This is a genomic window from bacterium, assembly GCA_036382775.1.
Taxonomy (GTDB): domain Bacteria; phylum Hydrothermota; class Tepidihabitantia; order SM23-42; family JAOAFX01; genus DASVHD01.
On sequence record DASVHD010000036.1, the window covers coordinates 1 to 91,755 of the forward strand.

The 91,755-nt window shown below is 52.3% G+C and carries 72 protein-coding genes and 2 tRNA genes; 35 read left to right on the forward strand and 39 right to left on the reverse strand.

Features of this window, described 5'->3' with window-relative positions:
- From VF399_09190 to lpxA, 8 genes are all read left to right on the forward strand, one after another.
- Nucleotides 1-532, forward strand: a 532-nt coding sequence (locus tag VF399_09190) for a cyclodeaminase/cyclohydrolase family protein (GenBank protein HEX7320513.1), incomplete at its 5' end; no start/stop codon positions are given.
- A gap of 101 nt (nucleotides 533-633) precedes the next feature.
- Nucleotides 634-2,550 (forward strand): hypothetical protein, encoded by a 1,917-nt coding sequence (locus tag VF399_09195; GenBank protein ID HEX7320514.1) that lies wholly within the window; start codon nucleotides 634-636, stop codon nucleotides 2,548-2,550.
- A 32-nt stretch (nucleotides 2,551-2,582) separates the two neighbouring features.
- Nucleotides 2,583-3,404, forward strand: coding sequence for an AAA family ATPase (locus tag VF399_09200; protein HEX7320515.1), 822 nt, complete (start codon nucleotides 2,583-2,585; stop codon nucleotides 3,402-3,404).
- On the forward strand, nucleotides 3,404-5,311 hold the full coding sequence (locus tag VF399_09205; protein ID HEX7320516.1) for a hypothetical protein: 1,908 nt from the start codon (nucleotides 3,404-3,406) through the stop codon (nucleotides 5,309-5,311). Before VF399_09200 ends, VF399_09205 begins: the two co-directional genes overlap by 1 nt.
- Nucleotides 5,312-5,447: 136 nt before the next feature.
- Nucleotides 5,448-6,263: an AAA family ATPase gene (locus VF399_09210; GenBank protein ID HEX7320517.1), complete on the forward strand. Its 816-nt coding sequence runs from the start codon at nucleotides 5,448-5,450 to the stop codon at nucleotides 6,261-6,263.
- A gap of 16 nt (nucleotides 6,264-6,279) precedes the next feature.
- Nucleotides 6,280-7,113: a PHP domain-containing protein gene (locus VF399_09215; GenBank protein ID HEX7320518.1), complete on the forward strand. Its 834-nt coding sequence runs from the start codon at nucleotides 6,280-6,282 to the stop codon at nucleotides 7,111-7,113.
- A complete protein-coding gene (gene fabZ / locus VF399_09220; GenBank protein ID HEX7320519.1) occupies nucleotides 7,110-7,523 on the forward strand; it encodes a 3-hydroxyacyl-ACP dehydratase FabZ in 414 nt (137 codons plus the stop codon). Before VF399_09215 ends, fabZ begins: the two co-directional genes overlap by 4 nt.
- A 3-nt stretch (nucleotides 7,524-7,526) precedes the next feature.
- Nucleotides 7,527-8,270 (forward strand): acyl-ACP--UDP-N-acetylglucosamine O-acyltransferase, encoded by a 744-nt coding sequence (gene lpxA / locus VF399_09225; GenBank protein HEX7320520.1) that lies wholly within the window; start codon nucleotides 7,527-7,529, stop codon nucleotides 8,268-8,270.
- A gap of 246 nt (nucleotides 8,271-8,516) precedes the next feature.
- Here the strand turns inward: lpxA and VF399_09230 are convergent, their stop codons facing one another.
- From VF399_09230 to xerA, 3 genes are all read right to left on the reverse strand, one after another.
- Nucleotides 8,517-10,628 carry a tetratricopeptide repeat protein gene (locus tag VF399_09230; GenBank protein ID HEX7320521.1) on the reverse strand — a complete coding sequence of 704 codons (2,112 nt, stop codon included), beginning with the start codon at nucleotides 10,626-10,628 and terminating at the stop codon, nucleotides 8,517-8,519.
- Nucleotides 10,621-11,025 (reverse strand): hypothetical protein, encoded by a 405-nt coding sequence (locus VF399_09235; GenBank protein HEX7320522.1) that lies wholly within the window; start codon nucleotides 11,023-11,025, stop codon nucleotides 10,621-10,623. The genes VF399_09230 and VF399_09235 overlap by 8 nt, the downstream gene beginning before the upstream one ends.
- 118 nt (nucleotides 11,026-11,143) lie before the next feature.
- A complete protein-coding gene (gene xerA / locus VF399_09240; protein HEX7320523.1) occupies nucleotides 11,144-12,004 on the reverse strand; it encodes a site-specific tyrosine recombinase/integron integrase in 861 nt (286 codons plus the stop codon).
- A gap of 127 nt (nucleotides 12,005-12,131) precedes the next feature.
- Here xerA and VF399_09245 point away from each other — a divergent pair, with 127 nt between their 5' ends.
- Entirely contained in the window at nucleotides 12,132-12,374 is a 243-nt protein-coding gene (locus VF399_09245; protein HEX7320524.1) for an Lrp/AsnC ligand binding domain-containing protein, read from the forward strand.
- Nucleotides 12,375-12,398: 24 nt separating this feature from the next.
- Nucleotides 12,399-13,028, forward strand: coding sequence for a hypothetical protein (locus VF399_09250; GenBank protein ID HEX7320525.1), 630 nt, complete (start codon nucleotides 12,399-12,401; stop codon nucleotides 13,026-13,028).
- A gap of 86 nt (nucleotides 13,029-13,114) precedes the next feature.
- On the opposite strand, the gene VF399_09255 is transcribed toward VF399_09250, so the two are convergent.
- Both VF399_09255 and VF399_09260 read right to left on the reverse strand, forming a co-directional pair.
- On the reverse strand, nucleotides 13,115-13,819 hold the full coding sequence (locus tag VF399_09255; protein HEX7320526.1) for a hypothetical protein: 705 nt from the start codon (nucleotides 13,817-13,819) through the stop codon (nucleotides 13,115-13,117).
- Nucleotides 13,820-13,870: 51 nt separating this feature from the next.
- Nucleotides 13,871-14,989: an acyltransferase family protein gene (locus VF399_09260; GenBank protein ID HEX7320527.1), complete on the reverse strand. Its 1,119-nt coding sequence runs from the start codon at nucleotides 14,987-14,989 to the stop codon at nucleotides 13,871-13,873.
- On the opposite strand from VF399_09260, the gene VF399_09265 reads away from it, so the two are divergent.
- Nucleotides 14,984-16,528: a flippase gene (locus tag VF399_09265; GenBank protein HEX7320528.1), complete on the forward strand. Its 1,545-nt coding sequence runs from the start codon at nucleotides 14,984-14,986 to the stop codon at nucleotides 16,526-16,528. The two genes, VF399_09260 and VF399_09265, sit on opposite strands and share 6 nt — an antisense overlap.
- Nucleotides 16,529-16,615: 87 nt before the next feature.
- Here VF399_09265 and VF399_09270 read toward each other — a convergent pair whose 3' ends face one another.
- Nucleotides 16,616-17,212: a hypothetical protein gene (locus VF399_09270; protein ID HEX7320529.1), complete on the reverse strand. Its 597-nt coding sequence runs from the start codon at nucleotides 17,210-17,212 to the stop codon at nucleotides 16,616-16,618.
- A gap of 183 nt (nucleotides 17,213-17,395) precedes the next feature.
- On the opposite strand from VF399_09270, the gene VF399_09275 reads away from it, so the two are divergent.
- The 6 genes from VF399_09275 (at nucleotide 17,396) to VF399_09300 (ending at nucleotide 24,580) form a co-directional block, all read left to right on the forward strand.
- A tRNA-Met gene (locus VF399_09275) sits at nucleotides 17,396-17,467 on the forward strand.
- 272 nt (nucleotides 17,468-17,739) lie between these two features.
- Nucleotides 17,740-20,541: a hypothetical protein gene (locus VF399_09280; GenBank protein ID HEX7320530.1), complete on the forward strand. Its 2,802-nt coding sequence runs from the start codon at nucleotides 17,740-17,742 to the stop codon at nucleotides 20,539-20,541.
- Between the two features lie 45 nt (nucleotides 20,542-20,586).
- Nucleotides 20,587-20,757 carry a hypothetical protein gene (locus tag VF399_09285; GenBank protein ID HEX7320531.1) on the forward strand — a complete coding sequence of 57 codons (171 nt, stop codon included), beginning with the start codon at nucleotides 20,587-20,589 and terminating at the stop codon, nucleotides 20,755-20,757.
- A 362-nt stretch (nucleotides 20,758-21,119) separates the two neighbouring features.
- Complete coding sequence (locus VF399_09290; GenBank protein ID HEX7320532.1) at nucleotides 21,120-21,419, forward strand: HU family DNA-binding protein; 300 nt, start codon at nucleotides 21,120-21,122, stop codon at nucleotides 21,417-21,419.
- A gap of 38 nt (nucleotides 21,420-21,457) precedes the next feature.
- Nucleotides 21,458-23,413: a UvrD-helicase domain-containing protein gene (locus VF399_09295; protein HEX7320533.1), complete on the forward strand. Its 1,956-nt coding sequence runs from the start codon at nucleotides 21,458-21,460 to the stop codon at nucleotides 23,411-23,413.
- Nucleotides 23,414-23,458: 45 nt separating this feature from the next.
- The gene (locus tag VF399_09300; GenBank protein ID HEX7320534.1) at nucleotides 23,459-24,580 is read left to right on the forward strand and encodes an aminotransferase class V-fold PLP-dependent enzyme; all 1,122 of its coding nucleotides are present in this window, start codon (nucleotides 23,459-23,461) and stop codon (nucleotides 24,578-24,580) included.
- 45 nt (nucleotides 24,581-24,625) lie between these two features.
- Here the strand turns inward: VF399_09300 and VF399_09305 are convergent, their stop codons facing one another.
- The 14 genes from VF399_09305 to VF399_09370 all read right to left on the reverse strand — a co-directional run bounded on the left by VF399_09305 (nucleotide 24,626) and on the right by VF399_09370 (nucleotide 50,442).
- Entirely contained in the window at nucleotides 24,626-28,093 is a 3,468-nt protein-coding gene (locus tag VF399_09305; GenBank protein HEX7320535.1) for a C25 family cysteine peptidase, read from the reverse strand.
- Between the two features lie 52 nt (nucleotides 28,094-28,145).
- Nucleotides 28,146-30,152 (reverse strand): GAF domain-containing protein, encoded by a 2,007-nt coding sequence (locus VF399_09310; protein HEX7320536.1) that lies wholly within the window; start codon nucleotides 30,150-30,152, stop codon nucleotides 28,146-28,148.
- A 33-nt stretch (nucleotides 30,153-30,185) separates the two neighbouring features.
- Nucleotides 30,186-31,694, reverse strand: coding sequence for an apolipoprotein N-acyltransferase (gene lnt / locus VF399_09315; GenBank protein HEX7320537.1), 1,509 nt, complete (start codon nucleotides 31,692-31,694; stop codon nucleotides 30,186-30,188).
- Between the two features lie 29 nt (nucleotides 31,695-31,723).
- Entirely contained in the window at nucleotides 31,724-32,731 is a 1,008-nt protein-coding gene (locus tag VF399_09320; GenBank protein ID HEX7320538.1) for a Gfo/Idh/MocA family oxidoreductase, read from the reverse strand.
- Nucleotides 32,732-32,741: 10 nt separating this feature from the next.
- Entirely contained in the window at nucleotides 32,742-34,103 is a 1,362-nt protein-coding gene (locus tag VF399_09325; GenBank protein HEX7320539.1) for a glutamine synthetase beta-grasp domain-containing protein, read from the reverse strand.
- A gap of 51 nt (nucleotides 34,104-34,154) precedes the next feature.
- Complete coding sequence (locus tag VF399_09330) at nucleotides 34,155-37,067, reverse strand: C25 family cysteine peptidase (protein HEX7320540.1); 2,913 nt, start codon at nucleotides 37,065-37,067, stop codon at nucleotides 34,155-34,157.
- A 178-nt stretch (nucleotides 37,068-37,245) separates the two neighbouring features.
- The gene (gene tatC / locus VF399_09335; GenBank protein ID HEX7320541.1) at nucleotides 37,246-37,956 is read right to left on the reverse strand and encodes a twin-arginine translocase subunit TatC; all 711 of its coding nucleotides are present in this window, start codon (nucleotides 37,954-37,956) and stop codon (nucleotides 37,246-37,248) included.
- A 46-nt stretch (nucleotides 37,957-38,002) separates the two neighbouring features.
- Nucleotides 38,003-39,559 (reverse strand): hypothetical protein, encoded by a 1,557-nt coding sequence (locus tag VF399_09340; protein HEX7320542.1) that lies wholly within the window; start codon nucleotides 39,557-39,559, stop codon nucleotides 38,003-38,005.
- Nucleotides 39,556-41,118, reverse strand: coding sequence for an NAD(P)H-hydrate dehydratase (locus VF399_09345; protein HEX7320543.1), 1,563 nt, complete (start codon nucleotides 41,116-41,118; stop codon nucleotides 39,556-39,558). Before VF399_09345 ends, VF399_09340 begins: the two co-directional genes overlap by 4 nt.
- Nucleotides 41,119-41,137: 19 nt before the next feature.
- Nucleotides 41,138-41,455 carry a helix-hairpin-helix domain-containing protein gene (locus VF399_09350; GenBank protein ID HEX7320544.1) on the reverse strand — a complete coding sequence of 106 codons (318 nt, stop codon included), beginning with the start codon at nucleotides 41,453-41,455 and terminating at the stop codon, nucleotides 41,138-41,140.
- An 8-nt stretch (nucleotides 41,456-41,463) separates the two neighbouring features.
- A complete protein-coding gene (locus tag VF399_09355) occupies nucleotides 41,464-42,273 on the reverse strand; it encodes a M28 family peptidase (protein HEX7320545.1) in 810 nt (269 codons plus the stop codon).
- Nucleotides 42,252-47,648, reverse strand: a complete 5,397-nt coding sequence (locus tag VF399_09360; GenBank protein ID HEX7320546.1) for a hypothetical protein — start codon at nucleotides 47,646-47,648, stop codon at nucleotides 42,252-42,254. The genes VF399_09355 and VF399_09360 overlap by 22 nt, the downstream gene beginning before the upstream one ends.
- Nucleotides 47,649-47,658: 10 nt before the next feature.
- Nucleotides 47,659-49,527 carry a 1-deoxy-D-xylulose-5-phosphate synthase gene (dxs, locus tag VF399_09365; protein HEX7320547.1) on the reverse strand — a complete coding sequence of 623 codons (1,869 nt, stop codon included), beginning with the start codon at nucleotides 49,525-49,527 and terminating at the stop codon, nucleotides 47,659-47,661.
- A 63-nt stretch (nucleotides 49,528-49,590) separates the two neighbouring features.
- On the reverse strand, nucleotides 49,591-50,442 hold the full coding sequence (locus VF399_09370; protein ID HEX7320548.1) for a polyprenyl synthetase family protein: 852 nt from the start codon (nucleotides 50,440-50,442) through the stop codon (nucleotides 49,591-49,593).
- A 298-nt stretch (nucleotides 50,443-50,740) separates the two neighbouring features.
- Between VF399_09370 and VF399_09375 the strand changes: the two genes are divergently transcribed.
- The 6 genes from VF399_09375 (at nucleotide 50,741) to VF399_09400 (ending at nucleotide 56,615) form a co-directional block, all read left to right on the forward strand.
- Nucleotides 50,741-51,739: a hypothetical protein gene (locus VF399_09375; protein ID HEX7320549.1), complete on the forward strand. Its 999-nt coding sequence runs from the start codon at nucleotides 50,741-50,743 to the stop codon at nucleotides 51,737-51,739.
- Nucleotides 51,740-51,757: 18 nt separating this feature from the next.
- Nucleotides 51,758-52,606 carry an NAD(P)-dependent oxidoreductase gene (locus tag VF399_09380; GenBank protein ID HEX7320550.1) on the forward strand — a complete coding sequence of 283 codons (849 nt, stop codon included), beginning with the start codon at nucleotides 51,758-51,760 and terminating at the stop codon, nucleotides 52,604-52,606.
- Nucleotides 52,607-52,684: 78 nt separating this feature from the next.
- Nucleotides 52,685-54,124 (forward strand): radical SAM protein, encoded by a 1,440-nt coding sequence (locus VF399_09385; protein ID HEX7320551.1) that lies wholly within the window; start codon nucleotides 52,685-52,687, stop codon nucleotides 54,122-54,124.
- Nucleotides 54,121-55,194: a hypothetical protein gene (locus tag VF399_09390; GenBank protein ID HEX7320552.1), complete on the forward strand. Its 1,074-nt coding sequence runs from the start codon at nucleotides 54,121-54,123 to the stop codon at nucleotides 55,192-55,194. Before VF399_09385 ends, VF399_09390 begins: the two co-directional genes overlap by 4 nt.
- Entirely contained in the window at nucleotides 55,191-56,348 is a 1,158-nt protein-coding gene (locus tag VF399_09395) for a 4-phosphoerythronate dehydrogenase (GenBank protein HEX7320553.1), read from the forward strand. Before VF399_09390 ends, VF399_09395 begins: the two co-directional genes overlap by 4 nt.
- Nucleotides 56,349-56,543: 195 nt before the next feature.
- Nucleotides 56,544-56,615: transfer RNA gene (locus VF399_09400), tRNA-Gly, on the forward strand.
- 249 nt (nucleotides 56,616-56,864) lie between these two features.
- Here VF399_09400 and VF399_09405 read toward each other — a convergent pair.
- The 3 genes from VF399_09405 to VF399_09415 all read right to left on the reverse strand — a co-directional run bounded on the left by VF399_09405 (nucleotide 56,865) and on the right by VF399_09415 (nucleotide 58,296).
- Entirely contained in the window at nucleotides 56,865-57,026 is a 162-nt protein-coding gene (locus VF399_09405; GenBank protein HEX7320554.1) for a hypothetical protein, read from the reverse strand.
- Nucleotides 57,027-57,053: 27 nt separating this feature from the next.
- Nucleotides 57,054-57,764, reverse strand: coding sequence for a hypothetical protein (locus VF399_09410; protein ID HEX7320555.1), 711 nt, complete (start codon nucleotides 57,762-57,764; stop codon nucleotides 57,054-57,056).
- Between the two features lie 169 nt (nucleotides 57,765-57,933).
- Nucleotides 57,934-58,296: a cupin domain-containing protein gene (locus VF399_09415; protein HEX7320556.1), complete on the reverse strand. Its 363-nt coding sequence runs from the start codon at nucleotides 58,294-58,296 to the stop codon at nucleotides 57,934-57,936.
- Nucleotides 58,297-58,482: 186 nt separating this feature from the next.
- On the opposite strand from VF399_09415, the gene rsxC reads away from it, so the two are divergent.
- From rsxC to VF399_09440, 5 genes are read left to right on the forward strand one after another with little or no spacing between them, the layout of a single operon-like run.
- Nucleotides 58,483-59,772, forward strand: a complete 1,290-nt coding sequence (rsxC, locus tag VF399_09420; protein HEX7320557.1) for an electron transport complex subunit RsxC — start codon at nucleotides 58,483-58,485, stop codon at nucleotides 59,770-59,772.
- Nucleotides 59,769-60,857 (forward strand): RnfABCDGE type electron transport complex subunit D, encoded by a 1,089-nt coding sequence (locus VF399_09425; GenBank protein HEX7320558.1) that lies wholly within the window; start codon nucleotides 59,769-59,771, stop codon nucleotides 60,855-60,857. Before rsxC ends, VF399_09425 begins: the two co-directional genes overlap by 4 nt.
- Nucleotides 60,854-61,765, forward strand: coding sequence for an FMN-binding protein (locus VF399_09430; GenBank protein HEX7320559.1), 912 nt, complete (start codon nucleotides 60,854-60,856; stop codon nucleotides 61,763-61,765). The genes VF399_09425 and VF399_09430 overlap by 4 nt, the downstream gene beginning before the upstream one ends.
- Nucleotides 61,762-62,376: an Rnf-Nqr domain containing protein gene (locus tag VF399_09435; GenBank protein ID HEX7320560.1), complete on the forward strand. Its 615-nt coding sequence runs from the start codon at nucleotides 61,762-61,764 to the stop codon at nucleotides 62,374-62,376. The genes VF399_09430 and VF399_09435 overlap by 4 nt, the downstream gene beginning before the upstream one ends.
- 24 nt (nucleotides 62,377-62,400) lie before the next feature.
- A complete protein-coding gene (locus VF399_09440; protein HEX7320561.1) occupies nucleotides 62,401-62,985 on the forward strand; it encodes an Rnf-Nqr domain containing protein in 585 nt (194 codons plus the stop codon).
- A 254-nt stretch (nucleotides 62,986-63,239) separates the two neighbouring features.
- Here the strand turns inward: VF399_09440 and VF399_09445 are convergent, their stop codons facing one another.
- From VF399_09445 to VF399_09460, 4 genes are read right to left on the reverse strand one after another with little or no spacing between them, the layout of a single operon-like run.
- Nucleotides 63,240-63,734: a hypothetical protein gene (locus VF399_09445; GenBank protein HEX7320562.1), complete on the reverse strand. Its 495-nt coding sequence runs from the start codon at nucleotides 63,732-63,734 to the stop codon at nucleotides 63,240-63,242.
- Nucleotides 63,735-63,792: 58 nt separating this feature from the next.
- Complete coding sequence (locus VF399_09450; protein ID HEX7320563.1) at nucleotides 63,793-64,482, reverse strand: DUF4384 domain-containing protein; 690 nt, start codon at nucleotides 64,480-64,482, stop codon at nucleotides 63,793-63,795.
- Between the two features lie 2 nt (nucleotides 64,483-64,484).
- Nucleotides 64,485-65,534, reverse strand: coding sequence for a hypothetical protein (locus tag VF399_09455; GenBank protein ID HEX7320564.1), 1,050 nt, complete (start codon nucleotides 65,532-65,534; stop codon nucleotides 64,485-64,487).
- Between the two features lie 16 nt (nucleotides 65,535-65,550).
- Nucleotides 65,551-66,330: a hypothetical protein gene (locus VF399_09460; GenBank protein ID HEX7320565.1), complete on the reverse strand. Its 780-nt coding sequence runs from the start codon at nucleotides 66,328-66,330 to the stop codon at nucleotides 65,551-65,553.
- Between the two features lie 185 nt (nucleotides 66,331-66,515).
- Here VF399_09460 and VF399_09465 point away from each other — a divergent pair, with 185 nt between their 5' ends.
- Nucleotides 66,516-67,541 (forward strand): DUF6569 family protein, encoded by a 1,026-nt coding sequence (locus tag VF399_09465; protein ID HEX7320566.1) that lies wholly within the window; start codon nucleotides 66,516-66,518, stop codon nucleotides 67,539-67,541.
- A gap of 93 nt (nucleotides 67,542-67,634) precedes the next feature.
- Here the strand turns inward: VF399_09465 and VF399_09470 are convergent, their stop codons facing one another.
- From VF399_09470 to VF399_09500, 7 genes are all read right to left on the reverse strand, one after another.
- Entirely contained in the window at nucleotides 67,635-70,037 is a 2,403-nt protein-coding gene (locus VF399_09470; GenBank protein ID HEX7320567.1) for a S8 family serine peptidase, read from the reverse strand.
- A 203-nt stretch (nucleotides 70,038-70,240) separates the two neighbouring features.
- Nucleotides 70,241-71,896, reverse strand: a complete 1,656-nt coding sequence (locus VF399_09475) for a zinc metalloprotease HtpX (protein ID HEX7320568.1) — start codon at nucleotides 71,894-71,896, stop codon at nucleotides 70,241-70,243.
- 48 nt (nucleotides 71,897-71,944) lie between these two features.
- The gene (locus tag VF399_09480) at nucleotides 71,945-74,482 is read right to left on the reverse strand and encodes a hypothetical protein (protein ID HEX7320569.1); all 2,538 of its coding nucleotides are present in this window, start codon (nucleotides 74,480-74,482) and stop codon (nucleotides 71,945-71,947) included.
- A gap of 122 nt (nucleotides 74,483-74,604) precedes the next feature.
- The gene (locus VF399_09485; GenBank protein ID HEX7320570.1) at nucleotides 74,605-75,996 is read right to left on the reverse strand and encodes a folylpolyglutamate synthase/dihydrofolate synthase family protein; all 1,392 of its coding nucleotides are present in this window, start codon (nucleotides 75,994-75,996) and stop codon (nucleotides 74,605-74,607) included.
- A gap of 109 nt (nucleotides 75,997-76,105) precedes the next feature.
- Complete coding sequence (gene nadC / locus VF399_09490) at nucleotides 76,106-76,975, reverse strand: carboxylating nicotinate-nucleotide diphosphorylase (protein ID HEX7320571.1); 870 nt, start codon at nucleotides 76,973-76,975, stop codon at nucleotides 76,106-76,108.
- A gap of 22 nt (nucleotides 76,976-76,997) precedes the next feature.
- A complete protein-coding gene (uvrB, locus tag VF399_09495; protein ID HEX7320572.1) occupies nucleotides 76,998-79,022 on the reverse strand; it encodes an excinuclease ABC subunit UvrB in 2,025 nt (674 codons plus the stop codon).
- On the reverse strand, nucleotides 79,012-80,673 hold the full coding sequence (locus VF399_09500) for an alpha-amylase family glycosyl hydrolase (GenBank protein HEX7320573.1): 1,662 nt from the start codon (nucleotides 80,671-80,673) through the stop codon (nucleotides 79,012-79,014). Before VF399_09500 ends, uvrB begins: the two co-directional genes overlap by 11 nt.
- 141 nt (nucleotides 80,674-80,814) lie before the next feature.
- Between VF399_09500 and VF399_09505 the strand changes: the two genes are divergently transcribed.
- Complete coding sequence (locus VF399_09505) at nucleotides 80,815-81,756, forward strand: D-alanine--D-alanine ligase (protein HEX7320574.1); 942 nt, start codon at nucleotides 80,815-80,817, stop codon at nucleotides 81,754-81,756.
- Between the two features lie 161 nt (nucleotides 81,757-81,917).
- On the opposite strand, the gene VF399_09510 is transcribed toward VF399_09505, so the two are convergent.
- The 5 genes from VF399_09510 to VF399_09530 all read right to left on the reverse strand — a co-directional run bounded on the left by VF399_09510 (nucleotide 81,918) and on the right by VF399_09530 (nucleotide 87,147).
- Nucleotides 81,918-82,706: a hypothetical protein gene (locus VF399_09510; protein HEX7320575.1), complete on the reverse strand. Its 789-nt coding sequence runs from the start codon at nucleotides 82,704-82,706 to the stop codon at nucleotides 81,918-81,920.
- A 22-nt stretch (nucleotides 82,707-82,728) separates the two neighbouring features.
- Nucleotides 82,729-83,733: an RHS repeat-associated core domain-containing protein gene (locus tag VF399_09515; GenBank protein ID HEX7320576.1), complete on the reverse strand. Its 1,005-nt coding sequence runs from the start codon at nucleotides 83,731-83,733 to the stop codon at nucleotides 82,729-82,731.
- Nucleotides 83,734-83,800: 67 nt separating this feature from the next.
- Nucleotides 83,801-84,595: a transposase gene (locus VF399_09520; protein ID HEX7320577.1), complete on the reverse strand. Its 795-nt coding sequence runs from the start codon at nucleotides 84,593-84,595 to the stop codon at nucleotides 83,801-83,803.
- A gap of 231 nt (nucleotides 84,596-84,826) precedes the next feature.
- Nucleotides 84,827-85,786, reverse strand: coding sequence for a D-cysteine desulfhydrase family protein (locus tag VF399_09525; GenBank protein HEX7320578.1), 960 nt, complete (start codon nucleotides 85,784-85,786; stop codon nucleotides 84,827-84,829).
- Entirely contained in the window at nucleotides 85,786-87,147 is a 1,362-nt protein-coding gene (locus VF399_09530; GenBank protein ID HEX7320579.1) for an HD domain-containing protein, read from the reverse strand. The genes VF399_09525 and VF399_09530 overlap by 1 nt, the downstream gene beginning before the upstream one ends.
- 63 nt (nucleotides 87,148-87,210) lie before the next feature.
- Here VF399_09530 and VF399_09535 point away from each other — a divergent pair, with 63 nt between their 5' ends.
- The 5 genes from VF399_09535 to VF399_09555 all read left to right on the forward strand — a co-directional run.
- Nucleotides 87,211-87,993: an AAA family ATPase gene (locus tag VF399_09535; GenBank protein ID HEX7320580.1), complete on the forward strand. Its 783-nt coding sequence runs from the start codon at nucleotides 87,211-87,213 to the stop codon at nucleotides 87,991-87,993.
- Complete coding sequence (locus VF399_09540) at nucleotides 87,986-88,837, forward strand: ParB/RepB/Spo0J family partition protein (GenBank protein ID HEX7320581.1); 852 nt, start codon at nucleotides 87,986-87,988, stop codon at nucleotides 88,835-88,837. Before VF399_09535 ends, VF399_09540 begins: the two co-directional genes overlap by 8 nt.
- A gap of 35 nt (nucleotides 88,838-88,872) precedes the next feature.
- Nucleotides 88,873-89,751, forward strand: coding sequence for a 4-hydroxy-tetrahydrodipicolinate synthase (dapA, locus tag VF399_09545; GenBank protein HEX7320582.1), 879 nt, complete (start codon nucleotides 88,873-88,875; stop codon nucleotides 89,749-89,751).
- Nucleotides 89,748-90,521 (forward strand): 4-hydroxy-tetrahydrodipicolinate reductase, encoded by a 774-nt coding sequence (dapB, locus tag VF399_09550; protein HEX7320583.1) that lies wholly within the window; start codon nucleotides 89,748-89,750, stop codon nucleotides 90,519-90,521. The genes dapA and dapB overlap by 4 nt, the downstream gene beginning before the upstream one ends.
- Before the next feature lie 173 nt (nucleotides 90,522-90,694).
- Nucleotides 90,695-91,755: M14 family zinc carboxypeptidase (locus VF399_09555; GenBank protein ID HEX7320584.1), on the forward strand; the 1,061-nt coding region annotated here is incomplete at its 3' end.

The window sequence follows — 91,755 nt, forward strand, 5'->3', positions numbered from 1 at the left end:
GCTGCAGGGAGCGCTGGGGACCGCATTGCTCGCCATGGTCACGGGGCTGACGCTTAAGAAAAACGACGACGCGGACCTGAAGGGCTTCCATGGATCGTTGAAAATGGCGGTCAGCGATTTCCATCGTTTGATCGAAAAAGACAAGAAAAGCTTTGACGAAGTAATGAGATCCTACCGACTGCCCAAGGACACCCAGGAAGAAAAGGAACGCCGCCGGGGTGCGATCCAGGAAAACCTGAAGGGCGCAGCGCGGGTACCGTTCGAAGTATGCAACCGGGTTGTGGCAATGTACCCCCATGCCAAAGTACTGATGTCAAAGGGATTACCCAGCGCCCTTTCCGACATCGGGGTCGCTGCCAGCGTTCTGCACAGCGGTTTCCAGGGCGCCCGCCTGAACGTGTTGATAAATTGCGCTTCGATCACGGACGAAGCGTTCAATAAAACGATGAAACAGGACCTCCAGGATTTAACGGCGCAGGAGACCGGTCAATACTGTGAAATTGAAGCGATTATTAATCAAAAGTTTCAATAAACGCTGAATATCGCTACCATCTTCCCGTTATCACCGCAATCATTTGCCTTGACAAATGAAAAATTTCCAATATAATATATGATAATATTAAGGACGGTTTAATGGAATCAGAAATATTAAAGAAAGCCAAGGAATACATGCATGAGGGAAGGCTTGAGAAAGTTCAGATCATCCTTCGCCGCGCCCTTGATGAAAGTCCCAATAACGCGAAGGTTCTTGAAATGGGCGGTGACCTGGCGCTAAAGCTGGGTCGGGAAGATGAAGCCGTACAGCGTTATGAACATGCCAGCGATAACTACACGCATAACAACCAGTATGCAGAGGCGATCGTCTGCCTGGAAAAGATACTGAAGATCGAGCATGCCAACGAACCGGTTTTTTCAAAGCTCGCCGACCTGTACCGCTTCTATGGTCTACCCAACGAAGCGATCAAAAAAGTCCTGGACCTGTGCATCTGGTCCATTGAGCACAAAGATGACGCCACTTTTATATCCTGCTTGAGAAAGGTAGTGGAGACTCAGCCGAAAAACCTGAACCTACGCCTATCGTTCGCAAAACTGCTGATCGCTATCAATCGCGCTCAGGAAGCGCAGGATGAATTGAAAAGACTTAAGGTATGGTCCGAGGAAAGCGGCAACGACGCGATCTTAAGCGAGATCAAGAAACTGTTGCCGCAACATGACGGCGGCGAGGAACTGGATCCGAAAAGCCGCATCGAGCTCGGTAACCTGCTTTATGAGATCGGCTCCAAAGATGAAGCGATCGTCGAATTCAACAAGGCCGCCAGCGATCTCGTCGCTGAGAACCGCCCGGACGAAGCGATCGCGATCCTCAACCGCATCATCGAGATCGACCCGGGTAATGCCGAAGCCATCAAGAAAATTAAGGAATTGAGATCGAAGGAAGGCGCGCATGCCCAACCGGAACCGGCAACGGCCGAAGCGCAGCCGGTCCAGGAAGATGCGAATCCGATCATCACGCCGGTGATCGTCCCGGAATATATAGACAATCTCGAATCGAACAAGCCAAGCGTACAAGAACCGCACGAAGCCATCCCCATAAAGAATGACCTGGATATCCTCCAGGACCTCAGCAGGGAAGTCGCCGGTTTCAGCATATCAGGTGCACTGCCGACAGAAGAGCCGGCCGCACCGTCCCCCGAAGAATCACCCATAACCCAGCCCTCGACCACGGAGGACGTGCCCACGCTGGAAGGACAGATCGCGGACATCGAATTCCTGTTGAAGGAAGCAGAAGCTCCGCCCATGCCCAGTTTTGAGCTGGCCCAGCAGTTCGACGAATTCAGGAACAATATTATATGGGAAAACGAAGATATCCGGAAAAAAACCGACCTGGCGAAAATCGCGTTCGCCGCCGATCTGTACGAGGCGGCCCTTGGATACGTCAAAGATGACAAGGATGTCAAGGACGTCTGGCCGACATCCCTCGAGATCATCGGCAGTTCGCTCGTGAAACTGGGCAGGTATAGCGACGCGATCAAGACCATCGGACCGATGATCCTGCTCGAAGATATTCCGGAAAAACAGAAAGTTGAATTAAGGTACATTCTGGCATCGGCATATGAAGGCCTGGGCGATTTTGAGAACGCCCTGCGGGAGATCGAGCATATCCTGGCTATCAATCCCAATTACCGGGACGTCAGGGAGATCTATCAGCTCCTTGGCGGTCGCATGAAATTCGAAGAACCCGTGCCGGTAGAAACACCACCGGCTGCAGCGCTGGTCCCGAAACAACCAGCGGCGACCATGGAAGTTCCGGCTCAACCGTTCGAGGAAAGACCGGTGATGCCGCAGGAACTGCCCGAGATCACTGTCCAGACTGCACCGAGCGCCTATCCGCTGATCACCGAGGACCAGATCCCTGTTGAGCATGCGCCCGCCATGCAGATCCCTGGAGCCGCGCCGACCGCACTGCCGACCGGCGAAATACCGGAAAAGAAAATACCCGAGGACATCAGTGAAGGCCTGCCGAAGGGCGACAATATCACATTTCTATGAGTCAATGCGGGAAAACAAAACGAGGAGGTTAATTGGATTACCAAGAATTCTATCAACTGAAGTTTGAACCGTTCGCCAATCATCCTGATCCGAAGTTCTATTTTAACTCCCCGCAGCACGCTCTGGCCAAGGAATACCTTCTGCACGCGGCCCGCGGTTCGCGCGGATTGGCGGTCCTGTTGGGCGATATCGGAACCGGCAAAACAACCCTGGCAAGGAAACTCCTCAACGAACTTCATTCCCTCGGCCATTACCAAAGCGGTTTGATCGTGCTGACCCATTCGGAATTCCCGCCGGGCTGGCTTTTCACCAAGATCGCCAATCTCATCGGGCTGCGCGATCTCGGCAATTCGACGACCGAGATTATTTCCCGCATTTCAAACCGGCTTAATGAGATTTATTACCGCGGCGAAAAAACCGTGGTCATTATCGACGAAGCGAACAAGATCAAGAGCGTGGAGATCCTTGAAGAAATACGCGGTCTCCTGAATCTGGAGATCGCCGATACCCGCTTGATCTCGTTCATCATGAGCGGACTGCCCGACCTTGAATCTTTTCTGGCGATGAACCGCGCCCTGTACCAGCGCGTCGCCGTGAAGGTCAAGCTGAAACAGATGGGCAGCGACACAATCCGCGCTTATATCAACCACCGGTTCATGATCGCCGGCGCCCAGAAACAGATCCTGACGCCAATGGCCTTGGAGTTAGTCTGCCGGTATTCAGACGGACGGCCCAGGCTGGTCAACATTATCTGCGACAACGCGCTCCTTGAAGGATACGTGCAAAGGAAGCCGGTGGTCGATGAAACTATCATTGAAAGGGTCATTAGCAATCTTGGTCTGAGATTTGAATAATGGCTGAATTAGGTAACATAAAGCGCAAGGTCGCAGAGCTCGAAGCCAAGGGCGATACCGAAAAAGCGATCGGCGAGCTGGAAAAAGCGATCCAGGAGTTCCCCAAAGAAGGTTCCCTGTTCAACAAGCTCGGCGACCTTTATATCAAGGCCAACCGCCAGCAGAACGCCCTGGAGATCTATGAAAAAGGCGCGAACGTCTTCAAGGAAGAAACTTACTATCCCAACGCTATCGCGCTCTGCAAAAAGATCCTGCGTCTGGACAAAGACCGGGCCGAGGTTTATCAACTCCTGGGTGAACTGCACAAGGAACTCGGGCAAAAGGTCGAAGCCGCCAACTACCTGCTGGAATTCGCCGAGAGAAAAATGCAGGCCCACGAGCTCGAAACCGCCCTCAGCACCTACAATACCGTAAAGGATCTGGTCCCGAATAACGCGAAGATCCTCCAGACGATATCGGCGATATATGCCCAGCTGGGCAAAAAGGATCAAAAGGACAAACTGCTGCAAGAAGCGCATGAGATCGAGAACAAACAGCGCGAGCTCAAAGAAACCTTTGCTGCAAAAAGCGCCGAGACTACGGTCACGGTCGATGTAACGCAGTCAGAACCACCCGCCATTGAACTGCCACCGGACGGAGTGGCAGTGAATACACCCGAGGTTGTTCCTGAAGCGCCAGCTGAAAAACCGACCGTCACCCTCGATGAATTCGTTTCGCCCGAGATCGCCGAACTCCTTAAAACCGAGACCGAAGAGCCGGTTACTACGCCGACAATCGAGCTGCCTGAAACCGTTACTCCGCCGGTGACACCCGAGATCGTCACACCGGCCGAGTTGATCGAAGAACCTGTAACAAAAGTAAAAAAGCAGGCACCCGCTGCCGGACCGGCCATAATGCCCGAGATCTCCGAGATCGACAGAACGGTGGAACTCGCCGAGCTATATCTGAACCTGGGCTCGGAAGAGGAAGCGATCGACTGTTTCCGCAACGCCGCCGATGATGCATTCCGCGATAACCTGTTCGACAAGGCGCTGGAGCTGAACCAGCGTGTGGCCGGGCTCAGGCCCCTTGATCTTAAGTCCCGGCAGTATATGATCGAGATCGCCAAGAAGCAGGAAAACAAGGAGCTCCAGATCAACTCGCTCCTGGAACTGGCCGAGGCCTTGAACCGACGCGAAGCAAAAACTGAAGCCCAGGCGATCTTCAAGAAGATCCTGGAGATCGATCCCAATAACGCCACGGCTCACAGCCTGATCGTCGAGGTCGAACAGCCGCGCGATTTTATCGACCTAGGAGAGGTCCTGAGGACCGAGTTGGAAGGTGAAAAGCATATGGAAGGCATCCAGAGCATCAACGAGCTGATCTCGCAGTTCAAAAAGGAAGTGTTCGAATCCATCGGCGAAGGTGATTACCGGTCACATTATGATCTGGGCGTCGCGTACAAAGGCATGAGTCTGTATCAGGAAGCGATCGAGGAATTCGAGATCGCCTCGAAGGATCCCAGTCTCAGGCTCAAAACCTGCGAAATGGTCGGATCCTGCCTGCTCGACAAAGGGAAATTTGACGATGCGATCCGGGTCCTGTCTGACGGCCTGAAGATCGCCAATCATCCGGCCAAGGAATATTTCGGGATCCATTTCCTCATGGGCAGCGGCTATGAATCGCTGAACAATCTGAACATGGCCTTGAAATCATACTGGAACGCCTATAACATCGACAAAACCGTGCCCGATCTCGCCAAGAAGATAAATAATCTCAAAGATAAAGTAACAGCCGAATTAAAGAAGAAAGGAGCCAAGACCGAACGCCAGGCTCAGCCGGCGGCTCCAACCCCCAAAGTAGAGGCTAAGAAAGCACCGGAACCCGAAAAGGCGGCGCCGAAGAAATCGAAAGTGACATACCTGTGACGGTAAATCCGAAATCCGAAATCCGAAATCCGAAATCAACATTTTCTGACATATTTCCAAAATTAGTATTTCCTTATATCCTTTGTTTAGAATTTAGATATTCGTGCTTAGTATTTGCCGAACGAAGCGAGGTTTGATGGGGTACGAGACATTTTATAAACTGAAAGAGCATCCATTCAGTTTCACGACAGACGAAAAATTCTATTATGATTCACCGCAGCATTCGAAAGCCCTGGTCAAGCTGACCCATGCCGTGGAGACCGAAAAAGGACTGGCTCTGCTCATCGGCGACATTGGTACTGGCAAAACGACGCTTTCCCGCCGGCTCCTTGACCAGCTGATCAACAACGGGATCGAAGCTACGCTGCTTGTCATCATTCACTCCGAGATAACCTCGCTGTGGTTTTTGAAAAAAATCGCGCTCATGCTCGAAACCCCGACCGATTCCGAAAACAAGATCGACATCATAACCAATGTTTATCACCGGCTGCTCGACCTCACCAGCAAGAATAAAAAAGTTGTGATCCTCATCGACGAAGCGAACATGCTGCAGCGGAAGGACCTTATGGAGGAAATCAGGGGACTGCTGAACCTGGAATCGGACCGCGGTAAACTCCTGAATTTCATTTTATTCGGACTGCCCGAAATGGAAGACTATCTTAAACTCGATCCTCCTTTGTATCAGCGGATTGCCGTACGCTGCGTGCTCGAAGCCCTCGACCAGGAGACCACCCAGAACTACATCGTCCACCGCTTGCGAGTTGCCGGCTGTCCGCGACCGCTGTTCACCGGCGGTGCGATCAAGACTCTCTTCGCATATTCAAAAGGCGTTCCGCGGACCATCAATGCCATCTGCGATAACGGGCTGCTTGAAGGTTTTCTCCTCAAGAAGGAAATGATCGACGAGAAAATTCTCACCGATGTATGCCGTGACCTCGGACTAACCTTATAAAGGTATCCGCGCCCCATTGGATAACATCCAGGCTGATCTGCACATCCATTCCACGTTCTCGGACGGACTGCTCTCACCCCAGAAGATCGTGGCGCGCGCAGTGAGCGCTGGTCTTAAGACGATCGCGATCACCGACCACGATTCATCAGAGGGCATCAATGCCGCACTGGAAGCCGCGGATGGTGCGATCGAGATCATCCCGGCTGTGGAAATGAGCGCAAATATCAGGGATATCGATATCCACATACTGGGATACTATATCGATCACAACGATGATGAACTTGCCGCATATCTCAATGAGTTCAAGACCTACCGGCTCGCGCGCGTGAAAAAGATCCTAAAAAAACTCTCGTCGGACGGGATCAAGGTCGACGTGGAGCAGGTCAAGCTGATCGGCAATAACGGTTCGCTGGGACGACCGCACATTGCCGAGGCGCTCCGTCAGAACGGCTATGTCCAAACGATCAATGAAGCTTTTTTCCGGTTCCTTGGTTATCACTCCCGGTACTATGAACCGAAGAAGGATGCCCGGCCGCGTGATGTCATAAAAAAAATCGCGCAGTGCGGCGGGATCGCTGTAGCGGCCCACCCGGGAGCCCTGGGAAGCTCCGAGATCCTGTATCAACTGATCATGGACGGCATTGTGGGGATCGAGGTATGGCATCCGGAACACTCGAAACAGGCAGAAGCTGAATACTACGAGACGGCCATGAAGAACGGGCTATTGATGACCGGCGGGTCCGATTTCCACGGATTTCCGCGCAGCCCCATTGATATCGGTTCGCGGGGCTGCAGTAACGAGGACGTCGTGCGGCTCAAGGAATACAAAAAAAGTCAGGAGGCACAATGAACAAAGAAGAGATCCAGGCGATCATCCCCCATCGACCGCCATTCCTGCTGGTCGAACAGATCAACTCGATCAGCGAGAAAACGATCACTGGTGTGCGCAAGATCCGCGCGGACGAATATTTTTTTGCCGGTCATTTTCCATCGGAACCCATCATGCCCGGGGTCCTGATCGTCGAAGCGATCGCCCAAACTGGCGCGGTCCTGCTGCTGCGCAAACATCGCGGCGCGATCCCATTGTTCATGGGTATCGATCGCGCGCGATTCCGGAAGATCGTCCGCCCCGGGGACACGCTGATCATGGAGGCGGAGATGGTGCAGGAACGGGGAACGATCGTGAAGATCGAGGGCGTGGCCAAAGTCAACGGTGAAGTTGTGTGCGAAGCAACGATCCTGGCGGGTATAAAAAAATAAACAGTGAAGGCAAAAATTCATCCAACGGTCGTGATCGGAAGCCACGCGGTTATCGAGGACAACGTCCGGATCGGCGCCGGTACTGTCATCGGCGATTTTGTCGTGGTGAAAAAAGGCACGACGATCGGCAAGCACAACCGTATCCACACCGGAGCGTGCCTTGGCACCGACCCCCAGGATTACCACTTCAGGGGCGAGACATCATACTGCTCGATCGGTGATGACAACATCATCCGCGAGTACGCTACCATTTCGCGGGCCACGGGGCGCGGGCGGAAGACCGTTATCGGCGACCGCAATTTCATCATGACCTACGTCCACATTGCGCACAACGCGTTGATCGGAAACGACACGGTCATCGCGAGCGGGACCCAGATCGGCGGTCATGTTAAGATCGGTGATCGTGCCACGCTGGGCGGTCTGGTCGGTGTCCATCAGAAATGCCGGATCGGCGCCTACGCCATGGTCGGCGCCAAATCGTATATCAACAAGGACGTGCCCCCGTATTTCCTCGCGCGGGGCAACCGCGCAAAAGTATACGGCGTAAACACCAAGGGTTTACGCCGTCACCACTTATCCTGGAAAGTTATTGAAGAGATAAAATGCATCTTCCGCCATCTTTACTGCACATCTGAGAACCTGAGACGGTCACTGGCGCTGATCGGGCAAGAACACCGCTCAGTGTACGCCGCCGAGATCGTCAGGTTCGTCCGCTCTTCGCGCCGCGGCATTGCCGCCCGCGCGTGACGGGCAGTTCTACCTCAGTTTCTTCTTATGGCGGTCGCGTTTTCTCCGCTTTTTAAATTTGTGTCTTTTTATTTTCTTTAATTTCCGTTTTCGTCCGCAGGGCATGTTATCATCCTCCCTTCACTCATTTTTCCCTAAACCGTGCCTCGTGATCGCACGCATGAGTAATTAAATTATAACAAGTTTTTTTTAATTGTCAACAATCAGTCTCGGTAGCCGCTTTTAAAAGACAAGAAAAGTAGGATGTCAATAAGCCTCGTCCAGCTCCGAAAGCCGCGCCGACAGCTGGTCCTTGATGGACAACGACTGTGCGATCAGCGCCCCGCGCAGGTAGGATTCCCGCGCGCCGTTCTTGTCGCCCAGTGCCCGCGCGGCATCGCCGGCGCTCAACAGCGCCTTCGCGGCGCCGTCCCGATCTTGCTGGTAGTGGTCGCCGGCCGCGACATAACTGTCCCGCGCTTTCTGAAAATCATGGATCTCCATATAGATATCACCGATCTCGACATACACTTCGGGTTTGACGCTGGTCGTTTCAGCAAGCGCCGCCAGGATCTCCACGGCCGCGTCATATTTCCCGCGCTGCCGCAGGGATCTCGATTTCAGCAGGTACGCGTCGACCAGAAAGACCGAGTTTGGGAAATCAGCGATGAGCCGATCAGCCATGGTTTCGGTCTCGCTGTACTGACCCAGGGCATCATACAACCGGGCGATCTCGAACATCGCCATTTCCCGGCTCTCATCGTCGCTCAACAAAAGGTTGTAGTAATACAATGCGGAATCATATTCCGTGGCCTTGGCATATATTGACGCAAGTTCGCCGACCGCGAATGTATGGTAATCGCGATTGTCCTGACGGTTCACGATCTCGCCGTAAGACCGCTTTTCCTCATTTATATTCCCAATATTCCTGGCGACCCGCGCCCGTTCGACCAGGGCTTCGCAGATTAATGCCGGCTCGGTTTCCGCGGCGAACAGTTTATCAAGCTCAACCATGCTTTGATAGTATTCGCCGTCCTTGTTCAGCATTTTCGCGATGCGAAGACGCACCGTGCCTACTATCCCCCCCGCGTAAACCGAATCGGTATTAACTTCAATGAACCGGTGCAGCGCAGCTGTCATTGAAGAAAATTTTTCAAGATAAAACATCGTTTCGTAAATTCTCAAGGCGGTCTCCCCGCGCATTTTGACCGAGGGCTGATAATCCCGCACCTTCCGGTAGGACACCAGCGCCTGTTTATATTCAGCCTGGCTGTAATAAGCATCGGCGATCGTTTTCATCGCGCTGGCCGCGTACTGCGACGCGGGATACAGGTTAACGAGGTCCTGGTAGAATTCCACGGCCGGCTGATATTCCTTCCGTTTATAATTTATCGTTCCCAGAATATACAACCCGCGGTCGGCGTGTTTTGAACCGGGGAAAAATTCCCGGTGCCGCAGCAATTTTTCCTCGGCACCGCCCCACTGGCCCCTGAAATAATCGGTTCGCCCCTGATAGAAGAGGTAATCATCGACCGTGTCCGGGAGCTCACGGAAATACAGACCGGCCGAATCGTACTTGCCCTCATTGCTCAGACAAAGCCCGACCATGAACGCGGCGCCGGCGTCATGTGTGCCGGCATAGTACCGCTTAAAGAATCCTGCGGCGCGACCATAGTCTTTCTGCGCATAGCTGACCCGGCCAAGACCGGACAAAGCCGCCAAGACCAATTGCTCTTCACGGACGTACTGGACAACCGTGTCGCAATAACGGCGGGCCGAGTCAAGCTCACCCAGCCCTTCGTAAACCCTGGCCAGACCGAGCTCACGGTAACCGAAGAAGTCGCTTACCCCCGCATAGATATCGCGCGCGCCCGCGTAATCACCTTCCGCGATCTTCTGTCTTGCCAAAACCAGTTTATCATACCCATCAAAGAACCAGATCGGGTCAAACGGTTCGCTTAAAGGGACACGTCCTGAAAAATGAGAGCGCGCCTTATCCAGACGCTGCTCTTTGATGAACAGCAAGCCGAGGTAGTAGTCAACGTACTGGAACCGTTCGGAAAGATGCATTCCAGCCGCTGCCATCCGGGCCAACTCGAGGAAATAACGGGCGCGCTCGTATTCGCCAAGCCGATAACAGGCGATACCGAGGAGGTAATTATCTTCCGTGGTTCGGTATGGCCGTTTTTCCAGCAGCCCTGTTACTTCACCGGATCGGTTTTCGAGCAACCCGTATAGCGCCAGTTCATGGTCGGTCTGCCAGGTTGGTTCGATCTTCGCTTCCAGCTGGACATAGCGCAGCCGATCGGAATAGTCGCTTATCTTGGTCCGGAACGGGTTTGGTTCGAGAAAAAAAAGCAGGAAAAAAATGCTACTCAAGGGGCACCCGGGACGTGAAAACGCGCACAAAATCCCGCTGCTGTAGCGCGTATACGAACTGGATCTGATAACCCGCGTACAAAGGGTCGTCCGCGATCCGCGCAAAGTAGCGCACGATCAGGCACTGCGATACGCTGTCAATGCTGGTAAACTTGTATTGAAAACGAAGCTCTTGAGTGACCGCGAAGTACCTGCCGGTTATCCGGGGCATTAAGTCGGTGTTCTTTTCGATCTGAGCGCGGCATTGGCGCACGATCGCCTCGTACGCGCCCGGGTGCTGCAGGTAACGTGGAAAACCGTGGTATGTGCCTGCTTCGACCAGCGTGTAGTCGCCGGTCCTGAGATCCTTCCAGAATCTGACCGGATGACAGGCCACCGCGAGCGCGACCGCCGTCATAAACAAAAAAACTGGGGTCAAATCTTTACATTTTATATTTGGTTTTAACATGTGAAAAACCCTGTACACGGTGTTTCGTGTGTAGTCATATAAAATGTAAAGATTTGACCCCATAAGTTCATTCGGCCCGGGGATGAGCTTTCTTATATACTTCTTTGAGCCGTTTTGTCGTCACGTGGGTATAGATCTGGACGGTCGACAATGATGCGTGGCCCAGCAGTTCCTGAACCGCCCTCAGGTCGGCGCCGTTCTCCAACAGGTGTGTGGCAAATGTGTGCCGGAGAATATGCGGATGGGTCCCCGAGACCTGAGCTACTCTCATGAGATGTTTATGGACGATCCGCTGGAGAGATCTTGTGGTCAAGCGCCCGCCGCGTTTGTTCTGGAACAAGGCCGCGCTGGCCGCGTTACGTTCTCTCAAATATGCCAGGATGGCGGTCTTCGCGGCCTGGCCCAGCGGCACGATCCTTTCTTTGTTCCCCTTGCCGCGTACCTTGATTTCATCGCGGTTGAAGTCGACATTACCGGTGTCCAGTCCGACCAGTTCGCTCGCGCGCAGACCGCAAGAATAGAGGACTTCCATGATCGCCCGGTCCCTTTTATTTTCAATCATCAGACCCTGCTCGATCTGCGGCAAGGTCAGAAATCCCGGAAGATGTTTCTTCGTTTTCGGCGTTCTTATGGTTTCCGCGGGATTGCGATCTGCCCGACCCAGGCGACGCAGTACTTTAAAGAAGGATTTCAGCGCGGAAAGTTTCCTGGCCACGCTCCGTGCATCCAGACCGTACTTCATCAGGAATGAAATATAGGCCAGGATCGCCGCGCTGTCCACGATGGCGGCGGCGCGGTCTGAAAGAAAATCAAAAAATTGCTCAAGGTCTTTGCGGTAACTGCGTAATGTGTGCGGAGAAAAATTCTTCTCCTTTTGCAGGTATTCAATGAACACCGGCACGTTCCGGGCAAACTCTTCTCGATCCATGGCTATTGATATTGTAATTTATTTCACGCGTATGTCAATGAACAAATTCTCTGATCCGCAGTGATCGCGTTATTGACTCTGCAGTGGCGTTGTATATAATAACCAACATAATCCTAAGGAGGTAAACATGCCAGTTGCGGCATATATGCTGATCAATACGAATACCGGCGCGGAATCGGCGGTTGTCAAAGGGCTCAAGAAGATCAAAGGTATAAAATACGCCCATGTCGTCACCGGTCTTCACGACGTGATATGCTATGCCCAGGGTAAAGACCTGAATGAACTAAAAGGGATCATTATCAAAAAGATCCGTGGAGTCAAAGGGATACAGCGCACCGTGACATGCATGGCATTTGACGCCGGCAAGTAAAACAAGATTATACCAAGGAGAACAATGAAAAAAAGCAAAACGATCCTGCTCATCTTTGTCGTATTGTTCATGTTCTGCGGACAGAAACCAGAAGCGACCAAGACCGAAATGGGTAATGTCGCAACTAAAGAGGTCGCCATGCAGGTCCTGACCGAAGGAGAATTAACACGGTTCATAAAGGCGTTCCCGGTCTTCAAGACCGAAGCGCAGAAAAAGAACATCGAATGGGAAGGACTCGATCCGCAGGGCAATGTCCTGGCCCAAACCGACGCTTTTATCAAAGCCCATAAGGACCTGGCCGAGATCGACGCAAAAATGCGGGCCGCGGGTATGGCACTGGAAGAATTCTGGCCAGCGCTGGCGAAGACGAGCATGGCGTTTGCCGCGGTCATGATAGATTCAGCCATGGGCGAAGCGAGACAGGAACTGGAAAAAAGCAAAAAAGAGATCGCTGAAATGGAAGCCAAGCTCAACGACCCCAAGATCTCAGCTACCGAGAAATCAATGATCAAAATGGCGTTGGAAGCGAGCAAGGGGCTGATGGAAGGCATCGGCTCGATGGCAGCGATCTATGACAGCATACCGGCGGCAAGCAAGGATGCAGTCAAGAAACACATGGCCGAGCTCAAGGTTCTGTTCGAAGCCGCGGACTAAGTAACCGCTTCGAGGATATTTTGAAAAAGGGCACGCGCGAGCGTGCCCTTTACTGTATTTTTTTCTGTAGCTTCAGCCGGCTCTCGCTAACTGAAAATAACAAAAAACGTATACCAGGAACTCCACTTGCCCGGGTATTGCCAGTAACGGCTGTTAGCGCGGACATGCCAGGTGTAAGTCCCCGAATTTACCAGCCCAAGGATGTAAGATGTCTGGACAGTTGTGATATTTTCAACGGTATCCACACCATGGTAAACTTCCAACTCATAAAACTCCTCATCCTGAACCGTATCCCAGCGGAGGGTCAGATCAGCAGACAGTGAATCAAGATAGAAAACAACGCCATTCGGAGGATACACCAGTACTGGTCCATCGGGCTGGGCGCGTGCCTCGAAATTACGCAGCGGCGAATATTCAGTGTATCCGCCCTGCCACGATGAGCTTCCCGCGCAAACACGCCACTGATAGTGACCCAACATATCAGTGATCAATATACAGAAGCGCAGCGCAGTGCTATCGAGATTAAAATACTGCGGATCATCAGTTTCGCCCGTTATCTCCACTACGTAGATTTCCGCTCCAGCAACACTATCCCAGTCGATCGTGATATAGTAGTTGCTGCCCATATGCATAGTCACAAAGCGGTCCGGCGGATGCCGCGTAATGGGCGCACCGGGCGGAGGAAGAAGCGTATCATCGGGTGGCTCAAAGTCATAAGGATCCCGACACCCGGGTTGGATGACCATCCACACGCAGGATACAACAACCAGCATAAACCATATTTTTTTCATGACAAATTCCTTTTGCCCTCTATCAGTATTGTACCGCACTTTTTATGATTGTCAAGGGTTGGCAAGGAACACCAGCAACACGCTGGCAGCCAGGGCGTTCCGGATGAGCCGGCTGAATTCCCGGTCCTTCTCTTTAATGTATGACCAACCCAGACCGAGCAGGATCATCACGGCAGTCAACGCCAGTGCCGCGATGACGCTTTGAAGCGTATTGAGGTGCGTTCCCAAGTAATTAACGAATCCCTTGTTGATCGCGGAACCGTAGACGACCATGATATGGATGTAATAGATAACCAGGGACTCCTGGCCCAGGGTTGTGAAGAATTCCACCACCGGGTGTACGTTTTTCTCGAAAAGTAAAAAGACGCTGCATAATATGAGCAGAATGCCGGTCCGGAACATGAATAACTTAATATGCGGGGCCGCGTTCGTGAACGAAGCCGCGAATAGCGCGGCGCCGATAAAACAAAAACAACCAAGGATGAGGAACGGCCTGGCTTTTTCCCCAAGCCACAAAAATAAGTAACCAAGGAAAACGCCGGCAAACAGGTACGCGGCAAAGGGGAAAAGAGGAAATGGCGAACCCCGGGCTGACGATACCAGCTGAACCAGGGGTAGCGGCAATGACCTCAATGCCTGTGCCACGGGCGTAAAGGCTAGTATTGCGGCGGCCGCGGCCAGTGACAGAAGCGCTCTCAGCCGGGTGCTTTTGACCAGCATGAATATCAGCTGCATGCCGATCACGGTGTAGCCGATGGTCTGCAGTATGTCACATTGCAGGAACCGCTGCCATTCGTCACCGGTAAGACCCACAATGATCCTGAAAGCTGAAAAGTACGGAACGTGCAGAAAATACCCGATCAGCAGGATGGGCAGAATCCTGAACACCCTCTGCTTGAGCAGATCAGCTATCGGCAGGTCCTTTTTGCGCCACGATGAAAACGCCATGCCGAACCCCGCGGCCAATAGGAACGCCGGCGCGGTCAGGCCCCTGAGCATATGAAGGAACTGGTATAGACCGGTTAACTTGTCCGCCGGGTTCAGTACCGCGTCCAGGGTGTGACCCTGGATCATCATGAGCACGGCGTACGCCTTGAGGAGATCGATGAAATGAAATCGTTTTTTCTGGTCCGGCATAGTATATAATATCCGGCTGTGTCGAAAATGCAAGGTTTGAGCCTCCTGCCCGTTCTGACCTTCTTGACCTTTTGGTGTTTTGTGCTATACTTCGACGTGAAAAAGGTGCCAAAAAACGCCATTTTTCTCTTCACTAGCGACGCCCTGAGCCATGTTCTCGGTTTCGTCGCCACCATTTATATAGCGCGTCTTATCGGGGTCGAGGGCTTCGGTATGGTCAGTTTCAGTCTGGCTTTTCTGAACTATGCCCTCTTGTTCGGGAACCCTGGTTTGACCACCCTGGGCACGCGGGAGATCGCCAGGAATAAACAAAACAAGTCCATTATCGAGAATATAACCAGCACGCGGATCGTCCTCACGGTGGTCATCTTTATCCTGATGGCGCTCGGTGTTCTCGTGATCCCGGGCAATGCGACCGTAAAAAGCCTGGTGCTGGTTTACTCGCTGACCTTGTTCCCGTTCGCCCTGTACCTTGAATTCGTATTCCAGGGCCGTGAAGAAATGGAGTTCGTGGGCATCGCCCGGTTCATACAGTACGCTTCGTACCTTGTATTGCTATTCCTCCTGCTGAAGCCGTCCGGTACCATCCTCACGATACCGCTCTGTTTTTTCCTCAGCTACGTGGCGGCGGCGGCATTCTTCACGTATGCTTTCATCCGTAAATACCGAGCCGCGAGGTTTTCATTCAGCATGGAAAACGCCCGTTCACTGGTGATCGCGGCAGTCCCGGTGGGCCTGGCGACCATCCTATACCAGGTCGCGCTCAACCTGCCGCCAGTCATGCTGGGTTTCAATGCCGGTCAGCGTGAGGTCGGGTATTTCGCGTCCGCCTACAAGATAATCGTCATGTTGCTGATCATCGAGCGGGTATTTTACTACGTTTTCTTCCCCATCGCGTCCCGGCAATACCAGCAGGCAAAGGATAAACTAAATGACACGTTCACCGCATTCATAAAATTCCTGTCAGCGTTGACGATCCCGCTGACCGCCGGCGGTATCGCGCTGGCACCCAGGATAATCGGCCTTGTCTATGGCGCTGATTTTACCGACACCACACCGGCTCTCAGGATCCTGCTGCTTTATTTCATGATCTCGCCCATCAACACGGTATTGGGTTATGGCTTGATCGCGATGGAAAAAGAAAAGGTTTTTTTAAAGAACATAGGCATAACCGCTTTTATCTGCGTCGTGCTGGTTTTCGCGGGTTCATATTATGCCGGCAGTCCGGGCGTGGCCGCCGCCCTGTTCATCGCCGAGTGCGTCGGTCTTGTGCTGATGACGAACGAGGTCAGGAAAACGATCATCCTGAGCCCTCTCAGGCAGGTCTGGCGCCAGGTCGCTTCAGCCCTGGTTATGATGGTCGTGCTCATACCGCTTATAATTTTTTTCTGCCGCCTTAACCTGGTACTATTGATTGTGATCGGTATTATTGCGTATTTAATAGCGCTGTATTTCTTTAAAGGGTTCACCGCCCTGGAGCTCAGGACAATTGCCGGCCTGTTCAGGGAAAAAATAGACCCCAATGCTCCAGTATTGGCTCCGGATACTCCATTGAACAACGACATGAAATAGTATAGCTGCAGCACGAGAATCGCTCAGCGCGAACAAAAAAAAGGCTCTGCTTTTCAGCAGAGCCTTTTTGATAGTCTTGCTGTATCGTTACTCGACGTTCGTGCTTTGTAGTTCGGTGGTCGAGTTCATGGTCATCATGCTGTCAGACGAACCAAATGTCGACTTCACAGTACCCGTGCCTTCGGCGACGAACATATGGGCTGTATCGCCGTCAGTGATATAGCCGATTTCCCAGCAGTCAAATGTCCCGGCAGGAACCGTGACATCTTCCTTGCCCAGAACAACCGCGGTTTCGTTGGCATTCACGGTCCAGGTATTGCCCTCTTCGAGCGGGTAGGCAAAAAGCGTGTCAGGGACAACGTCCGCTTTGTCACCATATCCCAACACAAAATCACCGTTATCCAGAACGTAGCTGGTGTCAACGTAATTAACCGTATCAACCGTAGTCGTAGAAACCTGCTCAAAAACCTCAGTGCTGTCATCCAGGGTTGTCTCCGCCGTAATCTCGGTGACTGAAGTCGTAGTATCTATCACATCCGTATACATGGTGTCTACGAAATCAATGGTCTGTATTGTCTGGTAGTTCCACTCATTGCCTACGGTCAGGGGCACAAGGTTTCCGCCGCCACCACCGCAGTTGATCACGAAAAGTGCTACTGGTACTAACCACAATAATTTTTTCATAGTATCTCCTTTTGCAGTAAGTATACTCATATTTAGAGATTTGTCAAGAGTTATCCATACTGTCCTGTCTTTTTTGTCTGTTTGGTTTTTTTGGGTTGACTAAAAAGACTAAAGAAACTGAATAAACCAGTTGTTTATGCCCTTGACTTTTCCTTTCTGATAGTTATACTTGATCTACAAGATCGCGGGGTAGAGCAGCGGTAGCTCGTTGGGCTCATAACCCAAAGGTCGCTGGTTCGAATCCAGCCCCCGCTATTCCCCTTTAATGCCCAACTGCTGTAATAAATAATTCGAACCATGCACCAGTTATTTCTGGTGTAGCACAGAATTCGTCATGGCCTTTCTGTTGTGTAGTTTAGGCGGTCACGCAACCCTCAGAAGGTCGCTGGTTCGAATCCAGCCCCCGCTATTTTCGAGTAAATATTTTATTCTTGACTCAGAGGAAATAAAGTATATAATATGATAGTGAATTTTGAGGTATTTATAAAGAGACTTAAGTCTAATAGATATATAGCCGGGAGGTATATATGAAGAAACTATTGTGCTGCATTGCCGTATTGTTCATCGTTATATCTGCGGCTCAGACCAAGAGCGGTAAAACCGGACCAATTAAACAAAATGCCTGGGGTAAGACCTGGGACAATACAGCAGGCCCCCTTCCAACGCGCAAGGGCGGTACTGTCATCCAGGCCGATCCGTATTTTTGGAACTTCGAGAGCGATTCCGCCTTTGAACGGATCCCGGCCTTACTGAACACATGGCAGTGGGGGATTCCCACGTCCGGACCAGGCAGCGCACATTCCGGACAAAACTGCTGGGCAACGAATCTTAGCGGAAATTACGACAATAACGCTGACTGGAAATTGACCATGCCATCTCAGAACCTATCGGGGGCCACCAACCCACAGCTGCAGTTCTATCACTGGTATTCCACGGAAACCAGTTATGATTCCGGATGGGTCGATGTATCGACGAACAGCGGTTCGACCTGGACCAAGATTTCTGCGGGTTATAAAGGCTCGAGCGGCGACTGGCTACTTGCCACGGTCAGCCTGTCCGCATATGCGGGCATGACCGGCATCCTGATCCGTTTTCATTTCACCAGCGACGCGTCAGGCACCTATCCGGGCTGGTACATTGATGACGTCAGTGTAGTGAACCTGACATTGTCATCACATCCCTATCAGAACAGTTTTGAAGGAACCAATGGCGATCTTTCAGAAGATATAATAAATCCGGGTGTTTCCGCGCCCTGGCAAAGGGGTGTCCCGACATCAGGTCCCAATGCCGCTTACGATGGCAGCGAATGCTGGGCGACAAATCTCGCCGGCGATTACAATATCAATGCCGACGCCGCCATCGTTAACGGCTCGAACATGAACCTGCTCAGCGCGGCATACGCGGAGATAAATTTCTATCAATGGTTCTACACCGAAGCCGGATATGATTCAGGATGGGTGGAAGTATCGACCAGCGGCGCGAACGGACCGTGGACCAAAGCCTCTCCGTCGTACCGCGGCACCAGCTCCGGCTGGATAAGAACAAATGTGGACATTTCGTCAAGCACGAACACCAACCGCTTTCGCTTCAGATTCAGGTTCAAAAGCGATGGCAGCGTCGTTTACGCCGGGTGGTATATTGATTCTGTGCGCGTATCGCTGGGCACGGTGACCGTGATCAATTCCTATGATTTCGAAGCGGACAACGGTGGTTTTACCGCGGACCCGCCGACCGGCGATGCAAATGAATGGCACTGCGGTAGTCCAACCTCGGGTCCGAACGCCGCTTACAGCGGATCGAATTGCTGGGCCACTGATCTGGCTGGCGATTATGAAAATAATGCCGGCTGGGAGCTCAGAACACCGATGGTCGACCTGTCCGGTTTTGCCGCCGCCTCCTTGCAAGCTGCCAGCTGGTACAGTACCGAGACCGGCGCCGATCTCTGCATCATCGAGGTCTCAAGCGATGGCGGTTCATCATGGAATGCCCTAAGGACTTATTCCGGGACTTCGGCAGGCTGGACCGTTGATACGCTTGATGTCACGCCTTTCATATCATCCACCTTCAAAGCGCGGTTCCGTTTCACCAGCAATTCCTCGGTCGTCTACCCGGGCTGGTACCTGGACGACGTCCGGATCGATACGGTCGGCGGCTACATCGCGCAGGACCCGATAAAGATCGCCACGAACTGGATCGCACTTTACGTGTCGAACGACGCTACGACCGATGCCGGCACTTACACGGCTGCCACTGAATCTGGTCACACTTACGGCGCCGATATCACGCTCCTGTACGGCGGCGAGTCGCACAATCCGTGGTCATCATATAACACGGTCCGGTCCTACCGAACGAACACCGATTACGTAACCAGGTCAAGCGGTGCCACGACCGAACCCGGGTTTACGGTCAGCCCGCTGACCAGCTATTACCGCGGCGCGAAATTTCTGGATGCCAGGACGCTCCAGCAGGACTGGCTGATCACTAACGGGCAGGATAACTTCGAACTCAGGCAGCGGTTCGGGACGCAGTTCTGGAACGATTCTTCCGGGCTGATGATATCGCTCGTTCTGGTCAACCGCGCCAGCCAGGATCGTATTTTCAGTTTTCGGTATGAATGGGACACGCACGTCGGGTCCCTGGACTCTCCTTTTCTCAGACGCTACTATTCCCTGACGCCCAACGCGTGGGAGCCGATCGAAACCAACTGGGCCGGTCTAAGCAGCCTGTGGTATACCGAAGAATCGAATGATGAACTGTCGACCCAGCGGCACTTCACTTCGGTCACTGCGCCCACGTTTTACAGTCCTCCGCCCACTTGCCCTGACTCCCTGTTCTACGTCCGCTGGGGCGGGACTTACAGCGGGTATGCCAATGCTTTCCAGGTGCCTTACCTGCAGGACGGCATAGCGGATAGCCTACCTGGATACTATGACGACTGCGTATGTTACATGTGGCTGAACCGGACACTGGCACCCCAGGATTCGGTCGTGCTGGCTCAATACCTGTTCTCACCGCTGGTTCTCGTCGGAACGCAGGAATCCAACAGCGCGCCGGCACCATGGTCCGGTCTTGCACTCAGCTGCCCGTGCCCCCTTCGCCCTGGCCTAAAAATCGTGCTTTCCTCTGATATCTTTCGCCGCGACGCCCTGGTCACGGTCTATTCTGCCGATGGCCGGCGAGCCGCTGATATTTACCAGGGCGATCTCAAACCGGGACTGGTCATACTTTCATTGGACAACATGGGAGCTAAGTTCGCATCCGGCGTATATTTTGTCGTAGCCAAAGCCGGGGGTTGCATTGTCAGTCAAAAATTGATATACTTGAGATAGAAACCAATCCTTTGGCATCTTGCTCAAAGGATGAGGAGGATCTCAATGCCCGAAAGAAGAAAGAAACCCGAACGCCGGACAAAAGATCGGCGCAAATTACTGAATGAAAATGAGTTCCGCCGTCTCATTGAGTCTGGCAAGGCGACCGCTGCCGACCATCGGAAATGGAACGAACGGCGGGGCAAGAAGAAACGAAAAAGACAGGTCGGCATATAGAATAATCACATGCATCCGGTGTCGGGACTATCCAGTCTTAAAACCAGGGATCAACCTTTCAAGTATTGACATTGCTTGAATTTTCGATATAATTCGCCAGGTTATGCCAATTATAGAATTTTGGTGCGATAAATGCAATAAGAAATTCGAAGATCTGGTCTTTAAAAGAAGCGAAATACAATCGATGGGCTGCCCGGTTTGTAAGGGCACCAAAGTACGAAGGCTTTTTTCGACCTTTGGCTTCATTGGCAAAGCGGCATCAACGGGTTCATCCGCCAACTCCTGCACCAGTTGTGCACGGCCATCATGTGCAGGGTGTGCGGGATAAAGACACATAATCATAATCATAATAAGGAGGTATCATGAGAAGAGAGCTTTTGATCGAAACGATCTCCCAGAAATTCGGTTCAGTATACCCGAAGGTTGATATTGAAAAGATGATCGATATTTTTCTTGATACAATCGTCGAGATCTTGATCAGGGACAAGCGCGTTGAAATAAGAAGATTCGGCACTTTTGAACTGAGGAAAAGACCGGGCCGCGTGGCCAAGGCTCCGAAATCCGGCAAGGATTACTCACTGCCGGACCGCTATGTACCGTTTTTCAAACCATCCAAGATCCTGAAAAAAGAACTGCTCGAAAAAGTAAAGGTAGGGACATAATCGCCGCGACAACAGTCAAATAAGGTCATGCCGTAAGGGTGTCTAATTCACTTATCGATCTAAATAACGAACAGCGCAAGGCAGTGAACATTGCCCGGGGCCCGATCCTTATCCTGGCCGGCGCTGGCAGCGGCAAGACCCGCGTCATAACCTACCGCATCGCCCACCTCATATCTGAATCGGGTGTCAAACCCAAGAATATCCTGGCGGTCACGTTCACCAACAAGGCTGCCGATGAAATGAAAAACAGAATCTATAACCTGCTGACCATCGTCCCCAACGATGACCAGGGCATCTGGATACGGACCTACCATTCTTCCTGCGCGAAGATACTGCGTGGCGCCGCCAAGAGGATCGGCATAAGCCAGAATTTCTCGATCTATGACGAAAGCGACCAGCTTTCCGTGGTCAAAGAATGCTTGAAGGAACTCGACATCAATTCCAAGGAACTCAAGCCCGATTTTGTCCTGGCGATGATCAGCCGGGCAAAAGAGAATCTGGTGTCGCCCCAAGACTACGATCCAAACCTGCCCGCGCATCTGAAAAGCGTCATCCGTTCGCTGTATACACTGTACGACAAAAAACTCATCGAATACAACGCGCTCGATTTCGATGACCTTATATTCAAGACCGTATCCCTTTTCAAAGCGGACACCGGTGTCCTCGGTTATTACCAGGACCGTTTTCAGTACATCCTGGTGGATGAGTACCAGGATACCAACCGGGCGCAGTACGCATTCACCAACCTCCTGGCCGCGAAACACCGGAACCTCTGCGTGGTCGGCGACGATGACCAGTCGATCTATTCCTGGCGCGGGGCCGAGATCCGGAATATCCTCGATTTTGAGAAGGACTATCCCGACGCCGCGGTCATCAAACTCGAGCAGAACTATCGATCCACTAAGAACATACTCAAGGCCGCATCCGAGGTGGTCAAGAACAACAAACAGCGCAAGAAAAAGGTGCTCTGGAGCGATAGTGAGGCGGGAGAGAAGATCGAATTTTTCGAAGCTGACGACGACAACAACGAAGCCGCCTACGTTGTGCGCAAAGTGGTGGAACTCAAACTTAACGGTCATGCCCTTGGCGGCATCGCCGTTTTTTACCGTCTGAACTACCAGTCACGGATCTTCGAGGAGTTTTTCGTCCAGCACAAGATACCGTACGAGGTCATCGGTGCCCTGAAATTCTACGAACGGGCGGAGATAAAAAATATCCTGGCTTATCTGAGGGTGGTCAACAATCCCAGCGACGGCGTCAGCCTGAAACGGATCATCAACCTGCCGCTCCGCAACATTGGCAAAGAAACCATTGAAAAGGTCGTCCAGTGCCAAACCCTGAACCATACCTCGTTCTTTGACGCCCTGAAAGCTGCGGATTCGATCCCCGGCATTGGCCAGAAAACGCGCCAGAGCATAAAAGATTTTGTCGCTCTGATGGAGATGTTCCTGAAACTGCGGACGCAGCTCAACCTTTACGAACTGGCGCTGCGCGTGGCCCGGGAATCAGGCTACCTGGACAGCCTGAACCGAGGCCAGACCGAGGAAGAATTCAACCGCCGCAAGAACGTGGAACAGCTGCTCATTTCGATCAACGATTATATCAAAACCAATCCCCAGGCCACGCTCGAGGATTACCTGGAAGGCGTTTCGCTGCGCAACGACATCGACGACTGGCGCGGTGACGCGAACCGTGTTTCTCTCATGACGCTGCATAACGCCAAGGGTTTGGAATTCGACACGGTCTTCATCACCGGGGTGGAAGACGGGATCATCCCTCACTACAAATCGGTAGAAGAAGACCGGTACGAGGAAGAAAGGCGTCTCATGTATGTCGGTATCACCCGCGCCAAGAAAAAACTGTTCCTGACCGCCGCCGCTCAGCGCGAGACGTACCGCGGCGGTTACATGTTCACGCGCATCTCCCCGTTTGTCGAGGAGATCCCCTCAAGCGTGTTCGCCACGTCCTACGTGCGGTCACATCAGGAAATGTAGACGATGGCCAGGGATCCCGTTCAATCCCGAACCCAATCGCGATCTTTGGAAGAGATCAGAGAACTGTTCCCGATAACTAAAGATCTGGTCTATTTTGATCACGCCTCGACCGGCCCCATGACCGCGCCCGCGAGAAAGGCAATCGAAGAATGCATTGACGTTTACACGCGCCGGGCGCAATTCGATTTCAGCGCTTATTTTTCAAAACTGGCGCGCTGCCGCCTGACCGTGGCCCGTCTGATCGGTGCCGAACCCGAGGAGATCGCATTCGTCACCAATACCTCGGAAGGCGTTTACATCGCCCTCATCAACATCCCCCTGCGCCCGGACGATAAGGTCCTGGTCATGGATGAGGTCTTTCCGACCGTGCGGTATGTCACGGACTACAATATCCCCCAGGCGCAAAAGATCTACGTACCCATGTGCGGCCGGGATCCGGTCGATGCCCTGCACCCCCATGTCGACAACAATGTCAAAGCCGTGGTGATAGATCTGGTACAGTTCGCCACCGGTGAAATGGTGGATCTGCCCAGACTGAGTGCGTTCCTTGATGAAAACGACATATCGCTCGTGGTTGACGGCATGCAGGCGATCGGCTCGCTCAACATGAAAGTGTCTGATGCCAATATTGATTTTCTCGCTTGCGGCGCTTCAAAATGGCTGTTCTGCCCGAACGGGATCGGGTTTTTGTACGTGAACCAAAAAAAATTCGGAACGCTCAACAAGCTGCATACGGGATGGCTCGGGGCAAGCTGGAAAAGTTTTGAGGATTTCGCGGTAAATCCGCCTTTGTTCGAGGACGCCCGGATGTTCGAGCAGGGTACCAGGAATGTCATCGGCATCAGCGCGCTGAGCGCCAACTGCAAGCTGTTACACGATCAGGGTCTGGTCAATGTCGAAAACCGCATCCAGCAGGTCAAAACCGCTCTGCGCAAGGGTTTGGGAAATATGGGGTATGATATCCTGACGCCGGCTTCCGGCCGGCAGTCAGGTATTATAACGGCCCGGCCCGACCGAATGAAGCACCACGATGTCAGGCAGCTCTATGATTCGCTCAAGGACAACAAGATCGTCGTGTCATTACGCAACCAGGCGATCCGTTTTTCACCGCATTTTTACAATACCACAGAAGAGGTCAACATAATCCTCGATATCCTGAAGAAGTAAGTCGCGGGATCCTGCAATTACTTACGCAGGGCGATGAGCCCTGCACTATTTCAGCAAAACGACCTTTTTCAACTGTTTAAAGTCACCGCTTTCAAGCGCAACGAAATATACACCAGCCGGAACCAGCCTGCCGATTTCATCGGCACCATCCCAAATGATCTGGTTAATTGGTTGAATAGTTAAATGGCTAAATTGCTTTACCAGCCGCCCAGCTGCGTCGTATATCTTAAGTGCCGCTTGGGATTTGGAATTTGTTTGGAATTTGGTGCTTGGGATTTGGTATTTGATAACTAGATTTTTATAAAATGGATTAGGAAAAACTGAAAAACCAAGTGCTGAAAGATCGCCTGATAGTGCATCGCCCTCACTGACCGCCGTGATATATTCGATATTCACGTTATCGATGTAAAATCCTTCCCCGATGCTGTTGGTGTCGCTTATGAACGCGATCCGGACCAGGATAGTCTCTCCCGCCGGATAGTCTGCGAGAGAATACTTCTCCTCGAACCAGTCACTTTGAATGCCGTTCAATCCCAGGGCGCCGCCCGTGCCGATAAAGTCGAGCGTGTCAGCGGTCCCCGTGCGGTTGTCGATGACAATGACGTAAATACCGTCGCTGCCGTAGAGCGGAACGCTGAACCAACGGTAGAACTTAAGCATGGAGTTCGGCTGGATCATGAACGCGACCGACTGGATATAACAGTCCATGTCATTTATGTAAGTGCCCAGTGTTTCGCTGCCACAGTACAACGCATGGGTCGGCGAGAACGCCCTCCTTTCTGAAATGTGCCAGAGGTTGTTCGAACCAGCCGTTGTCCACTGGCCGGTGCCCGATTCCATGTCATCGGAAAAGCCGGTGTTGCCGATCAGCAATGATATCGTATCGGCGAACTGATAATTTTCGGAATGAAAGGTTACAAGCAGACGCGCGCAGTACGATGCCGGACAAGACGCACTGACCGCGATCACGAAAGGCTGAGTCGCCGCCTTGACGCTTTCCGGATCGACTTCACCGTACCAGGAGCCGTTAACGGCAACGGTCACATAAGGATCAGACGACGTAAGCTGGGCCCATGTTGAATGGCCGTATCCATGGCCGGCGTTCTCCACATCGACATACAATGATTCCGTTTCGCCGGGCAGGGTCGGTGCAGCGGGAATATCGATCTGGTCAATAGACAGAACCGGCGCGCCGATCATAATAGCCGGGGAAAAATCCAGCGTATCGGCGGCGGAGACCACCTGCATGTCAAACCCGACAGCATGACCGTCGGGCGCAGCCCCAATCTCGATCCCAAAAGCGTTTTCCAGCAGAAGCGAGTCCCCGGGTCCGAGATAATTGACCTGCGCCGTGCTGTCGGGGATAATGGTCAGCGGATCACTGTCGCGCAACCGCATTTCAATGTTCTGCGCTGCCGCCGTGCCGCAGTTTTTGATGCGCACTGACAGCAATATGTCTTCGCCGGGGTTCGCGATGGAGTCGCTATTCCCGAACATGTCATTCAGGACCCAGCCCTGGAAGTTTACATAACTGCCACTCGCGACGGGCACGGTATGCTCCGCGCAAAGATAGTTATGCGCGGTCACGGTCAGGTCAAAACTGCCCGCGGATGCCGGGGTCGCAAAAAGGTATACCTGCCCCTGCGCGTCAGTGAAATCATAAGCGTAGGATTCAGAGCCTTTCATCAGGCACACGAGCGCGCCTGCCACGGGCAGGCCGCTATTGGCGTCGCGGACCGAAATCAGGATCGTACTGGAACCCAGGGGAATAGTTTGGGGATGATATACGATCGTAGATTCGGGCATGCTGGACCAGACCGGCAGTTCCGGGTCGCCCAGCAGATTAAGCTCGTACTGATGCCAGCGGTACACGTTCTTTTCGCGCGAGAACGGGATGTAATGGGCCTTGGCCAAGCTCAGCGCCTGTCCCAGATGCCAGTGATCTTCATTGAACAACGAATGGAAGAACCGGGTGTCAAAACGGTCCGAATAGCCGAACCCGGGGTTGCCCGGTGAACCCCACCCATAACTGGAATTGCCGATATAAGCCACTCCCCCGCCAGACGGGCTGTTCACGTATGCTTCCGCCACGCAGGCATAATCGAATGCCGCGGTCCAGCAGCCGATCGAATAAAGGATACCGTTGTACGGATCATTGGTGATCGTGTCGAAGTCTGCGATATAGATGCGGTTGGGCCAGCCGCCGACCGATATCAGGTCGATCCAGCCGTGACCGTCATGGTTGAACAACCCCTGCCCATCCCGGATCGCGGTCATGACGCTTTCTTTGGTCTCATTGCCCAGGCTCTGGTAGAGCTTGGTCAGTTGAAAATCCGGAGGAAAAGATTCCTCGCCGATCTTATTTTTATGCACACCCTGATCAGTATAGGGATCGGTCCACAGGACCTCGGCCGTGAACAATGCTTTGTCCAGATAACCAGTCGCCGGATCGCGCTCGTAAGTGAGGACTTTATCTACGAACCGCTGCGCCTGGGCGATCGTACTCACCGGGGCGCGGCCGACATACAAATCCGGATACAAATCGATGTTGTCCTCGATCTCGCCGTAAGAACCGTCATTATCCAAGTCCCAGTCACCTTGCAGGTCCGCATAATAGAGATCGCACGGCAAAGTGTCCTCGCGTCCCGGCGCAAAACCCGCGCTGCAGGTCATTGCGAACGCGAAGCGGCACGGGATGAACGCCGTGTCGCCGCCGAGCAGTACGTATTCAACGCTGGAATCCGGCAGGGTTTTGATGTAATTTCGGATCCTGGCCGCGTTATCTTCGCCTGGATAATTGGTTACGATCCAATCTTTTGTGCGCACGCACGCGCGCATGCCTTTCTTTGTCTTCCAATCGGCAATTCGCTGAAAAACCGTATCCAGCGGCGGATTCGTGATGATCACATAACGATATTCGCCCCGGTCCCGGGTCGCCGCATAACCCGGGATATTGCTGCTGTTGTAGGCAAGGCTTTTACCCATGGTACCCCGGGCGGGCACAGCCGTACCACCCTCATAGTTGACTTCGAACCTGACCATAGAATGGAATACCAGTTTTCCGGACCTGGGGCGGTACTGAACCGGGTAGATCATTAGCTCCAGCATCAGCTGACCGTCGCAGATACCGGACCCGGTCACATTAATGGCCTGCGCCGGAAAGGGATCGTTGGAAAAATAGATCTGCGCGTCCGGAACTGCATTGACCACACGGTTGACCGAAAGGATCATGGGCGGACGGCAGCACATGACCCGGTATATGCCGGGCAGCTCATGAGAATCCAACGACGTTACGATGACATCTTTGACCACGGCGCCGGCAGGTAAAGCGATCATGACGCTCCTTGCCGGCAGCTCGGGAGCACCAACCTGGTCCGTGATATCGAGACCCTGATATCTTACCTTGACCAATGTATCTGTCCGGTCAACGCTGATCATGGACTCATCAAAACGCATCTCGCCGGTATAGGTATTCCCCAGGATCACCAGTCCGATCATCGCAATGCACGTCATTGGTTATCCCCCTTGGTTATCATTCCGTTTATGTTATACTCCGGTCGATCGTTCATTGCTTTTCGCGGTGGGCGAAATTGACCCTGTTGCCCCCCATCTGTTTTGCTTCGTAGCATGCCTGGTCAGCCAGATGTATCAACATCACGCTGTCTTTGCCGTCGAGAGGGAACGTGGAAATGCCGATGCTGAGAGTAACAGGAGGGTCGATGTCCTGGGCTAAGATCTTACCCCGCATGCGGTCTGCTGCCTCGAGCGCAAAAGTCGCCTCGGTCTCGGGTAGGATCGCCACGAATTCATCGCCTCCGTACCGGCACAGGAAGTCAACATCCCTGATCGATTCCTTCATTATCTGGCTGAGCTTGATCAGGATCTTATCCCCGGCCAGGTGTCCGTACGCGTCGTTATAGGATTTAAAATTGTCAAAGTCAATCATCAGCACGGCGAAGGGCCGGCGGTACCGCTCGGCGCGTTTGATCTCAGCATCGATCAGGACCTCGAAGTTACGGCGGTTTGGCAGGGTGGTCAGGGGATCGGTCAGCGACAGCCTTCTTGCTTCTTCATACAGCCGCGAGTTCTCGAGCGCGATCGCGATCTGCGCGCTGAGCGTGGAAAGCAGGTTGATGTCATCCTGGGTAAAACCGTCGAATACCGGGCTTTCGACATCGAGCACGCCGACCAGCCGTTCGCCGATCATCAGCGGTAAGCAGACCTCGCTCTTCGCTTCCTTGACCCCCACGACATAATGCGGCTCCTTGGTCACATCCGGGGCGTAATGCATCTGCCGTGTCGCGGCCACATGCCCGGTGACCCCGACTTCGCCGATCTTGATCTTCATGTTCTTTACCGCTTCGGGATAGTTGATGTATGACCTCAGCTTAAGTTCCTGGTTCTCCTCATCGACCAGGAAGACCGCCAGGTTCAAATATCCGAAAAGATTGACCAGCCGTCGCAAGATATTGTTAAGCAGCTGGTCAAAATCCAGCGTGGAAATAAAGCTCTGCCCCACTTCATACAAGATCGCCATGTCCATGGCTTCACGGCTGATGCGCCGGTACAGGGAAGTGTTGTCGAGCGCGATCGCGGCCTGGCTGCAAAGCATGGAAAGATAATCGACCTCGTTGCGCGAGAATTCATGACGCTGGGTCGACTCCACGTACAGTATCCCGATTAGTTTCTCGCGGGCGATCAGCGGAAAGCCCGCGATCGACGCCCGCTGCTTCATGATCGATACGGGATTGGCGATATCATGTTCTTTGATATCGTTCATGATGACCGGCCGGCGCGTCCGGATCAACTCGCCGGACATGCCCTCGGAAAGCCGCGTCGGCGACACGTACTGCTGGTGCGTGAACTTGCCGTTGGCATATTCAAATGCATCGGTGATTTTTTTGCTCATCTCATCGACCAGGATCAGAGTGCCGCTGTCGACCCTGGTGATGGCGACCGCGGTGGACAAGAACACTTCCACGATCTTTTCGACCTCAAATGATGACGTCAGCAGGATGCCGATCTCCTCAAGACCCGTGACGATCTGGCTTTTCTCTTCGGTCTCGCCCAGCAATTTGATGTGCTCGATCGCCAGGGCCGACAGCTTCGTGAAAAAATCAAGGCTTTCCTCATCCTGGAATTTTTCCTGCGGCGTGCGATAGTAGATGTTCAGACATCCGATCGCCTCGCTCTTTAATATCAGCGGCGCGCAGACCAGCGACACCAGCCCCTCTTTCTCGATCCAGTCGACGGTGAAGTGATTTCCAATATTCTCAAATATCGACATAACATTGGGTACGAACCTAAATTTTTTCTTCTGGCATACGACCCCGGCGATCTCTTCGTCCTTGCGCACGCGCACGGCCTTAAGGTACTCGGGCGACAGATTGAAGGAACGAGCGATCGTCAGGTATTCGCGGTTTGAATCGAAGAGCATGATCGAAGACGCGGAGGCATTGAAGAACGAACAGGACGTCCTGGTGATCGTGTCCAGGACGCTGTCCAGCGTCTTGTTCTCAAGCAGCGCTTCGGCGATTTCGGCAAAACTTTTTGACCATTCGTGTGCGAACATTATATGAATATTATAACAATGCTGGTTTTAATGTCAAGATACCCGGTCGCTCCGCGCTGGCGGGCCGTTCTTTTTGAAAGGCGCCACAATGCTCGCAAGCAGCAACGCGGTCGCGATGATCAGCGAACCGACCGGCAGCAGGTCGCCGACGGTATTATATACGGTTTTTGAATGATCCGGATATATCTCCCGCACCAGAATGTCCTCTTTAAAGAGACCGCACGTGCCGAGGATCCGGCCATATTCGTCGGTCACCATTGATATACCCGTGTTGGCGCAACGGACCAGGGGGACACCGTTCTCAACGGCTCTCAGGATCGCCATGTCATTATGCTGCTGGGACCCCGAGATACGGCCGAACCAGCCATCATTAGTGATGTTGACCAAAAAATGAGCGCCCTCTCTGACAAACCGGCGCGACAGCTCGGGGAATATCGATTCGAAACAGATAAGACACGAGAAAGCGGCGTTTTTTAACCGGAACACCGTAAAATCAGATCCCGGGTCGTAATCGCCTTCGCCCAGGTCGACTTTTCTGAACAAGGGCACGTACCGGTCGTAAGGGATATGTTCGCCGAACGGCACCAGGTGCACCTTTCTGTATTCCTGCCGCAGCACCGAACCCGGTTCCATCAGCACGGCGCCGTTATAGATATTCTTGTGGTTCTGGTCGTAAATCGGCGTGCCGCTCAGCAGCGGCGTCTGCACCGAATCGACGAACGCAAAGACTTTTTTCTGAAACACGTTGGCCGATTTAAGGAAAATCGGCGTTGCACTCTCCGGCCAGATTATGATATCGCAGGGAGCACGGTATTGAACCCGAGCGTATTCAACGCACCGGGCTGACAGGTCCAGCAGGCGGTTGAAGGTCTGATCCCTTAGCTCGCGGGTGAATTTCAAATTGGGATCGATATTGGGCTGCACAATGCCCACCACCAGCCGGTGTCCGCCGGCTTGGCTTTTCATACGGAAGGCGCCGTACACGACCGGCGCGCAGAAGATCAATATTGCCGCGATGGCGTACTGCCACTTTCTCGCGCGCAGCAGTTTGTATACCGCCACGTTCAGCAGCACGAGCCATAGGGATAACCCATACAGGCCATATACCGAAGCCTGCTGGATAACGAGAGGGTAATGCGTCTGGCTATATCCAAGGGAAAGCCACGGGAACCCGATTTCACCGATACCCTTGACCAGCTCCAGCCCCGAAATGAACAGCGGCAGGCACCAGAGGCTGGTCTGCACGCTGGCCGCGAAGCTGACCGCGAAAAAAAGGCCGTGATAAAGGAAGAGCAGGACCACGCCGAAGATCATGATTAGCTTTACCGTGGCCGGGATCTGCAGGAAGATTATCCAGAACAGCGAGAACAGCGCGAAGCAAGAGCCGAATGCAAGCCCGATGGCGAACGCACGCCTCGGCGTTGCCCGGTCAATGACGAACAGGACCGGCACCAGGCCAACCCACGCCAGGAAATGCAGCGGCAAAGGATGGAACGAAAGGGATAGGAGCAATGCGGAAAGAAGGACGAGAAAGACGGTCAAATTAACGGTGATTCAAGGAATAGCGGTTCTTAAATCTTGACGAGCTTCTGCTTCTTGGCTGACTCATAAAAGGCATCGGTTATCTTCGCGATCATCAGGCCTTCTTCGCAGCCGAAAGGCATTTTAGCGTTCTTCAGCAGCGAATCAATGAAGAACTGCGTCTGCAGTTCATAGCTGACGCGGTAGATGTTCTTCTGCGGGAAAGTGGGCGTGACATTGACCAGCTCATTGTGCAACTCTTTCTGGATCTTCAGGGGGTTGAGCAGTGCAGCGCCCTTTTTACCGAAAGCATTGCAGTAGAGAAAATCCTTTTCGAAGATCAATGACCAGCTGACCTCGATGGTCAGCAGCGTGCCGTCGTCATAATTGATGATGCACATCGCGGTGTCCTCGACCGCGGCATCGATCTCCTTCTTGTGCGTCGAGGCGAAGATCGTCGACATGCTTTTATCTTCCAGCAAATAGGTGGTAATATCGAGGAGCGCAGATCCCAGGCTCAAAAAAGCGCCGCCGCCGCTTTTCAGCTGGTCCTGGCGCCACGGGTGAAGTATCCATTCACTCGCGCCGATCAGCCAGCCCGCCTTGAGATAGTAGATATCCCCAAGCTCACCTTCCTCAATGAACTTCTTCAGCGTCTGGACGTCCGGACGCAGGCGGTTGTTCATGGCGACCGCCAGTTTCCGTTTTTCCTTGCGCGCGACGCGGACCATTTCCTGGGCATCCTTGTAAGTCGTCGCCATGGGCATCTCGACGAGCACATCCTTCCCGAATTCCATCGCTGCGATGGCCATCGGTGCGTGAAGGAAGTTCGGCGTGGCGATGACAATGGCGTCCAGCTGGTCGTTCTGGATCATCTCCTGGAAATCCTGGTAGCGGCTCGGGATATTGTATTTGGCGCCCAAATGGTCGATCTTTCGTATATCCGTGTCGCAGAGCGCCATCAAGTTGCACTGGGGGTTGGACCGGAACACGGGGAAATGCACGATCTGGGCATGAGCGCCGCAGCCTGCGATCCCGATGTTAAGCGTGTTCTTCATTAACGGGCGTTCAGACCCCTAAATAAAGCGTGAATTCATAGGGATGGGGACGGATATGGATCTCTTCGAACTCTTTTGTTTTCACTTCGATCCAGCGCTCGATCAGATCGCTGTTGAAAACATCGCCCTGGAGCAGAAAACTATTGTCCTTTTTCAGAGCGTTGATCGCCTCATAGGAGTTGGTCGGCAGTTTCTCCTTCCGGTCCGGATGCAGGTCGTTCTTTATACCGTCGATCCCGGCAAGGAGGATCGCCGCGAGGGCAAGGTACGGATTGGCTGTGGCGTCGGGGATACGGTATTCAATGTCCATCATCTGCGTGTTTTTAAGGTATCCCGGCACGCGGATCGCGGACACCCGGCTGCCCATGGCAAAATCAGTGTAGGTCGGCGCCTCAAACCCAGGGATCAAGCGTTTATAAGAATTGGTGCTGGGGTTGGTAAAAGCGCACAGTGCTCTGGAGTGACTCAGGATGCCGCCGATATACCGGAGGCTGAGTTCGCTCAAGTTATACTTTTTGTTGCGGCCAAAGAACAACGACCTGGTGGGTGTCCCAAGGTACTGGTGCAGGTGCAGGCCATTGCCCGGTTCACCCAGCAGCGGCTTGGGCATGAACGTTATCCACTTATTATTCCTCTGCCCGATCGATTTGATCAGGTACTTGGCAAGGAATATGCTATCCGCGGCCTTGACCAGCGGTTCGAACAACAGTTCGATCTCCATCTGGCCCTTGGGTCCTACCTCATGATGATGGTATTTGGACTTGATATCGCACGCGGCCAGGACCTCCACGATCGCGTTGCGCAGGTCCGAGTACCGGTCTTCAGGCGGTCCGATATGGTAACCACCGCGGTGCCGGATCGGGTAGGTCGGCACCAGCTGTTCGCGATCGCCGGACTCGAGCCGGAAATAAGCAAAACCAGGCCCCTCGCCATGATTGCATTTTTCAAAAAGATAGAATTCCAGTTCAGGCTGGAAAAAAGCTTCGGTGCTCAGTTCTTTTTTCAAAAATCGAGCGGCTTTATGAGCAATCGAGCGCGCGTCGCGCTCGAACGGCTCCAGGGTGGAGGGCACATGGACGCTGCACAGAAAAGAAATAGTCTTTTGTTCGAAAAAGGGGTCAAAAAAGCCGGTCGCGAGGTCAGGGAAAAGCAGCATGTCGCCCTTCTCCACGCCCTTGTAACCGGGGAGGCTCGACCCGTCGACGCCCACGCCGTCCGATGCGACCTCATCAAAACGCTCAAAGGGGACAATTATGTGATGGAGCGTGCCGATCAGGGACGCGTATTTAAGATCGACGTATTTCACCCGCATGACCGCGAGTTTTTTCTTCAGTTTATTGATCTGCGCGTGAGATATTACTATCCGTGCCATCCGAGGTATTATAGGCGAAAAAATGCGCTTGTCAATCTCTGTGTATTGCGGTTATTTCAGCAATATGATCTTGTGTATACTACAGCGTTTTGTTGTTTCAAAACGCAGAAAATAGATGCCAGAAGATATGCCTTTCAAATCTAATCGATAATCTTTTACGCCCGGTTCCGCTTCAATCTTGAATTTCCTTATAATAACCCTGCCCACGACATCATATAATATAACGGCTACTTTTCCCTTTTCAGAAGCAGTGACCCTTAAATTCATTGAGGTTCTTGCCGGATTGGGGAATACTTCAAACCTCTGTTCCCGAGGATGCGAAGCGAGTTTGTATTCAGCGATTCCTACACTCCTCCCGAAAAAGTGCATTATCGAATCGAGCAATGCAGATCTTGTCGATGGCGGGGTACTGTCGACCAGAAATCCCAATTCAAATGAGGATCCAATTGTTTGATATGGCCCTGCATCATAAGCAATACCGCAATTGAAATTATCATTACTATCAAGGAATAATACAAACCCGCCTCCACTATCAGGACCCAGATGATCCATGTATTGATTCTCGCCCGCATACTCGAAATCCATATCGCTTGCGAACGATCCGGCCTGCCCCTGGATGGGTCCCATATTATTGTTGCCGTCGGCCATTGCCAGCAGATCGAATAAAGGACTGAAATCAAAACCGTTATTATAATGAGGATCATAGTACCAGACATCACCGCCTTCAAGATATGCGCACCCGCCGTATATAATGAAATCAGACAGGGCGCTGGCTTGTGGACTGCCGTTTAATATGATATGATTATTGGGATAGACGCCGCAACATACAAAGATCGACTTGTATTTATTCAAATCTTGAGGCAGCGTCGAATCATGATCGCCGATATATCCAAGGTCTTGCAGGATAAGATGAATATTCTCGCCTGAAGCCGGAGTATGGTCCGGGTTCCAGATAAAGTAATCGCCCTTGCCGACCAGTATGGAAAAATCTAAAGTATCGTTGCAGTAACCTGCGCTGACGTTCATTTGCATGTCAACATATGTCATGGGTGGCGTACCGGGATCTGAACATAATATAAATAGATCGGATCCGTTGCACGCACTGCTGTCCGGTCCGATATGGTCGAATGATCCGGAAGAATCTATCACATCGATATATGGAGAAAGCGAACGCAAACATGCTGTGACGCTGTCGATCGCCGCTGATCCTTGATTTTTTATCGTGACCATACAGGATACTGTCTCGCCGCATTCGAAGGAATTATTTCCGTTACCGCCAGCGATGGTCGCATATTGATATACTAAATCGGCTGCATGAACCTGCTTTTCAAAATAAGAACTCCAGGTGTTGTTATTCGTGTCACGACAGATCAGTGTACAATTGATAATATGACAATCCGGGCAATCGGGCAAAATATTGAACCGGTAACCGCTATCGCCGGTGCATGCCGAATCAAACGCGGCGATATCGCCAAATGCTCTCACCGAATCGTAAGGAGCAATGAATTCATCATTGGTCCGTAAACAACCGACAGTATTAATGCTACTGCTGTCACCAAAGTTTTCAACCCACGTCGGCAGGTTGATATCCTCACCCGGATTGATAATGTGGTCGTGATTGCCGCCGAGTGAATCATCAATAAATGATTTCTTATAGATGACGTATGAACCAACTGCATGTTTAACAATCATAAAACCTTCATAGGGTTGAAGGTTCTCACCGGTCACAGTGATGTATATAGTATCGCGCAATATATGAGGATAAATGTCAAACCGTATAAACCCTGCCATATCGGTGCTGTCCAGGTAATATATTGCACTGTCAAGACCACCTGTCAAACAAACACAAGCATCGCTAATCGGCGTCAGGTCGGCAGCTCTTTTTATGAAGACGGGAACCGAGGCATAAGCATATGTGACCGATTCAGGATACTGCACTATAATGGAACACGGCGTGGCGGTCCACAAATTCATCTCCGGATCTCCGATCGTTGTAAAGCCTAAATATTCAGCGGCATTCAACGGATATACCCTTTTGCGTGCCTTTTCGCAGCATTCCCCAAAAGTGCTTTTTTGATCGACAAACAATGCATCAAAAAATCCTTTGGTCAAAGCACTCCGATAATAAGCCGTTGAACCGGTCGAAGTGGCAAAATAACCTGCTGCCCCTCTCAAATTTGCAGGTGAACCGGTTAAAAACCATTTTTCCGCCATCGCAGGAGTTGCGCTCGTACCTAATGTAAAGCATGTCATCGAGAGCACGATCGGCAACCTAGTTCCGTTTGCTGTCAGGTCTGCGTTAACATTGAAAGGTTCATACCAGTTATTCGTCGCCGATCCCCGGTAAACGACGATAGACCTTCCGGCATTCACCGCATTGATAACGGAATCGTCATTATCACCATGAGTGTTTATAAAAGTATCGATCACGCTAAAACCGCTTTGTATCATTAACGCCGCCATGTGTGCAATATCTGACCAATATATGGAATCAGACTGGCTGCCATCCATTCTGCTGATTAAAGATGCTTTGTTAAACCATGAAGTGTCCATACGGTTCGGTCTTTCTTCATAAGCAAGGATCTTATTGATAACCGTTTGGGCTTCCGTAGTATTATGAACGGTCAGCCGTCCTGACAGTATGTCATTGAATATTGTGCCGATAGTATTGGTGTAATAATTATCCGAATGCACGTCGGCAACTATCGGAAACGGCAGATAGTTGGGCGCACCAACGAGCAAAAGGTATTCCGGCTTTACTTGCCACGTATTATAGGCATCTGCAACATAGCTTTTTATCGCTGTTGAGTCGGCACCGATCTCAGACAATTTAACGATCTTTGATCTCATTCCTTTTCGATACTTCCATTGTGCCAGCGCGATCACTTGATTATAGTACGCATCATTGGTAATGATCAAATACCTGGCACCGAGATCCTGACCGTAGGACACAGTAAATAACATGATAAATATCATTAACTTATATATCATATACACCGAGTTTCAGTTAATTATAAGGTCATTGATTATAATTGTCAAGGGCCAGGCGTCATATTTACCAGCGTTGGGCACCTTGACAATTTACATTCGAAATGACCCTGTGAAATGTTACCTTCAGGGTGTATAAAGTGGCGTGAACAACTTATGGTTTGCGGCTGGACCGCAGGGATATCCGCGCGGCCAGGATGCTCAGTTCGAACAAAATGATGAGCGGTACCGAAATGATGAGCAGGGTGAACATGTCTGCGGTCGGCGTAATGACCGCGCAGATGATCAGGATCGCGACGATCGCCTCAGCCCGGTGCTTCGTGACCGTCGCTATTCGAACGATATCAAGCCTGATCAAAGTGAAGACCAAAAGCGGCAATTGGAACATGATCCCGCATCCGAGCAGGCACCACAGCACGAAGGACAGGACCCCGCTGATGTTCATGATCGGCTTTAAGTTTTCCGAGCCGAACGAAAGCAGGAACCGCAACCCGAACGGAATAAGGATAAAATAAGCGAAGGTAACGCCGATCAGGAACAAAAGGATCCCGGATATGATATAACCCATGGAAACCTTCTGCTCTTTTTCGGTCAGGCCCGGTCCGATGAACAGCCAGGTCTGGACAATAATGAACGGGAAGGCGGCGAAGATCCCGAGGAACAACGCAACCTTAACCTGCGCCGTGAACGCCTCGGTGGGAGAGAAAAAGTACGCGCTCCCGACATTGACGCGCTGGATTATGAAATCAAGCACGGGTTTCGCCACGAAAAACCCGGCAACGGCAAAAATTCCGGCGACCGCGATCGAGTACAGGATCCGTTTGCGCAGTTCCTCAAGGTGGTCGATGAATGAGGCTTTGTTCATTACAGGATCATGGTGCCGCTGCGATCGGCCTGCCCGGTCAGGATCCCTAGTCCCTCAGCCGCGTCGGCAGCCGGTATATGCCCAGGCTTGATACGGCCAGGATCTCGCTGTCGCAGATATAAACGGCCGTGAATGGGATGCGGGGTAGGTTATAGATCGTCTTGTACAGCTGGTCAGCGGGGTCATAATATGCGACCCCGGCATAGGAAGCGCAGTACAGCACCTCGCTGTCCGCGTCGATATCATACACGTTGAAATAAGGCAACAGGGTCCAGCTTGTATCACTATTGCCGCCGCCGGAAAGAGAATCCGGTCCCGGCTCGCGGTAGCGTATCAATTGGTTGTTAACGCTGAGCAAGTACAGTTCGTTCTTGACCGGCACGATGTCCTTGATCCCGTGGTTGATGATCTTGGACCACTTTTCAGCGCTGCGCTCATAACGGTACAGCGCCATTTCGCCGCCGGCGTATATATGATCCGCAGTCGCATAGACGGCGTAAACAGGCAGCCGGTCCGGTCCGAATTCATAGGGTTCCCTGGTATTTAAGAGCAGGCCGAACATTCCGTCTGACGTGCCGATATACAGATGTGACTGGTCGGCCGTAAGCGACAGGATCTTTGACTGGAAATCAGCGATCGGGAAAACAAGCGTGCCGCTTAAATTGTCCAGCTCGCTGCCGGTGCTGATGACGAGCTGGTCATTGATCCTTACCAGCGTGCTGATCTCATGCTGGGTCCGGAGATAACCCCAATGCCAGACGCCGGTCTCACCAACCCCGGTCATCGATATTATAGAGATGCCGCCCGGTGACAGCAGGTAAATATCGTTCCCGATCCTTACAGCCCGCTGCACCACGGGATCGACCGGGCCATAGATCACCCGCTGCTTTGCCCAGGTGATAGTGCTGTACTTGAGTAAACCATAACCATCAGTCCCGACGTACAGTTCAGTGCCGTCATCATAGAGCGCGGTGATCGGAAAGCGCGTAAACGGCGCCTGCGACACGGCTATTTCGTCGGTATAATAAAACGGGTTTAACAACGGGTATTTCCTGACATCTTGCTCGCTCGACGGCCGGTACCAGCGCAGATCCGCGGGGAATGATCCGACCGACTGCAACGCGCCCGTGGTCCGGTCGAACCGGAACCTTAGTCCGTCATCGGTTTTGAGATACAGGTATTCGATCCCCACGCCCAGCGCGCTGGTGTGTTTTGAAATGTCATATTCGCGCGCCATACCGGATGTCAGGTTCAAGCGAAAAAGGCTGGTGGTGGAGGTGATCCAAAGGTCATCAAACCATTGATCGTACGCGGCTAAGTCGATCTCTGCGTCGAACGCATAAGTCCGCTCCAGATCCATTGTGTTCTTGTCGAACACCAGCACGTAATCATCGCTTACGGCAAAAACGGCGACCGTTGACGTAGCTATGGATTTGACCGTTCCCAGCGGCGGTATTATCGTATAGCGGTCCAGCCATGGATTCTGCGGAAAGATCGATGTTCCGGACAACAAACCAGACCACGCTGCCGCGAGGCCCAATATCAGGGCGATCAATGACAGAATTTTTCTATTTCCAAGATCCTGTTTATTAGAAGTGATCACGCTTGTTTCTTTTCATATTCCCGGTTCACAATATACCTTATAGCTTTAGGCAGGTACCGTATCAGATCGCCGGCCATGATCGAATATTTACCCATCGTGTCGAGCAGAAGGTCCGCGCACAGACCATGCAGGAAAACACCCGCGACCGAAGCGTAGAACAGCGGGACTTTCTGGGCGCATAGGCCTGCGATCATGCCGACCAGAACATCGCCGGTACCGGCTTTTGCCAGCCCGGAATTACCCGTGGGATTGACATAAACCTCGCTTTGTGGGGAAGCGATCGCGGTTGGTACTCCTTTCAAGACCATGACCGCCCCGAATCTCCTGGCATATTTCGCGGCAACATCAATGCGATCATGGTTGATCAATCGGGTGTCCTGCTTGATCAAACGGGAAAGCTCGCCGGGATGAGGTGTCATGGTAAACGGCGTCCTGATGGTCTTCAAGACCGCTAATTTTTTAGCGATTATATTAATCGCGTCGGCATCGATGATTAAAGGGACCTTAACACGGGGTAGCAATTGGAACAAGAAATCTGCGGTCTCCGGGTGCGTCGTGATACCCGGGCCGACCACGACCACGTCGGTCTTGTCCAGGAGCGGCGCAAGCTTCGCGAATGCCCGGCTGCTGATCGTACCCTCCGCGGTCTGGGCAAGGGGAACCTTTACGACCTCGAGGAGCTTCGGATCCAGTTTATCGATCACAACTTCCGGAGCGGCAAGGCGCACGTAACCGGCGCCGATCTTCAGCGCGGATAACGCTGACATCGCCGCCGCGCCCGAGAACCCGCGCGCACCGGCTATGACCAGCACGTTCCCGAAAGTCCCCTTATTACCGTCAGGGAGCCGGCTGGGCATGATCTTGAAAATATCTTCGTGCCCGGCGACCCGGGGATAGCCCGGGTCGATCATCGAGTATGGGATCCCAATGTCGACAACGTGGAGGTCGCCTGCGAAACCGCGGCCCGGGTACAGAAAGTTACCGCGCTTGGGCAGGCACATCGTGGCGGTGGCGTCAGCGTGCACGCACGCCTTTTCACAGCCGCCCGTGTTGCCGTCGATGCCGGATGGGATATCAACGGAAAACACGAAACCGCCGCAGGTATTAATCAGTTCGATGACGTCGAGAAAAATCCCTTTGGGCGCGCCTCTGAACCCGGTGCCGAAGATCGCATCCACTATGCAATCGGGTTTGAAATCGTTGCACAGCCTGCGCGCGACCCGAACCGATGATATCTCCCGGATGGAAATGGATGCGGCTTTCGCGGTCCGGTAATTGATCAGCGCTTCGCCCTTGAATTCCCTTCCCTTGCCAAGCAGCAGCACTTCCACGCGGCTGCCTGCGTTCGTCAGATGCCGCGCCATAACCAGACCGTCTCCCCCGTTGTTGCCCTGACCGCACACGATCAGGACCTTCAAACCCCTCAATCTAAAATATTCCTTAAGCACCTCAGTGCATCCGCGGCCGGCGTTTTCCATTAGTACGGCGCCGGCAATGCCCAGGGCTTTCTTGGCCCAGCCGTCGATCTTCTGCATTTCTTTGGTTGTCAGCAATCTCACGATCTCATTCCTTCCGCTCCTACAATTTTATGTAAGGCAGCATCTTAGTCAGCAGTTTGTCACTGATGCCCTTGACGTTCTTCAGGTCCGTGATCTTGCCAAAGCCGCCGTGTTTTTGCCGGTACGTAATAATGCGCTGCGCCATTACCGGTCCGATGCCGGGCAACTCCTCGAGTTCGGAAGAATCCGCGCGGTTCACCGAGATCTGCACATCGACTTTCTCGACGACGAGCGCCATGTTCCTTTTCAGGTTCTCGCGGCGCAGGTAATTGACCAGATTGAGTGCGACCAGGACAAGAATGAGCGTCCCGATGATGACCGTATCCCGTTTTTTCATGATCCCCTTTAGTACAGCGGATAAACGATCTTAAGAAGAAATTTATACATGGTATCAAGACTCTGGGCGCTGCATTTATCGATGGTATCGTCATCGGTATGCCAGTAGGAGTAGTCAAAGTCGATGACATCGACCGCGCGAATGCCGTACCTGATGAGCGCCATGTGATCATCCTTTATATAATACCGGACTTCATTCGAAAAAATGTTGGGCGCGGTCTCGGCGCCGATCTCCCATAACGAATCAACAAGCTCGGGGAAAAATTTATAGGAATTGCCTTCCTTGTAGAGCTTCAGGTCCTTGTCGCCGACCATGTCGACGACAAGGAAAAACGAGAAAGCCTCAATGCACTGGGCGGCGTAATGGAGTGACCCCACGAGCTCGGCCTCATCGATATCCTCGCCGTCAAAAAAGACAAGTTCCACGCCGATGTCCGGTGCGTATTTTTCCAGGGTATCAGCAAGGGATAAAAGCAAGGCTACGCCTGAACCGCCGTCGTTGGCGCCCGGGCTCCCTTTTTCTGAATCCCAGTGGGCGCCGATCCCGATGATCCGCCCCTTGCCGCCGAACGATTTGCTTACGTTATAGAACCAGGCACCGCGCTCGAAAAAAGAATCGATCGCCGGGTTGTTCAAATTTTTAACGATATAATCTTTAGCCGCGCGGTGACCCGCGGTGCCGGGAACCCGTTCGCCGGCAGCGCAAAATCCTTTCAGGTATTCAATCGGCGTCTCTGCATGGGCCAAGCCCGCGATCATCAACAAAGCTAAACCCGCCGCACCCGGCCGTGCCATTCTTAGAAGCTGATATTCGCCCATACGCTCACGCCCACGCGTTTGGAATCCTGGTTTGAGACCGTTTCCCTGTTCTGCGAATAGTCAAAGTTCGCGCCCCCGTTGACGCTCGAGGAAAAATTGTAAGTAAGCGCGATCAGGGTCGTCAGCGTGGTGGTATTATTGACCGGGGTTTCCATGTCGATCGCATACGAGGTTGTCCGGTTGTACCCGACGCTGAGGTTGGTGGTCAGGTTGGAATTGAACTTCAATCCCTTTAAGAACGGCAGGTTTACCCCCCGCGGTGCGCTGAACGTGTAGCCCATGGAAACAGTGCCGCCGCGGCTTAGTGTCCTCGATTCATTGACATTGCCGGCATCGTACTGGCGTCCCCGGGTTTCAGAGTACGTCACTTCCGTGGATGATGTTATCCCCCTAAGCCAGTTCGTCTGCCAGTTCACTAGCGGCGTGAAGCTCAGCATCCGCGAATCCGAATCAAGGGTCGTGCTGTCATCGATCGTGTAGCGGTATTCGTTCGTCTGGTTGTAACCCGAACTTACCGACGACGACTGCGTGTATTTTTTCAGCACCGGCAACGCTCCGATCCCTGACACGCGTACCATGGCGTTGGGGTAGGAATTCGACGTGGTCCGGTTCTCGCCGCCGGAAGGCAGGTATATCCGCTGGACCTGCCCGTTGTAACCTCCGGACAGGCTCAGGATCCGGTAATTCATACCGGAATTGACGCCGTAATTGTCAGCCATGCCGCGGCCCGGGTAACTATTCGGCGAATAACCGCTCCTCGGGATGGAATCCTGCAACCCCCACTGGTATTGAAGCGAGGGCCGGTCATAGGCCTGGAGATAGCTCGAGGTTTTCTGCCGCGTAAAGGAAAGCGAAGGGTTTTGCAGGTAATCGACGAACTGTTCGACCTGCTTCAGTACCCACGACGGCGAACCCGCGATCTGCAGGGAATCCTTTGATTCGTCCCGCAACCGCGTGATCATCTTCAGGACGCGCTTGACATCAACAGTGCCCGTGGCTCCGTACCGCACGGTATTGGAAATGTTGCGGTAATTGAAAGTATCACGGATCTCGAACCGGTAGTCCTCGTTGTACGTATTGCCGAAAGTGAGCGACGGCGTTACCAGCACCAGACTTTTCGTAATACTGCCGTTGAACGCCTGGTTGCGCGATACTTCCTGACCGATCCGCTCGCGGCCCATGACCGAGTCGCGGTTCTGCGAAAAATTGAAGGTCGTGCTGACAATGGAGTGGGGCGAGTAGTTGGTCGAGAAGGAAGAGTTCAGGGTCCGGCGGCGCGGGATATCCTGCAGATGCCGCCACGACGAATCAATGTTCGAACGGTAATAAGATTTGGGATAATTATCGGAATACATGGTGGAGAACGACAGGTTCTGCGGCATGACCGAGAATACCTGGCCCACCACCTTGAAAGATACTTTTGGATCAAGCGTGTAACTCGCGCGGTGATTGATGTTCTCGGAAGTATCGACGTACTGCGGCGAATGCGAGAAGGTCTGCGTCCGGTCGTGGCCATAGCTCAGCCGGTCGAGCGTGTTCTTCATCAGCCAGTTCTTGGAATTTGATTTGGATACGCTGAGCGTGTAAGACCGCGAAACGTTCGTCGAGATCTCGCGCTCCTGGTCTAAGGGATTGAGTTCAATGTCATCGGCCTGGGTGCCGTACCGGGGCAGCTGTTTTGATTTGCGGTAACTCAGCCCCAGTGGAAGGACGAAACCCCAGGACTCGGGCAGGAGCTTGTTCAGGCTGATATCTTCGCCGAATGCGTAGTTCTCGCCCTGCCCCTGGGTCGACATGTCCTTGGTATCGGACAGGCGCTTGAACCGGCCGTTGGAACGGTCATAGGCAAAGGTGAAATTGGAAAAATCCGCCAGGTTGAAAGACCCGTTGGACCGCATGGTCTGTCCGACCTCGTTGCGGGGCGAGATCAGGCGGATGTCATTGAACCACATCGTGTCCGAGAGCGGCGTGATATCGGCGTTGGTCAGGCTGACCTCGAAGAAACGGTTCTGCGCCAGGGACGGCTTGCCGCGGACCGAGTATGTGCCGTCGCTTACCAGGCTCGAATCATCGGCGCGTCCCTTTTTAAGCTCGGCAAAACGGGCCATGTCGATCTGGAATGTCCGGTAACCATTGATGGCAAGACCCACGGTCCCATTGGTGTAACTGGTGCTGTATTCGTAGTAGTTGCTGGAATCGGTGCCGATCCGCATGGTGATCCTGGGATCGCGCCGGAACGATTTAAGAAAAAACGTCAGCGTGTCGTACGCCCGGTAATCCTCGTATTCCTCGGTCCGGCGGTAGACCGTGCAGGTGTGATTATTTTTGATGGCTTTCAGCACAAATTCAAGACCGCCCTCGGGCTTGGGCTGGTTCGTGGTAGGATCGTATTGGATCGGTGTCGGAGACCGGTATGACGGGTGGGTTTTCGTGTTCACCGGAGTTATCTGAAAAACCTCGGACGTATCCACGCCGAACGCGCCGGTCACGCCCCGGTTCTTCCACCGGCTTCCGGTCAGGCTCAGCTTGTAGACCAGCATTGTTTCCGGTTCCGCCGCGCTGTCGAACCACACGCGGATATACCTGATGTTGTGCCAGTCCGGCTGGCCGACCATGGAATCCCACTTCAGCGAATCCTTGATCGGCACGCGGTACATCTTCCACCCCGGCTGCAGGCCGGCGTTTTCCTCGTCCACCTGGAACAAGGTGTCGCCAAGGTTCAACGAATAACTGTAATACTCGTTCTTGGCATTGAGCGAACCGTTGTTGTCGAGATCCTCGGAATCCCAGATCTCGTTCCTCTCGGTACCGTTTATCCCGCCGGAATAATCCTGGGTATAGTAATCGTCGTCGCCGTCGTCCCCCGCGATATTATCGTCGTCATCGCCGAACACACCGTCCAGCCCGGTATCCTCGGTCTGCTGGGTCCACGAGTTGGGCGGCGACAGTCTATCCTCGTCCTGCATTTGCCCGATGCCCTGGAGCGCGCCCGCCGCGTTCCTCCTCAGCTGGTCCTCGTTGATCCACGTACCCAGGTCAACATGGATCCGACCGCTATTCCCTTTAATGACGAGCTCCAGGTTCTCGGTTTCCTCGAGGTTCTTGCCAAAGACGTACTGCGTGAGCCCGGCAAACGTTGCCAGGCTGTCGGGCCGGTAGATTATTTTCAAGACCTCGGCGATCTCGGCCGGGTCCAGGGGATCTTGATAAATATCATTGGCCTGGAGCCGGTCATTGCCCTGCGGGTTATACCAGATCAACCGCTGCCGGACAAAGTTGCTGTCATTAAGACCGGCCGGTTTGGAACTGGGAACCCACAAGATCCTGGTCACCGTGGCGTCATCGCTGATCGTTGACGATTCAAGGTCATCCAGGTAAACCTTGCCTTGGGAATTAAGGTCGGAGAATGAATAGGCGTTCTCAAAATTGATATTGAACTTTGATTCGGTTTCGGTCTGGATCAAGGGCAGCCAGTCGACCGCCTGGGTCACGGCGGGAAGGTTCACCGGCAGGGCGAAATCGGTCTCAAAGACCATCCGGTTGAACGGTTCTTCCCTGAGCCCGACATGGTCCACGCCCGGATACCCCTCGGTCCGGTAAAAGAACGACGAACCCAGGGTTCCCTGGCCCAGCGCCTGCATGCTGCCCCGCACGCCGACCAGCGATTTCTGCGACAGCGAAAAGAACGGCGCGTACTCGGCGACGATGCGTACCTGAGCCGTGGGTGGTATCGGTTTCCTGAACTCCAGTTTTCCTTCGATGTAATCGACGTGATAATCCTTGATCGAATCTTGTTCCTGACCATTAAGGTACACCTTCACGCCGATCACGTTCTCGGGCAGGTCATAAATCGCTTTGGCTTCGATGGTCTTTTTATAGAGGAAATATTTGCCCGTCCCCACCATGTAGTAGGGATTCGAATATATCTCGGAATCAGGCTCGGGCAGGACGCTCGATACGAACGGCAGGGCTTGAGGGAACCTTAGGAGCCCGCGGTCCCTGAGCCAGACCCCCGTGTTCTCATCCGGCAGCTCGTCGTTGTTTTCGTCAATGCCGAGCAGCTTGTTGTAAGTCGTGCCTTCGGCGTTGCGGTCCTGCGGCTGCTGGTCCGAAGGATCGTAGTAGACCCTCAGCGAATCAAGCTTGGAACCGGCCGATACAACCTGGTAATAGTTTTTCTGTTCATAGTATTTCCAGGTCACGGACGACGTATCCATGCTGCGCGGGCAGATCAGCTTCAACTGGATCGTATCCCCGGTGGTCACGGGTTGGATCCCGACCTCGACCGTATCGCCATTACTCAGCTTTCTATACCAGACACCCAGGGCATACTGGTCCGTGCTCAATCCGGAGTTAAGTTCAAGGACCAGCCCGTATAACGTGTAATTGTCCGGCTCGCGCTGCAGGGTGAAATAGCCTTCTTCGTACTCCATCGTATCATCCGGTACATTATCGTCATTGGCGTCCAGGATCGCCCTCGCGTAATAGGTGATGCCGTCATTGTTGTTAAGACTGTTATTGTCGTCAATATAGACTTTAAGGTCAAGCAGGGTTTCACCGGGACCAAGTCCGAGCCAGAAGAATTGCCGCTTGGCGTATTCATTATCCCACATGATGCTGGTATCCGATTTAATGCCGCCCTCAATGACCATTTCCTGGGACGAGGTCTGCTCGTTGGAAGCGATCGCGACGATATCAACGGGGCCGACCTTGGCCATCGATTTTATGCCGAACAATCCGCTGTGCGACGGGATGTCACCGGTATAAGCCGTGCCCGGGATCGACAGCTGGGTGTCACCGCCCTCGATCTCCCGGATGATCTCGTCTTCCTTGCCCTTGTACGTAACCGTGATCTTGTTTTGAGTATCGTCTATCCTTTCCGAGTTATGGTCGATATAGACCTTCATGCGGTCGCCGACCTCGCCGTCCAGGTTGATCGCCATCTCCTGCTTCATCTCCAGCTCCGGGAAGAACGACGGCTGTTGTGAACCGGCTATGCTGGACACGAAAGTCTGGCTGCCGCCCATCGTGATCTTCACGTAACCGCCGACATCGAGCTTTCCGGTCTCGCCCATGAATTCGCTGAATCCGCCCTTGGGCAGCGGTATCTCGAAAGTTCCGATTAATCCCTTGCTCGCGTACCCGCCCTGCTTGACCATGTCCTTTTTCAACTCTTCCAGGAGCGATTTTTGGTTGTTGTACAACAGGTTCGCCGCAAAATAATCATCCAGCGACTTGATACTGTCAATGGCGAAAACCTGACCCTGGATCGTACGCGCGAAAACGACAAAATTGTCTTCCAGGTTGATGAACACCTTGGTCTCGTAAGGGGACGCCAATTGCGCGAAAAATACCAGCGCGAACACGGTTGTCATGAAGAGCTCGCTACTCTTTCCTGGTTTTAATTCTATCCACGATCGACTGGGCGTCAAGGCCGACCGTCTTGAGCAGCACCTCGCGCGGTCCGTGCTCGACGAAATTGTCGGGCAGTCCGATCGTCGTGATCGAGACGCCGGAGCTCATCGACCGGCAGAAATCGGTAACCGCGCTGCCAAAGCCGCCGATCATCGCGTTCTCCTCGATCGTTACGATGCGCGCGGCTTTTTTCAACAGGTCTTTCAACATTTGGGTGTCCAGCGGCTTAGCGAAACGGGCATTGATGATCAAAGGATCATACCCTTTTGCCTGGAGCAATGGCAATGCTTCGACGGCTTTTTGCACCATCGAGCCGATCGCGAGGATCGCCAGGTCATTTTTCCCGCCCTGGTGAATAACCTCCCAGGTGCCGATCTTAAGCTCAGCCGGATCGCTGTTCTTGATCACGCTGCAACTTCCCCTGGGATAGCGGATAACAAAAGGCCCTTTGCGGTAATTAACCGCGGTTTTGAGCAGGGCGATCAGTTCCTCGCCGTCCTTGGGCGCGCTGACCACGGTATTGGGCACGCAACCGAAGAACGAAAGGTCGAACGGACCGTGATGCGTGGGCCCGTCCTCGCCGACCAGACCGGCGCGGTCAACGCAGAAGACCACCGGCGCTTTCTGCAGGCACACGTCATGGATTATCTGGTCATAGGCGCGCTGGAGGAACGTCGAATAGATCGCGCAAACCGGGATATAACCAGCAAGGGCGAGCGCGCTGGCCGTCGTGACCGCGTGTTGTTCGGTTATTCCCACGTCGAAGAAGCGGTCGGGCAGTTCCTCGCGGAACCTCGCCAATCCGGTGCCCAGGCACATCCCCGCCGTGATGGCGACGATCTTCGGGTTCTGCTTCGCAAGTGCGAGCAGGGCGTCGCCGAACACATCGGTGTACGAAATTTGTTTTGGTTTTTCCTTGCCGGTCAAAACATCGTAAGCGCCGATACCGTGGAACCGTTCGGGCTCGTCCTCGGCCGGCTTGTAGCCCTTGCCTTTGCGGGTCACGACATGGACTAAACGGGGTCCTTTCATATCCTTGACCCTGGTCAGCGTGTCGATCAGATCGTTGAGCTTGTGACCGTCCAACGGTCCGATATACCGGAAACCAAGTTCCTCGAAGATCACGGCCGGCGCGTAGAGACCCTTAAGGCCTTCCTGAATCCGCTTCGCGAAATTCCTGCCGCGCTCGCGCATATAGGGAGGAAATTTCCCTATGAACATCCACAGATCGTCGCGGAACCGGTTATAGGTCCGCGTCGTGATGATCTTGGTCAGATACTGGGAGAGCGCGCCGACCGATTCGCCGATCGACCGCTCGTTGTCGTTGAGGACGACCATTACGTCCTTTTTCATATGGCCTATATGGTTCAGCGCTTCAAATGCCATGCCCGTGGCCAGCGATCCGTCGCCGATCACGCTGATGATCTTGTACTTTTCATTGTTCAGGTCGCGGGCCAGGACGAACCCCGCGGCCGCGGACAAAGAGGTCGATGAATGTCCGGTATCGAAAACGTCGAACCGGGATTCCTTGCGCTTGGGAAATCCGCTGATGCCCTTGTGTTTGCGCAGGGTCTTGAACGCTGCATACCTGCCGGTCACAAGCTTCTGGGCATAGGTCTGGTGACCCACGTCCCAGATGATCTTATCCTGTTCCGCGTCAAAGACGCGGTACAGCGCAAGCGTCAGTTCCACGACGCCCAGAGAGGGCGCGAGGTGCCCGCCCGTCTTCGAGCAGGTCTGGATCATTTCATTGCGGATCTCCTGGCATAGAACCTGGAGCTGTTCCAGTGACAGTTCTTTTAGGTCATTGGGATTTTTGATATTTTCAAGGATAGACATTTCAGTTATTGGTTATCGCGATAGTATGTTATATCTATATAGAAATCTATACTGGGTTACCTGTTAAAATGTTCGGTTTAAAATGAAATCCGTGAGTTCGCTGAAAACATTGAAACGCGCGCCCAATTTCAGGAAACGTTTTTTTGCCAGGGCCGCATACCGCTGGGCGCGGAACCGCGCACCGTCGAGCCCGTATACGCGGAGCGCCGTCAATTTTCCCGCCTTGTCGTCTTTCCCAGGTGTCTTACCGAGACTGTCCTTTTTACCGACCATGTCGAGGATATCATCAGTGTACTGGAACAGGATCCCCATGAAGATCCCGGCAGAATAAAGGGTATCTATCACTGCCCGCGCGGCCCGCGCCATGATCGCGCCCGCCTGGATCGATACCGCGATGAACTTCGCGGTCTTATTCAGATGGATAAGTCTCAATGTCTTCGGGTTCAATTCCTTGTGTTCCTCGATATCCAGGACCTGACCATAAACGATCCCTTTGGGCCCGACCGCCCGGCTGACGGTCGCGACCACTTCCATTTTTTCAGGGGCATGGTCGGCACCTGCGGTCATAAGTTCATAAGCGTAGGCGTATAACCCGTCGCCGGCAAGGATCGCCCTGGCTTCGCCAAATTTCTTGTGGGACGACTCGCGCCCGCGGCGAAAATCATCGTTGTCCATGGACGGCAGGTCATCATGGATGAGCGAGTACGTATGGATGAGCTCCAGGCTGCACGCGACACCCATGATCCCGGCAGTATCGGTACCGCCGCTGGCTTCATAGCTGGCGATCGCCAATATCGGACGGATCCTTTTGCCTTGTTCCAGGGAATACTGCATGACATTGTAGAAAGGATTTCCGCCGGCGAAATATCTTTTTAGAGCGTCGTCAACCACTGCCTTCTTTTCTTTCAAATACATATTTATGTCCATCTTAAGTGTTATAATTTTAACGCAAAATGGCCTTTTGTCAAGAGGTACTGCAGAGATTTCTGCTCTGCCTTACCTCCCCCTTGATGGGGGAGGATAGAGGTGGGGTTGACTGTTGTATCTTATTCGTTACCCTTTTATGTATTTCACCCTCCCCTTTATCCCCTCCCGTCAAGGGAGGGGAAGTGTTGGAGGAACATATATTTTAATGTAGAGAGCATTAAAAATTAAAAAATCTGGGCATTGATTTATGAGTTAAGATATATATTGTATATAATATATGGAATTTTTGGATAGAAACTTAAACGGTTCGGTGTTCATATGCGCGGGAGAACCATCCGGCGATCTCTATGGAGCGTATTTCGCTGATCTGATCAAAAAAGATCATTCAAAAATAAAGTTCTATGGTATCGGCGGACCCAGAATGGCCCGGTCCGGTGTTGAGATCCTTGGTGATTATCAGGGAATGTCCATGATGACCTTTGGATTTTCCGCTGGTTTATCAGGGATCGTCCAAAATTACCGGGCGTATCGCAAGATCTGCCGTTTGATCCGGAGAACAAAGCCGGAGACCTTTATCGCGGTCGCTTACCCGGGCGTGAACCTCCTGCTTGGCAGGTACGCGAAAGATCATGGAATGAAAGTCTACTATCTCATGCCGCCCCAGATCTGGGCGTGGGGCGCTTTCAGGAAATATTTTCTGAAAAAATGGACCGACCAGGTGATATCGCTTTTTCCGTTCGAGCACCGGTTTCTTCAGCAACTGGGCATGCATTCCATCCTGCTGGAAAATCCACTCCGCCAGGAATTGCAGAAATACCGGCGCCGCGATCACAAGAAACGCATTGGCTTCATGCCTGGTTCGCGTCCCGGCATGATCAGGCGGAATATGACCGTTATACAAAAGTTAGCGGCTGCCATGAAAGCTCAAAAAGCCGGCGCTGGCACTGAATATGTTCTCATCTTTCCCCCATCAATGGATAGCTCCCCGTTCCCGCTTCCCAGCCCCAACCCATTCATTATATCTTATGATCATTACCAGGCAATGCGCGACTGCGATCTTCTGGTCACCTGCTCGGGCACGGCGTCCCTGGAAGCCGCGTTCATGGGTATCCCCCAGGTCTTTTTCCATCGGCCTTCGTTCTTTGACTACCACATCGCCCGGCATTTTATCCGCTTGAAGGAATACAACCTTGCGAACCTGTATTTTGAAAAAAAAATTGCACCATCATATATCTGCCGGAGCATCAAAGACCTGGTCGCGCTGTTGACTAAGCACCTGATTTGAGGTATAATTAATCAGGCAATGGAAATCGCTAACCTGGTGACCCATCCTTTCGGCATCGGTGAAAAACTTATTTTAGAATTGATGAAGCAGGGCGAGACCGTCCACACGGTCTACGCTTCGCCCAAGGACGTGCCCATGTCCTTGCTCGGCAAACCGCGGTTGAAATGGGGATTTTACAAGTTCGAGGGCGACAAGGATCTGAACATGGAAAAAGGCCTACCCCGGAAAGTGGAGACTGTTTTCCATATCTTCGACCTTTACGGCGGTTCCATCCCCCGACTGATGATGGCCAACACCATGACTACGGTCCTACTCCTGGATTGGGCGAAAAAGGTCGGCGCCAAACAGTTCATCTTCGTTTCCACGGGCGAGGTTTACGGTAATGGCAGGGCGTGTTCTGAGACCACGCCATATAACCCCCGCAGCGCCTACGCAACCACGAAATTCCAATCCGAGATCATTTCGCGCTATTATAGCCGGAGCATTGCGCTCAAGACCGTGCGGCTGTTCTTCCCTTTCGGAAAAGGCATGAACCAGGGATACATACACAACCTAGTCGAGTCCGTGAAAACGAACGGCACGATCGAAACCGAATACGGAACGATAACGCCGACCTACGCAGATGACGTTATCGGACCGCTGATCAAAGTCCGCGGTGTCAATGACGTCATCGGCTTCAATTTCTGCGGGAATCCCATGGCTGTGGCCGACGTGGTCAAAGTCATTGAAGGCGCGCTCAACAAAACCGCCAAAAAAGTCGTCATGGGTAAGGCGGAGTTGACCGGGAACAATGCCAAGGCGAGAGAATTGCTCGGATTCAGGGAAACGCCGTTTGACCAGGCAGTGCGGCAATCGTTCGGTTCCTAAATCCGCGGTTTTGGCTATGATCCATTCTTTGATCCATCATTAGATGCATCATCCTCTGTTCACAGCCAGTCTGCCATTATGATCGACATCCTGCTGGTCAATCCCCGGGAAACCGGAAGGTTCTTTGAAAAAATGCCGCCGCTGGGCCCGGCATCGATCGCCGCAAACCTGGAAAAAAACGAATACTCGGTAAAGATCATCGATTTCGAGATCGAAAAGCAACCGCTTGAATACTGGTTGAACCGTTTTCATCCGCGGTTTCTTGGTATCTCAGGGACGACCCACACGCGTTTTGAAGCGTTCCGGCTCGCGCGTGAAGCCAAGGCCTTTGATAAAACGATCACCGTCGTTTATGGCGGCGTTCACGCCTCATGCGCTGCGGTTAACACGCTCAACAAAATTCCTGAGATCGATTTTATCGTCCGCGGCGAGGGTGAAGAGACGGTCGTCAACATGATCAAGGCGTATAAGACCGACCTTGACTTCTCCATCATCCGGGGGCTTGCTTACCGGGGGGATGGCGTGATAATTGACAACCCCCAGGCGCACCGCGCCGATCTTAATGACCTCCCCATGCCCGCGTACCATCTCCTTGACATGAAACGTTACTCGCTCAGGATGCCGTTCAATAACCGGAAAGGGATCTCCCTGATCACGTCGCGCGGCTGCCAGGCGCGATGCACCTTCTGCTCGGCAAGCCATATGTTCAGCCATCTGGTCACGACAAGATCAGCTCCGCTCGTGGCCGACGAGATCTCCCGGCTTTTCACGGCTTATGGTTATGAAGCGGTCAAGATCTTCGACAGCACATTCACGATAGATCGCGATCACGCGCTCGGATTCTGCCGTGAGATCACAAACCGCGACCTGAAATTCCCCTGGGAATGCGAGATCAGGGTTGGTACGGTCGATATAGAACTCCTCGAAAAGATGCAGGAAGCGGGCTGCTATCATGTCGACGTCGGCATCGAATCCGGCAGCCAGAAGGTCCTCGACCTGATGCGCAAGGGCATAACCGTGGAACAGGCGCATGATACTCTCCAGCTGTGTCATAAGATCGGTCTCAAGATCAAAGCGTTCTTTTCCTATGGACATATCGGCGAAACCATGAAAGATGTGGATATGACCTTCGCCTTCATTGAAAAGCATAAGGACATGATCGACGTGGTCGCCAGCGGCGCCGGCGTGAGGATCTATCCCGGAACATATCTGGAAACATACGCCCGCAAGAACGATCTGCTCCCGGCTGATTTTGAGTGGAGCCTGCCGTACGAGGATGAGCGACTCGAGTCGATCTTCCAGACGCCATCCGTACCGGTTTTGATCCAGGCGCAGCTGGGGTATGCCGAACTGGAGAAGATCGCGCTCCGGATATATGGTAACCGATATCGCGGCTGGGACGGATTCAAGCTTGGGCTGACCAAAGTGACCGATCCGGTCAAGCTGCGTAAGTTAACCCGGGTCATGAAATTAAAGTTGAAGGATAGATTTAAAAAGCCAGATCCAGACAAAACTTGAAGATCCTGCACGTGACGTTCGAGAATTTTCAGGATGTACCCGGGCTCCTGAGCCGCAGCCACGCTTTTTTCGGCGATCAGGGAGCATTGGTAACGATGTCGCGCTCAAAACTGGGGTTTCCGAACGGCATTCTGCTTAATTATCCGATGCTGAACTCGCCGGTCATACGCCGCATGCGTTCGCTGACCGGCCGGGAGAACGTGAACGTGCCGGGCGACCGGCTCAGTCTGCGCATCCGGGGAAACCACTGGGGCAAGCGTCTTTTTCTGAAAACACGGGACCTGCTTTGGCTCCAGCGCCTGCATAATGCGTGGCAGCAGGATGAACTCGATAGTTATGATATCTACCATTTTGACGGTGACATGCCGTTCATCTTCGGTGACCGGATCCTCAAAAAACTAAAGGACAAAAAAAAACACCTGGTAACGCACTTCTTCGGCACTGATCTGCGCAAATGGGGTATGAACCCCTATCTCAAAAACGATGCCGAGCTCAGGTTCACGTCCGAGGTTGACCATACAAAGATCGATCCTTCATTGATATTTGTGCCCATACCTTACGAGGCTGACCGCGTGATGCCCCGGGATAGTGAAAACGCAGTTCTCAGGATCGGGCATTCGCCGACCCGGCGCACCGCTAAAGGTACGCAGGATATCATGGATTCGATCGCCCGGATCCAGCGAAAAAGCAAGCCCAGGTTCGAGTTCGTGCTCATCGAGAACGTCTCCCACCGCCGGTGCATGGAGATCAAGGCGACCTGCGACATCGGCATTGACCAGGTCGGGAATTACGCGGGCACGGCGTATGGCCGGAGCGGATTGGAATTCCTCGCCCTTGGCAAACCGACGATCACCGAGATACCGGATGAATATGAACATCTTCTACCCGGCCATCCTTTTATAAAAGCCACCAAGGATACTCTGACCGGCGTGATCGCAAGGACGCTGGAAAATGGCGATCTGCGGCGGCAAAAACGAAAACAGGGTATTGACTGGGTTAGAACATTCCCCCATCCCCGGCGCATCATCTCCCTCATGTATGATGAATACCACAGGCTGGGTTGGAAGTGAACATTGTCGCCGATGAGCAGATCGCCTTTGTCCGTGAAGTATTCAGCCGCATCGGTAAGGTCCAGACCCTGCCGGCTGGCGCTATCACGGCAACGGCGGTGCGGCATGCCGACCTGCTTATCATCCGATCGGTAACAAAAGTTTCGGACGCGCTTCTCCGCGGTTCACGGATCAGGATCATCGGTACGGTCACGAGCGGTATTGACCATGTGGATGCCGGTGCCCTGCGTGGCCGCAGGATCAAGTTGATCCGCGCGCCGGGCTGTAACGCGCGGGCAGTGGCTGAATACGTCCTTGCCGGCATCATTGCGGTCGCGGAAAAAAAGGGTTTTGTACTGAACGGCAAGACCATTGGGATCATTGGCGTCGGTCATGTAGGGTCCCTGGTCGCCCGGTTCTGCCGGGCCATGGGAATGAAACTGATGCTTAACGACCCACTGCTCGCGGCAAGATCAGGAATTAAAAAACACCGGTTCAAACCGATCGCCGAGATCCTGAATAATGCCGATATCATTACCCTGCATGTGCCCCTGACCACTATTGGCAGATACGCCACCCGGCATATGGTCAATGATGAATTTTTCGCGCGGTTAAAGAAAAAAGCCGTCCTTATTAACACATCGCGGGGAGCGGTCATAGATGAAAACGCTCTGATCAGAGCCATACGGATGAGCAAGATCAGCGCGCTTGTGCTTGATGTCTGGGAACATGAACCCGGGATCAACCGTGCCGTGCTCGATATCGCCGATATCGGAACTCAACATATCGCCGGGCATTCATTCCTGGGCCGGCTTCGCGGTACAGCCATGGTCTATGACCAGTTCTACCGGGTCCTTGGTCTTAAAAGTTCAGGGGGCTGGTCTCCCCTGAGCCTTGCTCCGGCAAGCCGTCTCCAAACCGTATCAGTTACGTGGCGCGAAAATCCGGAGGAAGAAGCAATCCGGAAACTTGTTCATAAGATCTACGATCCAGTGTCAGATGGCCGTAAATTGCGAAAGTATCTGAAATTACCGCGGTCAGAGCAGTCCCGGTATTTTGAACGCTTGCGCGATTCTTATCCTCTACGCCCCGAATTTGGAGAAATCCGGATCGCCTGCCGGCAATGTCCTGAAGGTCTAATAAAAAAGTTGACCACACTTGGGTTTATCGTCTGAGCATTGTCCAATCCCCCCCACCCTACGCTCCTCCCACAGGGACACCAATTATCATGAAAGGTCCTTTTCCACGTCGCCCTCGAGGGGGGAGGAAAAAGGAGGGGGTGAATTTTTTGTTTATGATAGGTTGTTGTCTGTTACTGGATTTACCGCGCATTGACATTTTTGCGCGATTGCATATAATATAAGTTATTCGCGGGAGTAGCTCAGTGGTGGAGCATCACCTTGCCAAGGTGAGGGTCGCGGGTTCAAATCCCGTCTCCCGCTGTAAATTCGGCCCACAGTCACCAAACGTAGTGCAGGTGAATGTGGTAGCCGAATTTAAATCAGCCTTCCTAATATCTTTATCAAAGGACTGATTTAGTCTCGTCCTCATCATTATTATAACAATAGAAAAGACGAGGCAACATCCCGTTACTGCGGTCTTTTGCAGTAAACGGGATTTCCTATTTATATGATAAAATCGAATAATAACGAATAATACTAATTCGTAACATTCGCTTTTCTTATTCCTCTTTATGTCGGGAACCGGTTTTTGCTTTCTTCTTCCTTCGCCTTTTCTTCCTTATGCTTTCTTATGACATCTTCCCGTCGCTTCTGTTCGCCTTTTTGCAGCGCTGAAATGATGATCCACAGCACCGCCAGAACGATCACCAAGCCGATTATGATAAATAGCATATTAAATACCTCCTCTTATTAGCATTGTTATTTCTTTTCCTTTTGTCCTTCATCCTTATCTTTATCCTTACCCTTCAGACCTTTGATCATCCGGTCCAGCCATTGAGACATTTGTTTTTGTGATTCTTTCTGTTGTTTCAGTATCTTTGGTTCTTTGTCCCGGTCATGGACCGACGGATCATAAAGGCAGTTCAGAAGATCGGTTATCTTCCAGAGAACCGGGATGATCAGAGTTGGTGCGTAGACATCGACACTGCGCAGGTGAATAGTGTCGTTCCGCAACTGTCTGATGAGCTCGATCTCTTTCTTGCCGATCCGTTCAGGCAATACTCCGTTCTTTTTCAGCCACTTGAGGATCGACCATATAGACGAGTTGACCTCTTCAAAACCAACCAAGACCCAGCCTTCCCACAGCCGCTGCATTACGATATCGTAATTCCTGTTAACGATCAGCGATTCCTTACCGCGGATCAAGTGGCACTTGTCAGGCAGACCACCGATGAACCGGTCCCTGATCGCCGTTTCGGTCAGCAGAAAAAGGTATGCGGCGCAAAGCGAATAGAATTCATATTCATAATACCCATATAGGCATATTTGCTTGGCGAAATCGAGCAATTCACGGGTCCGGGCCGGTACTTTGTTGCTTACTGGCACCTGAGATAAGAGATCTTTCAGCGTATCAAGATCGATCCCGTGTTCTAAGTTCCGTTTATCAGGCTGGCATAATGTCTTCGCCATAATATTTATTTGTTTTATTGTATCGATTTTCTTGAAATAATCAAGACGTAGATGGGAGTTAAGCCATAAGGCTTTTATTAAACTCTTACGAGTTAATTCCTTTCATCCCTTCATCTCCTTATCCCTGCTTCCCTGCTTCTCTTCTTCTCTTCTTCTCTTCATCCCTGCATCACTTCATTATTTCTTCGCACTCCGGTTCCCAGGCTGGATCAACGATGCATAAAAAATCAAGCGTTCTTTTCCCGATGTTTTCCACCCATTGCACCGTACCCGGCGGAATATAAACCGCATCGTTCTCCCTGACCACGTTTTCCTCTTTGTCAATATGCATAATGCCGACGCCCCTGAGTACATAATAGATCTCAGAATACTTCAGTTTGTGCGGTTTGGTCTTTTGCCCGGTTTGAACCTGCGCCTGGGCTAGACTGTAGCGGATGTTCAAATTGTCTTTTTTAGGATTGAAGACTTCCCGCAGGAATGACCCGTCACCGACGGTGAATTGTTTACAGTCTTTCAAATTTATTATTTTCATCTGTAATTCTAACCATATTATATTAAAAATCAAGATAATAACACCTGGTCTTTCAGGTTTTTCTGGTCTAGCCAGTCTTTCTGGTCTAGCTGGTTTTTTAATTTTTACCTGATATCCTGATACTCTGATATACTTTTTTATTATTCCCGTCATTGATTTTTTCTTGTACGCGTATATAATCGCTCTATGTTCGATCTATTCGCATCCGGACTTAAACTGAAAAGCCAAAAGATAACAAGCGGTCAGGCGATCGAAGTCATGCCCCCGCCAAAAAAAGTTCATATCCCATTTTCCCAGCACCAGGGCAACCCAGCCCGGCCTGTCGTCAGCATCGGCGATCATGTCAAAGCCGGCACCGTGATCGCAGAGGCCGAAGGGTTTGTATCGGTACCAGTGCATGCCAGCATTTCCGGCACGGTCACCGCCGTTCAAAGGCACCCCCATCCGGTCCTGGGACATAGCCTGGCCTGCACCGTGGAAGCGGATGAAAGCGATGAATGGAAAAATCCTGCGCAGACTCATCAATCCTATGAAAACCTTCCAGTCCCGGAACTGCTCAAGAAGATAAAAGGAGCCGGTGTGGTCGGCCTGGGCGGCGGTGCCTTCCCGACCCATGTAAAACTTGCGCCCCCCGATGACATCAAGATCGACACGCTGCTTATCAACGGCTGTGAATGCGAACCCATGCTTACCGCAGATTACCGCCTTATGCTGGAATACCCGGTGGGCATCGTGGAGGGCGCGAAAATATTCCAGAAAATACTGGGGACACCGAAACTTGTCTTTGTGCTCGAAAACAACAAAACCGGCGCTGCCCACGCCCTGGAAAAAGAAGGGGCGGTAGTGCGCATCATAAGAGCACGCTACCCGGCTGGTCATGAAAAACAACTCATCAAGAGCGTTCTAAGGCGCACCGTGCCTCTCGAGAAATTACCCTGGCACGCCGGTTGTGTCGTTCAGAATATCGCGACCTGCCATGCCGCGTTCCAGGCGATCCGTTTCGGCAAACCGCTGATCGAGCGGGTAATAACGGTCTCGGGCGAAGGGGTCAGAGAACCGAAGAACATCATGGTGCGCATCGGGACACCGCTCGAAGATATCATAAACTTCTGCGGCGGCTATGCGGCGAAACCGCGGAAAATAATTTTCGGCGGACCGATGATGGGTATCGCCCAGTTCGCTCCTGACGTGCCGGTCATCAAGTGCACGACCGGCATAATCGTAAAATTACGGGAACGTTCTGAACCGGAAACCTCCTGCGTCCGGTGCGCGCGGTGCGTCGATGTCTGCCCGATGAAACTCATGCCCTGCGAAATGGTCAAATATGTCAAACACAACGAATTCAACAAGGCCGATGATCTCGGTACGCGCGCCTGCATTGAATGCGGCTGCTGCGCTTATGTCTGCCCGGCTAAGATACCGCTCGTCCATTACTTCAAATACGGCAAGACCGAGATCCAGAGAATAAGGTCATGAAACAAACTAAGGACCAGGGCCCTGGAACGAGTCGGTCCCGGTCTGGGGACCGGGAAAACGATCTGCTGACTGTATCAGCATCGCCACACATGCGCGCGCCCTACAGCACGCGCCGGGCAATGCAGCTGGTGATCATTGCGCTGGTTCCCGTCTTTGCGGCCAGTGTGTTTTTCTTCGGTTACAAAGCCCTGCTGGTCACGCTGGTAAGCGTCGCGTCGTGCATCGGCTGGGAAGTGCTTAGCCAGCGAGTCATGAACCGGCCGGTCACGGTTTCTGATGGCAGCGCGGTCATCACCGGCATGCTGCTGGCATTTAACCTGCCGCCAGGCGTGCCGTTATGGATACCCGTTGCCGGCTCCTTTTTCGCGATCGTCGTCGTGAAGCAGCTGTTCGGCGGACTGGGCAGCAATTTTGTGAATCCAGCCTTAGCTGGACGGGTGTTCCTCATGGCATCCTGGCCTGCCCTGATGACAACCGGGTGGCTGGCGCCGGCTTATGGTACGGTATCGGGCATGGACGCGGTCACCGCCGCGACGCCGCTGTCGCTGATGAAAAATGCCGCGCTGTACGGCGATCCGAGCTATATTATCCAGGGCCTTAATTCATGGTCCACCCTGCGGCACCTTTTCCTTGGTTCGGTGGGCGGTTGCACCGGCGAAACATCGGCGCTTGTGCTCATTATAACAGGCTTGTTCCTTGTCATAGTCCGATTGACCGATTTCCGGATTGTCACCGGCTATCTTGCAACTTTTATCGTTCTCGTCCTTGTTCTGCCGGTCCACGGGAACCTTTGGTTCCAACTTTTTTCCGGAGGACTGCTCCTGGGTGCTTTCTTCATGGCAACCGACTGGGTAACAACGCCCGTGACCAAAACCGGACGCTGGATATTCGGGATCGGCTGCGGCATTTTTACGGTCTTGATCCGTTTGTGGGGCAGTTATCCGGAAGGCGTATCCTACGCCATTCTACTCATGAATATCTGCACGCCGCTGATTAACCAGCTGACCGGGGAAAGGATCTTCGGCACACCGGCGCGCATACCGTTCTGGACGCGTCATATTAGATCAGTGGAGGTAAAAAAATGAAACTAAGTGGAAAAGTGATACCGCTGATCATGCTGGCTGCGGTCATTTGCCTTAGCATTTTTGTACTATCATTCGTCTATGCCTTTACCGAAGCGCCGGCCGATACAGCAGCCAACAGGATCGCTTTCGCTGACCTTCACCGGGTAATCGACGCTTACGATTTTGTATCGATCAGACCCGATACGGTATGGCAAGCCGTGGATTCGACAAAAAATCCGGTCGGGATCGTATTTCGCCTTTTTCCCAAGGGCTATGCAGGGAAGATCCCGGTCACGGCCGGCATCGATCTCGCAGGGATCATCACCGGGATCACGATCGCCGGTCAGGGAGAGATCCTCAAGGAAACACGCGGTCTGGGCAGCCGCATCCTTGAACCATGGTTCGCAGAGCAGTTCAAGGGCAAATCCGAATACCAGGTTAAGCTCAAAAAAGACGGCGGGGACATCGACGCGATAACCGGCGCCACTGTTTCCTCGCGGGCGGTCTGCAATGGTATCAACAAAGGCACCGCCGCGTTTAAGTGTTTTCTCGCTGACACGACAAAGAAAGGTTTCATCAGCAAGGTGCTCCCGGATGCCGGACAGACGATCGATATTATCAAGGACACCGCGTGGTACGCCCTGCGGGGCTGCGATACCCTGGGCATCGCGTTTGTCGGGTTCTGCTTCGGATACCTGGACACGATCTCGTTCCTGGTCGGCGTGGGCAGGGACTCGAATATCACGGGTATCGAGATCCAGCAGTCACAGGAAACCGAGGGAATGGGTGAGCTGATCAGAGAGAGCGAGTTCCTCGATAAGTTCAAGCAGGGAAAACCCGAAGCCATTACCGGCGCGACGATCTCTTCAAGCGCCGTGATCAAGGCTGTCGATGAAGCGATGAAGCGCTTCATAGTTTATATCAAGTGAAACAACCCGCGCTTATCCCGTTTTCAGCCGCTGACACAAAAGAAAATCCCTCAATGTGCTGGCTCCTGGGTCTGTGTCCGGTCCTTGCAGTCACAACTTCGACCATAAACAGCATCGCGATCAGCGCTGTTTTTTTCATCGTTCTTGTCATGACGAAACTGGCCATGGCGGTGACCAGGAAATGGACTGATCCCGGTGCCGGCATCACTGTTTTTCTGCTCCTGATCATAAGTTCAACACTGACCGCGACCGCAGATATGGGCACAAAGACATTTTTCCCCGATTTGCACATCTCACTGGGTATATACCTGTCATTGATCGCCGTTAATTGTATGATCATTTCGCGACCGAATAAAAGGACCATTACTGACGCTTTAAAAACCGGCCTGGGTTATGTAGTGATCATTGTGATCATAGGAATCGCGCGGGAAGTGCTGGGCAAGGGCACCCTGCTCGGTGATACAATACTGGGAAGCGGTTTCCGGGCATCACCCGTATCATTCTTTATTCTGCCGTCGGGCGCTTTCCTGGTCATGGCATTTATAATTGCCTTTATCAATTCACACCACGGACAGCGCAAACTACAAGAACAAAACCGTGGTAAAACATAAAGAATAGACTGTATGCAGGCGGCCATGAAGTACGCATGGTTCATCATCATAGGGTCGGTCTTTGTCAACAACCTGATCCTGGTGCGGTTCTTGGGGATATGCACGCTTTTCTGTCCCGGCGCGAAGCTGAAAGAATTCCTCAAGATCAGCATAACGCTCATGGCGGTCATGATCGCCTCATCATGGCTCGGCTGGATTGCCTACTACGGGATCCTGAAACCCTTGAACCTGATTTTTCTTAAACTCCCCGTGTTCGTGCTGCTTACCGCCGTTTTGGTGCAAGCAGCGGTCTTTTTCTTTAGGAAAAAAATGCCGGGTCTGCACGTGTTACTGGGTGGTTATCTGCTTTTATTCACAGCTCATTGCGCGGTACTGGGGATAATATTACTGGCTATTGAACAAAACCTGGATTTCCTGCAGACCACAGCATTCACCCTGGGCAGCGGTCTGGGCGGACTCCTGGTCATGCTGGTGTTCTCTGCGATCAGGGAAAGTGTCAAATTCGCACCGGTTCCGCGCGCGTTCAAGGGCTACGCTATCGACTTTGTTGCCTTAAGCCTTATGTCTCTGGCGTTTTTGGGGTTTATCGGCTTTCTGGGAATATTTTAACAGTTTAAACCAATACAGAATTAATTGAATTTTATTTTAGAATTGATAATATTGTAAAGCTCATCGTGCGATGGTTTTTAATCCAATTAGTTGGCTCTGGTCTTTTATCGACTGGCGGATATGTAGTCCGCTGGCCGGCTAGCCTTTCGAATACTTCCGATATTCTATTGATTTTGAAGTGCAGAATGCAACAAAAATTTCAGAAAATTACTGATTTATCCAAACAAAACTATATTCGACTGCGCATAATAAAATTATTTACCCGGCCCGTGCTTTGACGGCGGGACCGTCTTTTTGGGTTCGGCTTTCCGCGTTTTACTGTCCTTGTCCTCGTCTTTGTTATCATCCTTATCATTATCTTTATCTTTATTATTATCCCGTCTGAACAGGTCCTTGAACTTTGACTCCAGCTGCTTTATCCTGTCAAAATCCTTTTCCCGCTGGTCATTGACGTTGTTCGAATCGATGTCGATGATCTTGTCGCCGTTCTTGTCCGTGATGTTCTTTATCTTGCCCTTGAGGTCGAATTTCACTTCCTTGCCTTTTTCATCTGCATCATTCTTGTTATTGTCATCCTTACCCTTGCCTTCTTTGATAATATCTCCATCCTTGTTGGCCTCTTCGTTCTTTACCACGGTTTTTGTATTACCGTCGTCTTTAATGTTTCTGGCCGACTTGGGCACCGGCTGGACCGCAAAGGACAAACTCAGCAAAAGCAGTAATGTCAGGAGTAATATTTTTATCTTCATGGTCGCTCCTTGAATTATAAGGAAATTACATGCCTTGTCAACCGTTCGCGCGGACATGTCATTCCTCCCAAAGTTTCACGAACACGCGCCGGTGTTCACCCGGCTCAAGATAGATCCTGCGCGTGAGGGTCCGGTACCATGTCTTCCTGATCCTCACGACGTACTCTCCGGGTTTCAGTTCGATCGTGTACGGCGCCTTGCCGACGTATTCCTCATCACCGGTCCCGACGTTTTCAATGTAGATGCGGCATTTCTTGGGGTTCGAGACGATCCGCAGCAGGACCGGCTCCGGTTCTCTGATATTCAGTTCCAAAGACCGCCTGACCACATCGTCTGTAACCGCCTCATCGCTTTCATATTCCGGCACGTCTTTTGTCGACACCAGCAGGACGATCGTCTCAGTGCCTCCTGGACCGTTGACTTCGTACTCGAAATTGTCGTCCGGCGATGGCAGCTCGTAGACTCGGCCGGCTTTGACCCATCCTTCTTCTTCATCGTCTGCCGACGGGAACAGCCGACTGCGCTCGCCCGAAACCTCGATGTCGTAGACCGCCACATAGCAGTCGTACGGAACCCTGAAATAGATCTTGAGCTTGTCGCCGGTCTGGTACGTCAGGTCACCATTGTTTACCCAGAGCTCGATGCCGTCGCTGCTGGAAAGGGTCGCGGGAGACCCGCCCGCACCGGACGGGTCTCCTGCAGGGTTTAGGGAGGCGATCAAGCTAAGGACCAGCAATATTGCGTTCATTGTTATCTCCGCGCTCCCGGGGATGGTCTTGCCGAGCGTTCCCGGGAAGAATTATCCGTATTGCCGCCACCGTTACCGCCTTTGTCGGGTATCGAGCTCCTGTTGTTGCGCGCCTTGCTGTTGTCATTCTCTTTTTCTCGATCGCTGTTGTTATTGTCATTCCGTTCGTATGAATCATCCCGTTCCGGCTTGCGATTATCAGGCTTGTCATACTCTTCCTGATCCTGGTCGCCCTGGTCGTTCTTGTTCTGGTCCTCGTCTTCGTAATACTCGCTCCAGTCGCGCTTTTCCACGTTCGGATTCTTCGACTTGTCATTATTACCGTTATCATTGTTATATTTGCGGCCTTCCAGGTTCTTCGTCGTATTGGTCTCCTTATCAATGACCCGGTCGCTGCGCTCGTCGGCGAAGTTCTTTTCCTCAAGGTTAACCTTGCTCTTGCTGAGCTGGTATTCCTCGTTCTTGACCTCGATCTCTTTGCGCTGTTTGACTTCGTAATCCTTGCGCATCTTTTCAAGGTTGCCGCTCTTTTCCTCTTTTTGCAGCCGCTTGTACAGATCAGGGTCTTTCTCTTTTGTCAAACGCATCACTTCCTTCTCGTTGTAGGGTACGTCGATCTGACGCGGCGGCTTGTCCGGCAGGCTAATACCGTACTCGTGCGCCTTGTACTTGAAGTCGTTGTACGAATAATGCAGCTCGTACCTGACGTATCGGCCGTAACGCGGCCGCCAGTAGCAGTGTCCGCCTTCATACCACACGATGTAGTAGCCGGCACCGAAGAAATGCCAGTCCCAATTATGGCACCAATGGCAGCGGTACCAGTACCAGTCCCACCACCACGGGTGATACCACACGTAGTAGACGCAATAGTACCCGTGCGGGTAATACGCCCAGTAGTGGTCGTAGTGATGGTAGTACGGATCGTCTTGCCAGTACTCGTCGTACCAGTAATCATCACCATATTCATCTCCGTCATAATGCGCGTAGGCGAAGTTCAGGCCAAACACACCAAAAGATATGGCTGCTAGGCCCAACAAAATGATGTTCTTCATGGCATCCTCCTTTATGTTAATGCCCAATGACCAACTCTGGATTGCCGGGATCGATCTGGTATGCCCAGTCAAACACCATGTGCTCTGGTCCGACTTCGGTCACGCGGAGTTTGGCAAAATGATTGTCCCAGGTCCAGAAAACGTAAGTATGCCCCTCAACCGCCTCAACCACACCAGACGGCGACCAACCCTGGTCTGGAGCATACGTGATATCATCCATTGATTCTGTATATCCCATGTCCTGGATCAAACCGCCGCTCTTGTATACAAGCAGGTACGGGATATCGCTCGGCGAATCATAATCATAATAAATATCGCTCTGCGAATAATTCCAGGACACGATCTCGTATTCGCTGAAATCCCAGCCGGCATAAACCGGATATTCATCGACATCGTACAGCCTTATATTATACCCCTCAGGCCTCGGCGTATCGAAAACCAGCTCGTATGAAAGATCGCTCTCGTTCCCGTTTTCGTCGAAAGCCGTGATCGCGTAAAAATACGTAAGGCCGTTTTCCAATCCGTAATCAAGGAAGTAATCAAAGTTCGTTTCGCCGATCAAATAGTACGGGCCTTCCGGATCATAACTCCGGTATATTCGGTACGCTTCAAGGTCAGGTTCGTTATTCGCATACCAGTAAAGCATGACTTCTTCATCACCAGTCACCGAGGTTAATCCCCTGGGTATGGCTGGTGGTTCATTATCAGCTTCCTCATAGCAGCAAGGAGCATATATAAGGGCTCCTGCTATCAGTATCATTTTCAGAGAATTTGTTATTTTTTTAATGTTTTTCATGGTCAGCTCCTGCCTTATTTATATGCAAGGGCCATGCCAACTAAAAGCATTGAAAAACAATCACTTTTTTGATACCGTCGCACAAAAAAAGTGCAGTTTGCACAAAAGACGTGATAGACACGACTTACATCCATATGGAATATTTCCTCAGGTCCATTGTATAATATAGCATAAAGGAGGCTACAATGAAAAAGGTTCTGCTTTTAGTCTTGATACTAGCTGCATCAGTATTTTCCAAAGAAGATACGGCACCGATCGAGAAATACATTGATAAGATCAGCGTCGGCGATCCCATTGAATACAAGAATCTGAAAATATTCCCTTTGAACGTGCTTTCCGCGCTTAGCACCATGGACTATGTTACGCTTGACCAGGCCATGGATAAAGGCTGGTTAAAAATAAAGGAAAGCGGCGAAGGCGAAGTGAACACGGTCATGGTTAAGAATAATGGCGACGCGCCGGTCTTTTTACTCACTGGCGAGATGATAACCGGTGCCAAGCAGGACCGGATGCTCGAAAAAGACCTGCTCCTGCCATCGAACAGTGGCTGGGTGGAAGTTCCCGTATACTGCGTGGAACATGGCCGCTGGGTATCGGTCTCCTCTGAATTCAAGTCTGGCGGTTATGTGGTGCCCAACGCGGTGCGTCAGGCGGCCAAGATTAACCCCAGCCAGTCAGAAGTGTGGGACAAAGTGGCCGAGAACCAGGAACAACTGGGTGTCGCTTCGGGGACAGGTACTGCCCGCGATACTTATGAGGACTCGGATGTCCAGAAACGATTGGACGATTATGAGGTTAATCTCGGCAAAGTCCCGAAACTTTCAAGCACCACGATCGGAGTGGTCGTAACGACCGGCGACCGGATAATCTGCTTCGACCTGTTTGCCAACAACGGTCTGCTCAAGAAACTCTGGAAAAAACTGGTCAAGTCCTATGCCATGGACGCGCTGACCGGCGAGAAGAGCACGCTGACCAAATCCGATATCAGGGAATTGCTCGAGGTCTTCGAGGACGCTCGGTTTGTCTCGACCGGGACAGCCGGTTTGGGCGATCTTTTTACGATCGAGTCGACGGTCGGTAAGGGTTCAGCCCTGACCTATGGTAAAGCCGTGGTTCACATGGACTTCTTCCCCAGTGAAGACCTCCCGACCGATGATGAAGGTGATGGACTGCGCCTTGATTTCAGACGGGATCAGAGGAACGACGACTAGAATATAAAAAAACTTGACAGAAAACCCCGCGTCTTGCCGCGGGGTTTTCTGTTTTTCTGTTAATTACTTAATTACCAATTACCATTAACTATATTACTTTACCAAAACCGCCTTTTGCGTCACGCTCTTGCCATCAGATTTAGACTCCAACCGGTAAAAATACACGCCCGGACTTACCTCTCTTCCCTTTCCATCCCTGCCATCCCACGTGACCGTCTGCCAGCCGGTTCTTTGCGCAGATCCCTGCCAGAGGATCGCGACCAGACTTCCGCTGGCGTTGTAGATTTTCAGTGCGTAGTCTTTATCAATGGCTGGCAAGCTGAATCTCACGCGGTGGCTGCCAATCCGTACCGGATTCGGGAAGAAGCTTCCAAGATCGAACCGCGCGGTATGCACTGGACTGCTGCTTTCCTCAATACCTGGCTCGGGTTCGAACGCACCGGTCAGCACCACGGCAAAAGGCTGGCGCGCGGTCACCACATTTGCCGCCATGATCCTGATCTGCCATAAGCCTGTCCTGGGGACATTTATCCGGAAACATTCGTAGGGATTGAGGCTATCATAGCGCGCCGTGGGATTGATAATAGACTGACCGCCTGTATACACGCTGCCTTTGAACGAATCTCCGTAAGCGTTGACCATCCTGACGTCCAGATTGTTGATCAATACGCGCGCGGCGCCGGCTGCGGCCGCGGTGTCGGTCCAGCAGACAACAGCCCTTAACGGTACGGTTGAATCATCGACATTGAACTGGTATTCCGCAAATTGCCCAGTGGCAAGGCCGGTCGTGTCATCATCCAGCAGCAATTCCCTTTTTTCGGGCGTCGGCAAGGCAAAATAAAGAACGGAATCGAGATCGATCCGGCCCCAGCCGATATATTCGCTGGGCACGACATATGCCCCGACATTCGGATCGCAGGATACGATGATCATCGCCTTGAGCAGGGCACCGCTGACATAATCCATGCTGTCTGCCGGATCGAGCGTGCCGCTCGGATACCAGCCTTTTCTCAGGTATTCGCGGATCAGACCGATGCAGCCGTTGCACGAAGGCGCCGCCATTGACGTGCCGCTCATGCTGGTGTACGAGTTAGTCGTGCCTTCCATGGCTGAATAGACATTACTCCCGATCGTCGAACAATCCGGTTTCACCCTGCCATCGGGTCCGGGGCCGCGGCTTGAATAAGTAGCCAGGGTTGTGGCGCTCGTACCGTTGCCCAGCGCGGCCATGGCGATGACCGATTTCGCGTTGCCGGGCTCGGTGATCCGGTACTGCGATGACTGACCCTGGTTGCCGCATGATTTTATCAGCACCACATCCTTGTTTCTCCAGCAGAACATGTCAAACTCCATTGATTTCGCCGAATATACGCCCATGGTTCCGGTCCACCAGGAGTTGGAGATAGTGTGCGTGCGCAGCTGAGGATTGCGAAGGGTATTGGTAAGCATGTCCAGGATAGTAATGTAATTATAAGACGAACTCGGGATCGGGCTCAGGTGCGAAATACGCGCTTTCTTGGAATGGCCATCCCGCACGTCTGTGCCGCCCATGGCTGAATCATTGCCCACGGTCGTGCCGCCCACATGAGTGCCATGACCGTCAGGATCACCCACGCCGCTGGCCGGCGGATAATGTTTGAACACCACGACTTTTTGATGGGTCGGGAATTCACCCGTGTCCGTAATGGAAAATGCCGGATCGCCGAATGCCCAGTGATTAACATCAAGTCCAGTGTCAGTGTATCCCAGGATCTCGTCGGTGCCGAAAATCCCCTGGCGCCAGATCGACCGGGTCGTATCATTCGGCGGCAACCCCTTCTGGTTCACCCATTGCGCAAGATCGTTCTCCGGTGCCGAGGGAAACCACTCCTCGATCCAGCAAACCGAGGGCAAACGCGTCATTTCTGGCAGCTGCGACCGTAGGCAGCTCACAAAGAAAAATTTTATTTCCGCGGTATTGGATAGATCAAGGATCTTGACCTTAAGCGCTTCCAGGGCTCCGCGCGTATCATTAACGCTTTCAGTATGGAAAATATAGACCAGGAATCTTGATTCCCGGCTGCCATTCAGGATGTTTTTGTATAATTTAAAGGCCGGCTGATAGATCCCGCTCCAGCGCACCATAGATAACTTATCGACCTCGGCCCTCACCCTGTCGTTCATCTTCACGATGAACATATTCTGCGAATGGCATCCGAGTAAGACCGCTCCGGTATTATGAAGTTGGTCGATCATGCTTGCATATATTGGACCGCGCAATTGGACGAGATAATATCCATCGCCGTCGCCCGGGTATTTGTCGCATTTCAGGTCAAGGTCATCGGGTAGAATTGGCTGCGATACGAGCGGATCAAAAGTATGATCAGTGATCCTGATAACCGCCGCGTCACCGGCAGGTTCAGGTACGTAATATCCCCTGGCCGAAGGCTGGAACGGGTTGTTAAGTGCGAACACCCACATTCCCGCAATCAGGGTTAACAACGCGATATTTTTCATAAAGCCTCCCTTACTATTTTTATCTAATTTAGGCACGAATTCTTTAAGGTAACAATTGTGTTTAGATTCTTCCCCTTCGCTGCACTCAGGGTCAGAATGACAATCTTGCAGGTCATTCTGAGGGTTTCGCCAGAAACCCGAAGAATCTCTATTCGTCAAGCAGTTATACCAAAACAACGGATTGAAAGCCACCATGAATCTGCCTACCTTTCCCCCTCTTCGATCTCGGTTATGCACTGGAGGATCTCCAGTTCATCGGCGTCGAACCAGATCAGACCACATGTCCAGCATTCATCGATCTCAACGTGGTGCGCGTAGCTGTAGAACTTATGCACCATTGGTTTGCCGCATTTCGGGCAGTTGCGCGGTTGAGCCGTGGCGATGCGGAGCTCGCATTTGTAACCGTGCTCTTTCGACTGTTTCCTGATGACGTCGGCCAGGTGCTGAACCCTTTTTGAGAAACCTTTTTCCTTGCGCGTGATTATGCGGGGGATCTTGTCGCGCTCGACCAGAATGCCCCGGCAGAACGCGCATTCTGACACGTACATCCCTTCGTATGGCAGTACGATCAGCCATTGCCGGCACAGCGGGCACAGCCGCCTGATCTTCCACATCGGTTCTTTTCTGACTTCAAAGAAAAAAGTGAGTGCCGGGACCTCCACGGCGGCGATTACCTCGGTGCTGCCGTCCACGCGTAGCCTGGTCTCAGGGATGAGCCAATCCAAGCCCATAAGCTGGAGCATTGAGAACGGCCCGTACCATTCGTCATTTTTCTCGGCATAGAATACGGGACCGGTCTCTGGTATGTCGGCCTCGGTCTTGACCGTGATCTTTTTCTGGATCTGTTCGGTCAGCTGACTTATCTCGCCATGGCCCAGGTCAAGCAGGACTTGGAGCCGCTTGGTGAAAGGCGGGTGCGTGGAAAAAAGGGTCGGCCAGAAACCTTCGGATTCTTCCATAAGGTTGTGCTCAGGGCTCATGATGAAGATCGCGGACAGCCGGTCGCCGCTGTAACCGGCGCCGCGCCAGCGCAGGGCGATCTTGTACAGCGCGCTCGCCAGGCTCATCGGATCGCGGCTCAGCCTTGCTGCCGCGGCATCAGCCCGGTATTCCTTTTCCCTGGAAATGAACATGTTAAGCAGCGAACCAAAACACTCGAAAACGAACAGCGCCAGCAGAACGGGCATGGATGCCGCCACTGCGGAACTCGCCCGGCGCTGATTTTGCTCTCCGCGGTCAAAGGACGCTAATTGTGGAGCCCGTGCCAGCGCTTCTTCGTATACGTTAAACAGCGAGCAGACGATAGTCGTCAGGAGACAGTCGCCGGAGACGATGTGCGCCATTTCGTGCGCCACCACGGACTGCAGTTCTTCGCGCTTGAGCCGCGAGATCAAACCTTCGGTCACGCCGATGACCATACGGCCGCTCAGGTCGGCCAGGGCGAAAGCGTTCATCGCGCCGGTCGGGATGACATACCTTTCGACCTGCAGGCCGCCGGCGGCCGCTTGCAGTTCATCGACCACGTTTTCGAAGACGTGATGGTAATTATCGTGTTTGTCCGGATGCCTGACGCCAAGACAACCCAGGATCTTGTCGACCACGATCTTGTTGGAGTGATACCAGTGGAACCACGTGACAATTAGCGCGACCAGCATGACAATAACCGTATCCCAGTCGAACAGGCTGAACTTCATGGCCTGCCACGTGAGGAAGAGTCGGTTGGAGAGCACAAGTTTAACGATCAGCCAGGCGACCCAGATGAATATAAAATGGATTAAAAGCAAAAAGGAAAAAACGGCGTAGATCCGCCACGTTTTTTCCTTTTCAATGTCCCAGAATGTCTTGATCGTTTCAGCCATAAGTTTTAAGCCATTGGCTATTGGCTATCAACTATATGTTATCGGCCATTAGCCATAGATCGGCATTTGTTCGCGCAGTGCCTCGTATAACTTTTTACCTTTCTTTTGCAGGGCTTCATCCGCTTTTTGCAGATCCTTGATCAGGTCGGCGAACGTGGCCTTATGACCCGCGGTTTTTCCGCCATTAGCCTGGATGACCTTTACCAGCGCAGCCTTCATCTCCTCGCGCATGAGCTGCCACAGGTCCTTACCCTGGACGTGCGCGATCAGCCGGCCCATCGCCAGCGACATGGACAATACCGCGTTCATACCCAGATTCCCTTTTCTCTGCATCACCTCGATGACCTCATCGCGCGACGCGTTCTGGGTTATTTTGCCGCGTTTTATCGCCGTTTCCTTTTCCAAGTTCAAAAGCAGCCGGTCCACGGTTGTGATCGCCGTGAAATCCGAGACCTTTTTGCCGATGAACTCTTTGGCAATGATATTCAGCACGTTGTTAACCGCGTTCTGACAGCCCTTGCCTTCATAGCGCTGCACTGACTTCCACAGCGCGTTAAGCTCAGTGTCGTTCTTCGCGCTGACTGCGGCTTCGTTCGTGCCTTTCTTGAATTTGAAGGTCTTGTCGGCCTGGGCCGTGAACAGATCGGGGTACTTGTCAACGACCCCAGACCTTTCGATCGTGCTGTCGATCAGGTGGATCGCCTCGCCGGTGCCGGCAGACGTGCCCAGCGGCGTTGAACCGGTGAATTTAAAGATCTTGCGGTATTGCTCGCTGCCCGCGATGCCGGCGTATAGATCAACACCGACCGACGGGATACCCGCGTTCGTGGGTTCCTCGTACGCGATGACCTCGGTGATCACCAGATCCTGGATTATGCCCGCAATCTTAGTGACATCGCTTTTAGTAAAACCGCCCTTGGCAACCCGTTCCATCTCTTTCATTGTCTTTGTGACTGAACCGTATTTATACAGCCTTTCCGTGTTCGCGCCACCACCCGCTTTCAGGCCCAGCGAATTGACCGCCAGCGCGATCTGTGCTTCCATGTCGTCGTTAGGTGATTTGGAACGGTGCGAAACGACCAGATCAAGTCCCTTACCCAGTGCGACGAGCATGGCGATAAGGCACTCAGATAGGGTGCCGATCTGATTCGCCTTGATAAGCGCCGTGTTGATCAGCCCTTTAGATGCGCACTCCTCGATCGTGGAATCCTTGGTAGTCACCAGGTCATCGCCGATAATGAAGACCTTGTCGCCCAGTTCCTTCATGAGCAGACGCCAGCCCTCGTGATCGTCTTCTGCGAACGCGTCTTCGAGCGATACGATCGGTACCTCCTCGACCGCTTTTTTGAACAGCTCGACCAGCTGGTCACGGGACATCACGACCTTCTCCTCGCCCCGCCAGAAATAATACATTCCGACGCTGTCCGGCTGATTGAATTCTTCCCGGTAGGCGTTGCTCAATTCGCTTAACGCCGGATCGAACGCGATCGCGATGTCGTCGCCGGGTTTGTAGCCGATATCCCTGATCGCCTGCACGGCCATGCGCCACATCCGCTGTTCAGGGACCTGATCCTGAGGTTCTTTGGCGACAAAAGGGGCGAGACCGCCCTCCAGGCCGATACCCATGACCCGGGCGCCTTCGGATTTTTCCATGATCTCCTTCAAACGCGTCTGCAACGCGACCGTGATCATCTGCGCTTCCTCGTAATTTTTAGCGCACAGCGGCACGAACATCATTTCCTGCATGCTGATATTGCTTTCCGGATATTCCTTTTCCGTATGCCTGCCGCCCATGCCGCAGTTGCGATACTGCCAGGGCGCCCTGAGCATATCGCCGTCTGGCAGCGGTACTTCCTGGATCCTTTTGTTCATCATCATCTGTTTCACGCTCTTGACTTTGTTCATCCAGGTGTCCTTGCTGATCTCGACCGTTTCGGCTTTTTCCTTTGCCTTAGCTTCGCGTGCCCGGAATTCGCGGTACTTACCCGGATCAGCCAACAAAAAGTCCAGCAATCCTACCAGTCCGATACCCAGAGATAGACGTCCAAAGTATATCATGATCTCGATGTTCTGGATCAAGCCAATGATCAAAAGAACCGCGGCGATCGGCAGCATGACCAAAGACATGTTCCCGCTGCTCGCAGGACCAGCCGCAGCGACCGCGAGGTTGAATGGAGCGTCCGGATAATAGGTCAGACCTTCCCGTTTCACGCCCGCAAACGCGCCGTATGGAATAAGTAAGTACATTTTGATATACCACAGCAGTTTAGTGAAAAAGTCGGCTTTGATCTTTTTTTGCGCTTCAGGCAGAAGGTTTTCCTTCAGGGCGTTCAAGCGCACGGCCTGCAGGTAGTGACCCATTTCATGGATCGCGATGCCCGTGTGGAAACTTAAGAACCAGAATACCGCAGAAACGATCGTTTCCGTGCTCGTGAAAACAAAACCGAGCACGTCCCTGCCCGCGATCCCTTCCCTGATGCACAGGATCGATGAAATGAACGCAACATGGAATGAAACCAGGATGTGGTTCGCGATGACCCACCCAGAGTGTAAGTTTTGCTTTATCGTACTTATTAAGTTTTTCATAACAGTCCTTCCTTTCATTTTATTTCTTATATGCTCAAATCTTCAGTACATTAAATATGCGCCATTCAAAGGTTTAAACCTATATAATACCAACATGAATTATATCTGAAATTGCCGATTTGTCAACGATTTTTCGGGTAAAGGTAAAAAGAACCGAAGATTATTGTTGCTGAATTTTTTGTGATCCTGGTTTTTAGATACTCCAATGCCTTTTTTACAGTTCCGGCAATAATGATGTTTTTCTGATACTTTTTTGCACTTTTGAAGATCTCAACCGGTTCCATTGCCCGGGGATGGTCGGCTTTTACAAGCAGGACTTCTCGGGCTTTGGGGAAAATATGCTTGATCGCGTAATTTATATCCTTCTCCGTGCTGCAGCCGAAGATGAGAAAAAGACCGCGCTTTGGAGTAGGGTCTTTAGCCCCGTCTTTCATGAGCCTGAAGGCTCTACTCCAAAAAACCTCATTCAGATTTTGTTCCAGCGCCCGAAACGAATCTTCGTTATGAGCCACATCAAAAATCACCAGCGGCTTTTTCGAGATAACCTCAAAACGGCCCTGCAATTTAGTATTTGCGATCCCTGCTTTCACCGCCGGTATATTTATCTCTATGCCTTGATCCCTCAACCGGCTCACCACTGCCAGCGCGAGCGAGAGATTCTCGACCTGATGTCTACCTGCCATAGGCAGGTGCGCGTCGAACTCACCCCGCCTGCCTTTGATATGGACATCCATGCCGGTCATATCCATGCGCAGGACCTTTATCCTGTGGAGGTCATTGGCAAAAATGACCGCATGTTTTCGCTTTCTGGCAACCTTTCTTAAAACCTTTTCAACAACAGATCGCTGGTGGATGGTGATGACTGTGGGTTCAAGTATCCGCCTTGTCACCCCCCACCCTTCCCTCCCCCGCAGGTGGGGAGGGATTAAGGGAGGGGGGATTTTTTTAATGATCCCCGCCTTCTCGCGTGCGATCCGCTCCAATGTCTTGCCCAGCATGTTCATGTGATCATACCCGATCCTGGTAATTACCGGAATAACAGGACCGGTAACGACGTTCGTCGCGTCCAGACGTCCGCCAAGACCGACTTCCAGTACCGCGATATCGACCTTGTGCCGGGCGAAATGAATGAACGCCATGGTTGTGAGGACTTCAAAGAACGTCCGCGCGCCGATCCTGGTCTTATGGTCGATCAATGGTTTTATGATCTTTATATATCGATCAAGCTCTTTATTGGAAATTTCCTTATTATTTATCCTGATCCGCTCGTTGATCCTGCGCAGGTGCGGCGAGGTGTACAAACCGGTCTTGTAGCCATTGGCGATCAGACAGGAATTGACCATCGCCGCGGTCGATCCCTTGCCTTTTGTGCCGGCGATCAAGACAATATTCTTGAGTTTTTTCTGTGGTGAACCGAGTTTTCTTAAAAATTTTGTATATGCATCGAGGTCATAATGATAGCCGGGGACTTTTTCGTAGTTGATTAATGAACCGAGAAAAGAAACAACGTTCATTTTTCCGAATTACACGAATGACAGCTAATATTCCGAATTCGATTCATTCGGTATCATTCGCATTATTCGTTTTGTTTTCATTCGCTGCCATTCGTCCCATTCGTAATAACTATTCGCCCAAGCTTTTCATTTTTAACGCGATGTCGATCGCCGGCGCCGAGTGTGTGAGCGCGCCGATCGAAATATAATCAGCCCCGCAGTCGGCATACTCTTCGATATTGTCCAGGTTGACGCCGCCGCTGATCTCGGTCTCGAGTTTGTCCGAAGACAACTTGACCATTGTCACTGCTTGTTGGGCAAGTTCGATCCGCATATTATCCAGCATCAGGCGGTTGACCGGCAGGCGCATCGCTTCCTTGACCTCATCCATGGTCCTTACTTCCACTTCGATGTATGCTCTCTTTTTTTTCTGCCTGACCGCCTGAACCGCCTTGGTAATACTCCCCGCGATCTGGATATGGTTATCCTTGATCAGGACCATGTCGTAAAGCCCGAACCGGTGATTAAATCCGCCGCCCGTGCGCACCGCGTATTTTTCCATCAACCTCAGTCCCGGCGTCGTTTTTCTCGTGTCCAGGATCTTGGTCCGGCCCGCAGCAGCATCAACGAACTTTCTGGTTAGGGTCGCGATCCCGCTTAATTGCTGCATGAAATTCAGCGCCGTTCTCTCGGCCTTGAGGCATGACGCAGCCGACCCGATGACCGTGGCGATGGTCTGTCCCGGACTCAGCCGGTCGCCGTCTTTCATTTTGGGTTCGAACTTCACCTGGTCATCGACTTTGGCAAAGACCATGCGTGCGATCTCCACCCCGCACAGCACACCTTCTTCTTTTGGGAAGATCACGCCGAGCGTTCTTTTGTCGCTGCTGACGATCGCGTTGGTGGTGATATCGCCCCGGCCGATATCCTCCTTAAGCGCCCTGACGACGATCTTCAGGAATTCTCTGTTATACCATTCTTCCGTAACGATAGTGGTAATGGTTCCCCCTTTGCCTGTCGGCCTACGGCCTGCGCCCGCGATCCCGGGTGCGTACGCCTGGATCGCTGCTGGCTTTTGTTCCCTGCTTTTCCAGTTTGCGCCTTATCAGTTTTATCTGATCGCGCAGCTTGGCCGCCTGCTCAAACTCCATGAGCGATACCGCATCGGCCATTTCCCGGTACAGATTTTCGATCTCCTCGATGCCACTATCACTCGCTGGTTCTTTCTCCACGGCGCGATCCGCCACCGAAGTCGCCTTCAATATCTCCTCGGGCGATTTCACGATGCTTTTCGGAATTATATGGTATTTTTCATTATATTCAAGCTGACGCTTGCGCCGACGCTCCATCTCCTCGATCGCCCGTTTCATGGAATCGGTCATCGTGTCCGCATACATGATCACTTCGCTCCGGACATTGCGGGCGGCCCGGCCCGCGGTCTGGATTAACGAACGCTCGCTGCGCAGAAAACCTTCACGGTCGGCGTCCAGGATAGCCACCAGCGCGACTTCGGGCAGGTCCAGACCCTCGCGCAGCAGGTTTATCCCCACGAGCACGTCGAACTCGCCAAGCCGTAGTCCCCGCAAGATCTCCACGCGCTGGATCGCGTCGATCTCGGAGTGCATGTACCTTACTCTTATGCCGAGCTCGTTCAGGTATTGCGCCAGATCTTCGGCCATGCGTTTAGTCAGCGTCGTCACCAGCACGCGCTCATGCACGCTAACCCTCTTTTGAATCTCGTTTATCAGATCGTCGACCTGATTGTTCGCCGGTTTGATCGTCACCATGGGGTCAATGATGCCGGTGGGCCGCACGATCTGTTCGATGATCCGTTTGCCCGACCGCTCGATCTCCCACTGCGCCGGTGTCGCCGAAATACAGACGGCCTGGTTGACCAGCGATTCAAATTCGTCAAACTTCAAGGGCCGGTTCTCCAGTGCCGACGGCAACCGGAAACCGTATTCGACCAACGTCGTCTTCCGCGAATGGTCGCCCGCGTACATGCCCTCGATCTGCGGAATCGTGACATGGGATTCGTCGATGACCAGGAGAAAATCCTTAGGGTAGTAATCGATCAAACAAAACGGCCTTTCGCCCGGGTTGCGGCCGGACAGATGCATGGAATAATTTTCAATGCCCGGGCAGTAACCCAGTTCCGTGAGCATTTCGATATCAAAACGGGTCCGCTGGATGAGTCGCTGGGCTTCCAGGAACTTACCCTGTGTTTCCAGGGCCTTGACGCGGTCTTCGAGTTCCTGTTCGATCCTGCCCACCGCCTCCTCGATCCGGGGCTGGGTCGTGATGAAATGTTTTGCCGGGAAGATCACTGTCTGTTCCAGTTCCTTCTTTATATAGCCGGTAAGGGGGTCGAAGACCTGGATCTTTTCCACCACTTCACGGTCACCGGACAACACGATCCTGACGCCGTCCCTTTCATCGGCCGGATGCACGTCGATGATCTCACCACGCACCCGGAACGTGCCGGGCAGGAACTGAATGTCATTGCGCGAATACTGGATCGAAACCAGGCCGCTCATGATCGATTCGCGGCTTTTCTCTTTATGCTTTACGATTTCCACCACGAGTTCGCGCACCTCGTCCGGTGAGCCGATGTTGAAAATACACGACACCGACGCCACGATGACCACGTCTTCCCGCGTGAGCAGGGCCGATGTCGCCTTCAGCCGAAGCCGGCTTATCTCCTCGTTGATCGATGCGTCCTTCTCAATGTACAGGTCGCTTGCCGGCACATAAGCCTCGGGTTGGTAATAATCATAATAGGATATGAAATACTCTACGCTGTTTTCCGGGAAGAAAGACTTGAATTCGCTGTACAGCTGGGCCGCCAATGCCTTGTTGTGCGAAATGACGAGGGTCGGCTTCTGGATCTTTTCTATGACATTGGCGATCGTGAACGTTTTGCCCGAACCGGTCACACCCAGAAGTGTCTGGTATTTACAGCCGTCGCTTATGCCTTGTGCCAGTTGTTCGATCGCTTCCGGCTGGTCGCCGGCCGGCTTAAAGTCCGCGTGTAATTTAAGGCTCACGCCGGAAAACGCGGTATGATTTTGGAGCGATGGATACTTTAAGCTGCTGCTGGAAAACGGTTATTTTTTCACCGCTCAGCAGATCGGCATACGTGCCATCCCAGGCCGGCAGCATGACAAAAGCCGGAGCCTCCCCGGAATTGAGGACCGTGATCAGACCCCCGCGATCGTACGCGTAGACCTGCGTGATATCATTCGCCAGGAGCGTGTAGAAATACTTGCTCGCGATCTGTCCATTGGCTTTCCGGATCCCGATGAGCCGCTTGATCTCGGAGAGCAGGTTCAGGTCCTGCCCTGCTGGGTTGGAAACAAAACTCCCCAGGTTCAGGGATTCGGCTTCGGTCATGCCGATCTCGTCGCCGTAAGTGATGACCGGCGATCCGCAGAACGTCATTATGAACGCGTACAGGTTCTTGATGTCGCCTGCGTCGACAAATTCCCTGATCCGGTAGTCGAACGTGCTGGCGGCCATGAGGTTGAACGCGTTCGCCTGCGAAGGCGTCCAGAAAAGGATCTTGTGCAGCGCTTGGTCGAACTGCGACACGGGGATCGTCTTGCGGCCGAAATAATTGAGGATCAGTTCGGTCATTGCGGGCTTGAGGCTTCCGTCAAGTCCGTCTCCCGTGAGCGGCCTGGAATCGGTACCGACAAGAAGCAAACTGGGATATTTCGCCTTGATGAACGCGCGGAGATCCTTTAAAAAATCGACATTGATTGCGGGATCCTCGCCGATATAAAACCCGTCGATACCGAACTGGCGCCAGTATTCGATGTAACCCATCAGGTAACTTCTCACCTGCGGATCCTTCAGGTTTAATTTTGGAAAATGCGGGTCCCCGCGCCAGCATTCAAAGTACGTACTGGACAGTTTTACCGGCCTGGTCTTGACCTGGTACCAGTTCAGGTATTTGGAACTATCCTGCGCGTGGAGGATGTCCGTAAATGCCGGGAAATCGCTACCCGTGTGCGTAGCGATGAACATCAGGACGACTTTTTTATTGCGCCGGTGCGTTTCAACAATAAGGGAGCGAAGTGCGGCCGTGTCGCCGAACACGGGATCGACCGAGCCGAAATCGAAAAAATTGAACTTGTGATTGGAATTCGCGGTCCCGACCGGTGACAGCAGCAAAATGTCTATATTCAGCGAATCAAGATAATCGAGCTGGTCCTTGACCCCTGAAAGATCGCCGCCATAAGATGCCCAGTCCTGCGGTTTGCTTCCCCACGACCTCATACCCGGCGGCTCACTGACCAGATCACCGTTCCTGAAACCGTCTATAAAGATCAGGTAGTATACCTTGCTTGCGGCCCAGGCCGGCGGTGCGAACATCGTTACTTGCGGCCGGAAAGCACCAACCGGCGGGAAAACGAGCGAATCAGCCCCGGCCTTGACCACAAAATAATAAACGAGAGTAGTATCGAATGCCCCGATATCAGCGGTGAAATAATCAAAGTAATCATCCTGGTAAGCTATATCCATCCGCGCCGCCAACGAATCCCGCATTAAAAAAGCTTGCTTCACGGTGTTTTTCCTGGCTTTCAGACGGATCTCGCCGGCCACCGGGTTCACATAGAAAAGTTCGCGGTTATTGTGCGCAACGTCATCGACGGCAAGCGCCATACCGAGCGCGCATAAACTTAACAGCAACACAACAGATCTTTTTACATGTCCCATAATTAATAGTGTATCTAATTTCCCAAACTTGTCAACAAGAAAAAGCATACCACGATAAAGACTTAAGTGCAAATTCATCCACTTGACGCGCATCGAAATTTAACTATCATTTCATATATGCTCGTGAATAATGAAGAAAAGAAATTACTGCTGAAGAAGAAAATTGGTGTTCTATGCGGCGGGTGGTCATCCGAACGCAAGATCTCGCTGGGCACCGGTGCCTGCGTTGTCGCTTCACTCGCAAAGCAGGGATTCAACATGAAAGAGATCGATGTCGACAAGAACCTGATAAAAAAACTAAAGGATATCGACATCGCCTTCATTGCCCTCCACGGAAAATTCGGCGAGGACGGCACGGTCCAGGGGATCCTGGAATTCTTAGGTATTCCCTACACCGGCTCCGGCGTGATCGGCTCGGCCGTCGGGATGGACAAGATCGTCTCCAAGACGGTATTCACCGGCGCCTCTATCCCAACCCCGGAATATTACCATGAAAAAGACGCGAACCTCGACGAGATGGTGGAAAAACTCGGTTATCCGGTCGTCATTAAACCCTGCGCCGAAGGTTCCAGCGTCGGCGTGATCATCGCCCGGACGAAAAAACAATTGACGAACCACTACGCCAGGCTTTCAGCACAATTCCCGGATCTTTTCTTTGAAAAATTCATCAAAGGGATGATGGCAACCTGCGGGATCCTTAACGATGTTCCCCTTCCGATCCTGGAGATCGCGCCCAAAGAGCGGGCGTTCTATGATTACAAATCAAAATACACGAAGGGCATGACCGAATACATCGTGCCGGCGCGGATACCGGAAGAGCAGTACAAAAAGACCCAGGCTTACGCCCTTGCCGCTCACCAAGCGATCGGTGCGTGTGGTTTTTCCAGGGTCGACTTCATGCTCGACCAGTCACAAAATCCGTATGTTCTGGAAGTCAACACGATCCCTGGACTGCTTCCTGAATCCAACCTTCCGCTGGAAGCGCGGGCGATCGGTCTGACCTATGATGAACTTATCTTCGAGATCCTAAAAACCGCTTTGCCGCGTATCCAAAAATAGCTTTACTTAATCCCCATAACCACGAATCCACATTTATCCACGAGTTTTATCCACTTTTTATGGCAGGGCGGATTTCGTCCTACGCTATAGACAAAAGAATCGACCAGGGTGGCGCCGTTTCGGCGTTTAACAAGATTCTCGCCATTATTATAATGTAAGCGTCATGGAAATTCTGTTGGAAACTTCTTCTTCAGTATCTGCTTGACAATCTTTGGCATGTCGACCTTCACGGTTCCGTCCTCATTGACCTGAACCTGCCAATTTAACACCCTGCGTTTGCCATCGATTATGCCGATTGTCGTTGTTTTCACCAGATAATGATTATTCATTCTACATACCCAGGTTCGCCATTTCTCAGAGGTTAATTGCTTTTTTAAACCTTTATTATAACATTCAGTCATCGGCTTGAAAAAATCTGGTTCCAATGATCCAATCTCACTTCTGGAATTTGCAACTTCATTATAATTTTTGTTGACCTCCTCAGCAAATAATTGTGGTTCCCAAGATAGATATGGCATAACTAAACGCACAAACAACTTTGCTACGTTAATAGCTACCTCATAGTTGTTTACGTGGATCGCTTCCGATGCGATCATTCTGTTGAAATTACTTTCAAAATCGTCATTTACAATTATCATATTGAGACAAGTATCAATTATGCACACAATACCTGTTCTAGGTGGACGAGAATAATAATGAGGAAGCAATAATAATAATAGATTATTATGCATAAAAGGGGCTTCAATTGTACTCTGAAATCTATAAGTGGCATTGGTTTTAGTCGATATAGTTGAACACGCCTTCATCACTATCGAGTCGAAGACAACTGCAGTGTTCGCAAATTGCGGGTAAGTCATACTGTCGTCATGTGAAATAACATTATTCAATCCAGTTACCATACACAGAGAAAAACAACTACAAACAGAAATGTTTTTTAAGGCCAGTATCATGGTTATTCACGAATACAGCTCACTAAAGTTTTCTTTTCCAATATATATTTTCATAATTCGTTCCTCCATAGACATATGTCTTAAAATAGTTCGAGAACAGGTAACCCCATGGATCAGAATAATTTTGAAAATAATTGCCATAAAGTTGTGCGCCATGGTACCTGCCAAATCCTTCTACGCTTGGATACCAATCCCAATACCCACCTCCAAAAAGTTCATGTTCAGATGCAAGCGCGTGTGCAGCCTCCTCTACCAATATTGCCGCAACACCTAAACCTAAATAATCGATGCCAGCAGTACCGATGTTGATTATCCTCGTATCGAAATCGTAATCGCCGAGTTTCGACCCACCGATTTCCAGAAGTCCTTTGCCAATTTTTTCACGAATCTCGTTGATGATTTGTGCGCCCATTTCTGTCTTACCCCATGCTGTGTTACTCAGATAATTCACTGCCATATTCAGTTTTTCCGCACGAGTATACCTCCACCAGCCTCTTTCAAACAAGCCCGGATCCAATTCTTCAGCCGATCCTAAAAACCAGGTTGGTGAATACCACCATGATGGCGCGCCGTAATGTCCGCGCAAACCTGCTTTCCACGCTGCCATGATTTCCATCTTCCATTCCATCTCTTCCGCCCTTTTTGTCGTACCAGTCGGATCCGTATACCTCAGTGGATTGTCAATACAATATGCATACGGCGACGAGGCCGGGCTGTCCTGGGGATCAAGCTGGGTAAACCTACCGGTCTGCGGATCATAGTACCGCTGGCAGAAATAATTCAAACCCGTTTCCGAATCTAATTCCTTGCCTGTAAATCCATGCACATTGCCCGATCCGGTAAGCATCTCGCCAAACGGATAATACGCCCCGGTCCAGGCGACCGAGCCCGATTCATTGGTGGTTTTCCTAGGGCTACCCAGGGCATCGCAATGATACCAGTTCGTATCCGCGCCCACGATCCGGGCGATATCAGATCTATGAGATTGTTTGGAGTCTCGTGCTGCGGACTTAGATTTCGTGCTCAAATATCCTCCGGTAAAATAATACTAATGGAATTTTCTAGTTTGTCAATATTAGAGAAAATTCAACAAATTATAGCAGGGCGGATTTAGTGAATTTTGAGATAGCGCTAGGTGTCATTTTCAAAATCGTCGCTGTTTCATAAGTGTTAAGACCATATTTTCCCATCAGTTGAACTGCCGCTTGACGACGCAACATCTTTTCCACCCTACCCTTCGGCGTAACGATCTGTGTCTGATCAACTTCAAATTCCTGTGCAATTATCTCTAATAACGGCCTGCCGTCGCGAATTTTCAGCCGACGATGATCCCAATCCACTGGTCCTTCATCTGCTCCCATAACAAATTCCTGATACCGCTGAATTTTATCTAGTCCTGGGCTGAACATCTCTAAGACAATATCACATTTGACAAATCCGCGCGGCTCCGCGCCCACATATCGCCGGTAACTGGTCCATGGATACCCTGCCGGATCCGCTGCCAGTCCCGCATCCAGTGCCTGCCGGTGGATATAGCGCGATAACCACACACCGTATAGCGAATTCGCGACGATCTTGTTGTTATAACGCTCGCCGAAAACGTGGCCCGTGCGACTGCAGTCGCGGTTGTAATACTGGGCGTACCCGCCATGGAGAGCCATCATGAAATCGGCGATCTTGTTCGCCTGGTCATAAGCGAACAGATGGACATGCCACTTCATAAGTGCGTATGCGACAATGTCCACTTTGTACACAGACGTCATTTTTTCCAGGAGAGATAGGTAAAACTGATAATGTGATCCGTTTTTGAAAACAGGATGATGGTCATTGCCCCAGGCATAGACATGATGATAGAGTTCTTCACCCCGTTTACGAATGTTCCACCCCATAGACAACCCCCTTATGGGAGAGATTATATTTAGTTATCAGGTAAAATCAACAAAATTCAACATGATTTTGAAAAATACTACAATAATAAAATAATCGCTGAAATTACGGTGGTTTTATGGGCAATAATTCAACATTTTATGGTTTTTGTTTAATCCCGCATGATGCATAGCGGGGGCAGGGCGGAATTTGGGGAATTTGGGAATTTGTGCTAATGCACGTAATTTTTTAATCTATCCCAATTCTTTCCCGAACGCGAAGATGCTGAAGATCCCGCCGGTATGCACGAAAATTGCCTTTTTACACCGGTTTTTCTTCAGGTGCTGCCGCATGCCGTAGAAAGCCTTCCCGGTGTAAACCGGTTCAAGGATGATCCCGGTCTTCGCTAATTCTTTGATTACCTTGATCTCCTCGGAATACGGGATCCCGTAACCCTTTCCGACAAAACCGCCCACAAGCTGGATGTCGCTGCGTCTAACCCTGGCATTGAGCCCGAAGCGATCATCCGCCAGCTTACAGATCGTCAGGATCTTGTCCTCGAAAAAGCGCACCGTGTCGCAGATGATCACGCCATACAGGGCGACGCGCAAACCCAGGAGCTTCTTCCCCAGCAGGAGCCCGGCATAAGTCCCGCCTGAACCGACTGCGCAGTATACGGCATCAATGTTGTTCGCTTTTATAAATCCGGCCATTTCTTTCATGCAATTTATATAGCCCAGCGACCCGGTCTCGTTTGAGCCGCCTTCGGGTATGACGTAGCATTTACTGCCTCTTTTCCGCATGCGCCGCGCGTACGCCGCCATGAGGTCGAGCCGCCTTTCATACTGCGCGGGCGTGATATAGGTGATCGTCGCGCCCAGCAGTTTATCCAGCAGGAGATTACCGGTCATTTCTTCATGATCTTTTTTCCGGAGGAACAGATGACACTTCAGCCCGTTGCTGCGCGCGAAAGCAGCCGTGGTCCGGCAGTGATTGGACTGGACCGGTCCGCAGGTAACAAGCGTATCGCATCTCAGGCGGCGCGCATCGGCCGCCAGATATTCAAGTTTCCTGGTCTTGTTGCCGGACACGAGCACGCCATTAAGATCATCCCGTTTTATGAACAGACGGGTCGAACCGGTGAACCCGCTGTGTTCTTCGATCGGCGTGCTACCCATCAGTCTTATTGGCTTTAAATTCATTTTCCTTTTCATTACGGCGTCTCCTTTTTGGAAAAAAGTTCGCGGGCGGCCTTTCTGCCTTCTTCCTTCGTTGTGATCTTCCCTTCAAGCTGCAGGTCCAGCAATTCCTGCAGAATGACTTTGAAAATAGGTCCGGGTTCATACCCCAAGTCGATCAGGTCGTACCCGTCAACCAACCGCTCGACCTTCGGCTTGGCGTCATCCGCCCTTTTGAGATCGACCATGCGTCGGAAAGTATCCTCGAGGTGTTTGGTCCTGCCCCCGGTCGCGTAACCATCGGCCCATGCGATCATCATGGAACCGAAATAATCGTCGCCAAGATTACGAAAGAACCGGCGGATCGCACGGTCGGTCAGTTCCGCCGAAGTCGCCAGTAGATGGGGCCTCATGTGTTCCTTGACCAGTTTGCGGAGGACCGTGACATCGGCGCGCGAAAGCTTGAGCCGCTTGTATCCCAGGACCTCCACGGTCCTTGCGCCCTTTGTGTCATGCCCGTAAAAATGAACTTCGCCCTTCTTGAGTAAAAAAGTCTCCGGTTTCGCGACATCGTGCAGTAATCCGGCCAGTTTAACCAGCGGCCTCTTTCGTTCATTCGCGAAATAAGCATCGAATTCCGGCTTTAGTTCAGTACGGAAAAATCCCTCGCTCGTCAGCCGTTCCACTGCATAATAGGTCTGCATGGAATGCCCCCAGAGCTCGGGATCGCCGATGATCTTGTCCGCTTCCGGGAAGATCTGCTTAAAGATGCCGAGTTCGTCGAGGTTTTTAAGGGCGCCGTACGAGAACGGCGCCGACATTATCCGCATCAGTTCATAACCGATCCGCTCGGCCGCGGTTTTTTTCAGGGAAACATCCTGGGCGAGCCGTAAAAAGTTACGGTCCAGCGTGAGATCGAGCTCCAGGGCGAACCTGAACCCCCGCAGCACACGCAGCGGATCGCTGGACAGCGATATGTCCGACACGGTCCTGAGGATCCTTTTTTTCAGGTCCTTCATGCCGCCGAACGGGTCCAGAAATTCAAGCGTTTCCAGGTCCAGAGCCATGGCGTTGACCGTGAAATCACGGCGCTCGAGATCGGTCTGGATATCGTTGCGGCCGATCCCGATGAAATCATAGATCAGCTCGTCCTTGACCACGCGCGCTTCGTCGTCGTTCTTGCTCAGCAGCACGTAGGAGCCGCCGGTCTTTTTCGCGACCGCTCGCGCGAACGTAACCCCGGAACCCGACACCGCGAAATCATAGTCTCTGGGCATGACGCCGAGCGCCGCGTCCCTGAGCGTGCCGCCCACCAGGAACAGCTTGCGTTTACCAACCAACCGCCGGATCATCGCGACATGCTCATTGTCCGCCAGCGCGCTCATCATGATCTCCATGCCGTATTGTATCTATTACGGCGCTCGCTGTCAACGGCAGCCGGATCATCCCGTTGACTTTGGATGATTTTTTATTATTATATCCTAGTGAAGACGATCGCGATCTGCAATCAGAAAGGCGGCGTGGGAAAGACCGCGACCGCGGTGAACGTGGCCGCCGGCCTGGCCCTGGCCGAAAAAAACACTCTGCTGATCGACATGGATCCTCAGGCGAACTCCACCAGCGGGCTCGGCATCGACTACCACGGATTGGAATCGTCGATCTACGACTGCCTGTTCGAGCCGGAGTCCATCAGGGAGGCCACGGTCAAGACAAAATGGCCGTACCTTTCGGTCCTGCCATCGACGCCGGACCTGGTTGGCGCCGAGATCGAACTTGTGGACAAGGAAAAAAGAGAACAAAAGCTCAAGGACGCGTTGATCCTGGTGACTTCGGAGTACGCGTTCGGCGTGATCGACTGCCCGCCGTCGCTCGGTCTTCTGACCTTGAACAGCCTGGTCGCATGCGCCAGTGTCATCATTCCGATCCAGTGCGAATATTACGCGTTGGAGGGATTGGAGAAACTTTTACGAACCCTGAAAGCGGTGAAAGAAGGGCTCAACACGCGGCTGACGATCGAAGGAATACTACTCACCATGTATGATGCCCGGCTTAACCTGTCCAAGGATGTCGCCGAAGATATAAGGAAAAATTTCCCGGATACCGTGTTCGACAGTATCATCCCCAGGTCGGTCCGGATCGCGGAGTCCCCGTCTTACGGCACTTCCGTGCTTCACTATAATATTTCTTCATCAGGCGCTCAGGCGTACCTGAACTTGACCAAGGAGCTGCTGAACCATGCGTAAGAAAGCGCTCGGTCGCGGCATTGAAGCCCTGATCTCGCAGACGGAAAAGGACGTGCTGAAGGAAGGATTCAAGCTAATACGCCTGCGCGATATCAAACCAAACCCCTATCAGCCGCGCGCCAAGATCGAAGAGGCCGATGTCGAGGACCTGATCGCTTCGATCAAGGAAAAAGGCGTGCTGGAACCCGTGATCGTTAAAAAACAGCAGGACTATTTTATCCTCGCCGCCGGCGAACGCCGGTTCAGGGCCGCACAGTACGCGGGTCTTTCCGAGATACCTGCGGTCATTAAGGACCTGACCGATCAGGAATTGCTCGAGATCGGGCTGATCGAAAATCTCCACCGCCAGGACCTAAACCCCCTTGAGGAAGCGACCGCCTATGATCAGTTGCACAGGAAATTCGGCTTGACCCACGAGGAGATCGCCAGGATCACGAGCCGGAACCGGTCCACGATAACTAACACGCTCCGGATCCTATCACTGCCGGAAAAGGTAAAGGACTACTTGCGCAAGGGACTGTTGAACGAAGGACATGCCCGTGCGCTGTTGTCGCTGGATAACGAATTGAAGGTCGTGCAGGCCGCTGAGCGCATCGTCAGGGACGGACTTTCGGTCCGTGCGGCCGAAAGAGTTATCCAGAAAATATTTAAAAAACCCCTGATCCGACCGAGCCGGGAGAAAGAACCGAACCTGCTGATCCTTGAGGATGAACTGTCAAAGATCCTGCATACCAAGGTAACCATCACATGGAAGAGGAACCACGGCAGCATAACGATAGAATGCCTCAGCCTTGAAGATTTCAACCGCGTGTATGACATCTTAAAACGCGGCAAAAGAATATAAGCGGTCATTGATGGAAAAACAGCAAAGGAGAGTCTGTGTATAAAGGATCGTACGTGGCTATCGCAACACCGTTTAAGAATAACCGCGTTGACCAGACCGGTCTGCGCCGCAATATCGCGTTCCTTAGAGAAAACGGTTCCGCCGGCATTGTTGCCTGCGCGACCACGGGTGAAGGTCCATGCTTGAGCAAATCCGAGTACGAGTTGATCATCAGGACCTGCGTCGAGGAAGTCAAGGGCAAGATCCCGGTCATTGCCGGCGCCGGGACGAACTCGACCGCGAAAACGATCGCCATGGTGCACCACGCCCAGAATTGCAGCGCCGACGGTTTGCTGATCGTAACGCCTTATTACAACCGTCCCACGCAGGAAGGCCTTTATCAACATTACAAGACGATCAACGCCGATACTGACCTGCCCATCATGATCTACAACGTGCCTTCAAGGACCGGCACGAATATCCTGCCCTTAACCGTTGCCCGCCTGGTCCGCGACTGCAAGCGCATCAGGTCGATAAAGGAAGCGAGTGGTAACCTGGAACAGGTATCCGAGCTCCTCCGGCTCGGGGGCAAACGCCTGGACGTTCTATCCGGCGATGATTCGCTCACCCTGCCGATGTTGATGATCGGCGCTTTGGGCGTCGTGTCTGTCGTCGCCAACATCCTGCCCCGCGCCGTAGCCGATATGTGCCGGTCGTTTTTCAGCGGAAAGATAAGGGGCGCCCAAAGGATCCACCTGAGGTTATTCCCGGTCGTCAAGGCGCTTTTCCTTGAAACCAACCCGATACCTCTGAAAAAAGCCATGCATCTTATGGGGATGCCTTCGGGTAAACTGCGCCTGCCACTGGTCGAAATGAGCTCTGCCAACACCGTGCTGTTAAGATCGGCGCTCAAGGGGTACGGGGTGAAGATATGATAAAGATCTTGCTCTGCGGGGCCGCCGGCAAGATGGGTCGTGAAATTATCGCTGCTGCCGCCGGCACCAGGGATATTTCCATCGTTGCCGGTGTCGAAGTAAACAAACACGCGCTTATCAACAGGCCACTGACCGGGATCCCGACCACGGATTCGGTCACCAAATTCATTAAGCAATGCGACTGCATTGTTGATTTCACGACGCGCAAAGCGTCTCTTGATAACATTAAGGCGGCGGTCACGCTTCGTAAACCAATGGTCGTCGGCACTACCGGTTTTTCCGACCGCGAGCTCGCCAGGATCCGGCAAATGTCAAAAAGGATCCCGATCCTGCTGGCGCCCAACATGTCCATCGGCGTCAATCACCTGTATCGCCTCGTTGAGCAATCGGTCCGCAGCCTTGATGATTTCGACATTGAGATCGTCGAAACTCACCACCGTGCGAAAAAAGACGCTCCCTCAGGCACGGCCAGGACGATCGCAGGCATCGTCCAGAAAAACCGACCGGGTGCGCGACTGATCTATGGCCGATCGGGCCTGACCAGCGGTCGTCCCAGCCGGGAAGTATGCATTAACGCAGTCAGGGGCGGTGATATCATCGGCGAGCACCGCGTTCTGTTCCTCGGCAGCGGCGAGTTCATTGAACTGCGGCATTTTGCTACTGCCCGGGCATGTTTTGCCCATGGCGCCCTGGCCGCGGTCCGTTTTACAATCAAAAAAAAACGCGGTCTATTTTCAATGGCTGACGTCCTGAAAAACAGCACGATCTAAAACGTCTGAGAGCGGAGCTCTCTAGACTATTGACAATAAGAAAAAACGGCACTATAATATGTATATTTTAGTTTAGGAGGTTTACGCATAAGTTATACTTAAGTCTCTTGTAAAGGCGCATGGCTATGTTCGATAACATTTGAAATATTTGAAAAAAAAGGAGCCGATAACCTATGAATAAAATAGTCGTTGTGTTGCTCGTGCTGGGCAGCTTAGCGATCAGCCAGCACATGATAGTCCGGGTCTACACGTCATCTCAGCAGGATCTCAAATTGCTATCGGAAAAAACACTTGATATCGCAGCGGCGCGGGCCGGCGAGTGGTATGACATAGTTGCCGACCGGGCGCTGATGGACCGGATCATCAACTCGGGGTTAACGTACGAGGTGCGTGTTCTTGACATTGACTACGCCAAAGAAAATGTCAGGGCGCAATACCATTCGTATGCCGAGGTAACCACGCTGCTAAGGAACATGGCGGGCAGCTACCCTTCAATATGCAAACTGGATTCTCTCCCCTTGAGGACCTATGAGGGCAGGTGGCTCTACGGCGTCAAGATATCCGACGAACCAAGCATTGAAGACCCGAACGAACCGGGATTACTGATTGATGCGCTGCACCATTCACGGGAATGGGCGACGATCGAACTCGTGCTTTTCTTCGCCGATTCTATGCTTAAATCCTACGGGGTCGTGCCCCAGATCACCAATATCATCAACAGCACTGAGATTTATTGTTTCCCGATCATAAATGCCGATGGGTATGTCTATGATTATCCGGCGGGAAACTGGTGGCGCAGGAACCGCGAGCCTTTTGGCGGCGGCATAGGAAATGATCCTAATCGCAACTATCCGGCAAGTGCGGGCATACTCAGCGGCGATTGGGGTGCGGTTGATGGCGGTAAAGCCACGCACTACCCCGACGATGACCTTTTCTGCGGCCCCTGGCCCAATTCCGGCGATGAAACCCGGGCGTTAGTCCAATACGCGAAGTCCCATGTCATCAACGCATACATGAGTTATCACAGTTACAGTGAGTACCTTATGTGGGGATGGGGCTTCACGACCGGCGACATCCCGGATGCGACCCTGTGCACGCAAAAAGGTAATTATATGGCTAGCCTTATTACGCGTTTGGGCGGCGGCACGTATTTACCGGGACAGATCCCGGAGATCCTTTATTCGGTCAGCGGCAGCAGCATTGACTGGTTTTACAGCTGGAACCACTATGTGAA

Excerpts from the sequence above, each read along its gene's own strand:
- VF399_09195 (HEX7320514.1), top strand. The coding sequence starts at position 634 with ATGGAATCAGAAATATTAAAGAAAGCCAAGGAATACATGCATGAGGGA.
- VF399_09205 (HEX7320516.1), top strand. The coding sequence starts at position 3,404 with ATGGCTGAATTAGGTAACATAAAGCGCAAGGTCGCAGAGCTCGAAGCC.
- VF399_09210 (HEX7320517.1), top strand. The coding sequence starts at position 5,448 with ATGGGGTACGAGACATTTTATAAACTGAAAGAGCATCCATTCAGTTTC.
- fabZ (HEX7320519.1), top strand. The coding sequence starts at position 7,110 with ATGAACAAAGAAGAGATCCAGGCGATCATCCCCCATCGACCGCCATTC.
- VF399_09235 (HEX7320522.1), bottom strand. The coding sequence starts at position 11,025 with ATGACGGCGGTCGCGCTCGCGGTGGCCTGTCATCCGGTCAGATTCTGG.
- xerA (HEX7320523.1), bottom strand. The coding sequence starts at position 12,004 with ATGGATCGAGAAGAGTTTGCCCGGAACGTGCCGGTGTTCATTGAATAC.
- VF399_09245 (HEX7320524.1), top strand. The coding sequence starts at position 12,132 with ATGCCAGTTGCGGCATATATGCTGATCAATACGAATACCGGCGCGGAA.
- VF399_09250 (HEX7320525.1), top strand. The coding sequence starts at position 12,399 with ATGAAAAAAAGCAAAACGATCCTGCTCATCTTTGTCGTATTGTTCATG.
- VF399_09255 (HEX7320526.1), bottom strand. The coding sequence starts at position 13,819 with ATGAAAAAAATATGGTTTATGCTGGTTGTTGTATCCTGCGTGTGGATG.
- VF399_09265 (HEX7320528.1), top strand. The coding sequence starts at position 14,984 with ATGCAAGGTTTGAGCCTCCTGCCCGTTCTGACCTTCTTGACCTTTTGG.
- VF399_09270 (HEX7320529.1), bottom strand. The coding sequence starts at position 17,212 with ATGAAAAAATTATTGTGGTTAGTACCAGTAGCACTTTTCGTGATCAAC.
- VF399_09280 (HEX7320530.1), top strand. The coding sequence starts at position 17,740 with ATGAAGAAACTATTGTGCTGCATTGCCGTATTGTTCATCGTTATATCT.
- VF399_09285 (HEX7320531.1), top strand. The coding sequence starts at position 20,587 with ATGCCCGAAAGAAGAAAGAAACCCGAACGCCGGACAAAAGATCGGCGC.
- VF399_09290 (HEX7320532.1), top strand. The coding sequence starts at position 21,120 with ATGAGAAGAGAGCTTTTGATCGAAACGATCTCCCAGAAATTCGGTTCA.
- VF399_09305 (HEX7320535.1), bottom strand. The coding sequence starts at position 28,093 with ATGACGTGCATTGCGATGATCGGACTGGTGATCCTGGGGAATACCTAT.
- VF399_09310 (HEX7320536.1), bottom strand. The coding sequence starts at position 30,152 with ATGTTCGCACACGAATGGTCAAAAAGTTTTGCCGAAATCGCCGAAGCG.
- VF399_09320 (HEX7320538.1), bottom strand. The coding sequence starts at position 32,731 with ATGAAGAACACGCTTAACATCGGGATCGCAGGCTGCGGCGCTCATGCC.
- VF399_09325 (HEX7320539.1), bottom strand. The coding sequence starts at position 34,103 with ATGGCACGGATAGTAATATCTCACGCGCAGATCAATAAACTGAAGAAA.
- VF399_09330 (HEX7320540.1), bottom strand. The coding sequence starts at position 37,067 with ATGTTATTTACTGTGTCCTACGGTCAGGATCTCGGTGCCAGGTATTTG.
- tatC (HEX7320541.1), bottom strand. The coding sequence starts at position 37,956 with ATGAACAAAGCCTCATTCATCGACCACCTTGAGGAACTGCGCAAACGG.
- VF399_09350 (HEX7320544.1), bottom strand. The coding sequence starts at position 41,455 with ATGAAAAAACGGGATACGGTCATCATCGGGACGCTCATTCTTGTCCTG.
- VF399_09355 (HEX7320545.1), bottom strand. The coding sequence starts at position 42,273 with ATGGGCGAATATCAGCTTCTAAGAATGGCACGGCCGGGTGCGGCGGGT.
- VF399_09360 (HEX7320546.1), bottom strand. The coding sequence starts at position 47,648 with ATGACAACCGTGTTCGCGCTGGTATTTTTCGCGCAATTGGCGTCCCCT.
- dxs (HEX7320547.1), bottom strand. The coding sequence starts at position 49,527 with ATGTCTATCCTTGAAAATATCAAAAATCCCAATGACCTAAAAGAACTG.
- VF399_09370 (HEX7320548.1), bottom strand. The coding sequence starts at position 50,442 with ATGTATTTGAAAGAAAAGAAGGCAGTGGTTGACGACGCTCTAAAAAGA.
- VF399_09380 (HEX7320550.1), top strand. The coding sequence starts at position 51,758 with ATGGAAATCGCTAACCTGGTGACCCATCCTTTCGGCATCGGTGAAAAA.
- VF399_09385 (HEX7320551.1), top strand. The coding sequence starts at position 52,685 with ATGATCGACATCCTGCTGGTCAATCCCCGGGAAACCGGAAGGTTCTTT.
- VF399_09405 (HEX7320554.1), bottom strand. The coding sequence starts at position 57,026 with ATGCTATTTATCATAATCGGCTTGGTGATCGTTCTGGCGGTGCTGTGG.
- VF399_09410 (HEX7320555.1), bottom strand. The coding sequence starts at position 57,764 with ATGGCGAAGACATTATGCCAGCCTGATAAACGGAACTTAGAACACGGG.
- VF399_09415 (HEX7320556.1), bottom strand. The coding sequence starts at position 58,296 with ATGAAAATAATAAATTTGAAAGACTGTAAACAATTCACCGTCGGTGAC.
- rsxC (HEX7320557.1), top strand. The coding sequence starts at position 58,483 with ATGTTCGATCTATTCGCATCCGGACTTAAACTGAAAAGCCAAAAGATA.
- VF399_09425 (HEX7320558.1), top strand. The coding sequence starts at position 59,769 with ATGAAACAAACTAAGGACCAGGGCCCTGGAACGAGTCGGTCCCGGTCT.
- VF399_09430 (HEX7320559.1), top strand. The coding sequence starts at position 60,854 with ATGAAACTAAGTGGAAAAGTGATACCGCTGATCATGCTGGCTGCGGTC.
- VF399_09440 (HEX7320561.1), top strand. The coding sequence starts at position 62,401 with ATGAAGTACGCATGGTTCATCATCATAGGGTCGGTCTTTGTCAACAAC.
- VF399_09445 (HEX7320562.1), bottom strand. The coding sequence starts at position 63,734 with ATGAAGATAAAAATATTACTCCTGACATTACTGCTTTTGCTGAGTTTG.
- VF399_09450 (HEX7320563.1), bottom strand. The coding sequence starts at position 64,482 with ATGAACGCAATATTGCTGGTCCTTAGCTTGATCGCCTCCCTAAACCCT.
- VF399_09455 (HEX7320564.1), bottom strand. The coding sequence starts at position 65,534 with ATGAAGAACATCATTTTGTTGGGCCTAGCAGCCATATCTTTTGGTGTG.
- VF399_09460 (HEX7320565.1), bottom strand. The coding sequence starts at position 66,330 with ATGAAAAACATTAAAAAAATAACAAATTCTCTGAAAATGATACTGATA.
- VF399_09465 (HEX7320566.1), top strand. The coding sequence starts at position 66,516 with ATGAAAAAGGTTCTGCTTTTAGTCTTGATACTAGCTGCATCAGTATTT.
- VF399_09470 (HEX7320567.1), bottom strand. The coding sequence starts at position 70,037 with ATGAAAAATATCGCGTTGTTAACCCTGATTGCGGGAATGTGGGTGTTC.
- VF399_09475 (HEX7320568.1), bottom strand. The coding sequence starts at position 71,896 with ATGGCTGAAACGATCAAGACATTCTGGGACATTGAAAAGGAAAAAACG.
- VF399_09480 (HEX7320569.1), bottom strand. The coding sequence starts at position 74,482 with ATGAAAAACTTAATAAGTACGATAAAGCAAAACTTACACTCTGGGTGG.
- VF399_09485 (HEX7320570.1), bottom strand. The coding sequence starts at position 75,996 with ATGAACGTTGTTTCTTTTCTCGGTTCATTAATCAACTACGAAAAAGTC.
- VF399_09505 (HEX7320574.1), top strand. The coding sequence starts at position 80,815 with ATGCTCGTGAATAATGAAGAAAAGAAATTACTGCTGAAGAAGAAAATT.
- VF399_09510 (HEX7320575.1), bottom strand. The coding sequence starts at position 82,706 with ATGATACTGGCCTTAAAAAACATTTCTGTTTGTAGTTGTTTTTCTCTG.
- VF399_09520 (HEX7320577.1), bottom strand. The coding sequence starts at position 84,595 with ATGGGGTGGAACATTCGTAAACGGGGTGAAGAACTCTATCATCATGTC.
- VF399_09525 (HEX7320578.1), bottom strand. The coding sequence starts at position 85,786 with ATGAAAAGGAAAATGAATTTAAAGCCAATAAGACTGATGGGTAGCACG.
- VF399_09530 (HEX7320579.1), bottom strand. The coding sequence starts at position 87,147 with ATGGAGATCATGATGAGCGCGCTGGCGGACAATGAGCATGTCGCGATG.
- VF399_09535 (HEX7320580.1), top strand. The coding sequence starts at position 87,211 with ATGATTTTTTATTATTATATCCTAGTGAAGACGATCGCGATCTGCAAT.
- VF399_09540 (HEX7320581.1), top strand. The coding sequence starts at position 87,986 with ATGCGTAAGAAAGCGCTCGGTCGCGGCATTGAAGCCCTGATCTCGCAG.
- dapB (HEX7320583.1), top strand. The coding sequence starts at position 89,748 with ATGATAAAGATCTTGCTCTGCGGGGCCGCCGGCAAGATGGGTCGTGAA.